102 protein-coding genes and 24 pseudogenes (2 of these 126 cut by a window edge) are annotated in these 113465 nt (G+C 68.3%); 63 read left to right on the forward strand and 63 right to left on the reverse strand.

The annotated features are described in order from the left end of the window. The 3 genes and pseudogenes from OG975_RS00545 to OG975_RS00555 all read right to left on the reverse strand — a co-directional run. Positions 1-882 carry the 5' portion of a cytochrome P450 gene (locus tag OG975_RS00545; RefSeq protein WP_406326607.1) on the reverse strand. Its footprint begins 324 nt before the window's first position, so only the first 882 of its 1206 coding nucleotides appear in the window; its start codon is at positions 880-882; its stop codon lies off the left edge, out of view. Further along, positions 882-1880 carry a DUF1259 domain-containing protein gene (locus tag OG975_RS00550; RefSeq protein WP_406326609.1) on the reverse strand — a complete coding sequence of 333 codons (999 nt, stop codon included), beginning with the start codon at positions 1878-1880 and terminating at the stop codon, positions 882-884. Before OG975_RS00550 ends, OG975_RS00545 begins: the two co-directional genes overlap by 1 nt. Before the next feature lie 102 nt (positions 1881-1982). After that, positions 1983-2548 (reverse strand): annotated as a pseudogene (locus OG975_RS00555) (IS5 family transposase); the annotation flags it as partial. Positions 2549-2695: 147 nt separating this feature from the next. On the opposite strand from OG975_RS00555, the gene OG975_RS00560 reads away from it, so the two are divergent. Continuing rightward, complete coding sequence (locus tag OG975_RS00560; RefSeq protein ID WP_406326610.1) at positions 2696-3628, forward strand: transposase family protein; 933 nt, start codon at positions 2696-2698, stop codon at positions 3626-3628. Positions 3629-3739: 111 nt separating this feature from the next. On the opposite strand, the gene OG975_RS00565 is transcribed toward OG975_RS00560, so the two are convergent. After that, the gene (locus OG975_RS00565; protein ID WP_406326612.1) at positions 3740-3943 is read right to left on the reverse strand and encodes a DUF4158 domain-containing protein; all 204 of its coding nucleotides are present in this window, start codon (positions 3941-3943) and stop codon (positions 3740-3742) included. 151 nt (positions 3944-4094) lie between these two features. Between OG975_RS00565 and OG975_RS00570 the strand changes: the two are divergent. The 3 genes and pseudogenes from OG975_RS00570 to OG975_RS00580 form a co-directional block, all read left to right on the forward strand. Then, positions 4095-4540, forward strand: a pseudogene (locus OG975_RS00570) (flavodoxin-dependent (E)-4-hydroxy-3-methylbut-2-enyl-diphosphate synthase); the annotation flags it as partial. A gap of 621 nt (positions 4541-5161) precedes the next feature. Further along, a complete protein-coding gene (locus tag OG975_RS00575) occupies positions 5162-5539 on the forward strand; it encodes a hypothetical protein (RefSeq protein ID WP_406326614.1) in 378 nt (125 codons plus the stop codon). A 137-nt stretch (positions 5540-5676) separates the two neighbouring features. Next, complete coding sequence (locus OG975_RS00580) at positions 5677-5874, forward strand: helix-turn-helix domain-containing protein (protein WP_406326616.1); 198 nt, start codon at positions 5677-5679, stop codon at positions 5872-5874. Between the two features lie 23 nt (positions 5875-5897). Here the strand turns inward: OG975_RS00580 and OG975_RS00585 are convergent, their stop codons facing one another. Next, the gene (locus OG975_RS00585; protein ID WP_406326618.1) at positions 5898-7907 is read right to left on the reverse strand and encodes a hypothetical protein; all 2010 of its coding nucleotides are present in this window, start codon (positions 7905-7907) and stop codon (positions 5898-5900) included. 251 nt (positions 7908-8158) lie between these two features. On the opposite strand from OG975_RS00585, the gene OG975_RS00590 reads away from it, so the two are divergent. Next, entirely contained in the window at positions 8159-8281 is a 123-nt protein-coding gene (locus OG975_RS00590) for a hypothetical protein (protein WP_406326620.1), read from the forward strand. 403 nt (positions 8282-8684) lie between these two features. On the opposite strand, the gene OG975_RS00595 is transcribed toward OG975_RS00590, so the two are convergent. The 6 genes and pseudogenes from OG975_RS00595 to OG975_RS00620 all read right to left on the reverse strand — a co-directional run bounded on the left by OG975_RS00595 (position 8685) and on the right by OG975_RS00620 (position 20326). Beyond that, positions 8685-10811 (reverse strand): glycoside hydrolase family 6 protein, encoded by a 2127-nt coding sequence (locus tag OG975_RS00595; RefSeq protein WP_406326622.1) that lies wholly within the window; start codon positions 10809-10811, stop codon positions 8685-8687. A gap of 100 nt (positions 10812-10911) precedes the next feature. Next, on the reverse strand, positions 10912-12447 hold the full coding sequence (locus OG975_RS00600) for a GH12 family glycosyl hydrolase domain-containing protein (RefSeq protein ID WP_406326624.1): 1536 nt from the start codon (positions 12445-12447) through the stop codon (positions 10912-10914). Further along, a complete protein-coding gene (locus OG975_RS00605) occupies positions 12444-15266 on the reverse strand; it encodes a glycoside hydrolase family 48 protein (RefSeq protein ID WP_406326626.1) in 2823 nt (940 codons plus the stop codon). The genes OG975_RS00600 and OG975_RS00605 overlap by 4 nt, the downstream gene beginning before the upstream one ends. 127 nt (positions 15267-15393) lie before the next feature. Then, entirely contained in the window at positions 15394-17220 is a 1827-nt protein-coding gene (locus OG975_RS00610) for an endo-1,4-beta-xylanase (RefSeq protein WP_330301629.1), read from the reverse strand. 319 nt (positions 17221-17539) lie between these two features. Beyond that, a pseudogene (locus OG975_RS00615) lies at positions 17540-17974 on the reverse strand (FadR/GntR family transcriptional regulator); the annotation flags it as partial. Positions 17975-18169: 195 nt separating this feature from the next. Continuing rightward, positions 18170-20326 carry a glycoside hydrolase family 9 protein gene (locus OG975_RS00620; protein WP_406326629.1) on the reverse strand — a complete coding sequence of 719 codons (2157 nt, stop codon included), beginning with the start codon at positions 20324-20326 and terminating at the stop codon, positions 18170-18172. Positions 20327-20922: 596 nt separating this feature from the next. Between OG975_RS00620 and OG975_RS00625 the strand changes: the two genes are divergently transcribed. Next, positions 20923-21633: a polysaccharide deacetylase family protein gene (locus OG975_RS00625; RefSeq protein ID WP_406326630.1), complete on the forward strand. Its 711-nt coding sequence runs from the start codon at positions 20923-20925 to the stop codon at positions 21631-21633. 71 nt (positions 21634-21704) lie between these two features. On the opposite strand, the pseudogene OG975_RS00630 reads toward OG975_RS00625, so the two are convergent. Both OG975_RS00630 and OG975_RS00635 read right to left on the reverse strand, forming a co-directional pair. Continuing rightward, a pseudogene (locus OG975_RS00630) lies at positions 21705-22835 on the reverse strand (ricin-type beta-trefoil lectin domain protein); the annotation flags it as partial. A gap of 54 nt (positions 22836-22889) precedes the next feature. Continuing rightward, complete coding sequence (locus tag OG975_RS00635; RefSeq protein WP_406326631.1) at positions 22890-24113, reverse strand: RNA-guided endonuclease InsQ/TnpB family protein; 1224 nt, start codon at positions 24111-24113, stop codon at positions 22890-22892. A 34-nt stretch (positions 24114-24147) separates the two neighbouring features. Between OG975_RS00635 and tnpA the strand changes: the two genes are divergently transcribed. After that, complete coding sequence (gene tnpA / locus OG975_RS00640) at positions 24148-24555, forward strand: IS200/IS605 family transposase (protein WP_406326633.1); 408 nt, start codon at positions 24148-24150, stop codon at positions 24553-24555. 144 nt (positions 24556-24699) lie between these two features. On the opposite strand, the pseudogene OG975_RS00645 reads toward tnpA, so the two are convergent. Together OG975_RS00645 and OG975_RS00650 are read right to left on the reverse strand one after the other, a co-directional pair. After that, positions 24700-25732: pseudogene (locus OG975_RS00645) on the reverse strand (alpha-L-fucosidase); the annotation flags it as partial. Between the two features lie 69 nt (positions 25733-25801). Further along, positions 25802-26035: pseudogene (locus OG975_RS00650) on the reverse strand (ricin-type beta-trefoil lectin domain protein); the annotation flags it as partial. Between the two features lie 2 nt (positions 26036-26037). Here OG975_RS00650 and OG975_RS00655 point away from each other — a divergent pair. Then, positions 26038-26337 (forward strand): annotated as a pseudogene (locus tag OG975_RS00655) (endonuclease); the annotation flags it as partial. A 127-nt stretch (positions 26338-26464) separates the two neighbouring features. Here the strand turns inward: OG975_RS00655 and OG975_RS00660 are convergent. Further along, on the reverse strand, positions 26465-27895 hold the full coding sequence (locus tag OG975_RS00660; RefSeq protein WP_406326635.1) for an endo-1,4-beta-xylanase: 1431 nt from the start codon (positions 27893-27895) through the stop codon (positions 26465-26467). 683 nt (positions 27896-28578) lie between these two features. Between OG975_RS00660 and OG975_RS00665 the strand changes: the two genes are divergently transcribed. Beyond that, positions 28579-30045 (forward strand): non-reducing end alpha-L-arabinofuranosidase family hydrolase, encoded by a 1467-nt coding sequence (locus OG975_RS00665; RefSeq protein ID WP_406326637.1) that lies wholly within the window; start codon positions 28579-28581, stop codon positions 30043-30045. A 199-nt stretch (positions 30046-30244) separates the two neighbouring features. Here OG975_RS00665 and OG975_RS00670 read toward each other — a convergent pair. Next, positions 30245-30400, reverse strand: a pseudogene (locus tag OG975_RS00670) (OsmC family peroxiredoxin); the annotation flags it as partial. Between the two features lie 72 nt (positions 30401-30472). Between OG975_RS00670 and OG975_RS00675 the strand changes: the two are divergent. From OG975_RS00675 to OG975_RS00705, 7 genes and pseudogenes are all read left to right on the forward strand, one after another. Next, a pseudogene (locus OG975_RS00675) lies at positions 30473-30703 on the forward strand (SMI1/KNR4 family protein); the annotation flags it as partial. A gap of 28 nt (positions 30704-30731) precedes the next feature. Continuing rightward, complete coding sequence (locus OG975_RS00680; RefSeq protein WP_406326638.1) at positions 30732-31136, forward strand: lanthionine synthetase LanC family protein; 405 nt, start codon at positions 30732-30734, stop codon at positions 31134-31136. Then, on the forward strand, positions 31043-31297 hold the full coding sequence (locus OG975_RS00685; protein ID WP_406336776.1) for a hypothetical protein: 255 nt from the start codon (positions 31043-31045) through the stop codon (positions 31295-31297). Before OG975_RS00680 ends, OG975_RS00685 begins: the two co-directional genes overlap by 94 nt. Beyond that, positions 31294-31761, forward strand: a complete 468-nt coding sequence (locus OG975_RS00690; RefSeq protein WP_406326640.1) for a lantibiotic dehydratase C-terminal domain-containing protein — start codon at positions 31294-31296, stop codon at positions 31759-31761. The genes OG975_RS00685 and OG975_RS00690 overlap by 4 nt, the downstream gene beginning before the upstream one ends. After that, entirely contained in the window at positions 31677-32186 is a 510-nt protein-coding gene (locus tag OG975_RS00695) for a thiopeptide-type bacteriocin biosynthesis protein (protein ID WP_406326641.1), read from the forward strand. The genes OG975_RS00690 and OG975_RS00695 overlap by 85 nt, the downstream gene beginning before the upstream one ends. A gap of 44 nt (positions 32187-32230) precedes the next feature. Next, positions 32231-33105 (forward strand): annotated as a pseudogene (locus tag OG975_RS00700) (IS5 family transposase). Between the two features lie 75 nt (positions 33106-33180). Then, positions 33181-33840, forward strand: coding sequence for a hypothetical protein (locus tag OG975_RS00705; RefSeq protein ID WP_406326642.1), 660 nt, complete (start codon positions 33181-33183; stop codon positions 33838-33840). A 129-nt stretch (positions 33841-33969) separates the two neighbouring features. On the opposite strand, the pseudogene OG975_RS00710 reads toward OG975_RS00705, so the two are convergent. Then, positions 33970-34110: pseudogene (locus OG975_RS00710) on the reverse strand (2Fe-2S iron-sulfur cluster-binding protein); the annotation flags it as partial. Between the two features lies 1 nt (position 34111). Here OG975_RS00710 and OG975_RS00715 point away from each other — a divergent pair. The 3 genes and pseudogenes from OG975_RS00715 to OG975_RS00725 all read left to right on the forward strand — a co-directional run. After that, positions 34112-34300: pseudogene (locus OG975_RS00715) on the forward strand (carbohydrate ABC transporter permease); the annotation flags it as partial. A gap of 50 nt (positions 34301-34350) precedes the next feature. Further along, positions 34351-34805, forward strand: a pseudogene (locus OG975_RS00720) (family 43 glycosylhydrolase). Further along, positions 34802-35890 carry a family 43 glycosylhydrolase gene (locus OG975_RS00725; RefSeq protein WP_406336100.1) on the forward strand — a complete coding sequence of 363 codons (1089 nt, stop codon included), beginning with the start codon at positions 34802-34804 and terminating at the stop codon, positions 35888-35890. The pseudogene OG975_RS00720 and the gene OG975_RS00725 overlap by 4 nt, the downstream one beginning before the upstream one ends. Before the next feature lie 420 nt (positions 35891-36310). Here OG975_RS00725 and OG975_RS00730 read toward each other — a convergent pair whose 3' ends face one another. Continuing rightward, entirely contained in the window at positions 36311-37339 is a 1029-nt protein-coding gene (locus tag OG975_RS00730) for a LacI family DNA-binding transcriptional regulator (protein ID WP_406326643.1), read from the reverse strand. Positions 37340-37487: 148 nt separating this feature from the next. Between OG975_RS00730 and OG975_RS00735 the strand changes: the two genes are divergently transcribed. Next, the gene (locus tag OG975_RS00735) at positions 37488-38759 is read left to right on the forward strand and encodes an ABC transporter substrate-binding protein (RefSeq protein ID WP_406326644.1); all 1272 of its coding nucleotides are present in this window, start codon (positions 37488-37490) and stop codon (positions 38757-38759) included. A 25-nt stretch (positions 38760-38784) separates the two neighbouring features. On the opposite strand, the pseudogene OG975_RS00740 reads toward OG975_RS00735, so the two are convergent. After that, positions 38785-39045, reverse strand: a pseudogene (locus OG975_RS00740) (MarR family winged helix-turn-helix transcriptional regulator); the annotation flags it as partial. Between the two features lie 65 nt (positions 39046-39110). On the opposite strand from OG975_RS00740, the gene OG975_RS00745 reads away from it, so the two are divergent. Both OG975_RS00745 and OG975_RS00750 read left to right on the forward strand, forming a co-directional pair. Continuing rightward, the gene (locus OG975_RS00745) at positions 39111-40007 is read left to right on the forward strand and encodes an SDR family NAD(P)-dependent oxidoreductase (RefSeq protein ID WP_381264614.1); all 897 of its coding nucleotides are present in this window, start codon (positions 39111-39113) and stop codon (positions 40005-40007) included. A gap of 27 nt (positions 40008-40034) precedes the next feature. Next, positions 40035-40826, forward strand: a complete 792-nt coding sequence (locus OG975_RS00750; protein ID WP_406326645.1) for a maleylpyruvate isomerase family mycothiol-dependent enzyme — start codon at positions 40035-40037, stop codon at positions 40824-40826. Between the two features lie 161 nt (positions 40827-40987). On the opposite strand, the gene OG975_RS00755 is transcribed toward OG975_RS00750, so the two are convergent. Further along, positions 40988-41353 carry a hypothetical protein gene (locus OG975_RS00755; protein WP_406326646.1) on the reverse strand — a complete coding sequence of 122 codons (366 nt, stop codon included), beginning with the start codon at positions 41351-41353 and terminating at the stop codon, positions 40988-40990. Between OG975_RS00755 and OG975_RS00760 the strand changes: the two genes are divergently transcribed. From OG975_RS00760 to OG975_RS00775, 4 genes and pseudogenes are all read left to right on the forward strand, one after another. Then, positions 41352-42119: an IS30 family transposase gene (locus OG975_RS00760; RefSeq protein ID WP_406326648.1), complete on the forward strand. Its 768-nt coding sequence runs from the start codon at positions 41352-41354 to the stop codon at positions 42117-42119. The two genes, OG975_RS00755 and OG975_RS00760, sit on opposite strands and share 2 nt — an antisense overlap. Positions 42120-42224: 105 nt before the next feature. Continuing rightward, positions 42225-42449: pseudogene (locus tag OG975_RS00765) on the forward strand (IS3 family transposase); the annotation flags it as partial. Positions 42450-42616: 167 nt separating this feature from the next. Next, positions 42617-42865 (forward strand): DDE-type integrase/transposase/recombinase, encoded by a 249-nt coding sequence (locus OG975_RS00770; RefSeq protein ID WP_406336101.1) that lies wholly within the window; start codon positions 42617-42619, stop codon positions 42863-42865. A 15-nt stretch (positions 42866-42880) separates the two neighbouring features. Beyond that, positions 42881-43051, forward strand: a pseudogene (locus tag OG975_RS00775) (hypothetical protein); the annotation flags it as partial. 286 nt (positions 43052-43337) lie between these two features. On the opposite strand, the gene OG975_RS00780 reads toward OG975_RS00775, so the two are convergent. Continuing rightward, the gene (locus OG975_RS00780) at positions 43338-44471 is read right to left on the reverse strand and encodes an FAD-dependent oxidoreductase (RefSeq protein ID WP_406326649.1); all 1134 of its coding nucleotides are present in this window, start codon (positions 44469-44471) and stop codon (positions 43338-43340) included. Between the two features lie 245 nt (positions 44472-44716). On the opposite strand from OG975_RS00780, the gene OG975_RS00785 reads away from it, so the two are divergent. Together OG975_RS00785 and OG975_RS00790 are read left to right on the forward strand one after the other, a co-directional pair. Further along, a complete protein-coding gene (locus OG975_RS00785; protein WP_406336102.1) occupies positions 44717-45310 on the forward strand; it encodes a TetR/AcrR family transcriptional regulator C-terminal domain-containing protein in 594 nt (197 codons plus the stop codon). Between the two features lie 127 nt (positions 45311-45437). Continuing rightward, positions 45438-45836, forward strand: a complete 399-nt coding sequence (locus OG975_RS00790) for a hypothetical protein (protein ID WP_406326650.1) — start codon at positions 45438-45440, stop codon at positions 45834-45836. A gap of 527 nt (positions 45837-46363) precedes the next feature. Here OG975_RS00790 and OG975_RS00795 read toward each other — a convergent pair. Both OG975_RS00795 and OG975_RS00800 read right to left on the reverse strand, forming a co-directional pair. After that, complete coding sequence (locus OG975_RS00795) at positions 46364-46960, reverse strand: NADPH-dependent F420 reductase (RefSeq protein ID WP_406326651.1); 597 nt, start codon at positions 46958-46960, stop codon at positions 46364-46366. A 41-nt stretch (positions 46961-47001) separates the two neighbouring features. Continuing rightward, positions 47002-47820: a 3'(2'),5'-bisphosphate nucleotidase CysQ gene (locus tag OG975_RS00800; protein ID WP_406326653.1), complete on the reverse strand. Its 819-nt coding sequence runs from the start codon at positions 47818-47820 to the stop codon at positions 47002-47004. Between the two features lie 137 nt (positions 47821-47957). On the opposite strand from OG975_RS00800, the gene OG975_RS00805 reads away from it, so the two are divergent. The 3 genes from OG975_RS00805 (at position 47958) to OG975_RS00815 (ending at position 49957) form a co-directional block, all read left to right on the forward strand. Then, positions 47958-48863 (forward strand): LysR family transcriptional regulator, encoded by a 906-nt coding sequence (locus OG975_RS00805; RefSeq protein ID WP_406326654.1) that lies wholly within the window; start codon positions 47958-47960, stop codon positions 48861-48863. A 96-nt stretch (positions 48864-48959) separates the two neighbouring features. Further along, the gene (locus tag OG975_RS00810) at positions 48960-49190 is read left to right on the forward strand and encodes a hypothetical protein (protein WP_406326655.1); all 231 of its coding nucleotides are present in this window, start codon (positions 48960-48962) and stop codon (positions 49188-49190) included. Between the two features lie 563 nt (positions 49191-49753). Next, a complete protein-coding gene (locus tag OG975_RS00815; protein ID WP_406326657.1) occupies positions 49754-49957 on the forward strand; it encodes a hypothetical protein in 204 nt (67 codons plus the stop codon). Positions 49958-50008: 51 nt separating this feature from the next. Here OG975_RS00815 and OG975_RS00820 read toward each other — a convergent pair whose 3' ends face one another. Further along, on the reverse strand, positions 50009-50353 hold the full coding sequence (locus OG975_RS00820) for a hypothetical protein (protein ID WP_406326658.1): 345 nt from the start codon (positions 50351-50353) through the stop codon (positions 50009-50011). Between the two features lie 404 nt (positions 50354-50757). Between OG975_RS00820 and OG975_RS00825 the strand changes: the two genes are divergently transcribed. The 5 genes and pseudogenes from OG975_RS00825 to OG975_RS00845 all read left to right on the forward strand — a co-directional run. Next, positions 50758-51591 (forward strand): hypothetical protein, encoded by an 834-nt coding sequence (locus OG975_RS00825; RefSeq protein WP_406326660.1) that lies wholly within the window; start codon positions 50758-50760, stop codon positions 51589-51591. 61 nt (positions 51592-51652) lie between these two features. After that, positions 51653-52585: a transposase family protein gene (locus OG975_RS00830; protein ID WP_406326610.1), complete on the forward strand. Its 933-nt coding sequence runs from the start codon at positions 51653-51655 to the stop codon at positions 52583-52585. A gap of 152 nt (positions 52586-52737) precedes the next feature. After that, positions 52738-53322, forward strand: coding sequence for a hypothetical protein (locus OG975_RS00835; RefSeq protein WP_406326661.1), 585 nt, complete (start codon positions 52738-52740; stop codon positions 53320-53322). Between the two features lie 133 nt (positions 53323-53455). Further along, on the forward strand, positions 53456-55009 hold the full coding sequence (locus tag OG975_RS00840) for an alpha/beta hydrolase (RefSeq protein ID WP_406326663.1): 1554 nt from the start codon (positions 53456-53458) through the stop codon (positions 55007-55009). 105 nt (positions 55010-55114) lie between these two features. Then, positions 55115-55237 (forward strand): annotated as a pseudogene (locus OG975_RS00845) (hypothetical protein); the annotation flags it as partial. Positions 55238-56056: 819 nt separating this feature from the next. Here OG975_RS00845 and OG975_RS00850 read toward each other — a convergent pair. Both OG975_RS00850 and OG975_RS00855 read right to left on the reverse strand, forming a co-directional pair. Beyond that, positions 56057-56425, reverse strand: coding sequence for a DUF6281 family protein (locus tag OG975_RS00850; protein ID WP_406326665.1), 369 nt, complete (start codon positions 56423-56425; stop codon positions 56057-56059). 75 nt (positions 56426-56500) lie between these two features. Beyond that, a complete protein-coding gene (locus OG975_RS00855) occupies positions 56501-56746 on the reverse strand; it encodes a matrixin family metalloprotease (RefSeq protein ID WP_406326667.1) in 246 nt (81 codons plus the stop codon). Between the two features lie 16 nt (positions 56747-56762). On the opposite strand from OG975_RS00855, the gene OG975_RS00860 reads away from it, so the two are divergent. Then, on the forward strand, positions 56763-57041 hold the full coding sequence (locus OG975_RS00860) for a hypothetical protein (RefSeq protein ID WP_406326669.1): 279 nt from the start codon (positions 56763-56765) through the stop codon (positions 57039-57041). 12 nt (positions 57042-57053) lie between these two features. Then, complete coding sequence (locus tag OG975_RS00865) at positions 57054-58028, forward strand: tyrosine-type recombinase/integrase (RefSeq protein WP_406326671.1); 975 nt, start codon at positions 57054-57056, stop codon at positions 58026-58028. Positions 58029-58038: 10 nt separating this feature from the next. Here OG975_RS00865 and OG975_RS00870 read toward each other — a convergent pair whose 3' ends face one another. After that, complete coding sequence (locus OG975_RS00870; RefSeq protein ID WP_385087029.1) at positions 58039-58719, reverse strand: hypothetical protein; 681 nt, start codon at positions 58717-58719, stop codon at positions 58039-58041. Between the two features lie 122 nt (positions 58720-58841). Further along, the gene (locus OG975_RS00875; protein WP_384943202.1) at positions 58842-59117 is read right to left on the reverse strand and encodes a hypothetical protein; all 276 of its coding nucleotides are present in this window, start codon (positions 59115-59117) and stop codon (positions 58842-58844) included. A 428-nt stretch (positions 59118-59545) separates the two neighbouring features. Here OG975_RS00875 and OG975_RS00880 point away from each other — a divergent pair, with 428 nt between their 5' ends. From OG975_RS00880 to OG975_RS00895, 4 genes are all read left to right on the forward strand, one after another. Further along, on the forward strand, positions 59546-60154 hold the full coding sequence (locus OG975_RS00880; RefSeq protein ID WP_406326674.1) for a hypothetical protein: 609 nt from the start codon (positions 59546-59548) through the stop codon (positions 60152-60154). 24 nt (positions 60155-60178) lie between these two features. Beyond that, on the forward strand, positions 60179-60994 hold the full coding sequence (hemC, locus tag OG975_RS00885; protein ID WP_406326676.1) for a hydroxymethylbilane synthase: 816 nt from the start codon (positions 60179-60181) through the stop codon (positions 60992-60994). Between the two features lie 195 nt (positions 60995-61189). Next, a complete protein-coding gene (locus tag OG975_RS00890; RefSeq protein WP_406326678.1) occupies positions 61190-61912 on the forward strand; it encodes a DinB family protein in 723 nt (240 codons plus the stop codon). Between the two features lie 516 nt (positions 61913-62428). Continuing rightward, positions 62429-62836, forward strand: coding sequence for a hypothetical protein (locus OG975_RS00895; RefSeq protein WP_406336103.1), 408 nt, complete (start codon positions 62429-62431; stop codon positions 62834-62836). Between the two features lie 119 nt (positions 62837-62955). Here the strand turns inward: OG975_RS00895 and OG975_RS00900 are convergent, their stop codons facing one another. Together OG975_RS00900 and OG975_RS00905 are read right to left on the reverse strand one after the other, a co-directional pair. Continuing rightward, positions 62956-63513 (reverse strand): GNAT family N-acetyltransferase, encoded by a 558-nt coding sequence (locus OG975_RS00900; RefSeq protein ID WP_406326680.1) that lies wholly within the window; start codon positions 63511-63513, stop codon positions 62956-62958. A gap of 58 nt (positions 63514-63571) precedes the next feature. Then, positions 63572-63772, reverse strand: a pseudogene (locus OG975_RS00905) (ISKra4 family transposase); the annotation flags it as partial. 506 nt (positions 63773-64278) lie between these two features. Here OG975_RS00905 and OG975_RS00910 point away from each other — a divergent pair. Beyond that, positions 64279-64704: a peptidase inhibitor family I36 protein gene (locus OG975_RS00910; protein WP_330301603.1), complete on the forward strand. Its 426-nt coding sequence runs from the start codon at positions 64279-64281 to the stop codon at positions 64702-64704. Between the two features lie 123 nt (positions 64705-64827). On the opposite strand, the gene OG975_RS00915 is transcribed toward OG975_RS00910, so the two are convergent. The 3 genes and pseudogenes from OG975_RS00915 to OG975_RS00925 all read right to left on the reverse strand — a co-directional run bounded on the left by OG975_RS00915 (position 64828) and on the right by OG975_RS00925 (position 65576). After that, positions 64828-65046: a hypothetical protein gene (locus OG975_RS00915; protein WP_406336777.1), complete on the reverse strand. Its 219-nt coding sequence runs from the start codon at positions 65044-65046 to the stop codon at positions 64828-64830. Between the two features lie 28 nt (positions 65047-65074). Next, positions 65075-65413 (reverse strand): annotated as a pseudogene (locus OG975_RS00920) (hypothetical protein); the annotation flags it as partial. A 4-nt stretch (positions 65414-65417) separates the two neighbouring features. Next, positions 65418-65576 carry a hypothetical protein gene (locus tag OG975_RS00925; protein WP_406326683.1) on the reverse strand — a complete coding sequence of 53 codons (159 nt, stop codon included), beginning with the start codon at positions 65574-65576 and terminating at the stop codon, positions 65418-65420. A 323-nt stretch (positions 65577-65899) separates the two neighbouring features. On the opposite strand from OG975_RS00925, the gene OG975_RS00930 reads away from it, so the two are divergent. Both OG975_RS00930 and OG975_RS00935 read left to right on the forward strand, forming a co-directional pair. Next, positions 65900-66958 (forward strand): VWA domain-containing protein, encoded by a 1059-nt coding sequence (locus OG975_RS00930; protein WP_406326685.1) that lies wholly within the window; start codon positions 65900-65902, stop codon positions 66956-66958. A gap of 336 nt (positions 66959-67294) precedes the next feature. Then, complete coding sequence (locus OG975_RS00935) at positions 67295-67690, forward strand: hypothetical protein (RefSeq protein ID WP_406326687.1); 396 nt, start codon at positions 67295-67297, stop codon at positions 67688-67690. Between the two features lie 42 nt (positions 67691-67732). On the opposite strand, the gene OG975_RS00940 is transcribed toward OG975_RS00935, so the two are convergent. From OG975_RS00940 to OG975_RS00955, 4 genes are all read right to left on the reverse strand, one after another. Then, entirely contained in the window at positions 67733-67984 is a 252-nt protein-coding gene (locus OG975_RS00940; protein WP_406326689.1) for a transposase, read from the reverse strand. Positions 67985-68066: 82 nt separating this feature from the next. Beyond that, on the reverse strand, positions 68067-68318 hold the full coding sequence (locus OG975_RS00945; protein WP_406326690.1) for a hypothetical protein: 252 nt from the start codon (positions 68316-68318) through the stop codon (positions 68067-68069). A 148-nt stretch (positions 68319-68466) separates the two neighbouring features. Beyond that, positions 68467-69159 carry a metal-dependent transcriptional regulator gene (locus OG975_RS00950; RefSeq protein WP_406326691.1) on the reverse strand — a complete coding sequence of 231 codons (693 nt, stop codon included), beginning with the start codon at positions 69157-69159 and terminating at the stop codon, positions 68467-68469. An 8-nt stretch (positions 69160-69167) separates the two neighbouring features. After that, entirely contained in the window at positions 69168-69701 is a 534-nt protein-coding gene (locus OG975_RS00955) for a YbhB/YbcL family Raf kinase inhibitor-like protein (protein WP_406326692.1), read from the reverse strand. A gap of 156 nt (positions 69702-69857) precedes the next feature. On the opposite strand from OG975_RS00955, the gene OG975_RS00960 reads away from it, so the two are divergent. After that, on the forward strand, positions 69858-70562 hold the full coding sequence (locus tag OG975_RS00960; protein ID WP_406326693.1) for a GntR family transcriptional regulator: 705 nt from the start codon (positions 69858-69860) through the stop codon (positions 70560-70562). A 69-nt stretch (positions 70563-70631) separates the two neighbouring features. Here the strand turns inward: OG975_RS00960 and OG975_RS00965 are convergent. Beyond that, a protein-coding gene (locus OG975_RS00965; RefSeq protein ID WP_406326694.1) for an IS5 family transposase occupies positions 70632-71578 on the reverse strand; the annotation gives its coding sequence in 2 pieces (ribosomal slippage) (positions 70632-71144 and positions 71147-71578; 945 coding nt in all). Positions 71579-72118: 540 nt separating this feature from the next. On the opposite strand from OG975_RS00965, the gene OG975_RS00970 reads away from it, so the two are divergent. Continuing rightward, the gene (locus OG975_RS00970) at positions 72119-72634 is read left to right on the forward strand and encodes a hypothetical protein (protein ID WP_406326696.1); all 516 of its coding nucleotides are present in this window, start codon (positions 72119-72121) and stop codon (positions 72632-72634) included. Between the two features lie 1991 nt (positions 72635-74625). Continuing rightward, positions 74626-74976 carry a VOC family protein gene (locus OG975_RS00975; protein ID WP_406326697.1) on the forward strand — a complete coding sequence of 117 codons (351 nt, stop codon included), beginning with the start codon at positions 74626-74628 and terminating at the stop codon, positions 74974-74976. A gap of 722 nt (positions 74977-75698) precedes the next feature. Here the strand turns inward: OG975_RS00975 and OG975_RS00980 are convergent. The 4 genes from OG975_RS00980 to OG975_RS00995 all read right to left on the reverse strand — a co-directional run bounded on the left by OG975_RS00980 (position 75699) and on the right by OG975_RS00995 (position 80714). Continuing rightward, the gene (locus OG975_RS00980) at positions 75699-76274 is read right to left on the reverse strand and encodes a transcriptional regulator (RefSeq protein WP_406326699.1); all 576 of its coding nucleotides are present in this window, start codon (positions 76272-76274) and stop codon (positions 75699-75701) included. A 681-nt stretch (positions 76275-76955) separates the two neighbouring features. After that, the gene (locus OG975_RS00985; protein WP_406326700.1) at positions 76956-78533 is read right to left on the reverse strand and encodes an ISL3 family transposase; all 1578 of its coding nucleotides are present in this window, start codon (positions 78531-78533) and stop codon (positions 76956-76958) included. Between the two features lie 164 nt (positions 78534-78697). Beyond that, on the reverse strand, positions 78698-79744 hold the full coding sequence (locus tag OG975_RS00990; RefSeq protein WP_406326701.1) for an SgcJ/EcaC family oxidoreductase: 1047 nt from the start codon (positions 79742-79744) through the stop codon (positions 78698-78700). A gap of 169 nt (positions 79745-79913) precedes the next feature. Beyond that, the gene (locus tag OG975_RS00995; protein WP_406326702.1) at positions 79914-80714 is read right to left on the reverse strand and encodes an alpha/beta fold hydrolase; all 801 of its coding nucleotides are present in this window, start codon (positions 80712-80714) and stop codon (positions 79914-79916) included. 288 nt (positions 80715-81002) lie between these two features. Here OG975_RS00995 and OG975_RS01000 point away from each other — a divergent pair, with 288 nt between their 5' ends. After that, on the forward strand, positions 81003-81950 hold the full coding sequence (locus tag OG975_RS01000; RefSeq protein ID WP_406326704.1) for a GlxA family transcriptional regulator: 948 nt from the start codon (positions 81003-81005) through the stop codon (positions 81948-81950). Positions 81951-82686: 736 nt separating this feature from the next. Here the strand turns inward: OG975_RS01000 and OG975_RS01005 are convergent. Continuing rightward, positions 82687-83148 (reverse strand): winged helix-turn-helix transcriptional regulator, encoded by a 462-nt coding sequence (locus OG975_RS01005; RefSeq protein ID WP_406326706.1) that lies wholly within the window; start codon positions 83146-83148, stop codon positions 82687-82689. Positions 83149-83280: 132 nt separating this feature from the next. Between OG975_RS01005 and OG975_RS01010 the strand changes: the two genes are divergently transcribed. The 3 genes from OG975_RS01010 (at position 83281) to OG975_RS01020 (ending at position 85418) form a co-directional block, all read left to right on the forward strand. Beyond that, positions 83281-83898, forward strand: a complete 618-nt coding sequence (locus OG975_RS01010; RefSeq protein WP_406326707.1) for a hypothetical protein — start codon at positions 83281-83283, stop codon at positions 83896-83898. A 74-nt stretch (positions 83899-83972) separates the two neighbouring features. Further along, complete coding sequence (locus OG975_RS01015; protein ID WP_406336105.1) at positions 83973-84833, forward strand: MBL fold metallo-hydrolase; 861 nt, start codon at positions 83973-83975, stop codon at positions 84831-84833. A gap of 72 nt (positions 84834-84905) precedes the next feature. Further along, a complete protein-coding gene (locus OG975_RS01020; RefSeq protein ID WP_406326708.1) occupies positions 84906-85418 on the forward strand; it encodes a hypothetical protein in 513 nt (170 codons plus the stop codon). A 248-nt stretch (positions 85419-85666) separates the two neighbouring features. Here the strand turns inward: OG975_RS01020 and OG975_RS01025 are convergent, their stop codons facing one another. After that, entirely contained in the window at positions 85667-86962 is a 1296-nt protein-coding gene (locus tag OG975_RS01025; RefSeq protein WP_406326709.1) for an MFS transporter, read from the reverse strand. Then, entirely contained in the window at positions 86959-87498 is a 540-nt protein-coding gene (locus OG975_RS01030) for an ArsR/SmtB family transcription factor (RefSeq protein WP_406326711.1), read from the reverse strand. Before OG975_RS01030 ends, OG975_RS01025 begins: the two co-directional genes overlap by 4 nt. Before the next feature lie 251 nt (positions 87499-87749). Between OG975_RS01030 and OG975_RS01035 the strand changes: the two genes are divergently transcribed. After that, positions 87750-88634, forward strand: coding sequence for a recombinase family protein (locus OG975_RS01035; protein ID WP_406326713.1), 885 nt, complete (start codon positions 87750-87752; stop codon positions 88632-88634). Here OG975_RS01035 and OG975_RS01040 read toward each other — a convergent pair. From OG975_RS01040 to OG975_RS01055, 4 genes are all read right to left on the reverse strand, one after another. Further along, positions 88516-90087 carry a protease pro-enzyme activation domain-containing protein gene (locus OG975_RS01040; RefSeq protein ID WP_406326714.1) on the reverse strand — a complete coding sequence of 524 codons (1572 nt, stop codon included), beginning with the start codon at positions 90085-90087 and terminating at the stop codon, positions 88516-88518. The genes OG975_RS01035 and OG975_RS01040 overlap by 119 nt on opposite strands. A gap of 145 nt (positions 90088-90232) precedes the next feature. Beyond that, positions 90233-90691, reverse strand: coding sequence for an NUDIX domain-containing protein (locus tag OG975_RS01045; protein WP_406326715.1), 459 nt, complete (start codon positions 90689-90691; stop codon positions 90233-90235). Between the two features lie 763 nt (positions 90692-91454). Further along, entirely contained in the window at positions 91455-91856 is a 402-nt protein-coding gene (locus OG975_RS01050; RefSeq protein WP_406326716.1) for a hypothetical protein, read from the reverse strand. A 1017-nt stretch (positions 91857-92873) separates the two neighbouring features. Then, positions 92874-93464, reverse strand: coding sequence for a hypothetical protein (locus OG975_RS01055; RefSeq protein WP_406326717.1), 591 nt, complete (start codon positions 93462-93464; stop codon positions 92874-92876). A 42-nt stretch (positions 93465-93506) separates the two neighbouring features. On the opposite strand from OG975_RS01055, the gene OG975_RS01060 reads away from it, so the two are divergent. Next, positions 93507-94745, forward strand: coding sequence for a hypothetical protein (locus OG975_RS01060; protein WP_406326718.1), 1239 nt, complete (start codon positions 93507-93509; stop codon positions 94743-94745). 206 nt (positions 94746-94951) lie between these two features. Here the strand turns inward: OG975_RS01060 and OG975_RS01065 are convergent, their stop codons facing one another. Then, the gene (locus OG975_RS01065) at positions 94952-96328 is read right to left on the reverse strand and encodes an IS1380 family transposase (RefSeq protein WP_406326719.1); all 1377 of its coding nucleotides are present in this window, start codon (positions 96326-96328) and stop codon (positions 94952-94954) included. A gap of 191 nt (positions 96329-96519) precedes the next feature. After that, positions 96520-97251 carry a transposase gene (locus OG975_RS01070; RefSeq protein ID WP_406336106.1) on the reverse strand — a complete coding sequence of 244 codons (732 nt, stop codon included), beginning with the start codon at positions 97249-97251 and terminating at the stop codon, positions 96520-96522. 95 nt (positions 97252-97346) lie between these two features. On the opposite strand from OG975_RS01070, the gene OG975_RS01075 reads away from it, so the two are divergent. After that, the gene (locus tag OG975_RS01075) at positions 97347-97628 is read left to right on the forward strand and encodes a DUF3027 domain-containing protein (protein ID WP_406326721.1); all 282 of its coding nucleotides are present in this window, start codon (positions 97347-97349) and stop codon (positions 97626-97628) included. Between the two features lie 28 nt (positions 97629-97656). Here the strand turns inward: OG975_RS01075 and OG975_RS01080 are convergent, their stop codons facing one another. Then, complete coding sequence (locus tag OG975_RS01080) at positions 97657-98889, reverse strand: IS110 family transposase (protein WP_406326722.1); 1233 nt, start codon at positions 98887-98889, stop codon at positions 97657-97659. A 633-nt stretch (positions 98890-99522) separates the two neighbouring features. Here OG975_RS01080 and OG975_RS01085 point away from each other — a divergent pair. After that, the gene (locus OG975_RS01085; RefSeq protein WP_406336107.1) at positions 99523-100011 is read left to right on the forward strand and encodes a GNAT family N-acetyltransferase; all 489 of its coding nucleotides are present in this window, start codon (positions 99523-99525) and stop codon (positions 100009-100011) included. A gap of 361 nt (positions 100012-100372) precedes the next feature. Here OG975_RS01085 and OG975_RS01090 read toward each other — a convergent pair whose 3' ends face one another. Both OG975_RS01090 and OG975_RS01095 read right to left on the reverse strand, forming a co-directional pair. Beyond that, positions 100373-102001 (reverse strand): ISAzo13 family transposase, encoded by a 1629-nt coding sequence (locus tag OG975_RS01090; protein ID WP_406326724.1) that lies wholly within the window; start codon positions 101999-102001, stop codon positions 100373-100375. A gap of 99 nt (positions 102002-102100) precedes the next feature. Continuing rightward, positions 102101-103334: pseudogene (locus tag OG975_RS01095) on the reverse strand (IS3 family transposase). Positions 103335-103824: 490 nt separating this feature from the next. Between OG975_RS01095 and OG975_RS01100 the strand changes: the two are divergent. Next, positions 103825-104496 (forward strand): DUF4232 domain-containing protein, encoded by a 672-nt coding sequence (locus tag OG975_RS01100; protein WP_406326725.1) that lies wholly within the window; start codon positions 103825-103827, stop codon positions 104494-104496. Positions 104497-104987: 491 nt separating this feature from the next. On the opposite strand, the pseudogene OG975_RS01105 reads toward OG975_RS01100, so the two are convergent. Beyond that, positions 104988-105083: pseudogene (locus OG975_RS01105) on the reverse strand (helix-turn-helix domain-containing protein); the annotation flags it as partial. A gap of 168 nt (positions 105084-105251) precedes the next feature. Here OG975_RS01105 and OG975_RS01110 point away from each other — a divergent pair. Next, positions 105252-105835, forward strand: a pseudogene (locus OG975_RS01110) (IS630 family transposase); the annotation flags it as partial. A 335-nt stretch (positions 105836-106170) separates the two neighbouring features. Here OG975_RS01110 and OG975_RS01115 read toward each other — a convergent pair. The 4 genes from OG975_RS01115 to OG975_RS01130 all read right to left on the reverse strand — a co-directional run bounded on the left by OG975_RS01115 (position 106171) and on the right by OG975_RS01130 (position 108041). Further along, complete coding sequence (locus OG975_RS01115; RefSeq protein WP_406326726.1) at positions 106171-106596, reverse strand: DUF4267 domain-containing protein; 426 nt, start codon at positions 106594-106596, stop codon at positions 106171-106173. A 61-nt stretch (positions 106597-106657) separates the two neighbouring features. Next, a complete protein-coding gene (locus OG975_RS01120) occupies positions 106658-106834 on the reverse strand; it encodes a hypothetical protein (RefSeq protein WP_406326727.1) in 177 nt (58 codons plus the stop codon). A gap of 364 nt (positions 106835-107198) precedes the next feature. Beyond that, positions 107199-107549 carry an antibiotic biosynthesis monooxygenase family protein gene (locus OG975_RS01125; protein ID WP_406326728.1) on the reverse strand — a complete coding sequence of 117 codons (351 nt, stop codon included), beginning with the start codon at positions 107547-107549 and terminating at the stop codon, positions 107199-107201. 45 nt (positions 107550-107594) lie between these two features. Continuing rightward, complete coding sequence (locus OG975_RS01130; protein ID WP_406326729.1) at positions 107595-108041, reverse strand: anthrone oxygenase family protein; 447 nt, start codon at positions 108039-108041, stop codon at positions 107595-107597. A 91-nt stretch (positions 108042-108132) separates the two neighbouring features. Here OG975_RS01130 and OG975_RS01135 point away from each other — a divergent pair, with 91 nt between their 5' ends. Next, complete coding sequence (locus OG975_RS01135; protein ID WP_406326731.1) at positions 108133-108711, forward strand: TetR/AcrR family transcriptional regulator; 579 nt, start codon at positions 108133-108135, stop codon at positions 108709-108711. Positions 108712-109034: 323 nt separating this feature from the next. Here the strand turns inward: OG975_RS01135 and OG975_RS01140 are convergent, their stop codons facing one another. Together OG975_RS01140 and OG975_RS01145 are read right to left on the reverse strand one after the other, a co-directional pair. Then, complete coding sequence (locus tag OG975_RS01140) at positions 109035-109490, reverse strand: VOC family protein (protein ID WP_406326732.1); 456 nt, start codon at positions 109488-109490, stop codon at positions 109035-109037. Between the two features lie 119 nt (positions 109491-109609). Continuing rightward, positions 109610-111265 carry an IS1182 family transposase gene (locus tag OG975_RS01145; RefSeq protein WP_406326582.1) on the reverse strand — a complete coding sequence of 552 codons (1656 nt, stop codon included), beginning with the start codon at positions 111263-111265 and terminating at the stop codon, positions 109610-109612. Between the two features lie 175 nt (positions 111266-111440). Here OG975_RS01145 and OG975_RS01150 point away from each other — a divergent pair. After that, positions 111441-111534 (forward strand): annotated as a pseudogene (locus OG975_RS01150) (IS5/IS1182 family transposase); the annotation flags it as partial. A 50-nt stretch (positions 111535-111584) separates the two neighbouring features. Here OG975_RS01150 and OG975_RS01155 read toward each other — a convergent pair. Beyond that, on the reverse strand, positions 111585-112082 hold the full coding sequence (locus OG975_RS01155) for a hypothetical protein (protein WP_406336779.1): 498 nt from the start codon (positions 112080-112082) through the stop codon (positions 111585-111587). Positions 112083-112126: 44 nt separating this feature from the next. Here OG975_RS01155 and OG975_RS01160 point away from each other — a divergent pair, with 44 nt between their 5' ends. The 3 genes and pseudogenes from OG975_RS01160 to OG975_RS01170 form a co-directional block, all read left to right on the forward strand. Next, the gene (locus OG975_RS01160; protein ID WP_406326733.1) at positions 112127-112531 is read left to right on the forward strand and encodes an actin-binding ADF family protein; all 405 of its coding nucleotides are present in this window, start codon (positions 112127-112129) and stop codon (positions 112529-112531) included. A gap of 64 nt (positions 112532-112595) precedes the next feature. Continuing rightward, positions 112596-112742 (forward strand): annotated as a pseudogene (locus OG975_RS01165) (IS630 family transposase); the annotation flags it as partial. Between the two features lie 282 nt (positions 112743-113024). Continuing rightward, positions 113025-113465 carry the start of a nitrous oxide reductase family maturation protein NosD gene (locus OG975_RS01170; RefSeq protein ID WP_406326734.1) on the forward strand. It continues 660 nt past the right edge of the window, so only the first 441 of its 1101 coding nucleotides appear in the window; it begins with the start codon at positions 113025-113027; its stop codon lies beyond the right edge, outside the window.

The raw sequence follows: 113465 nt of genomic DNA on the forward strand, positions 1-113465 counted from the left end.
GGCCACCCGGGGGATACCGACCCCCTTGCGGAACGGGATGTGGCGGAGCATCTCCTGCAGGACGTCAGTCAGGGTCTTTGGCCGGCGCCTGAGGTGTTCCATCAGCTCGGGACGCGTCAGGAGCAGGTACGCGATGTCGCTGATCTGGCACGTCGCCGTGTCCTGGCCGCTGAGTGTCAGCGTCAGTGCCATGACCGCCAGTTCCCTGTCGTCAAGCTGGTCCTCGCCGTCCCGCGCTGCGGCCATCACGCTGATGAGGTCCTTGCCGGGTGAGTTCCGGCGCTGCTCGACGAGTTTGGCGAAGTAGGCCGTCAGATCGGCCTTGGCGCTCGCCGCGGCCTCCTTGCTGTCCGCGCCGACGACGAGCAGCTGGCGCACGGACTCCTGCATCTGGGGCCATTCCTCCCGTTCGACGCCGAGGAGGTCCAGGATGGTGTGCTGGGGAAGCGGGTCGGAGAGGTGCTGAACCAGGTCCGCCGGCGGGCCCTGCTCCTCCATCTCGTCCAGCAGGACGTCCGCGAGCCAGGTGATCCGGCTCCGCATCCCGTCGACCTGCTGCTGGGTGAAGGCCTGCGAGGCCAGCTGGCGGACGCGGCTGCTGTGCGGCGGGTCCATCACGTTGATCGATTCGGGCGAGACGATGGGCTCCGGCGTCAGCCGGGGGTAGTCGTGGCCGATGACGGCGGCCCTGCTGAGCCGGTGGTCGGTGGTCACCTGCTTGACGGAGTCGAAGCCGGTGACCAGCCAGGCGTCCGCATCGCCGTAGGGAAGCCGGATGCGTGCGGGGGAATCGCGGTGCATCAGGTCCGCGAGCGCAGGGTCGAACTCCAGGGCTTCGCTGAAGTCGAACGGGCAGATGCTTGTCTCGTTGTCGGCGGTCATCAGCCGGCTCCTCCGGGCATGGGTACGACGTTGGTGGTGTCCACGGCCCGGCGAATGGCCTTGGCGAGGCTGACGGCATCGCCCACGGCCCAGTAGTGGACGAAGAACAGGCGTGGTTCGTCGGTGAGGTTGTGGTGGTGCACCTCGACGAGTTCGACGCCACCGCGCCGCAGGGCCACGAGGACGGGCTGGACCTCCTTGGCGATCATGACCAGGTCACCGCTGAGGGCGGCCCTTCCGCCGCCGAGCGGCTGGAAGTTGACGGAGGTGGTGGCGCCCAGTCCCGGAGGCAGGATCACAGGGCCGTCGGCGACGGTCTCGCGGCGGACATAGGTGCACTTGTAGATCTCGCCGTCGGCGGCGCCCTTGACGCCCATGGCGGCGTCGATCGCGGCGGTGTCCAGGTCGACGGGCAGCGAGGGGGTGGTGGGTTCGGCGGGCGGGGTGCCGGTGCAGTCGAATGCGGCGCGCAGACCGCGGGCGACGGTGACCGGATCGTGGCCGTGGGCGTGCAGATGAACCCACCAGACATCCGGCTCATGGGCGAGCAGGTGCTTGTGGATGGCGGTCTGCATGATCCCGTGCTCCTGCAGGACGTCGCTGAAGTGCTGCAGTTCGCACTCGGTGACCACGGCGTCGCCCATCAAAAGCGTGCTGTGGTCTGCGTACCGGACGAAGGACACGTGCGTGCCCAGGGCGAGCGCGGGGTTGATCCGGATGCCGCGGGAGAAGACCGTAAGGTCCCGGCGCGGCAGGCCCGTGTGGTACATGAACCGTCTCATGTCACCGGGTCGGCCGAGAGCCTCGCCCACGTCCGCCCAGTCCGCCAGCTTGGTCATCACCGGTTCGACCAGGGCGCGGTCCTCCGGTCCGGCGGACAGGACGCGGGCCCCGGCAGGCACACCGGTGAGTATGGGCGCAAGGGCGGCCGCGGCCAGCACGCGGCGCCGGGACGCGGTGAGTCGGGAGCGGGTGTCCTGCTGCGGCTCGTCAGCCATGTCATATGCCTCCTGGCGCGATGGAAGCACGGGAGACCGCGTGGACCGCTGATCGGCACAGTCACATCCCGCCAGGTGGGCTAGGGGGGTCCTCAGTTGTGATCAATGGGCTTGCGGGAGGCTGCGGAGCCAGATGGTCGCTGTGCGGAGATGGAGTCCGGCAAGGTAGCTCTCGGGCGTCTTGTCGTAGCGGGTGGCGATGCCTCGCCAGTCCTTCATCGTATTGATGGCCCGCTCAACCGTGTTGCGGTCGCGGTAGAGGCCGGTGTCGTGAGTGACGGGTCCGCCGCCCCTGCTGCCCATCTTCCTGCGGTTGGCGGCCTGGTCCTTCTTCTCCCAGATGACCGCCTTGATGCGGCATTTACGCAGGTGAGCGCGGTTGGCGCGGGAAGAGTACACCTTGTCGGCGGCCACGGCGCCGGGCCGGGTGCGGGGCCGGCCGACGGGCAGGCGGACCCCCACCTTCTCCAGGACGGGGATGAACTGGGGGCTGTCGGCGGCCTGTCCGGCGGTCAGGACCAGCGCCATCGGTCGCAGCGCCGGTCGGCCGCCAGGTGGATCTTGCTGGTCAGTCCGCCGCGGGACCGGCCGAGCAAGGCGGCCTTCAGCCGGGCTCTGCGTCTGCGGCGGATGCGCCGCGTTCGGACCGCACCGGGGCGCTTTCGCCGTCTACTGACCTTGCTGGCGTGATGTCGTTGGGGACGACAAGCTGTGGTTGTCGTCCCCAACGACATCACGCCAGCAAGGTCAGTAACGAGCTCGTGCATGGTTGGCGGTGAGACGTCGAGTCCTCGATCGTTGATCATGGTTGCGTGGTGGGGAACTCAACTCGTGCACTGGTCATCAGCAACCGGCGGATCACGGGCCTGACGGCCGACGTGATCGCTGAACTCGTCGCCGAAGCGGGGCCGTTGTGGCATGAGCGCCACCAGGCCAGACTTGCCTCCCGGCCGCGCAAGCGGGCCATGGGTGCTGGCGCGAAGCACCGGCTGGTGTTCATCGACCGACTGCTGGCCACTCTCGTTCATCTCCGTCACGGGGCCACCCACGACGTGCTGGCCTGCTGGTTTGGCGTGGACCGCTCCACCATCACCCGAGCCGTCGGTGAGGTGCGGCCCCTGCTCGCCGAGCGAGGATGCACCATCAGCCCCGACGTACGGCTGCGGACTCTGGCGGAAGTCGTCGACCATCTCGGCGCGACCGGCAGGACCGGCATCATCGACGGCACCGAGATCCGGGTCCGGCGGCCGGCCCAAGGGCGTAAGGACCGGGACAAGTTCATCTCTGGCAAGAACAAGCAGAACGCCGTCAAATCCATGGTGGTCACGGACGGCGAAGGACGCGTGCTGTGGTGCAGCCCGACCAGGCCCGGGAGTTGCGCGGACATCACCCACGCCCGCCAGCTGGGGCTGGTCACGCTCCTGGCCGGCGGGCCCGCGGTCGAGATCCTCGCCGATGCCGGCTACCAGGGACTGGGCGCACAGACCGGCGGACGCGTCGTGACACCACCGCACCGCAAGTTCAAGAAGAACGCCCCGGACTGGTACGAGGAGATGTACGAGCGCCAGCGCAAGGCGCATTCCTCACGCCGTATCCGGGTCGAGCACGGCATCGCACATCTCAAGAACTGGCGGGCACTCGCACGCCACCTCGGCCGCCGCGAGCACATGAGCGACACGGTGCAGGCCATCGCCGGCCTGCTGTCCCATCAGCAGACCGCAGACCTGACATCGGCACGGCAGATGTGACCCCCGGGCCCCTCCGAAGTCCTGGACGTCTCACCGCCAACCATGCACGAGCTCGTTAGTCTCACCCGCGTCTTGTACGGATCCCGCTCGTTGCTCACGCGGTGGGCTCCTTCAGCGCAGCCTCCGGGCGAATGCCCCGGACTCCTGACTCACCTCTCGCCTGGACCACTCGTACAGGCCGAAGTCCGCCGTCGGCACCTTCATCTGCAGGGCAACGAAGCCGACCAGCTCGTCCGGGAAGCCCGCCCGGCCCCGGGGAAACCGACCGTGCCGGGTGTAGTACTGCAGCAGCAGCGCGAACCCCAGCCGTCGCACCCCGCTTGCCCGCCATGAGCTCTAGCTCGTGGCGGGCACCGTCCAGTGCTCGACCAGCTCATCCATCCCCACCGGCAGTCCGCTCACGAACACGCATATTGCCGGACAGTCCAGGCCAGCACCGCCGAAAGTCACAAATGATCAACGGCGTTTGCGGCTCGTGACACGTTCGTTAACGCTCAACGTCGGCGCCACGCTGCAGCAGATCGCCGAACGACGGCCTCCGGCTGCCAGATCGTGCGCGTGGCCTGTCTCAGCCAGGACGACGCGGGCGCGCTCGCGACGATCGCCCGCAAGTCGCAGATCCCGGTGATCGCGGACATCCACTTCCAGCCGCAGTACGTCTTCGACGCCATCGAGGTCGGCTGCGCCGCGGTCCGCGTCAACCCCTGGAACATCAAGCAGTTCGACGACAAGCGGCTGCTGCAGAAGTACGGCAAGGCGACCCCCTGGTCGAGTCGGCGCTGTGGGAGGCGTCGCTCTTCGAAGAGCACGACTTCCGGGACATCAAAGATCTCGCTGAAGCACAACGACCCGGTCGTAATGATCGAGGCGTACCGAGAGCTGGCCGAGCGGTGCGACTTCCCAGTAGTACTCGCCGAAAGACCAATGGAGTAGCCCCTGAACTGCGCGGATGCCGGGCTATGCACTTCATAGTGTGTCCACATCCCGGGGTCGTGTCCGCCTCGTGGTGTAAGCGACCTTGCGTCATCGGCAACCCCTGAACGGCGTTGATACGGCGATGACCTGCGTATTCCGAGTACTTGATCGGCTACACCACGAGAAGGGGCACCACCCATCCCGGGGCGGCTGACGCCGATTCCGCTGTTCGTCTTCCGCGTGCCGCAGTACAGCCGCTACTGCTATTGCAGTCACGGATGCCGCAGGTCAACCTCTCCCTGTTCCTGTTCAACCTGCTCCCGCTGCTTCCACCGCCCCCGTGTTGTGTTTACTAGATGGTGCAGATCACGGTCACTGTCTGACCCTGCTGAGCCTGCTCGTCTCGCCTGGCAGAGACGCGGGCTGGTACCAACCCATGGGTGCTCGCGGGGTGCTGGCGTGTGCTCGGCAGGAAAACGGCGCGCTACGTTTTCGCCACGCGTGAAGGGCCCCGGACCAGTCCCACCGCCAAGCAGATCCGGTACGAGGCCCTTCTGTGCGAACCCCCGCGCGCCCGATCCTGGGCCGTGGGCCCTGTGGAGACCCTGGGAGTACCGCATGGCGGATAGTACGTCCTCGTCTGGCCCTCCTGGCTTCGACGAAGCACTCCGGCGGGAGGAGGAAAGGCTTCGCGCAGTACAGGCCAGGATCCAGGAGGAGAAAGAGCAGATCGAACGGGAACAGACCCGGATCCGTGGGGAGCGGGAGCGGTTGTACCGCATCGACCGGGCCATCGACGGCGTCGGCCTCACCGCCGCTGGTGTGTTCGGCCTAGCCGGTGTAGCAGGCATCATCTGGATGCTCATCGAGCTGCGGGCTGGAAACGGACCGATGGCCAGTGCCATCTTCCTCGTCCTCGCTGGGGCCTTCACCGTGGCCAGGAGGCTCCTGGTCTGGCTTCAGCGCCGACGCGAGTGCCGAACCACGCAGCTCTGACGGACGTCCGGCTCGGCGGGCCATGTGCGCGGGCCGCCGTGTAAGGGCAAGCATCACCGCAGTTCAGGGGCTGCTTCGTTGGTTTTCGGCAAGGACTACTGGGACCCCACCTTCTGCGGCTGCGGACCCGGGAGGGCATGGCGGTCGCCAGGGCGAAGGGCAAACTGAAGGGCAAGCAGCCCAAGCTGATGGCCCGGCAGCAGGACCACCTGGTCGAGCAGAACGCCACCGGCGAGTACTCCATCGCCGACCTCGCCGAGCTGTTCTCCGTCAGCCCGGCGACGGTGTACCGCGTTCCGGAGCGGGCCCGAACCTCCAGCGACGTACATAGCTGATGTGTCGGGATTACGTGGGCCGTTCATCCACCTGGCGGCGGAGCCTCCCACCGCTCCGCAATCCATCCCATCGGCTCCCAGCCGTACCGCCTCAGTCTTCTCTCCTCGCCCATCCGTCCGGCCGCATGCAGTAGATCGGCGGCCAGCGTCAGGGCGCCGGCGCTGCCGGCTTCAGCATGGGCCCGCAATCGCTCCAGGGCTTCGGCCACCCGTGTGGGCCTCTGCAACAGCCAGGCATAATCGTCCCTCAACATCAGGGGAGCCCACTCCGTCGAGACCCTCGCGCCGTCGACAACGTTGCGTTGGAGCCAGGCGTCCGCGGCCTCAATCTGTTCCATCCTTTCCAGCAGAGCGTCCATCCCCAAGGGGGCGGAATCACTTGCCTCGGAAGCACGCTGATGGCATGTGAAGGCTTCGTCCGTCATGCCGTGCTTCGTCAGCACCAAGACCGCCCATCCCAGAGCGAGAAGGTCGCCGGACTCGGCGCCGCGCTGGTACCAGGCGATCGCCTCCTCCACCCGGTCAGCCACCCGCAGGAGGTCGGCCGCCGGTCTCAGAGCACGGGTGTCGCCGGCCTCGACGGCGCCCCGGTAGAGGCGCATGGCGATGCGGAGAAGACCACGGGCGTGGGCTGCGCGGGCGAGTGATGCGCGGGCTGCCGGAGTGCCGTGATCAATCAGAGCGTCCCACGTGTGAGCCGGAACGGGGACAACGGGAGCATCGCGGGCGTCGGGAGTCGGAAGAACGGTGCCGATGGAACGTCGACCGTGTTGTTGGAGGTAGTCGGCGAGGCGGTAGTGGGGCTGGGCGGGGGCGGCGTGGCCGCGTCGGGGGCGGATGCGGCTCAGCGGGCCGCGGGTGCCGCGCACCGGGCGGGCGACATGGGCGAGGGCCTGCTCGAGCCAGTCGTCGTCCAGCAGGTCCCACTGGGTGTCAGTGAGGTAGCCCTCGGCGGCGGCTTCCAGCAGAGCCAGGGGCAGAGCGGGTCCGTGACCGAGGCGGCGGACGTCCATGGCGACCTCAATCAGCGCCTTCGCCGCCGGGCGCGCGGTGCGGTACCGCTCGATCAAGGCGGGGACGCCAGCCAGATACTGGGTGACCTGCCCCTGCTCCGCGCCTTGAAGGGCTTCGGCCAGGCGGGGGTCGCTGGCGGCGGTGGCCTCTGCGGTCCTCAACTCGTCGGCGGTGAAGACCTCGGGGACAGTGATGCTCTTGTTCTTGACCAGCTGGCGGGCCTGCGCGTACGGGTCCGGCCCCGTCCTGGGACCGGGGACATCGGTGAGTGCGTCCCAGTACTCGGGCCAGATGGTGCCCAGGACCAGCACCGGGCCGCGTTCGGGGTCGTTCAGTAACTCACGGAGACCGGAAGCGATGTGCGCGTTGTGCTCCTGGTCGAGGAGGTAGTGCTGGGCTTCGTTGAGCCACACCACGGTCTGCGGCGCCAACCGGTCCAATTGCCCGATTACGGCGGAGGGGTGGTCGGGCTCGATCGGATGCCACAGCCGCCATCCATCCGGCAGGTTCTTGACCGTTTCCCAGCAGGCCCGGCTCTTGCCCGTGGAGGACCCGCCGACCAGGACCGCGATGCCGCTCTGCCCCTCCGCGGCGGCGGCTACCACCGAACCCAGCCGCGCGTCGAACTCCCGAGTGACGTAGGCGGGCAGCGCGCCGAGCCTGTCGATGGCAGCGCCGACGTCGAGGGCCGGGTGCACCTCCAGATGGTCCAGGACGAGCAGGTCGTCGAACTCGCTGATCGGCCGACCCGCAGGGGTGTGCATCTGAGTCTCGGTCCACAGCTTGCGCACCTGTGCGGCCAGATCGCCCTCGTTCCAGGCAGCGCGGCGGGCGAGCACCATGGCGAGGGAGACCGCGTCGGCCTGGCTGGGCGGCAGGTTCGGGGAGCTGATGATGCGGCTGATGGTGTCCCGGCTCGGCGCCCCTGACAGGTTGTCGTCGGCGGCGATGTCCGCAGTCATGTCGTCCAGACTCGGGGCGTCCGCCGCCAGGTACGCCTCGTACAGCAGATCTTTCAACTCTCGCAACGGGCGGGGCCATTTCACCCGTGCCCGCTCCAGCCTCCGCGGCCGCCTGGTCGGCCCGCCCCCCTTGTCGCGACTCATCGCACCATCATCCCCCGCTCCAACCCCGGACACGGCCTGAACAGCACCGACACCCCGGCAGGCGGGGCGCTCGTCGCAACTGGGAGTCGATCTTTGTGCGGGGCCGAGTGTGGAGAGCGAGCTGGCCAGCTGCCTACCCGATGATCGCGACCCATGGAGGTCCCATGTCCCGTAAGCGCCTGACGCGCCCCGAGCGCCTGGCCCTGGTCTACGCCGTCCTGGGCGGCCTCGTCTCCGGTGCAGCCGGAACCTTCATCGCCTGGCTGCTGGGCCAGCTCTCCTCCTAGTTTCAGCTCCCACCTCGGGGGCCGCCTCCCCAGGCGGCCTGTGTCTGAGCCCCGCATGACAAGTTAAGCGGGGCTTCGACACAGGTCAGGGCCCTATCTCATGGACGGATCCGCCCGCTGACCTACTGCGGTGTCAACGGGTTGCAACGCCGACGCCCCTCCCCAGGTTCGGAAACGGCTCGGCGTACGCGCCGACCCCGTGCTCCCCGGCCGTTGCCTTCCGGCTGAGACAACGGTCCGCCGGCTCCTGGCTGGCATCGACGGTGATGCCCTGGACCGGGCAGTAGGCCGCTGGCTCGCCGACCGCTGTACTGGAGCGGGCGAGCTGTGCGACAGGCCCACCGCCCCCGGAGCGAAAAACCCCGGGGGCGCGTCGCGCCGTACGTGAGTCAGGCCTTGCGGGTTACGGGGCGGTGCCCCACAGGAGCTGGCCGCCGGAGTAGACGCCGATCTTCGGTGCGTCTGTGTACGAACTCGCGGTCCCGTGGCTGTAGTCGTCGGCCTCGTTGAAGTTCGACCAGTCGGCCCGGTGCAGCCGCAACTGGATGTCACCCGTCGAGGCACCCGCGGCGAGCGTGCCGCCGGTGACATTGACCTTCAGGTAGCGACTGGCCCCGGTCGTCGTGCCGTTCGTCGACACCGAGTGGGTGAGGTTCGAGCAGCCGATCTGCGCCCAGTCACACCACGTCGTGTACGAGGAAGCCGAGTCGTCGAACCAGTAGCGGATCTCGACATCCTTCAGACTCTGCGCACTGCTCCCGGTATTGACCAACTGCAGGTTCATCCCGATGGCGTTGTCCGTCAGACTCGTATCGCTCGTCTTGTACTGCACCTTCAGGTTGCCGGTACCAGTCCCACCGCCCGAAGTCGTCGTGCCGGCGACCTGGGCGGACTGGGCCGAGGCGTTCCCGGCGGCGTCCCGCGCCCGCACCTTGTACTGGTAGGTGGTGGAGGCGGTCAGACCGCTGTCGGTGTACGTCGTGCCGCCGGTGGAGCCGACGAGGGTCCCGTTGCGGTACACGTCGTACGACGCGACGCCCACGTTGTCCGTCGAGGCGGTCCAGGACAGCGACACCGACGACGAGGTGACGCCCGTCGTCTTCAGCCCCGCCGGGACGCTCGGCGCCTCGGTGTCGGTACCCGGGTCCCCGCCGCCGTTCAGCGGCGGGTAGGCGTTGGTCAGCAGCATCTGGAACTGTGCGGAGAACCAGCGGCCGGCCAGCGGGGCGTTGGCCATGGCGCCGGTCGGGTTGTTGCCGTTGCGCGCGTTGCCCCCGTAGGTCGGGTCGCACATCCGGTCGAAGCCCTTGCCCTCGTCGTTGTCGATGGGCTCGCTGTTGCCGTCCGACTCGCCCGGGGGCTTGGCCCACACGTACGCGTCGATGCCCGGCTCGGGCGCGGTCTGCGGGCGCTCGCCGACTCCGGCGCCCTGCTGGTTGCACCAGTTGCCGGTGTGGAGGCGGCGGTCGATGCGGCCGCCGTCAACGTAGGCGTCGACGGAGGTCTGCGGGCCGGGTCCGGTGGGTCGTGCGGTGCCGCCCCAGCCGTTGCGGGCGGTGTCGATGAGCATGCCGAGGCCGGAGTTGAAGCCGCCGCGGCTGACCAGGCGGTCGCGCAGCGCCTGGGCGTAGGACAGCTCGTCGACGTAGTAGTTCCAGTCGACCCACTTGGACTGGCGCACGGTGGTGCCGTTCACCGAGTCGGTGACCTTGAAGTTCGGCTCGTGCAGCGCCCCGTAGTTGGCGGTGTTGACGATGAAGCCGGCGACGTCGTCGACCGTCGCGCCCTCGGTGGTGGCGGCGATCTTGAACTCGTCGACGGCCGGGTCGAAGTTGGTGTCCCAGCCGAGCCAGCCGTGGTGGCCTGCGTCGATGTAGTTGTAGACGTTGGGGATGTCACCGAGCTTGTTCAGCGCGTAGCCCACGCCGTGCTCGTACGCCCCCAGCTCTTTCACGTGCCGGCAGGCGTCCGTGGCGCCGGCCGCGCTGCCCGCGTTGGTGACCATGTTGGGCAGCGAGTCCGGCTCGATCAGCGCGGAGATCCGCAGTGCGGCGTACTTCGGGTCGGCGAGGATCGCCGCGATCGGGTCGATGTACTCCGACTTGTACCGGCTGAGCTCCTCCGCCTTCAGCTCGCCGTTGGAGGAGAGCGCCGAGCAGTCGCGGCCCGGCAGGTCGTAGATGACGACCTGAAAGAGCGTGGCGCCCTGCGTCAGCGCGGTGTCGAGGTGGGCGCGCAGGCCGCGGCCGTTGGAGGTGCCGGTGATCGCGGCGATCCGGTCCATCCAGACGAAGCTGGGCTCATCGGCGATGGCGGAGCCGCCCGGCTCGGCCTTCGCCTTGGCGGACCAGTCGGGGTTGACGTACGGCTTGGCGCCAACGTACGGGTTGTCGACGCGGGCCGCCGCGGCCGCCGAGGCGGGCGCGGCCGGCAGTGCGACGCTGAGCGCGGCGCCCATGGCGAGCGCCGGCAGCAGCGCCGCGAGCCTCCTGAAGCGGCTCCTGCGTCTGAGGTGCGTGGTGGTGTTCATCGCGGCTCTGGTGCTCCTCTCGAATAAGGGTGTGCGGAGGTACGGCCCGGTGGCGGGAGGCAGCGGGAAGGATTCCCGCCACTGGGTGTCTGGGGGTGGATCAGGGCGCGGTGCCCCACAGGAGCTGGCCGCCGGAGTAGACGCCGATCTTCGGTGCGTCCGTGTACGAACTCGCGGTCCCGTGGCTGTAGTCGTCGGCCTCGTTGAAGTTCGACCAGTCGGCCCGGTGCAGCCGCAACTGGATGTCACCCGTCGAGGCACCCGCGGCGAGCGTGCCGCCGGTGACATTGACCTTCAGGTAGCGACTGGCCCCGGTCGTCGTGCCGTTCGTCGACACCGAGTGGGTGAGGTTCGAGCAGCCGATCTGCGCCCAGTCACACCACGTCGTGTACGAGGAAGCCGAGTCGTCGAACCAGTAGCGGATCTCGACATCCTTCAGACTCTGCGCACTGCTCCCGGTATTGACCAACTGCAGGTTCATCCCGATGGCGTTGTCCGTCAGACTCGTATCGCTCGTCTTGTACTGCACCTTCACGTTGCCGGTACCAGTCCCACCCGCCGACGCGGTGGTGACGCTCACCGGACCGGCGGGCGGCGAGACGTTCCCGGCCGCGTCCAGGGCGCGCACGGTGTAGCTGTACGCGGTGGACGCCGTCAGCCCCGTGTCGGTGTACGCCGTGCCGCCGGTGGAGCCGACGCGCGTGCTGCCGCGGTAGATGTCGTACGCCGTGACGCCGACGTCGTCCGTGGCGGGATCCCAGGCCAGCGAGGCGGACGACGAACTCGATCCGGTGGACCGCAGGTTGCGGGGCGCGGTCGGCGGCGTGGTGTCCCCGCCGCCTCCCTGGTCCTTACTGGCGTCGAACGAGAAGGAGTTCACGCCCAGCCCCTGGCCGCCCTGCCAGATCTCGAAGCCGGCCTCGGCGTCGATCAAGTAGTGCGCGGGGTTGATCTGGCCGCGTGCGGTGGCGTCGTCGACGAGGCGCTTCACGTCGAGGTCGGTCACCGCGGTGCCGCCGCCCTGCAGCACGTACGAGACGACCTTCCACCCGGAGGCGCCGGGCCCGGTCCACACGTCCCAGGTCCGGCCGTCCAGGGTGACCGTGGCCGTGCGGGAGCCGATGGGCTGGACGCCGCCGCGGTGGTTGATCCAGATCATCAACTCGGTGCCGTCCGGCTGGTCGTCGGTGGTGGGCGTGGAGTTGAACCACAGGTCGTACGCGGCGTCCCAGACGCCGGAGGCGACCTGCGTGGTGTCGAACGTCGACCGGGCGCTGCCCAGCTCGCTCACCCGGATCGGCAGGCCGCTGTTCGCGGTGCACGCGCCCCAGTGGCAGCCCTTGTAGCTGGACGGGTACGTGGCCGGCGGCCCCGCCGTGGTGAGCGAGAAGTTCGCCTCAGTCACCTTCCAGGCGCCGGTCGCGGTGTCCACGCTGACGCACTGGCGTGCCGAGGAGTTCCACTCGTTCTGCTGGTATGTGTACGCGCCGCCCTGCATCTCGGTGGTGCCCCACTGGGTGCAGTCGGTGACCGACGCGGCCGCCGCCGGGCCCGCGCCGGTGAACAGCGCGAGCCCGGCGAGCAGGATGCCCGCGGCGGTGGCGGCGAGGGCGCCGCGCAGGTGTCGTCCTGTCACGGCGCCGTCCCCCAGACGAGCTCGCCGCCGACATACGCGGTGATCTTGGAGGCGTCCGCGAAGGACGAGTTGGTGCCGTGGCTGTAGTCGTCGGCCTCGTTGAAGTTCGACCAGTCGCTCTTGTGCACGCGCAGCTGTATCTCGCCGGAGTCGCCGCCCGCGGCGACACTGCCCGCGCCGGCGCTGAAGCCGACCTCCAGGTAGTGGTCCGCGCCGGTCTTCGGGCTGCCCATGGCGACCACCTGGTGGGTGATGTTGGCGGCGCCGAGCATCGCCCAGTCGCACCAGGTGGTGTACGTGGACGGGCCACCGTCGCCGGTGAAGTAGTAGCGGACGGTCACCGTGGACAGGCTGAGCGCGCCGCCGCCGGTGTTGCCGACCTTCAGGGACATGCCCAGGGCGTTGTCGGTGGCGTTGGAGTCGGTGCTCTTGTACTGGACCTTGGCCCCGCCCGTACCGCCGCCGGCCTTGGTGGTGCCGGTGACCTCGGCGGACAGTGCGGAGGCGTTGCCCGCCGCGTCGCGGGCGGCGACCCGGTAGTGGTAGGCGGTGGCGGCGGAGAGCCCGGTGTCGGTGTAGGTGGTCGCGGTCGGGGTGCCGACCGGGGTGCCGTCGCGGTAGACGTCGTACGCCGCCACACCGGTGTCGTCGGTGGACGCCGTCCAGCTCAGCGACATGCTGGTGCCGGTCGTCGCCGTCACCGTCAGGCCGGTCGGGACGGTCGGCGCGGTGGTGTCGCTGCCGCCGCCGGGGCCGCCCTCGTCGCCGAGGAGCTCGGCGTACGAGGCGAAGGAGAGCGCCAGCGCCGCCTGCGCCCAGAAGCGGTGGTACGTGAAGACCGGCGGGGCGCCGCCGTCGAGGTACGTCTGCACCTTCGACCAGCCCGGCTCCTGCTTGAGCCACGGCCGCATCCCGATGAAGGTCGTACCGGAGCCCAGCTTCACGCCCTGCGGGGAGGTGCCGGACCAGCCCGCAGGGAAATACACCGGGTCGTCGAAGCGGTCGTAGTCGCGGCGGGTCTCGGGGACGGCGATGCCCTTGGTGTCCGCGTGCCCGGCCATGGCGTCGAGCAGGGACTTGGCGAGTCCGGCGGCGTCGGCGTCCCCGGACTTCGCGGAGTAGTAGATCAGCGTCATGGCCAGCGCCGCGCCCACGCCGACGTCGTCGCTGTAGTCGACGACCGACACGTGCAGGCCGGTGTTGGCGCCGGGGCTCGCGGCGTTCCAGGTGTCGGGGGCGCCGGTCCAGCCCAGGGTGGAGGGGAAGCGGTAGCTGCCGTCGGAGCCGACGGTGGTCTGCTGGGTGGCCCAGGCGACCCACTTGTCGAGGACCGCCTTGGCGGTCGCGTTGTTGGTGACGTAGTAGTACTGGGCGACGCGCTCCATGCACCAGACCTGGAAGCCGAACCAGTTGTTGCTCGGCGGGTCGTGGTAGACGGGCTGCCAGTCGTACGCCATGCCGTAGAAGGTCGGTGTGCCGGCCGGCGGGGTGCCGTACTGGCCGTCCCAGCTGTTGGAGCAGCCGCCGGCGAGCGCGCCCTCGGCGGACTGCAGCCAGCGCAGAAACTCCAGCTGCCGGGTGAGCGACCTCTGCCAGTCGCCCTTCGCGGTCGGCGACTTGGGGGTGAGGGCGGGGATGGTGGACAGCGCCCAGGCGGCGAGGGGGTTCTGGTAGCCCTGGTGGGCGATGCCGTCGCCGATGCGCCAGGCCCAGCCGCCGCCGGTGCCGGCGGAGCCGCCCCAGGCGTAGTACCAGGACAGCAGGTAGTGCTGGGCATCGCGGCCGGAGGCGGGCTGGCAGCCGGTCGGGCTGGTGCAGTTGCCGATTTCCTTGAAGTACTTGTCGAACATCGCGTAGCGCAGGTAGTCGCCCATCTTCGCGGCCCTGGCCACGGAGGCGGAGACCTGGCTCGCCTTGCCCTGCGCCGTCGCCCACGTCAGCGCCCAGTACGCGGCCTGCACGGCGCGCGCGTCGGCGTCGGGGGCGTTGGTGTACTTCCACTGCTTCGCGTACGAGGCGTCCTTGACGAAGAGGTCGAGGTAGCCGTTGGGACCGCCGTACTTGAAGAGGTCGGTGCTGGGCTGCGGGACGGTCTCCCAGACGGACTCCTGCGCGCCGCGCTGGTAGCTGTTGACGAACGACGCCATCTTGCCCGGGCCGAGCTCGTCGCCGGTGCCGGGCTTGTTGCCGAAGCCGTAGACGTTGTCGAGGTCCATCAGCCAGTGCATGCCGTAGACGTCCATCGTCCCGTACGCGGAGGCGAGTTCGGTGGCGATGGGGTCGGAGCCGACGGAGACGGACGAGTCCATCTGGGACGGGTAGCTGGTGACCTGCGGGTGCTCGGGCGCGTAGGTGGCGGGCTTGGAGGGGGTGTACGAGTCGTTGGTGGGCTGGTCAATGTGCGGCGGGATGATCGAGGCCTCGGCGACCTCCCAGGACTTGTTGAACGGGGCCCAGTCGCCGGTGACCCGGCCGTACGCCGCCTCCAGCCAGATCCAGAAGCTGAACGCCTCGGAGGTGGTCTGGTGGCCGTGGTCGGGGGCCTCGACGATCAGGGTCTCGACGCAGTGGTAGGGGATGCCGTCCGGGCTGAAGTAGCCGCTGGCCGGGTTCTTGATCTTGTTGTACTGGGTGAGGAAGGCCTCCGTGTAGGGGCCGTTGGCGGCGGCCGCCTGTGCGGCGGAACCGGCCGGGGCCTCGACGGCCCGGGCAAGCGCCTGCCCGGCACCGAGGGCGACGAGCGCGCCGCCGGCCACGCCGACGAAGGACCGCCGGGAGAGTGACGCGGACCTTTCGGGCCATTCGGGGTGTGCGGACACAGGTCCTCCAAGAGAGGGTCCGGGTGCGAGTGGTGGAGGTGCCGCCGTGCCGGGGCTGCTCCCCATCCCGGCACGGCGGCACGCTGGAACGGTCCGGGCGGGCGGGGCCTGCCGCCCGGACCGTGCTTCAGGGGGCGGTGCCGTAAACCGTCTGGCCGTCGAGGTGGACGGTGATCTTCGGTGCGTCCGCGAAGGACGTGTTCGTGCCGCGGCTGTAGTCGTCGGCCTCGCTGAAGTTCGACCAGTCGCTCTTGTTGAACCGCAGTTGCGCCTCGCCGCTCGAGGCCCCGGGGGCGAGGCTGCCCGCCGTGGCGGAGAAGCCCACCTCCAGGTAGTGGTCGGCGCCGGCCGTCGGGCTGCTCATCGCGACGACCCGGTGCGTGAGCGTCCCGCAGCCGAGCACCGCCCAGTCGCACCAGGTGCTGTACGTCGTGACGCCGGACTCGCCGCTGAAGTAGTAGCGGACGCTCACCTTGGAGAGATCGACGGCCGAGTCGCCGGTGTTGACCAACTGCAGCCCGGGTTTGATCGAGTTGTCGCCGGCGGACTGGTCGTTGTTCTTGTACTGGACCTTCAGGGCGCCGCCGCCCGTGCCCGCCGGCTGCGTCGTGGCGCTCACCGGAGCGGACTGCGCCGAGACGTTCCCGGCGGCGTCGCGGGCATGCACCGTGTAGGCGTACGCGGTGGAGGCGGCGAGCCCGCTGTCGGTGAAGGACGTACCGGAGGCCGTCCCCACCTTCGTACCGCCGCGGTAGACGTCGTACCCGGTGACGCCGGTGTCGTCGGTGGCGGCGTTCCACGCCAGGGAGACGGAGGCCGAGGTGGTGCCGGTCACCCGCAGCCCCGACGGCACGCTCGGGGCCTGGGTGTCGACCGCGCCGGTCTCGCCGAGGGCCTTGCGGATCGCGTCCATGACGACGGGCTTGGGCTGCAGGTTCCCGTCCCACGGGAGGGCCGAGCCCTCGCCGTTGAAGACGCCGGGGATCCAGGAGTACTTGTCGGTGTAGTCCCAGACCGTGATCCCGACGCACCGGGTGACGGCCAGGCAGGCCTCGGTGACCCGGCGGTAGTAGTCGGCCTGGGTGGCCTCCTTCGCCGTGTCCTTCGGCAGTTGCATCCGCACGTCGAGCTCGGTGACGGCCACGTCGAGGCCGAGGTCGGCGAAGCGCTGGATGTTCTGCTGCATCTGGTTCGGGAATCCGTACTGGATCGCCAGATGCGCCTGCAGCCCGACGCCGTCGAGCGGCACGCCGGCGGCCTTCAGATCGCGGGCGAGTGCGTAGAGGGCGTCGCTCTTCGCGCCAAGCCCCTCGACGTTGTAGTCATTGATGTACAGCTTGGCGTCGGGGTCGGCGGCCCGGGCGGCGCGCAGGGCGTGGGCGACGAAGTCCTTGCCCATGGCGTTGTAGAACGGCGAGTTGCGAAAGCTGCCGTCCTCGTTGAAGGGCTCGTTGACGACGTCCCAGGCGAACACCTTGCCGCGGTAGTGGCCGGCGACATTGGCGATGTGGTTCTCCATGGCGGGGCGCACCTGCGCGGCGGGCAGCTGTCCCACCCAGCCGGGCAACTGGCTGTGCCACACCAGCGTGTGGCCGCGAACGCTCTGGCCGTGCGCCTCGGCGAAGTTCACGATCTGGTCGCCGCCCGTGAAGCTGAACTGCCCCTGGGTGCGCTCGGTGCTGTCCCACTTCATGGAGTTGCCGGGGGTGATCGGCCCGAACTGGGAACCCAAGGTCTGGGTGTACGGGGCATCGGACAGCTCCCCGTTGTCGGTCGCCGAGCCGAAGTACCTGCCCTTGGCGTCGGCGAGCTGATGCAGCGTCGGCGGCTCGGCCGCGGCCGCCGGCGACGGCGTGAGCCCGATCGCGGCCGCCGCGAGGGCGAGGGTGGCGATCAGGGCGGCGATGCTCCGAGACGCCCATCTTCGGGCGGGGGGTATGGGCTCCAGCGTCATGCTGGTTCCTCTCTCCGAATGCGGGAGGGGGACGCTCAAGCGTCACCGAAGCCCTGCGACCGGGGTCCCACCGGTCGCGGCGCACCGTCTCCTCCCCCGCGGCTCTGATGGGAGATGTTGCAAGCCTTGAAGTCGTGGGAGCGCTCCCAAATTGCTGTAGTGGGGGTGCACCTGTCAAGAGACGAGTCGAAACTTGCGGGCGGTCTGGCGAAATTGTCGACGGCCCGGGCCTTGCGGATGTCAGCACTCCGCCAACATGTGAAGCCCCGGGCTATGCCTTCCCGTCATGTACTGAAACCGACATGAGGGAACTCGCGGACTACGACTCGCTGCTGTCGACGTGTTCCTTCAGCCAGCGCTCGGTCGTGCTGATGTGCAGCAGTGCGGCGGCTTGGCTGAGGGACGCGTCGCGCGTGGCCAACGCCGCGTAGATGGCCTCGTGTTCGGCGAGGGTGCGCTCCGAGGCCTGCGCGTCGACGAGGCCGCGCCAGACGCGTGCGCGCAGGGTGCGATCCGAGACGCCTTCCAGGAGTGTGAGCAGTGCGTCGTTCCCGGCAGCCGAGATCACGGCGCGTTGGAAGGCCGCGTCGTGGGAGTTGAGCTCCTCCGCGTCGTCGCGTGTCTCGCGCATGGCGTCCAAGTGCCGCCGCACATCGGCCAGTTGTGCGTCGGAGATCCGGGTGGCGGCGAGTGCGGTGGCCGCCGGTTCGAGGAGACGGCGGACCTCCATCAGGTCGAGCAGCGCCGCCGGGTCGCTCTCGCGGATCTGCTCGATGGCCTTGTCGGTCAGCGACACCCTGCGCTCCTCCAGCCCCCGGAGGCCGTCGGGGACACTTGGGCGTGCCCGGGGTGACGTTGATGATATTGGGGTGGCTGCGGGGAGAGGAGATCGCTGCGGCCTGGCCCGGGGCGGAATTGCGCGCCGCGGGCCAGGCCGACCGTGGATTGATCAGGTGCAGGTCTTCCCGTTGAGAGTGAAGGCCGTGGGCGTGGGATTGGTCCCGCTGTAGGTCCCCTGGACTCCGAAGCTCGCTGTCGCGCCGGGTGCGATCGTCCGGTTCCAGTCGGTGCCGCGGGCGACGACTGCGGTGCCGTTCTGGGTGACGGTCGCGTTCCAGGCGCTCGTGACGCGCTGCCCGGCCGCGTAGGCCCAGCTCAGCTGCCACCCGTCCACGGCGGTCGGGCCCGTGTTCTTGGCGGTGACCGTCGCGGTGAAGCCCGTGCTCCACACACTGTCGGTCTTGTACGTCACCGCGCAGGCACCGGTAGGCTGTTCGCCGGTGGAGGTCCGCTCGGCGGCGTAGGCGGCGAGCCAGGCCAGCGGGGCGTTCCAGTTGACCGCCACCTCGTTGGTGGAGTATGAGCCGATGTCGTCGATGTAGCAGGCGGCGGGCGCGCAGCCGGCCAACTTCTCCTCCGCCACCGGGTCCTGAAGGCCGCTGTTGGGCCCGCCCGCCAGCGATCCCGCCGGAGGATGGGGCAGCGAGGCGTCCAACTGGTGGGCCCAGAAGCGATGATGCTGGTTCTGCGAGGACGTCTCGCCATAGCCGGTCACGTAGGACTGGCCGAGGGCGTTGCGGCCGAGGAGGTAGTCCATCGTCTCCAGCGCGCCGGTGCGGTAACGCTCGTTGCCGGTCAGTTCTCCGGCGACGGCCAGGACGATCGCGTCGCCCGCGACCTCTCCGTTGGAGCCCCAGAAGTAGCCGTCCGCCGGTACGGGCACCGCGTAGCCCTGGGCGGCCATCCGGGACAGGTAGCCGTCGGCGGCTGCCGTGACCGAGGTCCGGACCCGGTCCCGGTCGGCTGCGGGCAGGCCGTTGGGGACGGTGGCCAGGGTGAGCCGGCCGAGTGCGGCCGTGTCCGCCCAGCCGAATCCGTAGGCGGAGAAGGCAGTTGAGGAGGTGTGCCAGGAGGAGTCGGTGACCGCGTCCCGGTAGCCGCTCTCGCCGGTCGTGGCGTACAGCTCGGCCGCCGCCCAGTAGAACTCGTCGCTGACCGTGGTGTCGCCGTAGGCACCGCCGCCGGTGCTGTCCGAATCCGGCGCGTACAGCGCCGGGTTGGCGCGGGCCGCCGTCCAGGCCCGGCGCGCGGCCGACAGGCAGCGGTCGGCGAAGGCGGTGTCGTAGGCCCTGTAGACCCGGGCGCACTGCGCTGCGGCCGCCGCGAGGTTGAGGGTCGCCGCCGTCGACGGACGGTGCAGCTCGCGGGGCTGGGGGTCCTGGTCGGGGCGCAGCGGCATGCCAGTCCAGGCCGCGTCATGGATCTTGTGGAACGCCATGCCCGCGTACGGCTTGCCCTCGGGCACCTGCATCCGCATCAGGAAGTCGAGTTCCCAGCGCGCCTCGTCCAGCACGTCGGGTACGCCGTTGCCGCGCTCGGGGACTTGGAGCGAGGAGTCGCCCAGCGCCGCGTCCTTGCCCGCCCGCTTGGCCCGCTCGAAGGAGTTGACCATCAGCCAGGTCGAAATGCCGCCGTTCACCACGTACTTGCCGTGGTCACCCGCGTCGTACCAGCCGCCCCTGACGTCTTGGGTGTAGTCGCACACGGTGGCCTGGCACGGGACGGAGGTGTCGCCCTTGTTGGGCGCGACACCGAGGTGTCCGGCCGGGCGCGCGTAGGCGGAGCCCACAAGAGAGGCGTCGATGGGTATGCCGCTGCGCTGGTGGTAGAAGAACGCCATCGCGTCGGAGCGCAGAGAGTCGTACAGGTTCGCGCGGAGGTCGAAGGGCACGCTGCTGCTGCCGTCCACCGTCAGGACGTATCCCGACCCGGACCCCTGGAACGAGGAGAAGTCGGCCACTTGGACGGACTGCCCGGAGGGGGCGTCCGCCCCGCGCGGGACGGTCGCACCGGAGGCGACCGCCGTCCCTGACGCGTCGCGCAACTGCCAGGTGAGCGGCTGCGTCGCCGTGGTGACCACGGTGGCGCGCTTGGGGCCGTCCGGCAGATAGCCGACCTGGTTGACGCGTACGGCCGTGGTCGCCGCCGCATCGGAGACGACGGCTGCCGCGGCGGGCGTGGTGAGGAGGCCGCCGACGAGGAGGGAACTCGTCAGCAGGGTGGCGGCGAGGCGTCTGGGGCGGGGTACCGAAGGAACGGAGGGCATGAGCGGCTCCTATGTCGAGGCTGATCAGCAGGAGGTGTTGGGCTGGGTGAGCAGGCCCGTTCGCCAGGGCAGGCGGAGGTGGTCGACTCCCCGGCGCCGGACGTGTGGGAGCTGTAGCGCTGGACGGTCAGAGGTCCGCGCCGGTGTCGGGGGTGCTCAGGGGATGGCGGTCGCGGCCGGGCTCGGCGCAGAGTCTGGGAGCGCTCCCAATGGCCGATATCCCGAACATTGATCAATGGATCGAAGAACCGAGGTGGACAGTAACGACGCGCACAACAGTCGTCAACTGATGTGCATGGCGCGGGAGTTGCCGGTGCGACTCGATGGAAGTCCGCGTTCGAAAGAGTTTCAGACGACCCTTCCAGTTGACGTATCGCCATGCCGTCCCAATCTGGCCACTCCCCCGCACTGCCCTTGATGCGTACGCCAAACAGGCCTGCATCCAGGGACGTTGATGCACGACGGAGAGATGTCGTGGATCAAAAGTTTCGCCCATCACGTCGAAACAGTTGACAGTCCACGAGCCCGGCACCAACCTGTCGACGTCGACAAGCCCCGTCCCGTCCCTGTCCCCGCCTCAGGCCGCAGGAGCACGCATGAGAAGCCGACCAGGAACCACACGACCTCGCCGGTGGTCACCCTCCCTCATAGCGAAACTGGCCGTCGTCGCGGCACTTGGCGCATGCACCGTCGCCGTCGACACCGGCGCCTCGGCGCAGGCCGCCACCTGCACCGGCTACGTCGGGCTGACCTTCGACGACGGCCCGTCCAGCAGCACACCGGCGCTGCTCGACACGCTCCGGCAGAACGGGCTGCGAGCCACGATGTTCAACGAGGGGCAGTACGCCGCCGCCAATCCGTCCCTGGTACGTGCACAGGTCGCCGCCGGCATGTGGGTCGGCAACCACAGCTACACTCACCCCCACCTGACCCAGCTCGGCCAGGCGCAGATCGACTCCGAGCTCTCCCGGACCCAGCAGGCCATCGCCAACGCGGGCGGTGGCACGCCCCGGCTGTTCCGCCCTCCGTACGGCGAGACCAACGCGACGGTGAGGAACGTCGAGGCCAAGTACGGCCTGACCGAGATCATTTGGGATGTCGACTCGCAGGACTGGAACGGCGCCAGTACCGATGCGATCGTGCAAGCGGCGGCACGGCTCACGAGTGGCCAGATCATCCTCATGCACGACTGGGCCGCCAACACGCGCGCCGCGATCCCGCGCATCGCGCAGGGCCTGGCGGCCAAGGGGCTGTGCGCGGGCATGATCTCCCCGCAGTCCGGACGTGCGGTGGCGCCGACCGGTTGACACCACGGCTCTCCCACTCGGTGTGTTGAGCACCGGGTGGGAGGGCCGTGGCGCCTGGTCCGCAGCTCCTGTCAGCTCTGCAGACTCCACTGCTGGTTTGCTCCGCCCGAGCAGCTCCACAGTTGGATCTTGGTTCCGTTGGCGGTGTTCGCGCCGACGGCATCAAGACACAGCCCCGACTGCACTTCTGTGATCGTGCCGTTGGCGTTGATGTTCCACTGCTGGTTCGTCTGCCCGTTGCAGTCCCAGATCACCGCCGCGGTGCCGTTGCCGGTCCCCCTCCCGGAGGCGTCCAGACACTTGTTGCCGTAGACCATGAGTTGCTTGCTGTCGGTGTAGGTCCACCGCTGGTTGGTGCCGCCGTTGCAGTCCCACAGTTGTGCCTGGGTGCCGTTGGTCGTGGTGGAGTTGTCGATGTCGACGCAGCGGCCGGACTGCCCGCCCACGATCTGCCGGCCGGTGGGCGGGGGCTGGGTCGACGAGTCGAACTGGGTGAAGAACTTCCACACCTCTCCCGACGTCCAGGTGCGCCAGCCGCTGCCGCCCCCGTCGAGGGGGCCGGGGTCGTGCCCACCGTCGAACGCGGCCCATACGACGGGGTGCCCGGACGTGCACCCCGAGTAGGCGGTGACGATGTGTGTCCGGCTGCCGGACGACGGCTCGGGTGGGTTCTGAGCGGTGCAGCCGTTGTTCCGTACGAACGTGTCGCGCAGCGCCCGTCCCGAAGAGATGGGCAGGACGTTGTCACTGATGCCGTGGAGCCCCATGTACGCGATGGGTTGAGTGCCGCCGCTGCAGCCGCTGAGGTTCGCGCCGGAGTAGACCGCGACCGCGCGGAAGACCGTCGCACGGGAGCAGGCCAGGGCGTACGTCATCGCCCCGCCGTAGCTGAAGCCCCCGGCGTACAGCTGCGCCGTGTCGACGCACAGGCCCGCCTCGATCTGCCGGACCAGGTCGTCGACGAAGGTCACGTCCTGACCGCCGGAATTGGCCCAGCCGTTGTTGATGCCCTGGGGCGCCACGAAGATCGTGCCGTTGTTCGCGCTGTCCGCCAGCCGCCTCAGGCCGTAGTAGGACCAGTTGTACCCGTCGGTTCCGCCCGAGTCGACGTCGTTGGCGGTGCCGCCCACCCAGTGGAATCCGAAGACCAGCCGGTAGGGGCGGTTGTTGTCGTAGTTCGCCGGGATCCTGAGGATTTGACTTGCTCCTCGGGCTGAAGCCCGAGGATTCTGGCCTTCTCGTCCGTTGCTGTGCCGCTACGCGGCACGGGGTTCGGGCGGGGATCCGTGGCTTCCTGTTTCTTCGCGCTGTGCCGGGACGAGTCCTGGTCTGACCTGCGCTCCGCAGGCTGTAACCGCCAGTCCGGCGGCCGTTTTGACGTTGATCGCGGCGTTGTGGTCCCGGTCATGGAGGGTCCCGCAGGCGGTGCAGGTCCATTCCCGGACGTTCAGGGGCTTGGGGCCGTCCTTGGCCCCGCAGGCCGAGCAGGTCTGGCTGGTCGGCTCGAACCTGCCGATCTTGACCAGGGTCCGTCCGTACCTGACCGCTTTGTATTCCAGCATGGTCACGAACTGCGCCCATCCGGCGTCGTGGACACTCTTGGCCAGTCTGGTGCGCGCGAGTCCTTTGACCGCCAGGTCTTCCACGCCGATCGCTTGATTGTCGCGGATCAGCTTCGTGGAGAACTGGTGGTGGAACTCCCGTCGGGCATCGGTCACTTGTGCGTGGGCGCGGGCGACCTTGAGCCGGGCCTTCTCGCGGTTCCTGCTGCCTTTCTGCTTGCGGGACAACTCCCGCTGGGCCTTCTTGAGTTTCTTCTCCGCGCGGCGCAGAAACCTGGGGGAGTCGATCTTCGTGCCGTCGGACAGGACCGCGAAATGGGTGAGCCCCAGGTCGATGCCGACCATCTGGTCGGACTCGGGCATCCGGGTGGCGTCGGCGACCGGGTCGGTGTCGATGACGAAGGAGGCGAAGTACCGCCCGGCCGCGTCCTTGATCACGGTGACCGAGGAGGGCCGGGAGGGCAGAGTCCGTGACCACTTCACCCGCACCGCGCCGACCTTGGGCAGGTTCAGCCGCCCGGAGTCGGTGATCGACCAGCGGGCGTTGGCCGTGAAGCGGATCGACTGCCGCCTGTCCTTGCGGGACTTGAACCGGGGCGCGCCCATCTTCGCGCCCTGCCGCTGCCCCTTGAGGGAGGCGAAGAAGTTCTTGTAGGCGGCCTCCACATCGCGCAGCGCCTGCTGGAGCACCACCGAGGAGACCTCACCCAGCCAGGCCCGTGAAGCGGTCTGCTTCGCAGCGGTGATCAACTTCTTGGACAACTCGCCGGCCGCCGGGAAGGCCTCGCCCGCTCGGCGGGCGTGTTCGCGGGCGCGCACCGCGTCGTTGAACACGACGCGGGCGCACCCGAACGCCCGCGCCAGCGCGGCGCGTTGGCCGGAATCCGGGTACAGGCGGAAGCTGTACCGAAGCTGCATGACCGCCACGCTAGACACTTGAGTTACCGGCGGCATGCAGAAGATCAGAACTGGCCGACACTGTATTTTCGTGACGCATGCGCACTTGATCTTCGTGACCAAGCTCCGGCACAAGGTGCTCACCCATGCTCATCTGACCCGCATGGAGGAGATCATGTGGTCGGTGTGCGCGGACTTCGAGTGCGAGCTGGTGGAGTTCAACGGCGAGGACCACTACGTCCACCTCCTGGTGAACTTCCCGCCCAAGGTCGCCGTCACCAAACTCGTCAACTCCCTCAAGGGCGTCTCCTCCCGCCGACTGCGCCAGGAATTCCCCGACCTGGCACGCCACTACTGGCGGGCCAACAAGCTCTGGTCCGGTTCCTACTTCGCCGGCACCGTCGGCGGCGCCCCACTCTCGGTGGTCAAGCAGTACGTCGAACAGCAGAACCGGCCGGTGTGAGCATCGCCCGGCCCCGCCGCGACCAGCCATCGCGGCGCTCCGCGCCACGGTGGTGAATACGCGGCATCCGGCTCCGCCGGACCGGAATCCGCGACGCTCCGCGACGCCACCATCAGATTCGCTTCACCCCCGGCCTGAAGGCCGGAGCACTGCGAATGAATCCCGGTAGCCGATGCCCACCGTGTAGCACCAACTGGAGGAGGAGATGCTGTCGTCGGTCAGCCAGTAGGGGGTGAGCAGCCCTGCCGGCCCGACCCCGCTCGAAGTCGTAGACCTCGCCCCTGTTGTTGAGGCCGTCCTTGTAGGTCGCGACCACGTCCTTGTTCCACGCGACGGCCTGGTTGTAGTAGTGCGCGAGGAACTGGAGCCGGTAGGTCTCCTGCACTTGGCCCAGGTTGAAGTCCTGCCAGACCAGGTCCGGTTGGTAGCCGTCGATGACCTCGGCCAGCTTGTCGTACCAGAGCTTGTTCTCCGCGGCCGAGCCCTGCTGGCCGAAGAGGATGCGCAGCGCCGGGTCCGACTGGTTCGGCACGTGGTCGTAGAAGCCGGTGAAGTGGTACGCGTGGTGCAGGGAGGCCATGACCTTCAGCCCCTGTCCGCGGATGGCCTGCGCGTGCAGCCCCAGGAGGTCGAGTCGGGGGCCGTGCTGGACCGAGTTCCAGGGTTGGAGCGGCTGTTCCACATGGAGAAGCCGTCGTGGTGCTCGGCGACCGGGCCGGCGAACTTGGCGCCCGCGGCCCTGAACAGCTGCGCCCAGGCGTTCGGGTCCCAACTGCCGCCCTGGGAGGCGAGTTTGGGGGCGAACTGCACGTAGGCGCCGACCTTGTCGCGGGCTCCGTCGATGAAGTTGTTGTACGGCCAGACTGAGGGGTCGCCGTAGGTGGCGATGTGGTGTTTGTTCTCGTTCGAGCCGCCGATGTACATGTTGCGCGGGCACCACTCGTTCCCGTACGCGGGAACGCTGAAGACACCCCAGTGGTAGTAGATGCCGAACTTGGCGTCCTGGAACCAGGCGGGGCCGGGGGTGTTGGTCCACGGAGGACCAGTTCGCGGTGTAGCTGCCGGGGCCGTCGGTCGCGGCGGTCTCGGGTGCGAAGCGCAGCAGGCCGATGGCCGTGGCCGCGCTGGCCGCCGCCAGCAGTCGGCGCCGGCTGACCGGAAGGGAAGAGGCAGGCATGTGGGGGCCTCTCGGGGGGAATGGGCGGTGGTGATACGGGAGTTGGTGATCGTCAGCCGGTCATCGAGATCAGCTGCGCGTCCACTTCTGATTGCTGCCGCCTGTGCAGGTCCACAGTTCCAGCAAGGTGCCGTTGGCCGTTCCCGCGCCGGTGGCGTCCAGGCACAGGCCGGACTGGACGCCGGTGATCGTGCCGTCGGCCTTGATCGTCCACTTCTGGTTGCTGTCGCCGTTGCAGGTCCAGATGTCCACCTTGGTTCCGGGGGTGGTGCCCTGGCCCGAGGCGTCCAGGCAGTCGCCGCCGGGACACGTCCCTGCCGCTGCTGATGACCGGTGACGTCAACGTCGCCGCGCACGGCAATCCGGTCTACGACCAGCTCCTCGCCCTGGGCCTCAAGGACACCTGGGACGCGGCCGCGCAGCGCAGCAAGCTCTACGCGACTTTCCACGGCTACCGTCCGCTCGTTCCGGACGGCGACCGCATCGACTGGATCCTCGCCACGGCCGGCGTGACCGTGCACTCCGCCACCATCAACACGTACGAGCCGCGCGGCCAGTACCCCAGCGATCACCTGCCGGTGCAAGTGAGCCTGACACTCGGGTGAAACGCGTGGCGGCCGGCGTTAACCGCGGTGAGCAGCCCGATCCCGAGGGTCGCCACCACCATGGCGGCGACCCGGGACCATCAGCGATGTCTTCGTGGAGGGGCGGGAGCCGCACCGTAGGTCTTCATCAGGTGCGGGTCCAGCGCTGGTTGCTGCCGTTCGAGCAGGTGTAGAGCTGGATCAGGGTGCCGTTGGCAGTACCGGCCGAGACGGCGTCGAGGCAGAGTCCGGACTGGACGCCGACGATGGATCCGTCGGAGTTGAGGCGCCATTTCTGGTTGTCGGCGCCCCAGCAGCTGTAGATCTGGACTTTGGTGCCGTTGCCGGTGCCGCCGGCGTCCAGGCACTTGTTGCCGTAGACCCTGAGCTCACCGGCGGCGGAGTACGTCCACTGCTGGTTGGTGCCGTTGTTGCAGTCCCACAGTTGGAGCTGGGTGCCGTCGGTGGTGCTGCTGCTGGGCACATCCAGGCAGCGGCCCGACCCGACGCCCTTGATCTGTCCGGAATCCGAAGGGGGCGTGGTGGAGCCGCCGTTGAGTGCGTTGAGGACGGCGGTGTACGCGGGCTTCTTGCTGCCGTCGCCGTTGAACAGCAGCGGCGTGTCCTGCGAGCGCCAGGAGTCGGTGTCGCGTACACCCCAGACGGTGATGCCGAGGCAGCGCGAGACGGCCAGGCAGTCGTTGGTCACGTTGGCGTAGGTCGTGGACGAGGCGCCCTGGATGTCGAGTTCGGTGATGGCCACGTCGACGCCGAGGGCGGCGAAGTTCTGCAGGGTGGTGCGGAAGTTGCTGTTGTAGGGGCTGCCGCTGTTGAAGTGCGACTGGAAGCCGACGCAGTCGATCGGCACGCCACGCTGCTTGAAGTCCTTGACCATGGCGTACACGGCCTGGGTCTTGGCCCAGGTCCAGTCCTCGACGTTGTAGTCGTTGTAGCAGAGCTTGGCGGCCGGGTCGGCGGCGCGCGCGGTGCGGAAGGCGACCTCGATCCAGTCGTTGCCGGTGCGCTGCAGATTGGAGTCGCGCCGGGCGCCCGAACTGCCGTCGGCGAAGGCCTCGTTCACGACGTCCCACTGGGCGATCTTGCCCTTGTAGTGGCCCATCACGCCGTTGATGTGGTCGATCATCGCCTGGCGCAGCGTGCTGCCGCTGAGGCTCTGCATCCAGCCGGGCTGCTGGGAGTGCCAGGCCAGGGTGTGACCGCGCACCTGCTTGCCGTTCTGCACCGCCCAGTTGTAGACGCGGTCACCGGCGGTGAAGTTGAACTGGCCCCGCTGCGGTTCGGTGGCGTCGATCTTCATCTCGTTCTCGGGCGTCACCATGTTGAACTCACGGCCCGCGATCGTCGTGTACGCCGAGTCGCCCAGCCTGCCCGAGGCGATGGCGGTGCCGAAGTAGCGGCCGCTCTGCGCCGCCGCGGCACCGAGCGTGCTCTCGGCGGCGTGTGCTCTCGGCGGGGCGACCAGGGCGCCGACCGCAACCAAGACGCCGACGACCAGCGCCAACAGCAGCCCGCGGGTCTTCCGGCGGATATCGGGTCTGGGAAGGGCGTACGAGCCCATGACTGTGCCTCCAAGGTAGAAATCACGGAAGGACTGAAGCGCAGGGGTCGACCGGCACGAAAGGAGTCCATCGCGGCTCAGCCGGGGAACCACCACGCGGCGTCGCGTACCTCTCCAACTACGCGAAGAGCCAGGATGCGTGGGTGCGAACCTCACCGGAACGAAACGGGGTGGCGCAGGTGCTGTGGTGCGCGGATCTGCCGCGCGGCTGTGCGTGGACGTGGATCTGCCGTGCAGAACAGAGCGTCCAGGGTCAACATGGTTCGAAATCCCGGACTATGGCCGGTGTCTCAGACAGGGATGATTGAGGTATTGACGATGGCTCGTCAATACTCCCCGCAGAAGAAGTTTCCGTTCCTCGCCCGAAACTTTCCGACATCCCATCGAGTCAGCGGCGAACTCCGGACGCCACGACCGGTGGACGCCGTAAGGCCGGTTCAGGGTGTTGTGCACGGTATTTCCAGTCGGCACGACAGCCTGTCGAGCCCAACGGGGAGGCGCCGTTTGTAGACAGATCGGCGACAGGCCTTGACCGGAGGGCCTCTCATTCCTAGCTTGTGGCGTCAATGAATCCGGGAACCTTCCGAAAAGTTTTCGGGATCGCCCCTGTCCCCCTACCCCGGCGTGGCCGCTCCGCGGTTCATCGGGGCCACCTCACCCCCGCCCCCAAAGGAGACCCTCTGATGCGGTTCCGCCATCCGTCCCCGGTCCGCCTGAGACGTTTACTCGCCGTCCTTGCGCCCTTGCTGCTCGTGGCCACCTTCCTCGGTGCCCATCCCGCCAGCGCGGCGACCGTAGACCCCAACACCTCGTATGTGCTGGTCAACCGCAACAGTGGCAAGGCCCTGGATGTCTACAACATGGCGACCGACGACGGCGCCCGCATCACCCAGTGGACCAGGAACGATCAGAACCAGCAGCAGTGGCAGTTCGTCGATTCCGGGGACGGCTACTACCGCATCAAGTCCCGGCACTCGGGCAAGGTGCTGGACGTCCACAACTGGTCCACCGCGAACAGCGGCGCGATCGTCCAGTGGACCGACCTGAACGCCACGAATCAGCAGTGGCGGCTGGCCGACAGCTCGGACGGCTACGTGAGGCTCATCTCGCGCCACAGCAACAAGGCCCTCGAGGTACAAGGCGCCTCCACCGCCGACAGCGCGAACATCGTCCAGTACGACGACTGGGGCGGCACCAACCAGCAGTGGAAGCTCGTCAAGGTCGGCGGGGACACTCCCGGCGCCTGCGATCTTCCGTCGACGTACCGCTGGACATCAACGGGCGCGCTTGCGCAGCCCAAGCCGGGATGGGCCTCGCTCAAGGACTTCACCGTCGTCCCGTACAACGGCAAGCAGCTCGTCTACGCGACGACGCACGACACGGGGACGAGTTGGGGTTCGATGAACTTCGGCCTGTTCACCAACTGGTCGGACATGGCCTCGGCCAGCCAGAACACGATGTCTTCCGCCACCGTCGCGCCCACGCTCTTCCACTTCGCGCCGAAGAACATCTGGGTGCTCACCTACCAGTGGGGCGGGACCGCCTTCTCCTACCGGACGTCGAGCGACCCCACCAACCCGAACGGCTGGTCATCACCGCAGGTGCTCTTCTCCGGAAGCATCACCGGCTCCGGAACAGGACCCATCGACCAGACGCTCATCGGTGACGGGACGAACATGTACCTGTTCTTCGCCGGTGACAACGGCAAGATCTACCGGGCCAGCATGCCGATCGGGAACTTCCCGGGCAGCTTCGGCACGAACTCGACAGTGGTCATGAGCGATACGACGAACAACCTGTTCGAAGCCCCGCAGGTCTACAAGCTACAGGGCCAGAACCGCTACCTCATGATGGTCGAGGCGATCGGCTCCCAGGGCCGCTACTTCCGCTCGTTCACCGCCACCAGCCTCAACGGCTCATGGACACCCCAGGCCGCGACCGAGAGCAACCCCTTCGCCGGCAAGGCCAACAGCGGCGCCACCTGGACCAACGACATCAGCCACGGCGAACTGATCCGCACCAGCGCCGATCAGACCATGACCGTCGATCCCTGCAATCTGCAGTTGCTCTACCAGGGGCGCAGCCCCAACTCCGGTGGCGACTACGGCCTCCTGCCCTACCGTCCGGGTCTGCTGACACTGCAGCGCTGACGGCGTGACACGGGTCCGGCTCCGGCACGGAGCCGGCGTGGCGGGCTCGGCGAAAGGCCGAGCCCACCCCGGTCGCGCGACAACGCCGGGCACATGTGCACTGCTACTGCGCCCGCGACGCGGCGGAGTGCCTGCTACGCGTCCGGGTCGCGCGCGATCCAGCCCGGTGAATCGAGCCGGATCGCACCGTCCCCCACCAGGGCGCGCCCGCCTCGACGGTCCGGCTGACCGTGCACAGCCGGTCGTGCGAGGTCTTCACCGCCCGCGGCAGGATGGCGCGGGCCCGATCGCCCGAAGGACCGTCCGGGAACGTGACGGAGAAGGTGACCCCGAGGTCCGACATCCGATTGCCGTTCCGCCGTCGTACGCGGTCCTCAAGCCCGGCGCCTCCGACGACGAGATCGTGGCTCTGGAAGAAGCCTTCGGCGTGAGCCTTCCGGAGGAGTTGAAGGCGCTGTGGCGGCTGTCCGCCGGTGAGAGCGGCGTAGACGGTTCGGATCTCATGCTGGGCGGCTGGGCCCTGATGCCGCTCGACGCCGTGATCGGGGTCTACCAGATGCAGATGCGGTTCCAGGAGGAGAACGGCGCGGACGACACCGAGGACACGCTGGTGCTGTGGAAACCATCTTGGATACCGTTCTGCTCCTTCAACCCCGACGACACCGTCCACGGCCTCTACCTGAACGGTGAGACCGGGGAAGTGTGCCAGTGGACGGATCTGCGCCTGGTTCGACGAATGGGAACAGCCCTCCCCCACCGGTCCCTGGTGGCCGCAGTGGATCACGCTGGGCGAGCTGGCCGAACGCCGCCCTCTGCAGGCCGGACCATCCCGGCCGTCCTGGTGCTACGACACCCCCGGCATCGCCCGCGCACTCCAACTCGCCGCGCTCGCCGCCGGCAACCGGACCCGACGAGCCACCGCGGAGCGCGCCCTCATCGGGTGCCTCGCCGACGAAAGGCAGGTGCGCCAGATCATCGACACCAGCCTGTGCCATGGGTGGCCGGTTTCGTACACACGCTCTGGAACGCCGCCCGCGACGCCGCCGACCCTGAACTCGTCGCCGCTCCCGACCTGCTTCGCACCCTGCTGAACAGCCACGCAATACCGCGGCGGGCCGAGGGCAACGGCTTCCTGGAGGGCGATGCCGGACTCGCGCTCGCCCTGCATTCCATAGCCACCGACAACGCCCCGCGCAGCGGATGGGACGCCAGCCTCCTGCTCAACTCGCCCTCCCGGAGGGACAACCGGTGACCGCCCCACAAGCGTACGAGGCCGTCCTCGCCGTCCTCAGCGGGAAGCCGCTCGAAGACGTCGCCCACTCCACCGGCATCGAGCCTCAGGACCTGGACGATGCCGTCGCCCTCTTCCAGCAGGCCGGCCGCATGGCCCTCGCCGACCAGGACACCAACCGCGGCTGGTTCATGGCCCGCGTCCGGTTCCACGACCAGTCGGCATCCGACCAGGTCGTCCACGACCACCTCCTGCCCCTGCTCCACGCCGCCCAGGACCAAGGGCTCCTCAGCCAGTGGTGGTTCATGCGGAAACCGCCCGGCCGGCGCCTGCGCTTCCTGCCCTCCTCGGCGCGGACCCGAGCGAGATCCGCAACGCCATCAGCTACCGACTCGGTGCCATGGCACTGCGCCATCACATCGAGAGCTGGACCACCGCCACGTACGAGCCCGAGACCCCGGCCTTCGGCGGAATCATCGGGATGAACGCGGCCCACGCCCTCTTCCACGCCGACAGCACGCACATCCTGACCTCACACGCGGGCGCCCTCGAGCCGCCCCTCGCCCGTCGGGAGATGTCCCTCCTACTGCTTTCCACCCTCCTACGCGGAGCGCACCTCGAGTGGTACGAGCAAGGCGATGTGTGGGATCAGGTCTGCCAGGACCGTCCGCTGCCGAACAACACCCCCACCCGTGATCCACAAAGACTCCACGCCGCAGTCCGGTCTCTGCTCACCTCGGACACCGGACCGAACAGCACGCTCTGCGGGCCGGATGGTCCACTTTCAGCATGGATCACCTGGTTTGCCGCCTTCGGGCGGGCCGGCTGCGCGCTCGCTGAGGCGAACGACAACCGGCAACTACACCGGGGCCTGAGAGAAGTTCTCGCCTATCACGTGATCTGGCACTAGGGTCTGTTGCGAAAGTGGATCAAGGTCGTGGATGATCAAGCGCCGTGGGGCGTGGAGATCTGACGAATGGCCAGTGGGCTCGGCTGGAGCCGTTGCTGCCGCTGGGCAAGAAGCCGGGGCGGCCGCCGACGTGGACTCGTCGGCAGTTGATTGACGGCATACGCTGGCGGACCAGGACTGGTGCGCCGTGGCGGGACGTTCCGGACCGGTACGGGCCGTGGGACCGGGCCTACGACCTGTTCCGCCGCTGGCAGCGCAACGGCACCTGGAAGCGGATCTTCGAGCAGCTCCAGGCCGAAGCCGACGCGAAGGGCCTCATCACATGGGACGTCAGCGTGGACTCCACCATCGCCCGTGCGCACCAGCACGCCGCCGGGGCGCGTAAAAAGGGGCAGCGCAGAAGGAGTCTCCCGGCGGCGTCGACACCGAGCCCGACGACCACGGCCTCGGGCGTTCGCGCGGCGGATTGACCACCAAGTTGCACCTGGGGGTCGAGCAGGGTCAAAAGCCCCTCTCACTCATCGTCACCGCCGGGCATCGGCATGACAGCCCGCAGTTCCAGCCGGTACTGGAGGCCATACGGGTGCCCCGGATGGGTCGGGGCCGGCCGCGCACCCGGCCGGACAAGGTGCGGGCCGATAAGGCTTACGGCTCCCGAGCGAACCGCGCTTACCTGTGCAGACGTGGCATCGGCTGCACAATCCCGGAGAAGGCCGACCAGGTCCGCAATCGCAAGAAGCTCGGCTCCCGTGGCGGCCAGCAGCCGAAGTTCGACAAGGTCGACTATCGCGAGCGACACGCGGTGGAGTGCGGGATCAATCGGCTGAAGAGACACCGTGCAGTGGCGACGAGATACGACAAGCTGGCTGTCCGCTACGAAGCGACCGTACTGATCGCTGCCATCAACGAGTGGTTGTGACAAGCCGGAGCGGAGGCGGAAGGTTCCAGGGAAAACCCTTCGAGGACATCACCACTGACCTGCCACCCTGGTGAGATGCTGCTCAAACTGACCGGTTCCAGCTGTTCGGGCAAGACCACGCTCGCTTACTCCGTGGGCGAGCGGCTGGGGCGGCTCGCCGTGCACGACTTCGACGAGCTCGGCGTGCCGGAAGGCGCCGATCGCCAGTGGCGAAACCGCATGACCGAGATGTGGGTGCGGCGTGCGCTGGAGTACCAGGCCCGTGGAGTCGACCTTCTGCTGACCGGGCAGTCCCCGCTGGGAGAGGTCCTGGCCAGCCCCTCCGCCCCGTTGCTAGATGGCATCGCGGTCTGTCTGGTCGACGTGTCCGACGAGGCCCGGCGCGGCAGGCTCACCAAGCGCGACTCGGGCCGATGGGACGCTCCGGCGATTGACGCCTTCCTCGGCTGGGCCGCCTGGCATCGCAAGCACGCTGAGGATCCCGGATACCAACCCGACGTCATCATCGACGACAGCTGGCCCCGCATGGCCTGGCACCGCTGGACCGGGTGGACCGCCAACGATCGGCGATGGTGTACCCACCTGCTCGACACTACGGACCAGCCTGTCGCGGAATCCGTAAATCAGGTTGAGCAATGGGTGACCGAACAGCGCGACACGCTCCGATCCGGCCGTCTCCCCCTGTCGCGGGGCTGGTCAGACCAGACAGCTGCCCGAGCCGACCACGACTCCTGATCCACTTTCGCAACAGACCCTAGAACCGTATGGGCCTCAGCTCACATACACAGGCGATCCTCGCGCAACAATCGCGCGACGTGATCCTCGGCAACTGACCGCAGGCATATCGCGGACAAAAGCAGCGCCCTCCCGGATACGGAAATGCGTGCCGCATCTGCAGAGCCTGCGGATCCCGTCGAAGTCCGCGTCGGTGATCTGTCGGCCCTCCTCCTTCACCCGGCAGACAAGAGCCACGGCCGCCATGATCTGGCCCGGCTGGCAGTAGCCGCGCGGCGAGGAGAACTGGACGCTGAACATCGGGCTCTACAACTGGACCGGCAAGCGCCTGGAGTCGGGCGTCGACCTGACGAGCCTCGTCGTGACCGGTGCCCTGCTGTCCATCGTGCCGATGGCCGTGATGATGACGGCGATGCGCCGGTACTGGCGCAGTGGAGTCACTCTGGGAGCACTCAAGTGACCTTGGCACACAACCCAGTTGTTCGTGGTTTCGCCCCGGACCCCTCGATCGTGCGCGGTCCTGACGACTGGTACTACGTGGCCACGAGCTCCTTCGAGTGGTTCCCCACGATCCCGATCCACCGCTCCCGGGACCTCGCCCGCTGGGAGTACGCGGGGCATGTGCGAGGCGCGGTCCCGGGAACTCCCTGGCCGGGGTGCCGGACTCGGGCGGGGTGTGGGCGCCCTCCCTGAGCTGGGACGGCACCCGGTTCTGGCTGACGTCCTCGGTGGTCCGCTCGGTCGGCACGCCGTACTTCGACCTGGACACGTACGTGACGACGGCGCCGTGCGTGTCGGGCCCGTGGTCCGCGCTGCGCCGGGTGCCCGGGCACGGTTTCGACCCGGCCCTCTTCCACCACGAGGGGCGTCTCTGGCTGCTCAACCTCCAGACGGGCCACCGGGCGGGCGCCGCTTCTCGGGCATCGTCCTCACCGAGCTCGACCGGGACACGCTCACCCCACTGAGCCCCTCCCAACTCTTGCTCCAGCACGACGAGTTGGTGGAGGGCCCGAAACTGCTGCACCGCGACGGCTGGTTCGCACTCCTCCTGGCGCACGGCGGCACGGGGTTCGAGCACGGCGTCCTCGTGACGCGCAGCCGCTCCCTCACCGGCCCGTACGGGCTCGACAGCCGGCCTCTGCTGACGTCACGGGACGACCCCGCGCTGCCGTTGCAGAAGGCCGGACACGCCGAACTGGTGAGGCCGCCGGACGGCGACTGGTTCCTGAGCCATCTCACGGCCCGCCCCCTGCGCACCCCGGACGGGCCGCGCTGCACGCTGGGCCGGGAGACGGCGCTCCAGGCGGTGGCCTGGGACGCGGACGGATGGCCGCGGTTGCGGCACGGAGGACACCGTCCGGCCGTAGAGGTCGAGGTCCCGGATGCCGCCGCGCTGCCCCAACCCCCTCTGAACTCAGGACCGTTGGGGTGGCCCTGGAGCACCCTGCGCGCACCGGTCGACTCCTCGTGGGCGGACACCACGAGCCGCCCCGGATGGATCAGGCTGCGCGGCCGTCAGGGTCCTGAATCCCTCTGGGAGCACAGCCTGTTGGCGCAGCGGATCACGGAGCACCGGGCGCGCGTCGAGGTAACCGTCAACGCGCGCCCGGCCACGTTCACCCAGTCCGCCGGGCTGGTCCTGCGCTACGACTCCCTCTCCTACCTCACTCTGGACGTGACCTGGGCCGAACCCGAGGGCGAACCGCAGCGCGGCCAGCAGTGGCAGGGCTCGGGCCGCCGTGTGCTCAGCCTCGTGGAGCGCACCCTCGACGGCACCCATCAGGTCGCCCTCGTGCCGCTCGACCCTGACACGACTGTGGTCCTGGGCGCGGACATCGACCGCACGTCGGCACAGTTCTGGTTATTCCGGGCTGCCGACGGAGTACGAGTCCGCGTCGGCCCCGCGCTGGACTTCAGCCGCCTCTCCGACGACCACGGCGGGCGGCTCCGCTTCACCGGATCGCTTACCGGGATCCACGCGGACGACCTCGTGGACGCGGCGTTCACCGCCGACTTCACGGGATTCCGGCTGGACTGCACCCCCGCGTGATCCGGGGCTGACGGACGGCACGACAGTCGCTGCCGTGGACGCTCGCGTCACCACGCCGCTTGGGCCCGGATGCCCACGTCCCCGCGATGAAGTCGCGCCGCGCCACCAGGAAGGCGGGATCGGGACGACGTACATGGACCGCCTCCTCCAGCTCGCGGGGCAGCCCGGCGAAGAACTGGCGGAACGAAAGGCCAGAACGCGCGACAGCATCGGGATCACACCCCCGACTCGGGCGGCTTGAAGGAGCTCGCGCGGCGCGTCCTGGAGACCGGCCAACGAGATCAGGACAAGCACCGGGCGCTTCGGGACCACCCTCGCTCCACCGTGGCGTGGACGGCACCGCTGCCGTGCGTCAGGCGCGGCGAGCCCAAAACGATGTCGCCAAGGTCAACCGTGAGCGGTGCCGCACGGCGGCGCCCCTCAAGAAGCAGGTGCCGCCGTGCTCTTGCGGACGACGAGGCTCGTCGCCAGTTCGAGACGCGTGGTCACCGGTTCCTGGTCACGCAACCGCATGATCATCTGCACCGCTTCCTCGGCCATCTCCCGCAATGGCTGGTGCACCGTCGTCAGGGCCGGGCTCGACCAGCGAGCCACCGGCACGTCGTCGTAGCCGACCACCGACAGGTCCTGCGGCACCCGGAGACCGCGGACTCGGGCCGCCTCCAGGACGCCGAGTGCCTGCAGGTCGCTGCCCGCGAAGATCGCGGTGGGCGGCTCGGGCAGATCGAGGAGTTCGAGGGCGCGCTCGAAGCCGCCCTCGACATGGAAGTCGCCGTAGCGGACGAGGGCGGGGTCGGCTTCGATGCCCGCCATGCCGAGCGCGGAGCGGTAGCCGTCGAGGCGGGCGTGGGAGCAGAGCATGTCGTCTGGCCCCGTGATGATCCCGATGCGGCGATGGCCGAGTTCCACCAGGTGCCGGGTGGCGACCCGCCCCCCGTTCCAGTTCGCCGATCCGACCGAGGGTACGTCCGGGTCGGGGTCGCCGGCCGGGTCGACGATGACGAACGGGATGGAGCGCGACTGCAGCCGCTGCTTGACCTCGGCGGGCAGCGCAGAGAAGACGAGCACCACGCCGCGCGGCCTGCGCTGCATGACGCCTTCGATCCAGTCGGGGGCGGGTGCGTGGCGGGTGCCGCTCTCGGTCAGCACGAGGCTTGCCTGGTGCGCCTTGGCGACGTTCCCCACGCCACGGATCAGCTCCATCGCCCAGATGCTGTCCAGCTCGTGGAAGACCAACTCGATGAGGGGCGTCTCGCGGGCGGCCCGCGTCGTGCGCCGGTAGGAGTGCGTCTCCAGAAGGCGCTCCACCTTGACCCGGGTCGGAGCGGCCACATCCTGCCGCCCGTTGAGCACCTTCGAAACTGTCGAAATGGAGACGCCTGCCTTTTGGGCCACCTCGGCGAGGGTGATGCGGCCCAAGTCCTCGTCATCACGCATGCCTTGGAGCATAAGGCACGGTCAGACCTCTCGGCATCGTAACGCTTTGATAACTCGACGAATCGGGCTTGACCGCCCACCGGGCGCGACCTAGCGTCCCGACTCGTGAACTTTCGGCGATTGTACCGAAATAGTTTCGAGAGCGACTCTACGCGCACGGTTGCCGAGATCGGTCGCAGCGGTCGGTGCTGCCCTGGCCCTGCTGCTGTCCCTGTCCGGGTGCGGCGGCGGCTCATCCGCGGCAGGTGGCGACGACGGGAAGATCCACGTCCTGGTCTACGGGGACGCGGCGAACAAGGTCGAGAAGCAGCTGATCGCCACCTTCAACAAGCAGTCGAAGGTGAAGGCGGTCCTGGACACCATCCCCGGCGCGGACTACCAGGCGAAGCTGCAGACGATCATCAACAGCAAGCAGGCGCCCGACGTGTTCTTCAACTGGGGCGGTGGCAGCATCAAGCCGTTCGTCGACGCGGACCTGCTGATGCCGCTGGACGACTTCATCGCCGACGATCCCGCCCTGAAGTCGAAGTTCCTTCCCTCCGTGTTCAACAGCGCGGTGATCGACGACAAGGCGTACGGCGTTCCGATGCGCGGCACTCAGCCGGTGCTGTTCTTTCACAACGAGAAGGTCCTCGCCGACGCTGGTGTGCAGCCGCCGAAGACCTGGGATGAACTCCTCGACGCGGTCAAGGCGTTGAAGGCGACGGGCGTCACGCCCATCGCGCTCGGCGGCGGCGACCGGTGGCCGACCCTGATGTGGTTCGAGTACCTCTTCGACCGTGTCGCCGGGCCGGGCCTGGTCCAGAAGGCCCTCGACGGGGACAAGTCCGCCTGGGAGAGCACCGACAGCAAGAAGGCGCTCGGCATGATCAGAGACCTGGTGGACGCGGGCGCGTTCGGTTCGAACTTCGACTCCGTGAAGTCCACCGACCAGGGCTCCCCCACGCTGCTCGCCACCGGCAAGGCCGGCTTCGAGCTGATGGGTTCGTGGGAGTACGCGACGCAGCAGGACGCCCACCCCGATTTCGCGAAGGAGGACTTCGGCTACAGCGCCTTCCCGACCGTCGCAGGCGGCAAGGGCGACGCGGGCGACCTCGTCGGCAACACCAACAACTTCTACTCGGTCCTGAAGAAGACCGCGCGCCCCGAGGCCGTCGCGGACTTCCTGGAGCTCCAGTACTCCGACGAGTTCGTGAAGGCGCAGCTCGGCATCGGCAATCTGCCAAACGTAGGACAAGCTCAGCCGCATCCACCCCTGCCCGCGTCCTCCGCGCCGCCGGGCGGTGTCAATTCGGCGACTCGGAACCTGCCACGAGTTGGAGCAGGTCGCGCAGCGCCTCGCGCTGTCGGTCGTCCAGGGCGTGGAGCGGCCGGGAGGCGAACGGCATCCGGGTCCGCAGATCGGCAGCCACGCGCAGGCCGGTCTCGGTGACGGCGACCAGCTTGACCCGGCGGTCGTCGGGCGCGGGGTGCCGCTCGACCAGTCCGCGACCCTCCAGGCGGTCAATGATCGTGGTGACGTTGGACGGCTCGGCGTGCAGATACTCGGCGATCCGGCGCATGGGTACCGGCTCCTCTGCCGCGAGCAGCGCCTTGGCCTGCAGCGGGGTGAGCTCGTGCTCGGCCGCCGCCTGTTCCGACTCCCGGGCGTACCGGCGGTTGATCGCGGCGAACAGGGCGACGATCTGGCGGGTGACGTCATCCGGTCGGTAGGACATCGCTCCACTCTAGCCATTGGCTTGACAGTGACAGATATGGGTCACCATAGTTATGGAACATATTAGTGGTCAACCATAACTATTGTGGGAGTGAGACCGAGATGACCACCGGAACCCCGGCTCCAGAGAAAACCGTCCTGATCACCGGCACCTCCTCGGGCATCGGCCTGGCCGCTGCCGTCGCCGCGGCCCAGGCCGGCTGGAACACCGTCGCGACCATGCGCGACACCTCCCGGGCCGATGCCCTGCTCGCCGCCGCCGACGCGGCCGGAGTGGCCGGACGGATCCAGGTACGGCAGCTGGACGTCACCGATCCGGACTCCGTGGAGGCCGCCGTCGCAGGCGTGATCGCCGACCACGGGCGCCTCGACGCCGTGGTCAACAACGCGGGGGCCGGGCACGTGGGCACCCTCGAGCAAGAGACGATCGCCGACGTCCGCCAGGTACTGGAGGTCAACTTCTTCGGTGTGCTGCACGTCACCAAGGCCGCACTGCCGCACCTGCGCGCGACCGGTGGGCGGGTGGTGACCGTCACCAGCGTCGGCGGCGTCGTCGGCCAGCCGTTCAATGAGGCGTACTGCGCCGCCAAGTTCGCGGTCGAGGGTTTCATGGAGTCGCTCGCGCCGGTCGCCGCGACCACCGGAGTGAGCGTCACCGTGGTCGAACCGGGCGCGGTGGCGAGCGAGTTCGTCAGCAACGTAGGCTTCGATCCGGCCGTGATCGATGCCGCAGGTCCGTACGCGCCCGCTCTGCGCGCCTACCTCGAGCGGACCCGGAACACTTTCGCCAACGCCGCACAGCCCCCGGCGGACGCCGCCGCACCGATCATCGAGGCGCTCAGCGGTGACCGGCCCGCCTTCCGGATCCAGACCTCGGAGGCGGCCCGCACCTTCGCCGGCACCAAGCTCGGCGACCTCGACGGCTCATCCGTCCTGGCCCTGACCGGCAGCTGGGTCGCCTGACCCCGCAACCCAGGAGGACGACCAATCATGAGTACACACCGACCGGCACATCCCACGACGGCGGTCGACCACCGGGCGTCCGTCGCGGCCGAGACCGCCGCGTTCGTGGCCGCGGTCCAGGGCGCCGATCCGACGACCCCTGTCCCGTCCTGTCCCGGATGGAACCTGGCCGATCTGGTAAAGCACACCGGCAGTGTGCAGCGCTGGTTCGCCGTGCTGTTGCGAAAGGAGATCCAGCAGCCGCCGACGAGCAGGGACGTGGACCTACAGCTCCCGCCGCGGCCGGAGGACTATCCCGACTGGCTGGCCGCGAGCGCGGTCGAGGCCGCCGGGGCGTTCGCGGCCACCGCCCCGGACACCCCGATGTGGGCCTGGGGGGCCGACCAGCACGCCCGGTTCTGGGCCCGCCGGATGTTGTACGAGACGCTGGTGCACCGGGTGGACGCCGAGCTCGCCCTCGGACGGCGGCCGATGGTCGACCGCGCGCTGGCGGTGGACGGTGTGGACGAGTTCCTAGTCAACCTGCCTTTTGCGGCTTTCTTCGCGCCGAACACGGCGCAGCTGCGCGGGACCGGCCAGACCATCCGCTTCCGCTGCATCGACGGCGAAGGCGACTGGCTGGTCCGTCTTCAGCCGGATCGCTTCGGCATCGCAACGGATGGCCCTGGCCGGGAGACCGCCGTCGACGCCACCCTCCGCGGCGCCGCGGCCGACCTCCTGCTCTTGCTCTACGGCCGACTGGACCCGATGGACGACCGCTTCGAACGCCAGGGGAACCCCGCCCTGCTGGACCGCTGGTTCGCCAACTCAGCGTTCTGAGCCGACCCTGCTCGAGCGGCCAGGAGGACGTGGTGCCGCCCCCAGATGAACCGGCGGCTCACCGTGCAGAAGCCCCGTCCCGCCCGGGCCCGCCCGGCCACGCCCGACGAGGACGACGAGGAGCGGTGAGTTCGACTGACGAGGAGGCTGAGGCGCCGCGTTCATCCGAGGCCGATGAGTGGTTCGCTTGGTTGCCAGGTGACGGGCAGGACGACGTCGATGCCGTCCCGGCGGGCCAAGGGAAGCAGCCGGCTCATGGTGATGTCGAGGCGATCGAGCAAGTAGGGCATGGGGCGCAGGGGCTGGTCGAGGCCGGTGAAGAAGTCGTCCCAGTGCACCAGGATGACCCGTTGGGCTCCGGTCGCGAGCACGACCTCGTCCCAGTAGGTGTGCAGGAACCGTGGGGTCTGGTTGCCCAGGCTGCCGATGCCCAGGTAGATGACGTCGGCGTGGCGGCCGCGCAGGGCGCCGGGGCGGCATGCACAGGAACGGGCACTTGACCGCGCCCGGCGTCCGAAGCAGTGCATGCTCGCCCGCAGGCCCGCGCTGAGGCAGACGGTGCTGACCCTGCTGAGAGAGGAGTGGTCGCCGGAACAGATCGTCGGCCACCTGCGTCGGCATCACGGTGACGACCCGGGGATGGAGATCAGCCACGAGACGATCTACCGATCGGTCTACACCACCCGCTGGAAAGTGATCCCTCGCGAGCTGTGCAAGCGCCTGCGAACCGGCCGCCCGATCCGGAAGAACAAGCACCACACGGTGAAAGGACAGTGGCGCTCACAGATCACCGATGCCCGACCAATCGAGGAGCGGCCCCAGGCGGCGGAGGACCGCAGCGAGTTCGGGCATCTGGAAGGCGATCTGGTGATCGGCTCGAACAACAGCCAGGTCGCCACACTGGTCGACCGGAAGTCACGGTTCCTCACGGTCGTGAAACTCGCCAGCCGCCACACCACCGTGGTCGTTCCCACTCTGGCCGAGACCTACGAACGCATGGACCCCCGACTACGCAGCACGCTGACCTGGGATCGCGGCATGGAACTGGCAGCCCACAAGCGGTTCACCGCCGACACCGGTGTCGACGTGTTCTTCGCAGCCCCGCGTAGCCCCTGGCAACGTGGCACCAACGAGAACACCAACAAGCTGCTCCGGCAGTACCTGCCCAAAGGCACAAACCTGTCGACGTTCAGCCAGGACGACCTTGACGCCATCGCGACGAAGCTCAACAACCGTCCGCGCAAGTGCCTGGGATTCCGCACACCAGCCGAGAGTGTTGCCTTGACCGGTTGAATCTAAGACCGCCTTCTTCGCGAAGGAGAGCGACCGGTGAGCGAGATATGCCGGTTCATCCGCGCGGAGAAGGCGAACTACACGGTCGTGCTGCTGTGCAAGGCGATGAAGACGGCCCGCTCCACGTACTACGCGTGGGTGGCCGGAACCGAGGCCCGCGAGGCGAGGCGGCGGGCCGATGAGGCCCTCGCGCACGAGATCACGGTGATCCACATCGCATCCCGGCGGAACTACGGCGTCCCGCGCGTCACCGCCGAACTGCGCAGGCAGGGCCGACCGGTCAACCGCAAACGGGTGGCACGGGTCATGCAGGAACACGGCATCGCCGGGAACAGCCGGCGCACCGGCCGCCGCAGCCTGACCAAGGCCGACACCAAGGCCGCCCCGTCGCCCGACCTGATCGGCCGGGACTTCACCGCCACCCGCCCCGGAACGAAGATTGTCGGGACATCACCTACATCCCCACGGCCGAGGGCTGGCTCTACCTCGCCTCGTGGCTGGACCTGGCCACGCGCGAGATCATCGGGTACTCGATGGCCGACCACCATCGCGCTGAACTCGTCGTCGACGCCCTGGACATGGCCGCCCGGCTGGGCCGCCTGGAACCCAGCTGCGTGATCCACAGCGACCGCGGATCGGAATACACCTCCGGACAACTCCGCGACAGGATCAGCAAGTTGGGACACCGGCAGAGCATGGGCCGGACCGGGAGCTGCTTCGACAACGCCGCCGCGGAGAGCTTCTGAGCCGTACTCAAAGAGGAGATCGGCACCCGCTTCTGGCCCGACCGGGCCACCGCCCGCGCCGACATCTTCGACTTCATCGAGACCTTCTACAACAGACGCCGCCTGCGCAAGCACATCCACTGGGGCTACCTCACGCCCCACGAAACACGCCTCCGCTACCGGCAAGACCAAGCCCTCGCGGCGTAACAACAACGTGCCCAAGATCACGGGGAAACTTCACCCGCCGGAGTGAGCTGAGCGCAAGGGCGAGATCGGGACGCAGAGCCTGCGATGGCCCGCCGCTCACCCGCGGCTTCGCCGTCTTGAGGTCGTGGCTCGTCGGAGTCGATGCGCGGGACCACGCGCACTGGCCCCGCATGCCGAGTCACGTGCCCGAAGCCGCCGTCGTCGCCCAAAAGCTGGCGGTGGAGCGAGCTGAGTACCTTCGGCTTGTGGATGCTGACCACAGCGCTGCACTTTCATGGCGTCTCGCTCACTCGGTCGGTTCCTGGCCGGTGAGCAGGTCGAGCAGGCCGGCGGGGGCGTTGTCGCCGAAGATGAGCTGGTGATTCTTGTCGGATTCGGCGGCGAACTGGGCACTGCGGGCGAAGAGAGCCTGCTCGTACTCTGCAAGGGCGGCTTCGATGTCGTCGGGATGTGCGGCGATGGCTTTGCCGAGTTCGGCGCCGTCGAGCATGGCGAGGTTGGCGCCCTCCCCGGCGAACGGTGACATGAGGTGGGCGGCGTCGCCCAGCAGCGTCACTCCGGGAACGCGGTCCCAGCGGTGGCCGATCAGCAGGGCGCTGATCGGGCGCGGGGCGAGGGCGGTTTCCCCGTCAGTGATGAGTGCGGTGAGTTCAGGCGCCCATCCGGTGAATTCTGCCGCGACCTGGGCCGCCGCCGTTTCGGGACTGGCGAGGATGGCGGCGGTCCATTCCTGCGGTTTATTGAGCGCGACGTAAGTGTGCAGAACGGCGTCGGCCTCTCGATGGCCGAGGATCCCCTTGCCAGTCGTGACGGCGAACAGGGAACCGTCGCCGACGGCCTTGGCCGCTGCGGGGTGGCGTTGGTCGGCGTCGTACAGGTAGGTCTCGATGAACGACGTGCCGACGTACTCGGGCTTCGCGTCGGAGAGCAGCGGCCGGACCCTCGACCAGGCGCCGTCCGCGCCGACGAGGAGGCCGGTCGTCACGGTCGGCCCGTCGGCGAACGTCAGCTCGTGCCTTCCGTCTCCGAGGGGGCGGACACTGGTGACCTTGTGTCCCCACTGGATCATCTCGCCGGGCAGCGAGTTGATCAGGATCCGACGCAAGTCTCCGCGGAGCACCTCGGGGCGCCCGCCCGTGCCGTCGTCGGGCTGGTCAAGCAGGACCGCGCCGTGCTGGTCGAGCACGCGCACGGCCTCGCCGCCTTCGTGGATGATCGCGCGGAACTCGTCGGTGAGGCCGGCCGCTTCGAGGGCGAGCTGCCCGTTGTACTCGTGGATGTCGAGCTGACCGCCCTGCGTGCGGGCGTCCGCCGATGTCTCGGCTTCGTAGATGGTCGCGGGGATGCCGTGCAGGTGCAGGACCCGGGCGAGGGTCAGGCCGCCGAGCCCGGCGCCGATGATCGTGACGGGAGTGGTCATGGTGGTTTCCCTTTCGGCTGGACACGCTCTACTCGGGTACAGTGTTCGCAGTAATGGCGCCACGATAACACTACTGCGAACAGTGAGCGCAGTAGTGAGGAGGAAAACCGATGGACGACGCTCACACAGTGATCTGGAACCGGCCGCAGCGGGCCGCGAAAGGCCCCGCACCCTCACGCACCCGGGCGGAGATCACCGCCGCCGCCATCGCGATCGCCGACGCCGAGGGCATCGAGGCACTGTCCATGCGGCGCGTCGCCAAGGAACTGGGAACGGGCACAGCCTCGCTCTACCGCTACCTGGCATCCAAAGACGACCTGCTCGATCTCATGCTCGACGCCGTAGCGGCCGAAGACGGCGGCCCGCCTGCCCCCACCGGCGACTGGCGCGGCGACTTGCGGACACTGGCCTATCGCTCCCGGGCCACCATCCACCGGCATCCCTGGATGACCTCCCTCGCGGCAGGGCGCCCATCACTTGGACCGAACTCCCTCGATGCCACCGAACACGCACTCGCCGCCCTCGATCCCCTCGGCTTCGACATCGACGTCATGATCACCGTCGTCGATACGCTGCATGCCTTCGTCCGCGGCTACGCCATCGGCGAGCTCGCACAGCAGGAAGCCGTCCGACGCTCCGGAGTCGGCATCCAGGAATGGATGGACGCCCACGCGCCCTACCTCGACAAAGTCGTCAGGGCCGGGCGCCATCCACTCCTCGCCCGGGTCATTCGTGATGCCGAACTTCCCCACGCGGCCGACAGCGCCGAGCGCGGTTTCCAACTGGGACTCGAACGACTCCTCGACGGATGGGAGGCCAACCTCCCCATCCGGCCCTGACGATTCGGCAGCGCCAACTGGAGGTTCCTCGGCGAACTCCGCACTCCGACGTCCCCCTCCGCGCGCGCCGAACCCCCGACGCAGCACGATTCCCAGAAGCGCCCTCTGCCCGGGCAAGATCAAGAACGTGACGCCAGACTGGCAGGTGACGGTGCGCAGGATGGTCGACATGCCGCCGCCGGTGCCTGCGGAGATCAGGACGTGCGGGGAGTCGGCGTCCAGGTCGACGGAGACCGCCTTGCCGCCGGATCCGACGCCGATGACGGGTGCGGACTCCTTGGCCTTGGCCATCATCTCCCGGATCTTAGGGTCCTTCAGCAGGGCCTTCGCCGGGGGCTTGCGGGTCTTCTTCACCATCACGTATGTCTCGCGGCCGGCCACGTGCCAGGAGAACGTCACGCCCTCCAGCGCGAGCTTGTGCGTGATGAGGTCGGCGATCAGGTCCTTGGAGAAGTCCAGGCGCCCCGGCACGTCGACGCGTATCTCTGCGGCGTCGTCGGAGAAGTTCTTCGGGATGTGGAGGTAGCGGCGCGGGTCGGTCTGCTCCGGCACCCTGAGCGGCAGCGCGAGCGCCTCATGCAGCGGGAAGACCCACTCACGCATCAGCTCCCGGCGCTTGCGGGTCAACAGCCCGTACGTGACACCGCCGACGGTCAACGCGGAGGCCGCGCCGATGCCGCCGGTCTCCAGCGCGGGCGAGGGCCTGGTCCCGGTTCTCCCACAGATCCTGGGCCATCTGCCATCTGGCATCTGGTGTCCGGGTGCCTGCCGACCAGGTAGGCGCCCTCCCCCGCCGCTGCGAGCCAGGTGATCCGGAAGGCCAGGCGCTGCCACCCGGCCCGGTAGGAGGAACGCCCCACGCGGCCTTCGACCTTCGCCAAGACCCGGGTACCCAGGCGCCAGAACGTCGCGTCGGTCCGCTTCACCCCGTCCATGGGGCGCCCGGCCAGGAACCCGGCCGATACCGAACGCGAGGGATTCGGCGGTCTCTTCCACCTGCTTGTCGAACTTCGTCTGCGCCATGCCGTGCCCCGGCGGTGCACTGTGTGCGGATCAGCGGGCGATCGAGATTGCGAAGGGCGCGAATCCGCTGGACCGAATCACGTGCGGTACGAACAGTATCGCGGCCTCCGTGGCGCGGGCGGTCTGGATCCCGCCGAGATCAGTGATCCACTCCTTGCGCCAGCCGAGGTGGATGAGCAGTTCACGGACGGTCTGCTTGGCCTGCGGGTCCTCGCCGGAGAGGAAGGCGTCGGGCGCCTGGGTGAGCGTGGCTGGCGCGGTCATCACCGGGAAGAGCATGGTGTTGAGTGTCTTGACGACGCGCGTTTCGGGGAGCGCTTCCTGGAGTTGCTCGGCGAGGCTTGAGCCGGGGTAGATCAGGTCGGCGGGCAGTCCGTCCGGTCCGTCGACGGTGGCGTTGGAGACGTCGACGAGGATCTTGTCGCGCAGTTCCTCGCGCAGGGCGACGAGCCGGTCCAGCGAGCTGGCGCCCGGGGTGGCGTTGATGACGATCTGGGCTGTCCGGGCAGCGTCGGCGGCGGCGCCCGGCGCGCGGTCCGCCACGGTCACCTCATGCCCTGCCCGGATGAGGGCTGTGGCCAGGTTGCCGCCGACGCGGCCGTTTCCGAGAACTGCGATCGTGGTCATGATGATCTGGTCCTTCCGTGCGTGCAGGTTGTGGTGCGCGGTCAGCGTGAGAGCGTGGCGACGGCCTCGGCGTGGACGCCGGGCGCGGCGGCCAGGAAGCTCTCGCTCTGCGGGGTCCAGGGGTGGCCCTCGGCGTCGGAGATCTGTCCGCCGGCCTCGGTGACGAGCAGCGCCCCGGGCAGCAGGTCCGCGCGGGCGCCGGCGAACTGCCAGAAGGCGTCGATCCGGCCGGCGGCCACGTTCAGCAGGTGCAGGGTCGCGGGCACGGCGGTGCGGACGACGAGCGCGTCGAAGAGCATCGCGGTGATCGAGGAGCCGACGCGCCGCACGACCTTCTCGTCCTCGTCCGGCCGGGCCTGGCTGGTGGCCACGATGCTCAGGCCGAGGTCCGCGGTCTGGGAGACGTGCAGCGGCCGGCCGTCGAGGTGGGCGCCCGCGCCGGTGAGCGCGGTGTAGGTCTCGCCGGTCAACGGCAGGTGGACCGCGGTGAGCACCGGCTGGTTCTCACGCACGAGGGTGGCGGTCACCGCCCACTCCGGCAGGGCGTGCAGGTGGTTGACGTTGCCTTCGGCCGGATCCACGACCCACCATTCGCCGGGCGGCAGCGCCCCGCCGTCCAGTTCGTCCTCCACCCAGCCGGCGTCCGGGCGCAGGCGCGTGAGGCGGGGGCGCAGGATGTCGAGGGCCGTGTCGTCGTTGGCGGCGAGCGCGCGCATCAGCTCTTCGCGGGTCTGGTAGCGGACCACCTCGCCGAAGCGCTCGCGCAGCGCCGAACCGGCCGCGCGCACGGCGATCGCGGTCTGGCCGAGCAGGTCGGCGTCGGAGGCGGCGACGTCAGTGGTCTGAAGCGTTTCGGACATGGTGGTACTCCCGTGTGAGGAGGGGTGATGAGGCCGGTCGGGCCAAGCTGTGCGTTCCGTCTTGCGCTCTCGTCTCGAAGCTATACAGCCCATTCATTAACTTCAAATGCATGTCAAGCACGGCTAGGATTACTCACATGCAATTGGATTTGAACCTGCTCGCCGCGCTCGACGCGCTGCTGGAGGAGGGAAGTGTGGCCGGGGCGGCCGCGCGCCTGCACGTCACCGCCCCCGCGATGAGCCGGAGTCTGGGCCGAATCCGGCGCACGACCGGGGATCAGATCCTGGTGCGCACCGGCCGCACGATGACCCCGACGCCGTATGCGATCGCCGTCCGGGAACAGGTGCACGAGCTGCTGCACCAGGTCCAGGGGGTGCTGGCACCGAGCCGTGAACTCGATCTGGCAACGTTGGAGCGCACTTTCACACTCCGCTGGCACGATTCCCTGGTCGCCTTGAGCGGCCCCGCACTGCTCGCGGCCGTGCGCGGACAAGCGCCGGGCGTGCGATTGCGCTTCGTCGCGGAATCGAGCATCGACACCCCCGAGTTGCGGCGCGGCGAGGTCGACCTGGAGGCGAACGCCAACCGCCCGAACGCACCGGACATCCGTGCCGAGAACGTGGGCGAGACCCGCCTCGTCATCGTCGTGAGGCAGGGGCACCCTCTCACCCGCGTCAGGGCCGTCACCGCAAAGCGGTACGCCGCCGCTGAGCACGTCACCGTCTCGCGACGTGGAAACCTCAGCAATGCCCTCGACGACGCCCTTGCGCGGCTCGGCCTCACCCGCCGCGTGGTGGCGACCGCGCCCACGGAAGCGGCCGCGCTGGAGTTCGCGCGCGGCTCCGATCTCCTGATCAGCGTCCCCGAAGCCACCACGCGGTCAGCGGTCGCCGACCTCGGCCTGGTCGTGCTCCCCCTCCCGCTCGAACTGCCGTCGGCATCGATATACCTGTCGTGGCATCAGCGCTACGACACCGACCACGCCCACGCCTGGCTGCGCGGGCTGGCGCGAACCGCGCTGGCCCTGTGCGGAGCGTCGTAGTCGGCGCCGTCCGGCCGCTTCACCCATACGTCCACGCGACCACCACGGCGATCTGCTTGAACGTCAGCAGCGGCTGGCGTCGACGGACGCCGGTTCATGCTGCACCTCCACCAGTACTTCTCCCAGCGCGTCGACACGATCGGCTTCTCCCGGGAATCGCTGGAGCGGGCCGACGCCGCACACGGCCAGCGGCGCGCCAAGGGCGAGTGGACGCAGCAGGTCGCCGTAGTCGCCCAAGCACCGCTCGACCCGCGGATGCAGGCACAGCGTGGGCGCTTCCTCGTCGGAGGGCTCAACAGACGTTACGGCGGGCGGTCCTACCGGTGATGAGGATCTCTGGAATCGGCCAGGGTCGCTCTTCCCTTCACATTGTTGGATCTTGAAGCATGTGGGGAGGCGGGGAGCGAAGAGCATGTGTTAGGACCCGGCGGCCTTCGGCCGCCGGGTCCTGGTGATTGGTGAGGGTCAGGCGGATGGGCCCGCGAGGTCATCAGGGTGCGGGGACGGGTTCACGGTGTCCTCCGCAGCGCGGTGATGTCGGGGACACCGCCTTGGCTCTTCGGCCTTTTTAGCAGCGCCGGGCCGTCGTGAGTCGACCACGGGCGTCACTTCGAAGGGAATCGAAATCATGGCTGCCCCTGTTGGCGCGTGCCACCCTGCTCTCGCGCTGTGCAGCCCGTCCATCTGACTGCAGCAGCACGAGAAATAACGCCCGCGAGCGACAGGGGAAACGAATGACGCGTGGCACGAAGTCCGCAATGGTCGCGGGCCTTGTCGTCGGCTGCTTCGCTTTGGCAACGAGTCCGGCGTCAGCCTCCCCCCAAGGCGCCATGATTACGACATATGAGCGCGTGAACGTTCGGGACTACCCAACCTCGAAGAGCGCCCGGGTGGATACGTTCCCCGCCAACTACACGGTTCTCGGCCTGTGCTGGGAGTGGGGCGAGACCATCACCGACAACGGCGTCACGAATGACGTCTGGGTAGCCACGGGGAAGAGTGGCGATCGATACACCTGGTGGGTGAGCGCTGTGTACCTGAAGGGGGACGATTACGGTGGCCTGCCCGTCTGGAACGGCTACTGCGGTCACTGAGTCGTTGCCTAAGGCCGCGAGCAGGGCGATGCGGCAGCTCACCACGCTGTCTCAGCAGGTTCTCCCGTGAGCACTCACACACTCCGACACACCGAGCTCGCCGACCTGCCGGGCCATGACCGGCCCGGCGGCCTGCCGCACAGCGGCGAGAATGCGCTGGTAGTCCGGCGGGAGCATGGTCTCCTCCACGTCCGGCGCGCGGTGCGGGATCAGCATCACCGCCCGGCCGCCTATCTGCCCAGGCGCCGGCGCGGCCGAGGCGCGCTCGTCAGCAAGCTGTTCGCTCACCCGCTCAAGGACCCGTTCGGCGACGGCCAGTTCATCAAGCTCGGCCCGCGGCATGCCGGAAAGATTGTCACCGTCGTCATCGAGGACACCCACTTCCGGATCCTGCACGGGGAGGACGAACTCGCTGTCAGGCCCCGCAAGAACCCCGGACCGATCACCAGGCTCTACGTCAAAGGCACGGGCACGCAGAGAGACCGTCAGGGATCTCCTGACGACAAACCGTCAAAGAAGTCCTGAGACCTCACACCGACAGCGCAGAGCCCTGCTGCGCAGGCGACTGGCCCTGCAGCACGCCAGGGCCCAATCTGACGGCACCGGTGCTCTGTCGCGGGGGCAGGGATCCTTGCGCCTGGGACCGCCGTATCCATGGTCAACCGACGTATTTCGCTGACCTGCTGAAACGTGGCTTGGGCAGAGTGAGAGTCCCGCGAAGGAGTGTGGCGTGGCGTGCGTGGATGAGTTGCCGGGGGCCACGGCCGACCGCTGCACGCTGTCCGCTAGCATCCCTACGCATGACGAGGCGGGGGTGGCTGCTGGGTGCCGTGGCGGTGCTGGCGGCGTTCTGCGCCTCCGGTCCAGAACGCCCGGAGGTCATCCGCACGGCGTCGGACCTCGGCCCCCTCCCGGCCGACCGCTACGACTACACGCCGCAGGACTACCAGCGATCTCAGCAGGCATCGGCGTTGCTGGTCCGGCAGTGCATGGCGGAGCGCGGCCACCCGGACTTCCCGCTCGACCCCCGCTACCCCAGCGATCCCATCGTCGCCACCGCGGTCGGCACCGACTACGGCGCCCTGGATCTCGCCACCGCCAGCCGCTGGGGCTACGGCTGGGACCCGGCAAAGCCTCTGGCTCTCCGGTCGAAGGGCCGCCGGATGACCAACGCCGAGTATGCGGACTTCCCCGCCTGCAACGCTGAGGCGAGCCGGAGGCTGATGCGCGGCATCGACCTCAAGCGGGACTGGCTCTACGCAAGTACACGGGCGATCGAGGTCGACAAGGCGGTTCGGCGCGACCCACGCCTCCGCGCGGCGTGGGATGTGTGGTCCCGCTGTGTGGCAGAACAAGGATTCACGCGCTATCCCGACCCCGTCGCGGCGTACACGGACACCGCCTGGCAGCGGGGCAGCGACGGCAACACCCGGCATACGCAGCGCGAGCGGGCCACCGCCGTCGCGGACGTCACCTGCAAGCGCCGCCACCATACGGCCGAGCTCTGGCACGCTGCACGGGCACAGCAGCAGGCCCTGGACATCACACGGCACCGCGACCGCTACACCGCCGGGCTGCACGCGTTGCGGACATACCGGGCCACCATCGCCGAGGTGCTGCGGAAGCTCGGCTAACGAGCTCGTGCATGGATGGCGGTGAGACGTCGAGTCCTCGATCGTTGATCATGGTTGCGTGGTGGGGAACTCAACTCGTGCACTGGTCATCAGCAACCGGCGGATCACGGGCCTGACGGCCGACGTGATCGCTGAACTCGTCGCCGAAGCGGGGCCGTTGTGGCATGAGCGCCACCAGGCCAGACTTGCCTCCCGGCCGCGCAAGCGGGCCATGGGTGCTGGCGCGAAGCACCGGCTGGTGTTCATCGACCGACTGCTGGCCACTCTCGTTCATCTCCGTCACGGGGCCACCCACGACGTGCTGGCCTGCTGGTTTGGCGTGGACCGCTCCACCATCACCCGAGCCGTCGGTGAGGTGCGGCCCCTGCTCGCCGAGCGAGGATGCACCATCAGCCCCGACGTACGGCTGCGGACTCTGGCGGAAGTCGTCGACCATCTCGGCGCGACCGGCAGGACCGGCATCATCGACGGCACCGAGATCCGGGTCCGGCGGCCGGCCCAAGGGCGTAAGGACCGGGACAAGTTCATCTCTGGCAAGAACAAGCAGAACGCCGTCAAATCCATGGTGGTCACGGACGGCGAAGGACGCGTGCTGTGGTGCAGCCCGACCAGGCCCGGGAGTTGCGCGGACATCACCCACGCCCGCCAGCTGGGGCTGGTCACGCTCCTGGCCGGCGGGCCCGCGGTCGAGATCCTCGCCGATGCCGGCTACCAGGGACTGGGCGCACAGACCGGCGGACGCGTCGTGACACCACCGCACCGCAAGTTCAAGAAGAACGCCCCGGACTGGTACGAGGAGATGTACGAGCGCCAGCGCAAGGCGCATTCCTCACGCCGTATCCGGGTCGAGCACGGCATCGCACATCTCAAGAACTGGCGGGCACTCGCACGCCACCTCGGCCGCCGCGAGCACATGAGCGACACGGTGCAGGCCATCGCCGGCCTGCTGTCCCATCAGCAGACCGCAGACCTGACATCGGCACGGCAGATGTGACCCCCGGGCCCCTCCGAAGTCCTGGACGTCTCACCGCCAACCATGCACGAGCTCGTTAGCTAGGGCCTGTCCGGCGGATCTTCGTGGCGTCCCCGGTCGCATATGCTGAGGCCGTCGCTTCTGATACCCGGCGCCCCGTCAAGGAAGACCAGTTGACTCCGCATTCCCTTGCGTTCTACATGGACGTGGTCGCCTCCGGAACGGTGCTCGGTGCCAATCCGACGGACAGTCCCGACCGGGTGACCGCGATGCTGGGTTCCGATTTCGCCGAGAACTCCCTTGACGACCACAGCATGTGGCGCGACTACGGAATGGCTGAGTTCTTCTGGATTCGGAAAACACCGGACCATCCTTGGGAGGGGCGCCACTTCACCTTGCAGGTGCATCGGCTGTCGTACTGGGGCGGCAGCATCGTCAACAGGGCAATTCGCGACCGGTACGGGCGCTTCGACCGCCACCTCCGGTTCGACAAACTGGAGCGGCTGCTGGGGAAGCAGGGTTTACCCCTGGAAGACGCCCCGGACGTGAATGCTCCGACCTTCACACGGCACTGGCAGCCTGCTTCACAGGTGTCCGTCATGGTGTTCCGGGCTCACGAAGAATGGCGACAGCGTCGGCGCGGCGACGACCGTATCGGAGATGTGTACACCATCCAGTCATCGGTGAGTGCCGAAGGGGTGGCGCGGGATAGGGAGCGCTACGGCCGTCAGGACAGCCGGGAGCACGGGGCGGTATAAATTTCTGGGCACTCTCGCGAGCCGTGCTGTCGGAGGCGGCTTGTACCCTGCACTCATTCGACGATCGGACGATCACGGGTCCGGGCATGCGGGCACGGGGCGGGCGTCCAGGGGCGGGAGCGCGGGGATTTCGATGAGTGACGCACATCCGATACGAAGCCGCAGACCGGGCCTCTCGGTCGGTGCGCGCATCATCGCGGTGGTCGTCCTCGCCGCGATCGGGGCCGTCGGCGCCTGGCTCCGGCACGACGCTCCCGGCCGGAGTGCGGAGCCGCGTACGGAGTTCACCGCGAACAACCCGCCCGCCGGTCTGCCCACCGCGCTCACCACCGGCCAGCGCCTCCACTGGTCCCGCTGCACCTCGCCGCCCACCGCGCACACGGGCTACGACTGCGCCACCATGAAGGCCCCCCTCGACTACCGGAAATCGGACGGCAGGACGATCGACGTCGCCCTGATCCGCCGCAAGGCCACCGGCCCGAACGCCCGGCGCATCGGCTCGCTCGTCCTCAACTTCGGCGGCCCCGGCGTGTCCGGCGTGAGCGGACTGCCCGAACGCCTCAACCAGTACGAGCCGCTCCTCGACCGCTACGACCTGGTCTCCTTCGACCCACGCGGCGTCGGCGCGACCATCCCCGTGCGCTGCGGGAAGACCGCGGACGACACCGGCTACGACGGGGCCGACGCCTGCGCCGAGCACTCCGGGGCGCTCCTCCCGTACATCGGCACCACGCGCACCGCGCGCGACCTCGACCTGATGCGCTACCTCCTCGGCGACGAGCGGCTGCACTACTTCGGCGTCTCGTACGGAACGGCGCTCGGCGCGGTCTACGCCCACCTGTACCCGTCGCACGTCGGACGGCTCGTCCTCGAAGCGTCCGTCGATCCGACCGAGGACCTCGACGAGGAGCAGGTGTCGGAGGTCAAGGCGGTCCAGGCGGCGTTCGACCGGTTCGCCGCGCACTGCGCGGCCCGTATCCGCCACTGCCCGACCGGCGACGGGCCCGAGGAGGCCGCGCGACGCATGGCGCGCCTGGCCGACCGCCTGAAGAAGAACCCCGCCCCGGCCGGCGCCGGAAGGAACCTCGACGCCGACCACCTCGCGTTCGCCGTCAGCGACCATCTCCGCCTCGGCACGGACGGCTGGTCGCCGCTCGCCAAGGCCCTCACCGCGCTGATCGACCACAACGACGGCCGTCCGCTGAGCAAGGGCGCGGACGACATCGGCTCCGCCGACCGCGCGGCGACCCCGCGCGACAGCAGCCGCGCCGCCCTGACCGCGATCACCTGCGCGGACTCCAGCCTGCGCCCCGGCTTCGAACGCCTCGACAGGGACAAGGCCCGCGTCAAAGCCGCCTCACCCGTCTTCGGCGCGGCCTGGTCCACCGGCGTCTACCTCTGTTACGACTGGCCGTTCGACGGGGAGCGCGCCACGCCCCAGGTGAACGCCGACGGCGCGGCCCCCGTCCTGGTGGTCGGCGGCACCGGTGACCCGATCACCCCCTACCCTGGCGCCCGCCACATGGCCCGCGCCCTGGGCGACGGTGTCGGCGTGCTCCTGACGGCCGAGGAGGAGGGCCACGGCACATACCCGCAGAACCGCTGCGTCATGGAGACGGTCGACCAATACCTCCGCACGGGCCGCACCCCGGCCCCGGGGACGGTGTGCCGGGGCAGCATGTCCTGAGGCCCGTACGGATCCGCCGGGCGGCCGTCAGCACACCGGTTCGCTCGCAGGGGCCCCGGGCGTGCACCACCACACCGCCCGGTCCGAGACCGCCTTCGGGTGGGTGCCGGGTCGATCGCCTGGGGCATGATCGCCGACGGATAGCGCCCCGATCGCTTCGACGTCATCGGAGCCCTCGTCTGCCTCACAGGAATGGCCGTGATCATGTACGCCCCACGTGGTAACTGACGACCTCAACCGCAGGTCATTCCGCAGGTTCTGATAGCCGGACTTACCAGCATCGGCATCCCGCATGCTGCCGCTGAAGCCGTAGGAGGCGGCGTTCAGCTCCTTCTCCCTGCCCGTGATGGACGTGGACGGCCGGATGCCGGAGGTGTAGCCGCCCTTGCGGCAGATCGTCGACGTCAGATTCGCCTGCGTGACCGCCGGGGAGATCGCGCCCGGCGTGCACGCCAGGTCCTCCAACGGCTCCCCCAGCTCACACCGGTAGTGGCAACTGCCCGCCGGAGGCTGCTGCTGGACGGTGTACTTGGCCTGCGGACCCGCCCCCACCGCAATCCGCCCCGAACTCCCGCCCTGGGCGCCCGTGGCGGACGCTCCCGCCGCCGGTGTCCCGCTCGAGGACGCGGCCGAGCCGCCGATCGGGTCCGACGAACAGCCCGCCAGCAACAACACGGCGACCAGCACGGGCAACGCGACGCGCAGGCGCGACTTCATGACGGCCCCTCACACGTGGGCAGCAGCTGAGCAGATGCTGCCCACCACTGCGGCAGCACACCGGGCGGGTGGGGTGCGAAGGCGCACGGGCCTCCCCCGGCACAGCGCCGTCGGAGTACAACGCACGACCCCCAACCCCGCATGCTGCGGGATGGGGGCCATATTTGAGCGCCGGGCGGGCCCTGCACCTGTATTTCCCCGCAGGAACCGGGATGTCTTTCCCTGGACCACCAACACACAACCAAACGCTGGAAGTTCTGGAGCCCAGCTCAAGTTCAGGCCCGGACCGGTGCGGGGCGCCACCTACGGGGCGGAGCCCCGCACTCGGTGTCAAGAGCCGTCAATCAGTTTCTTGACCTCGGGAGGCAGCCCCTTGTCGGAGTCGACGGCGACGAAGACAGCTTCATCGGGTGTATCTCCCACCGCGATGGCGATGCCGGGATCCAGCCCCTCGACCGCATAGGCAGTCGTCGAGGCCGCCGTAGTCCTGCCGTCGCCGTCATCGTTCGGTGTGTCGTCACACGGCGGACGAGTAGCACCACCGAGCTTGTCCCCAACCGTGAAGTCCACGTTGGCCACGTCCGAGTACGTACGGTTCTCGTACTTGATCAGGAACACACAGGACGACGCGGATTCGCCGCCCTCGCTCGACGACGTGCAGGCGACCGACACCGCAATGGTGGCCGCCGCCAGCAGCATCCACGCGGTTCCGCTCCTGCCCACCGGGAGTACAGCTTTCATCGGTACGCCTCCTCTTGGAGCGTCTGCTCCGGCTCAGTAGATACTGCGGAGGCCGAGGACATCACCCTTGCCGAGGGTCCTGGCCCTCGTCGAGCACCTGATCGAGCTCTCGTACATGGTGAGGTTGTCGTGCGCCCCGGCAATGTCCTTGAGTCCGAAGACGTGACCGGCCTCATGAGTACCGACGGAACGGATATCGAATTTGTTCGAGCAGCTACTGGTCGGCTTGTCCGTGAAGTCGTGATCGTAGGTGTTGAAGCGGACGTCGGCCTCGCGCAACGTCCAGCACCGCAAGATGAAGTCTCGGCAGAAGGCCCGCATGGACCAGCGCACCCGCGAGCGACTTCCCGTCCTCCCGGCCCTGCTCGAAGCGGTTGACCGGAACCGCAAAGCCGCGGCGGCTCGCCTGGCTGCCGCCGAACACGTCTGCTCCGGCGAGCTGTTCACCGCCGGCGGACTGACGCTGCGGCGTGCGATCCTCAAGAGGCATTCGCCTCACCTCTGGGCCGAAGAACCCGCAACCGGTCGGCGCCGGAACCTGGCGAGGGAGGAGAGCAACTCCTTCTGGGGCTGAGCCGCAGTCGAAGTGTTGCGCATGACCGGCATCCGGATCGAGGAACTGAGCGAGATCTCGCACCACAGCCTGGTCCAATACCGGCTGCCGAGCACGGGCGAGCTCGTCCCGCTGCTGCAGATCGCCCCGTCCAAGACCGACGAAGAACGACTCCTGGTCGTCTCCCCGGAACTCGCCGACGTGCTCTCAGCGATCATCTGCCGCGTCCGCGCCGACGATGGCGGCGTCCCGCTCGTGATCGCCTACGACCACCACGAGAAGGTCTGGAACCCGCCCATGCCGCTGCTGTTCCAGCGCAAGATCGGACTCGAGGACCGGCCGATCCCCATCGACGGCATCCGCACCCTTCTCCAGGATGCACTCGCCGCCACCGGGTTCACCGACGCGACCGGCAGGCCGCTGCACTTCGCTCCGCACGACTTCCGAAGAATCTGCACGACCGACGCCGTCATGAACGGCATGCCGCCCCACATCGCCCAGCTGATCCCCGGACATCGCGACATCAACACGACCATGGGATACAAGGCGGTCTATCCCGAGGAAGTCATCAACGGACACCGGGCGTTCATCACCCGCCGCCGGGACCTGCGGCCCAGCGAGGAATACCGCAGCCCCACCGAGGAGGAGTGGGAGGAGTTCCTCGGCCACTTCGAACACCGCAAGGTCGCTCTCGGCGACTGCGGCCGAGCCTACGGCACCAGCTGCATCCACGAGCACAGCTGCATCCGATGCCCACTTCTGCGGGCCGCCCCGGCCCAGCGGCCGCGACTGGTGGACATCCGCGACAACCTCATCGACCGGATCGCGGAGGCCGAACGCGAGGGCTGGGCCGGCGAGGCAGAAGGGCTCAAGGTCAGCCTCGCCTCGGCCAACGCCAAACTCGCCCAGCTCGACAACCTCATCACCCAACGCGCCGCCGCCATCCACCTCGGCATGCCGACCTTCCCCGACGTCGCGGGACGTCACATCACCCGAAATCAGGGGTAGTCACGGGCTTCTAGCCTTCTCGGCTGCCACCGTCCTTGACGCCTGCTCGCAGGCCCCACTCATCCAGACCGGAGTAGATCAACGCAGTGCGACCACGCGGGAAAGACAGTGCCTCGGCCTCCCCTGAATAGATCGCCACCAGTGAGTCGGCTCCTCGCCACCAGGTGTCGGCCATCCCCAGCACTTCGTGCACTGGCTCGAACTCATCCAGCACAATGCCGTCGACCTCGTCGCCAGTGACCTTGACGATCTTCTTTGCCCACATGGAGGCGTGGTGGGTCAGTGCGAGCGACTCGACCCAGCCCTCGACGGTGGCATGGAGGGGCAACCACTGACCAGCGTGAATACCAAACTCACCAGATGGCCCGATCATGAATGAGTAGGGAACCGCTGTCCGCTGCATACCTGCTTCGAACCACCACCCTTCGGACGCGGAGCCTTCGGGAGAATCCGCTGCGAAGTATCTCGGGCCGCCGTCGTACTCGGATGCAGGTGGCAGGACCAGGCCGCCCCATCGCTCTTGAAAGGCCGCCATCCGGTCGATGACGGTCGCGGGGATGTCTCTCTCAAGCCACCACTGTCTGTGTTCCTCCACGGTCCCGACGTCAACCTTGACGCCGTGCGCGCGGACGAACGATCGAGCTCGTTGAGTCAGGCCATCGGGCACATCGTTGAAGAGGTTGAGATTCACCAGCATGACGCTACTGCCAGGTCTCAACCTGGACAGCTCCGAGAAGGCGGGTCCAACCAGCCATAGGAACGGCCGAAGCAACGAAGAGAGAATCGTGGCCGAAGCCAAACGGCGGCGGAAGATCAAAATGGAACGGACAGACCAGCGTCGCGCAGACGAGCCAGAGCGACGGACACGCACTGCTGGACAGTCCTCCCGTCAGCTCGCATCCCATGCGCCAACGGCCCGCCGCTGGCGGCGAACGTCCAGGCCGGCGCGTTGTCAGCCAGCCTTTCGGCGTCCATCCTGATCATGGCGCTCACACCCTGTTCGCCCAGCCACTCCAGGATCAGGAGTGTCACGTCCTCGACGCCGCGCTCCTCATCGATCTTCGGCCAACGGCCTCGGTTCCCAGTCATCACTCCGACTCTATCGAGGTCCTGAAGGCGGTCGAGGGGCCCCAACCCGCAAGTTCAGAGAAGGGACGGGGGTGAGGTAGTTGCGGCGGAAGTAGCCGACCTGGCCCTCCACCCCGCCCTTCTCGTGGGCCCCGCGCAGTCCCGGCTCGCAGTAGAACGCGGTGAACCCGATCTTCCGTGGGTTCAGGAAATCTGAAGGCTCCGTAGCGCGAACTCAGGGGCTCGAAGGGGACTCTGCTGCGTGAAAGGGGCCGGTTGCCACAGCGGAGAACGGGTAGTGGCCGACGGACCTGGATCCGGCTCAGGTGGAGAAAGGCCGGGCGCCGGCCCATGACCGCGATCCGGTGGCATCTGCGGGAGACTGTGGGGTGCCTACTTCCAGATCGCTTGCAGCCTCTGATGAGATACGTGCGTATCTCATTGATCAGTTGAATCTCGCCCTGCGACGTCCCGGAATGTTTGGGAAGGAGTCGGAGCTGGCCTTGCGCATGCTGATGGACCACTTGCTGTTCACGGAGTGCCAGCCCGAGGCTTTGGCCGAGCAACAGCGCGTCTGGGAAGAGCGCGGCGCCTGGTCCAGCACCGGCGTCGCGGGCGTGTTCCGCGATCTGATCCCGGAGCGCTATTACGAGTACGGCATTGCCTCGGTGTATGCCGAGTTCGCGCACCGCCGCGGCTGGCTCAAGCCCGACCGCGTACTGGACTCTGACGAACACGCAGTCCTGCAGGGTGCGGTCCGCCAGTGGGCAGGCGAGGACCGCGTGTGGACGGACGTTGTCGACGAGTTCGGCACCCCGTCCATGCTGTTCGGCGGCAAGAACCCCTACTACGGCAAGACCCTCGGCTACCTGACTGAGAACCCGGAGGAACCGATGGTGTCCTTCCATCTCTGGAACGGCAGCACTCCGGGAGCCGAGCAATCATGGCCACCTGAGCACGAAGAACCCCTCCTGCTTGCAGTGCGCTTCGGAACGGGGCCCTTCCGCCAGACGTTCACCTTCACCCCGCAGGGCCGGCGACGGCTCACTGTGGAGTAAAAACTCGAAGCCAGCGGGTGCTCGGTGCCTGCCCTCGCGCAACTCGGCGGGAAGGGCCTGTTCATCAAGGCCATCGACGAGCAGCTGCAGCGGGGCGACATCGACATGGCGATCCACTGCCTCAAGGACGTGCCCGGCGACATTCCACTGCCCAGGGGCCTCGTGTTCGCCGCAATGCCGCCGCGCGGCGACGTGCACGACGTTCTGGTCGTCCCCGAGGGCTCCGACGTGAAGACACTCGACGACCTCCCGCCCGGCGCGCTGATCGGCTCCTCGTCCGCGCGCCGCAAGGCACAGATCAACTGCGTCCGGCCAGATCTTCAGGTCGTCCGCGTACTCGGCACCGTCGGCACCCGCATCGACAAGCTCGACGGCAAGAAGCCGACGGACACCAGGCTCGGCGCCATGGTGCTCGCCGCATCCGGCCTGGAGCGCCTCGGCCTGAAGGACCGGGCCCGGCAGGTGTTCAGCGTCGACGAGATCCTCCCCGCAGTCGGTGCCGGAACCCTCGCCCTGGAGTGCCGCCAGGCCGACACCGAGACGACCAAGCTCCTGGTCCGCCTCAACCACGAGCGCACGCAGGCCGAGGCAACCGCCGAGCGGGTCATGCTGCACGGGCTTCGCGGACACTGCAACAGCCCGATCGCCGGATACTGCGTCACCGACCCCGACGGACAGCTCAACCTCCGCGGCATGGTGTTCTCGCGCGACGGCTCCACATTCGTCCACGCCCATATCTGGGGCGAGCGCCTCAACGACCCGGCCGTGATCGGCTCCCGCGTCTGTTCAGAGCTGCTCCGCCAGGGCGCCCGCGACATCATCGAGGGGATCCCTCACTAACGGGGCTGATCCCCTTTCCAACCCTCAGCTTGAGCAGGTCACGTGGAGGGTGAGGACGGTCTGACCGAGTGCGGTGATGCGGGTGGTGCCGCACCGCTTTGTGGGCGGGGAAATCGGTCGCGCACCGCGAGGTGAGCCGTTACCTTCCGCCTGAGCGCAGTGAGGTACGAGAGGCGACGACGAAGGGGGTCAAGTATGGAAAAGACCGAGGGCGCGCGGACCGACCGTTTGGGCTTGCTGCTCGGCCAGTTCGACCACGCCAGGGAAATGGCCCAGGTGCGGCTGACGGGGCTCGGCGACGAGGAGTACCTGTGGGAGCCGGTGCCCGGTTGCTGGTCCATCCGGCGCCGGGGCGAGGCGGTGACGCCCAGGGCGTTCGGGCCGGGTGAGTGGGTGCTCGACCTGGGCGCCGCGGACATCCCGGCAAGCGAGTACGCCGAGGTGGCCCGGCAAGCCGCCGACGGCATGACCGTCGCCAAGATCGCCGATGACTGGAGCGTGAGTGTCGAGCGGGTCGAGCAGATCCTCGCCCGCACCGGCGCCCCGGAGCCCGACGCGACGCCGATCACGACCATCGCGTGGCGGCTGGGACACCTGCACTTCCAGTTCGCGGGCGCATGGGAGTGGACCTTCGGCGAGCGGCGGCAGGATCCGAAGCTGATGGTCGACTTCGCCCCCTCCGCCGCCTTGACTCTCGACCGGTTCTGGGCGGTGATCGACCGCTGGCGCGAGAGCGTCGCCACCGTCACCGAGAAGCAGCTCGACACGGTCGGCTTCTCGCAGTACCCGTACAGCAACGACCGCGACTATCCGTACGTCGGCGTGCTGTCGTCGACCAGCCTCGAATTCATCCACCACATGGCCGAGATCGCGTTGCTCCGCGACCTGTGGAGGGCCCGCTTCACCACCGACGGATAGGCCCGGCCGCGCCGCGAGGGTGTTCCACGGCGGGCGATTTCGGTCCACACGCCGGTGAACGGTCTGTCACCTGCCGTGTGGGCCTGCCGGTCGGGCTGACGGCTCGTGTACTGGTCCGCCCCTCCGGCACCGGCGTGTCCCGCTCCGCCCTGCGTTTACTGCCCGCCGGCCTGCGGGTCCGTCACCACGGCCGCGGCACCCGACGGCGCCAGCTGCCGCTGGCCGCCAGGCCCCGCTCGGCGCCGGTAGGCGCCGGTAGGCCTGGATGCCTGCGGCTGGCTGACGTCTGCTCATCCGCGTTCGGTGGCTGAGGTGTTGGCTGCCCGGGGCGCGATGGCGTGGCGGTGGCTGCCGCCGGCCGTGGGGTCCACTTCGGTCGGAGCGCCTTCCGACCGGGTTCACGGTCAGGGCTGTCGGGGCGGGGTGCCTCAATCGTTCTTCGTCACGCGTGTAGTCAGGTCTGGCCCAAGCTTCGATCTTCTTCGCGGGGCATGAGACTGTCTGGTCGTGCCAGAGATGATGGGTGGGTTGGAGGCGGCCTTGGCTGAGGCGTCGTCTCCTTCGTGGACGCAACGTGCTCGCGCTGGGCGTGACCTTGCTTCCTTCGCTGATGTTCCTGAAGCTGCCGAAGTGCTGGTGGGGCTGCTGCTGGATGTCGAGGACACTGCGGTGACGCGACAGACGGCAGAGGCCCTGGCCCGAGAGGGGACGGCGGCCGCCGTGAGGCTCATCGCTCTCGCGGTTGTCGAAGCTGACGGCAACCAGGCTGACTGGCTGCAGACCGGGGTGCATGACGCGCTCGCGGGACCGGACGGTGTGCCGGATGTCGCAGCGGCCTGCGGGAAGCTCGCCCAGGACCAGGAAGAAGCTGCCCGGCGGGGTGCCGCGCAAATCTCGGCGTGGACAGACGACACAAGGTGTTGACCTGAACCGACCTGCCCGTGGGCTGGTTCATGCAACCGCCGCTTGGGGGAGGCGGGGTTGGGTGTAGCTCTCCTGTAGGGACCTGAGCGGACGGGCTGTGATGTCGTCCGCGCTCCTGCTTAAAGGCCGTCTATCGAGTGCAGTTGGGCGAACTCGTCGGCGAGCATGCCCATCATGAGGAGGTCGCGGTGGTGGCCAGCGAGGAAGACGTGGTCGCGCAGGCGGCCTTCCTCGACGAACCCGAGCCGTCGATGAAGCTCCAGCGATGCCGCGTTGTGGGCGAAGATCCGTGCTTCGCACTTGTGATAGCGCCGCTCGGCGAACATGAAGCGCAACAGCAGCACGACGGCTTCTGCCGCATAGCCTTTGCGGCGGTGCTCAGCGCCGATCGTGACGCCGTACTCGAACCAGCCCATCCGTGGGTCGGCATGGTGCGAGCCGACAGCACCGACCACTTCCCCTGTTTCGACGGATTCGATGGCCAACCCGAAGCAGTCGCCGTCGGACTTGGAGGTGGCCTGTTCCTTCGCCCAGCCACGGAAGCTCTCTGCGGATCGGGGCGGATTCAGCAGGTCACCCATCCGCTCCTCGTCCTCGGCGAACTGCATGAACGCCGTCCAGTCGTCAGGCTCGATACCGCGCAGACGTATCCGTTTGCCGTTCCAGAATGAGGTCATCCCCTATTGGATCAAGACGCGGCGTCTCGTGTCCATGCTCGGCGAAGTGCGGTATGAATCAGGCGGTGAGGGCGTATCTTCCCTGGTCGCAGGACGGGTAGAGGCCTCCGTGTTCCTGCGTGAGGTGGTACTGCCAGTACGTTGAAAGGTCGCCGTTGGCGGTGACGGCGCGGAGTTTCAGGACGGCCTCGGCGCCGTCGCGTCCCCAGCGGGCCCCGCTGATATCGAGGCGGTCGGCGATCAGATGCCTTGTGAACCCGCCGCGCGACCGGCTCAGGCCCTCGCCTCCACCAGACGGGCAGGCTCGCGGTCGCGCTGTCACGCGGTTTCGGTCCGGTGACCGGCGTCGTCTGCCTCCTTTGGCGCAGGAGCCGGCGGCGGAGCAGTGCGGGCGGCCGCATGCTGATGCACCCGCACGACGGTCGAGTTCACCGTGGTCTCCCGATCGATCCCGCCTGCGGCGTCCGCCGTGGCCTGGTCCTGCTGGAGCAGACCCTCCCACGGGCCGTCGGCCCACCGTAGCCGGCGGCGTTCTCTCAAAGACCTGCAGAACCTGCACGACCGCCGGGCCGGGGCGAGGCCGCCGGGGCGCTCACCGCACAGGCTGTCCGCATGACTGTCAGCGGTGCCGGCGGGCCGGTGTGGCCGGGAAACGCCGGAGCACGCCCGGTGCCCTTCGATCCTCCTCGAAGTGTTGGTCTGGGCTGTATGCGCGGGGCGACGATCGTGCGGATCGAACAGTGGGCGAACGAAAGGGGCATCATCATGGGATTCCGCAAGAGCGCGGCACTCGTCATGGCATCCGTGGCGCTGGCCACCGGCGCTCTCGCCGATCCTGCCTGGTCCGCGCCGGCGGGCGGGAGCGACAATGCGCAGGCGACCGTCGAAGGAGTGGACGGCGTGCCGGCACGGGGCGATGGCGGCGACTGCGCCTACGGACGGCTCTGCCTCTACACCCAGCCGAACTTCAAGGGAACCCGCTTCGACCTCTACGTCTGCGGGGACTACCGGCTGGCCCAGTGGAACGGCTACGGATCAGCGTGGAACAACCAGACGGTGGGAACGGTCGCCGCGTTCAAGAACAGCACCTTCACCGTCATCGGCAGCATTCCGGGCCGCGAGGTGAACGGGACGATCCACGGATACTCCAGCTACAACTTCTCACCGGTCTGGTACGCGTACAACTGCTGACCGAAGTCGGGGTTTCGGGGTCGGGGTCGGGGTCGGGGTCGGGGTCGGGGTCGGGGTCGGGAGCAACGTCCGGGACCTGTGGAGCGGCGCCAGTACTCCGGCCGTAGATCGTGATGCTGCCGGTCAGGGCCTGTGTGCAGAGGGCTGCGGCCACCGTCCGCGCACATGATCTGCCCGTCGGCGGTGGGTGTGCAGGGTGTCATCCGGCACGGTGACGGCATGGCCGGTGAGGTGGACGCGGTCTCCGTGTACGGCGGTGCGGACCAGGCCGGTGCGCGCGGATGTCTGGAGGCCGGTGAGCATGTTGCGGCCGGCCATGTCGCGCTGGCCAGTACGGGGCAAGGAATGTGTGGGCGCTGCCCGTGGCCGGGTCCTCCAGGATGCCTCTAGTGGGCGCGGAGAAGCGGGAGACGAAGTCGTGGTGCGGGCCGGTCCCGTCCGCTGCAGCGGTGACGATGCCGCGCAGGCCCTGGCGGTTCGTCAGGGCTGCCACCGCGCCCGGGCCGGGAGTCACGGCCCGGACGGCGGCCTCGCCGGGCAGGATCGTCAGCAGATCACCGAGCCCTCCGCAACGGAAGGCGGCCCCGGGCGCGATTCCCGGCGCCCCGGACAGCCCCTGCGGAACGGGTCTTTCGTGCAGGGCGCGGCCGGGAAGTCCACCGTGACGGCGCCTTCCTCGCCGGCGTGCGTGACAAGGACGCCGTGCCACCGGCTCATGAACCGCACCGTGCCTTCGCCATGGAATCCCCGCTAGGCGCTTCCGGCAGCGAGACCTGTTCGGCGATGGAGAGCGCGGCGTGGTGGGGAAGCATCACCCCGCCCGAGCCGAACCGGAGCTGCTCTGTGCCGGCCGCCAGATACGGGATGATCACCCCCGGAACGGTCGCGGCCGAGTGGGCATGTTGTGGTGCTCGGCGACCCAGTAGCGCATGTAGGCGAGGTGGTCTGCCTCCTGTGCCAACTGAGCAGTGTCGTCCGGGAGGCGCTGGTGGTCTTCCGTACGCTCTGGCCGGACGGTGAGGAAGCTGCGCGAGGGTCCGCTTCCGGTGAGCCGCCGTGGACGATCGCGGGGCGTCTCTCGGATACCGGACACAGCACTGGATGAAGGCAGGTGATTGAGCGTCAAACGCCGTTGTCAGTGCCTCCCCATAGAGTGAACACATCACTCGGGGATCCTCGGAGGGGGAGCAGAAACATGTCCGCAAACAAGATCCAGCACAAGGTGAATCACGTCGCGCTGGTAGTGGACTGTTCGGGTTCCATGCGTCCGCACCAGAGTCAACTCATTCGCGTTGTGGACGAGTTCGTGGCGGGGCTGAAGGCTGAATCGGACAGCCTCGGCCACGAGACCCGGATCAGTCTTTATTCCTTCGACCACAAGGTGGAGAACCTGGTCTGGGACATGGATGTGAAGCATCTGCCGTCCATGCGGGGGCTTTATCGGGTCAACAATGGCGCTACGGCCCTCATTGAGGCTTCTCTGAAGTCTCTGGACGACCTGGAGCATATCTGGGAGGAATACGGCGAGCACAGCTTCCTCCAGATCGTGGTGACGGACGGCGAGGAGAACGCGTCCGGCGGCGACCGGCGGCACGACGGCGACATGGCCATCCTCGGCCCCTGGCTCGACAGGATCACGGCGAAGATGAACGGGCTTTTGGGCCACTGGACTTCTGCGATCCTCGTTCCGAACTCCCTGGCCAAGCGGACCGCCCAGAACTACGGTTTCCCGGCCGGGAACATCGCCATCTGGGATGCGGATTCCCAGAAGGGCGTCGAGGAGGCGATCGGCACCGTGCGCGCTGCCGCCACCAGCTTCCTCCGCGGGCGGGAGCAGGGGGTGCGCGGCACGAAGAACCTCTTCGCCGTCGGCCAGGACATATCGGTTGACGAGGTGCGGGCGAACCTCGAACCGATTCCGGCCGACAAGTACCGGATCCTGAAAGTCGACAAGGAAGTCGAGATCCGACCCTTCGTCAACTCACATCCGGGCGTGACGTACGAACGTGGTTCGTGCTATTACCAGCTGGGCGCCCGGGCTCAGGTGCAGCAGAACAAGGAAGTCATCGTGGTCGAGAAAGACACCGACCGCGCCTACACGGGCGACGCGGCGCGCAGCCTTCTGTTCGGTACCGGAATCCAGGGGACCGTCTCCGTGAAGGCGGGGAACAACCCCAAGTTGGAGGTGTACGTACAGAGTCGTTCGGTGAACAGGAAGCTCAAGCCGAACACCCGTCTGCTCATCATGCTCTGAAATCAAGGAGCGAAGAGCGGGTGGCCCGGGAGCAGTCCGCTCCTATAACTCAGCTCCGCCATGAGCAACAGATGTCGCCCCGTGCGGTCACCGGCGGCACAGGCCGGCGCGAAGGCCGCGGGTTTGTTCACAGAAGACATTGACGGCGGCGCCTGTACCGCATCCTGACGAAGTGGGTGGCCCCGGCGACCGCACCAGCCCAAAGCGGCAGGCACATTGGGCACGTTCGGCGGCTCTGTCGCTGATCACGTGACGGAGCCGATGAACGTGCCCAGGCCGGTGGGCTGAACCAGTCCAGGCTGGTGGGCTGAACTGGTCCAGTGCGACCCTGCTCGCATGAGCCTCGACGACAACGACTACTGGCAGCGCTGGATAGCGAGGTTGCTGGCCATCCTTGCTGCTGATCCTTCTGATCAGCTGGCCTGGGCCAGCGAGCACCAAGTGAGGACTGCCGCCGTCGCCAACGACGCCGCGTTCATCCTGCATCTGGCCGAAGGGATGGCGGAGCGGGGAACTCTCGAACCCCAAGCCCTCCAGGACCTCAAGTCCATCGACCGGTTCTTCAGCGAGATGGACGTCCGCGGTCGCCCCGGCCGGTGGGCCGATGCACTGACTGCCGACACGGCCTGGAGTGAGGTACGAATTCTGGCCCGCCGGATCCTCGTCGCCCGGCTGGGCGAATGGCGTCTGCCACTGCCACACCGCGTTCCGCCTCAGCACATCTATGACTGAGCACGTTCATCGGCTCTGTCGCTCATCACGGGAGGGAACCAGTCAGGCCCTGGTCAGAATGCGTCTACGGAGGAGATCGAAGTCGGCGCGGCCGTAGCCCATCCGCTTGATCAGCTTCGCTCTGGTGTCGCGCCCCTCGACCTGGCCTGAGCTCCATGTCGAGGTCAGGCCGGCGACGACGGCGTCGCGGTCGTGCAGAAGTCCCCCGGCATACTGTTGCCGTGCCGGCAGGCCGCCCTGACAGACAGCCTCGATCCACCGAGGCAGCCGGTCCCCACGCAGACCGTGCATCATGGCACCGAAACTGCGGACGTGCCGAACAGCGGCCTCCGACCCAAGGCAAGCTGCCTGCATTTCTTTCAGCCCGAGAGACTGCTCAGGCCGCAGCACGCACCGGATCGGTCATGATCCGTCCGGACGCTCTGCGGGGCTGCGGAACCGGGCGGGCCGAAGGCGCGGGGACCAGGCCCTTCTTCCGCAGGTGCACGCAGCGGCCAGCCGTGTTGAGGATGCCGCGGTAGCCCTGATCACGAATCTCCCCGAAAAGCTGGGAAGCGTTGCGGCGGCCGGCGGCGAACTGCCGGTAGAGGCAGGGCTTGTAGTCATCCAGGACAGTGGTGCGGTGCATGGCCGGAGCCAGCAGCTCCTGCAGAGTCTGGGCGCGGGTGCAGCGGTGAGCGCTCTCGTACGCATATGGCCCTCGACCACGATCGTGGTCGAGGGCCATCCTCTTGCCTGCCAGGGGCCTTACGGCATGGGCCGGCGCCCGGCTGGGCTCAGCGCTTGGCCACGAAGACGTGTGCGGCGGCCTGCGTGGGGAGTTCTGCGGTCTCCCCGCCGCTGCTGACCATCACGCTGCCGGGCGAGGACGTCACCTTCACGACCGCGCCGGGCTGCACCCCGGCGTGCCGCAGGGTGTACATCAGTTGGGGGTCGGTCTGGATCAGCTCCCTGATGCGCCGTACGACCGCGCTCGCGCCGTTCGGCCCGGGCTCAAGGTCGCTGAGGCTGACCATGCTCTCGCCGGGGAACGGATCCAGGGTGCTCTTCCCGCCGAGTTCCTCCAGGCCCGGGATCGGGTTGCCGTAGGGCGACGTGGTCGGGTGCCGCAGCAGCTCGAGGACGCGGCGTTCGACGGCCTCGCTCAGCACGTGCTCCCAGCGGCAGGCTTCGGCGTGGGCCTGCTCCCACTCCAGCCCGATCACGTCGACTAGCAGGCACTCCGCGAGCCGGTGCCTGCGCATCACGCGCGTGGCGATCCGTCGTCCCTCCTGCGTCAGCTCCAGGTGCCGGTCGGCGGCGACGTGCAGCAGACCGATGCGCTCCATGCGGGCGACGGTCTGGCTGACGGTGGGGCCGCTCTGGTCCAGGCGCTCGGCGATGCGGGCGCGCAGGGGGACCACGCCTTCCTCCTCGAGCTCCAGGATCGTACGGAGATACCTCTCGGTGGTGTCGATGATTGGGGACATGCTGTTCGTCAGGCGGGGGTTTCGGCGGTGGCGGTCAGGACCGCGCGGCCGAGGATGTGGCCGGCCATGGTGAAGCCGAGGACGGCAGGGGTGGCGTCGGCCGGGACGCCGATGGACTCGGCATCGAGGGCGTGCACCACGACGAAGTAGCGGTGCGGGCCGTACCCGGCCGGCGGTGCGGCGCCGATGAAGCGGGCTGCGCGGGCGTCGTTGGGCAGTTGGAAGGCGCCCTCGGGCAGGCCCGAGCCGGTGTCGTCGCCGGCGCCCTCGGGCAGCTCGGTGACGGTGGCGGGGATGTCGGCGACCGCCCAGTGCCAGAACCCGGAGCCGGTGGGGGCGTCGGGGTCGTAGACGGTGACGGCGTAGCTCTTGGTGCCTTCCGGGGCGCCGCTCCAGGACAGCTGCGGGGAGACGTCCTTCCCGCCGGGGACGCCAGAGGAGTACTGCTCGGGCGACCAGGCGGCGCCGTCGGTGACGGTGGTGCTGGTAACGGTGAAGGAGGCCGCCTCGGGGAGGCGGGCGAAGGGGTCGTTGGCGCTCATCGCGTCGTTCCTTTCAGGCCGTGCTGTGGGGTGGCGGTGATGCGGCCGCCGGGGCCCACGGCGTCGTGTAGAGGCACCGCGACCGCCTTTCATCGGCCGCTGGATCGACGATAACACTAATAATCGATTATTCGCTGGATCGTCTATGCTGGGGGCATGACTCAGACGGCCCACACCTTGACCTCACCGGGGAAGCAGATGCTCTCCGAGCAGGTCTACGCACGCCTGCGGGACGCGATCATGCGCGGGGACTACGCCCCCGGTGACGCCCTCAAGCCGCAGGACCTCGCCAAGGAACAGGGCGTGAGCCTGGCCGTCGTGCGTGAGGCTCTCGTGCGGGTGGTCGGCGAGGGTCTCGCCGACCGGCTGCCCAACCGTGGCTTCGCCGTCCCGGCCTTCTCCGACCGTCGCTGGCAGGAGATCGCGGAGGCTCGCCGGGCCATCGAACCGGTCGTGCTGCGGATGTCCATCGAGCGCGGGGACGTCGACTGGGAGGCCCGCGTACGAGCGGCCCACCACCGTCTGCTCCGCACCCAGGCGTACGTGCCGGAGGAGGGCGAGTACTACAGCGGCGCATGGTCCGAAGCCCACCGGGTCTTCCACCGCACCCTGCTGGAGGGCTGCGGCAACCCCGTCCTGCTGGAGACCTTCGACCGGACGTGGACCGCGAGCGAACTGGCTCGCCGCTGGTCGGCGCACCAGCTCCCCGACCGGGACCACGTCGGTGAGCACCGCCGGCTGGAGGAGGCGGCGCTGGCCCGCGACGCCGACACCGCGGCCGAGGTACTGACCCAGCACCTCACCCAGACCGCGGCCGGACTGACCGGCTGCACCCACCGTGAACCCGCGAAGGAAGCCTGATACGCCTCGCAGACCCGGCCGCAGATCTGCACCTGATCACCGACACCGGAGCTGTGGACGTCGCCGGCGCTAGGCCGTTTCTGATGGCTCTTGGACGGTGTCGCGGAGCCAGATGACGATCGCCGTGGCTGCCAGAGTGCCGTTGAAGATGTAGTCGCGCTTGTCATACCGGGTGGCCACCGCGCGGAACTGCTTCCACTTGTTCACGCACCGCTCGACCGCGTTGCGTTGACGGTACTGAGCCTTGTCGAAGGCCGGGGGCCGGCCGCCGGAGCGTCCGCGGTGCCTGCGGTGGGCCCGCTGGTCATCGGGCTGCGCGATCGTGGCCTTGATGCCACGCCGTCGCAGGTAGGCGCGGTTGTCGCGGCTGGAGTACGCCTTGTCGCCGCGCACCCGGTCCGGCCGGCTGCGCGGGCGCCCTGGTCCGCGGCGCCGGATCCGTAAGCCGTTCAGCACCGGGACGAACATCGGGCAGTCACCCCGCTGGCCGGGCGAGGTCAGCCAGTGCAGCGGGCGGGCCCGGTCGTCGGAGAGCAGATGAACCTTGCTGGTCAGCCCGCCCCGCGAGCGCCCCAACGCCTCGCGCCCATCGGCCTCCTCACGCGCCCCGCCCCCTTTTGCGGGTAGTCGGCCGGGGGCTTTCGGGGCGCCCCGGCCGCGTGCTGATGCGCCCGGCAAGAGGTCGAGTCGATGTTCACGGCCCACTCCTGCTGCCGGACCAACTGGCCGGCGAGCGCCCCGTCCGGGTCACCGGCATCCGCCTCGATCTGCAACTCCTCAAGGACGGCCTGCCAGGTGCCGTCGGCCGACCAGCGGCGATGCCGCTCGTAGACGGTCTGCCAAGGGCCGTACCGCTCCGGCAGATCCGGCCAGGGCACGCCGGTCCGGGCCCGGAACAACACCCCGTTGATCACCTTGCGATGATCCGCCCACTGCCCGCCCGGTTTGCCGTTGCCGGGCAGGAGCGGCTCGATCTTCTGCCACTGCGCGTCCGTGAGCTCGTGTCGCCGCACCATAAGGGCGTCCTGCCCGGCAACCCACGAGATCCACCCAGCCCACCAAGAGCCATCAGAAACGGCCTAGTGCGATTCCGCCCGCCCAAACCACCGCACGACGAGTTCGAGGCGCTTGCCGAGGCCGAGGGCTGCACGCCTTCCAACGACCTCATCGAGGCCAAAGGACCGCCACATCCCCGCCCCGCGGCCACGCCTGGACACCCAACCGGCACCGTCCGCCGCCGGCATCGGTGTCACGCGCTCAGCATCCCCACGCCCGCCCCCGTCATCCGACGCCAGGACCGCCCGACGCCAGCCCCCACCGCAGAAAACGCAGGCACACACCAAAGAGAATTAACCCAATGAAACATATTGACTTACCGAGACATGGCTCCCGCTGGGTGGAAATCCCGCTCAGCTGTGGGGAGATTCCCGCGTGACCCTCCGTGTGCCCGACGGTGCCGGTCTGGCTGATTGGCCCCCCATACCGATGCATGCCAGCATGATCCTGCGTTGATGATCCCGGGCTGGGCATGGCGCGGCGGTACGGTGCGTCATGCCGTGAGCATCGGCCTTGCGGCCGGAGTCTTCTTCGGCGCATTCGTGCTCGCCGAGTCGGGATCGTGGGTAGGCGCGGCTCTGGCCGCCCTGTTCCTCAGCCCCTTCTACGGAATCAGGGTGGCCCGTCGGATGAACCGGGCCTGGCCCGGAGCCAGAGACCTGGACTCCGCCGACCGGACGGCGGTAGTCCGTGCTACCCGACGCGGTGAGAGCATCGGTGATGCCCGACTGGCGCCCGCCGTACTCGACTACGGCAGCGCGCTGCGGACAGCCCGGGAACAAGACCGAGTTTTCCGATGGGTGGTCCTGCTCTTCACCGCACTGTCTGTGGCCCTCGCACTGAGCGACACGTTCACGGGATCGACCCGGGACGCACTGGTGTCGTGGCTGGTGGTCGCGTTCCTCCTCGTGGAACTGACGTGGTGGCCCAGGAAGCAGTCTCACCTCATGTCCAACGCGGAGCGAGCGGAGAAGTCGGCCCGTGAGATCTTGCGACACAACACGCCCGGCGAATGAGACGAAGGAACCTCGATCCCTCGGCGCGCCGAGCAATATGGACTGGAGGACGGCCGCGGAAAGGCCGTGCCGTTCAAGGCTCAGGTCGCTCAGGCCTGCCGCCCGGACCAGAGGTGCGAGGACGTCGACGGTTTCGCGGGCTTCGCGGTACTGCTCGGCCGCGGCCACGTACGCGATGGCGCGCATGCTGTGGAACCGGCCGGCGAGGCGGACGGCCAGCACCGCCTCCTCACGCGTCGGCCGGGCAGCCGGCCCTGCGGCCTCAAAGGTGAGACCGCTCGACGGGATCGCGCCGGGTTCGGCGGCGTGGACGGCCGACACCAGTTGAGCGACGTCCTGGCCGAAGTACACGACCACACGGCCCGCAGGGCAGGGCAGGGTGTTGCGTCGACGTCGTGCACCAGGGCCCTGCAGACCACGGCCGGTGGCAACGCCGACGTCGGCGACGATCGCGGCGACGGCGAGACAGCGGGTGAAGCACGGGTCCGTGCTGTGGCGGGTCTGCCCCTCCTGCCAGAGGGCCGCCACGTCGTGAGCGTGCGCGATGAGCAAGACACCGGCGTGCGGGTGGTGCGCACGCACGACGGCCGCCAGGACGCCGTCCAGGCACGGGGCGGTGCCGTGGCACCTGCTCAGACGGGGCGCCAACCACCGCCGGACCTTCTCTTGCCACTCCCCCACCAGCGACCGACCAGGCGGCCGCCCAGCCCGGGACAGGCCGTTCACGGGCACGGCAGGCCCGCGCGAGCGCGTCGCGGGCCGGAGCCGTCCCCCAGATCATCGCCTCGACTACAACGAACCCGCGTGGAATCCACCGATGCCGCCGCTGTTCCAGTACGACCGAAGCGGCGAACCCTCCCACACGACCCGCGAGTTCCCACGCAACTGCCTCAACAAGATCCTCGACCCGACCGGCCCGACCGACACCGGCCGACACCCCCTGGACTTCGGCCCCCACGATTCCGGCGGATCATCATCACCGAGCCATCCGCAGCGAGCCGCCACCTCACATCGCACAGGTCCTCGCCGGACACACGGACGTCAACACCCCCATGGGCTACCACGCGATCCACCCGGCAGCAGCCGTCGAAGCCCACCACCGCCGGTGAGGCGGACCATGGCGACGGCGACAGCCAAGCATCGGTTGACCTCTTCAGCGAGCCGGGGGCCCAAGCGGAAGGACCGGGACAGGACGAACCGGGTGCCGTCCAAGCCGACAAAGTGTTCCGGGGCGAGCACGAGATCCACCAGCGTCCCCACCGGCCCGTCCCTACGCAGCAGGGCATCACATCACTCGAACAGCGCGTCGCCTCACCCGGTCCGACACACGCACAACTGCGCCCAGAAGCATCACACTTCCGCGAAGACGTCCCGCCGCACGCTCCGGCACGCCAAGCTCATCAGCACGGCCCTCGAGCCGATCATGCTGCCGCCGTGACGGAGACACGGCAGCACCCGCGGCTTCGCCACACACAAAAGACACCGACCAGCACGCCCTGCTCGGCCAAGTCGCCAGTGCATGCCCGGAAAGGACAGCCCTCGCGACCCCGATCCCCACCTTCGCCGACCTGCCGGCCCCGGCCGACGGCAATGATGAAGCCCTGACCAGCTGGATCCCTGACGTCCGCGCGGCCGATCCGCCCTTCCTCCACTCCTTCACGAACGGCCCCGAACGGAACGGCGCTGCCCTCGATGCCGCCCTGACCCCGCCCCACCACAACGGCCGGACCGAAGGCGCCAACAACAAGACCAAACCGCATAAACGCCAGACCTACGGCCGCGCCCGACATGCACTCCCCCGCCAGCGCATCATGCTCAACCGACACCCGGACTCAGGCGATCAACGCCTACGAAAATCGTGGAAGACCCAAGAAAAAGACACCCCCGCTCAATCGTCGTGTCGTCGAACGCAGCCGAAGGTCTTCCTGGATCCGAGCGTGCCAGGATGCCGGGGACACGACCGCCAGCACGTCAACGGGCAGGAGCCAGCCATGATCAGCGGTGCACATGTCATCCTCTACAGCCAGGACGCCGAGGCCGACCGCGCCTTCATCCGCGACGTCCTCGACTTTCCCGGCGTCGACGCGGGCGGCGGCTGGCTCATCTTCAAGCTGCCCCCGGCCGAGATCGCCGTGCACCCGACCGACGGCCCGCCCCAGCACGAGTTCTACCTCATGTGCGACGACCTTGATTCCCAGCTCGGCGAGTTCCACGCGCGGGGCGTCGAGATCACCCGCCCGATCAGCGAACAGCGCTGGGGCAAACTGACTGCGATCCGGCTCCCCAGCGGCGCCGAACTCCCGCTGTACGAACCACTGCACCCCATCGCCCACAGCCTGTGACCCCACAGCACTCAGCCCAGCCCGACGAATCCCAAAGTGACCGCGGAGCCCTTTTCGACGGCGCCGCCACAACAGGCAGGCCATCCGCAGGGGAATCACGTTCGTAGCGGTTCGGAACAGTCCGGCCCATCGCACGACACTCGGACGTCATGTCACCGAGCCTAATCACCACAGGTCAAAACGCCCTGATCGACCGACTTCGACGACACCGGTCAGCCGCCCGGCACATGACGCCACGAGAATCCGACAGCTTCAAGGCGACAGGACAGGCCTGCTCTCAACAGCACGGCGCTCCCGCCGACACGCCGACACGCCGACACGCCGACACGCCGACACGCCGACACGCCGACACGCCGACACGCCGACGGGAGCACACCCGCAAAGGCTTCACTCAAACGAGGCAGGGCAGCGACCTGCGGATCTCAGCCCCACGTCGGATCCGACACCGACAATTCCGACACGAAATCCGAGACCATGATATGTAGGCGCTTTTGTCAAGTGGGCAGGAGCGTATGGGCTCGTCGGTGCGGGCGTGGACATCCAGACCGACCGAAGTACGCTCGGAAAACATCCGGTGCCTCCCGGTAATTGCGGGACTACCCGCCACCGTGCTCACCGGTGGGCAACCCGCGTCAACTTCCCTGCGGGGCATCGGTCTTCGGCGCGGCAACCGCCCCCAGCCCACAGCTCAGAACGACCGCTTCATACGGTCTACAAGGGGATCAGGCCGCGAACCCAACGTTGGTCACGTACTCGTACTCGCCCCACTGGGAGCCCAAGTCGACAACCACGTCGTTGACCCAGGCGTCGTCGAGTGCCTCGTCGTCGTCCTCGACCCAGGCCTGCACAATGCGGTCCCAATGACGGACGTTGAGCGTGCGGTACTCGATCACCCGCTGACGCGGCCTCGGAACCTGGGACTGGTTCAGCGGGTGGAACTCCACACGGGTGCCACGGCCCTCACGATGGAGACGGGCAAGCAAGTACCGGCCCACGTTACGGCGCCGCACAGTACGGTACGCGGCCTCGATCCTGTCGAGGTTCTTCGCCGACGGACTCCGCCTGCCGTCCAGCCACGCCTTCAACGTGCGGTCCGTGACGGTCAGACCCGCATCGCGGGCAGCAGCGCGGGCATGGTCGCTGCGGGTGAGGTAGTGCAACCGGGCCAGCAGACCACGCCGCACCGTGACCGCAGTGGCAACAAAGCCGGCCAGCGCGTCGAGCCGGCGGGCCACCGCCTCATGTCCCTTAAGGCCACGAGCCCCGTATTTCCCGAACTCGACATTCCTCTCCGGCACTCCGCCCCCTCAGCCCGCTCGTCATTGACGGTCACTCAAACTCACCTACCACACAACAAATCAAGACTACCGGAATTCGGGAACCGCAAGAACAGCATCCCCAACTCCGGGAGTGCCAGGAAGCAGCAGAACCTCAACGGCCACCGCAACCGATGCCACACATCCGGTGAAACCACACAACCGCCCGCTCTGCCCGCTCAGCCCGCGCAATCCGGCCCAGCAGCCCTTTTCGACGGTGCCGCACCGGAAGCAAGCCGCAACCCCCACAGCGGGAACGGTGACCATGAACCGCACTCCCCCGGTCCCGCGGGACACCGAGTCGCGCGAGCACCTCGAAGACACCCCGGCGCCGGCACACCGGTCTCCATCATCGGACCCAATGCCGCCACTGCGCCCTTTCCAACCTGCCGGCTGGGACTGAGGGTCGTTGTGCGGGCGGTCAGCCACGACGCCTGGTCACATGTCCGGCAGAAAAAGCCAGACTTCGCAAAAGGCCAGGCCGTGCTCGCGGGTCACCACCCCGCACGGGCAGCCCAGCAAGACCAGACACCAGTCGCAGGCCACGGTCCACGGACCGGCCTTACCTCCGCGCGCCGGACAGGCGTCCGCGTACAGGATCATCTGGCCCTGGCAAGATTTCCGTGAAGCTGGGGTGTGCCACCGTGCGCCGGTGACGCTCCGTCACAGGTGGCGACGTCGGAGCAGGGCCATGAGGATGACGCGGTGTCGGAGCAGCGGGACTCCCGCGCGGCCGGCCATGATCCGTTTCTGGAGTTTCAGGTCGGTGATGCGGCCTTCGTTGACGCCGGAGTTGAACGGGGTGGTGATGCCCTGCACGACTGCGGGCTGGTCCTCGCGGATGGCGTTGGCCAGGCTGGCCAGGGCTGGGAGGCGGGCGGTCGTGAGTTGCTCGAGCCAGTCCGCCAGGGGGGCGGCGTCGCGGGCGTCGAGCATGGCGGCGAATTGACGCACCAGGTCGTGGGTTCGGTCCAGTTCCGGGCAGTGCTCGAGCAGCCGCCTGAGTGCCTCCGCGGCGTGCAGGCTGCGCCGGGATGGCGCGGTGGTGATCCAGCGAGCGACCTGACGGGGCGAGGGTGGTCGCTCTCGCGGCGTGTCGATCGGCAGGCCGCGGCGCAGCGGCGCGATGGCCGTCTTGACCCGCTGGTAGTGACCGCGGTAGCCCTTGGCGACGATCTCCTGGTGCAACACCGTCGCGGTGTGCTCGCCTTCCTCCCAGCGTTGCCGAAGGTACTCCAGGTATGGATCGAGGCTGGTGGGTCGTCGGGGCCGGGTGCGGCGCACGCATTCCTGCCAGGTGGCGGCTCGCGCGTATTTGCGCACGGTGCGCCAGTTCAGGCCCAGCTGGTGGGCTGCGGCGTTGAGCGAGCGGCCTGTGTCGGTCACCGCGTGCACCGCCTCGAAGAGGTTCTTCGCGTGGCGGCGGGCGGGGGTATCGGCCTGGTCGGACGGTGCCGCTGGGCTCGGTGGCAGGGCCAGTTCGGGCTCGGGCACCGCGGAGGGCAGGCAGCCGCGGTGGGCGGCGGCGACGTCCCCGACCCGCTTCGACAGGCCCTGCCACAGATGGAAGCGGTCGCTGACCTGCACTGCATCCGGGGCGCCGTCGGTGATGCCCTGCCGGTAGACCAGCGAGCCGTCCCGGCAGACCACCTCAACACCGGGATGCGTGCGCAGCCAGGCCGCCAACTGCTCGGCGTCGCGACCGGCCCACAGCTCGATCGGCAGCCGGGTGTCGGCATCCACCAGAAGGGTGCCGTAGACGTCCGCGTACAGCGCGAAGTCGTCCACGCCCAGCACCCGCGGCGCTGCTGCCGACGGAAGCGGTAAGCGCATCAAGTGGAACAGCACGCTCGTCCGCGACAGCGGCACCTTCAGGATCTGCAAGAGCCGGGCGCCGCCGCGGTCGGCGAGCAGCACCCCGGCCATCTCCACCAAGTGCTGCAGCAACGGGCTACGGCGCTGGTAGCGCACCGTCAGCCCCTCTACCTGCTCGGCGAACGTCCGCCGACCGCAGTCCCGGCTGTCACAGAACAACCGGCGCACCGACAGTCCGATCAGCACCGGGCGGCCCCCGACAGCGACATCGGCCAACGTGCGGCAATAGCGACTGTGCACCCGAGCAGAAACGCGACCGCACTCCGGACACGCCACCGTCAACTCACGGGTACGGGCGGCCATATGCACAGTGCCGGCCTCCGCCCACACCCGTTCCACCCGCACCGTATCCAGGTGCGGAGACACAATCCGTACGAGGTCATCACACTTGCTGACAATGCCGTCACCTGTGATGGAGCGTCACCGGCGCACGGTGGCACACCCCAGCTTCACGGAAATCTTGCCAGGGCCCCGTATCTGCTCAGGACGGTACAACCGTGAGTACTCAGCTCCCTTGGCCGAGATAGGGGTCAACTGAAGAACGGGTCGTCCACGACGTGAACCCAGCCGCCGTCCGGCTGGCGTCGGAGGATCTCGGTGGTGGTGGAGATCACCGGCTCCGGTCCGGCTCCGGTGAGGGTGGCGTTGTTCGACACCAGGGCGACGTCGTCGACCTGTCGGATCTCGCGCGGTTCGAGCTTGAGGCGGGCACCGCTGTCGACCATCTGCTGCATGGCCTTGCGGATGGCGTCCGTGCCCACCAGGTGGGTTCCGGGAGTGGGGACGAAGTGGGCGTTCGGCTCGTAGAGCGACACCAGACCCTCGATGTCACCGGCCTCCAGGTACTCCATGAACAAGGTCCCCACCTGCTGGGGTGTCTCGGCACGGCGCCGGGCGGTGACGCCGACCGGCTTGTCGCCCCAGCCGGCCGCGGCGATCAGGTCGTACCAGCTGGGTTGGGCGCCGTAGGGCAGGTGGCGGCGCAGCAGGTCGCCCGGGAAGGTGATCGGGGGCGCCTTGTGGGGCTTGCTCATGGCCTGGGTGATGATGGCGTCGCTGAGCCCGTAGGCCAGGTCCTGGCGCGGCAGCAGGGCGTGCACTTCGTCGGCGAGGCCGGACGGAAGGCTCTCGCGCTGGGCTCCGAGGATGTCGGTGGCGATGCCTGCCTGGGCCAGCGCCACCTCCGTGCCCTTGCGCGAGGCGATGCCGTCCGATGTGTGCAGGGCGATGGCGTCCCAGGCGACGGCGATACGCCGTTCCTCGACACCGTGCTCGCGCAGGAATCCCGCCGCGATGTCGGCGCCGTCGACTTCGAAACGCTGGTCGCCGTTGCCCTCCTCGCTCAGTCCGATGTCGTGCAGGACACAGCTGACGAACAGCAGCTCGTCGTCGTAGTCGGTACCGGCGCCCAGACCCTGGTTCTGGGCATGGGCGCGGGCGAAGACGTAGCTGCGGACGCTGTGATGGTGAACGAAGGCAGGCGTGGCCTGTGCCGCATAGGCGTATGTGTCCCGGGCGAGGCTCGTGTCGGGGAGGTCGAGCTGCTCGTAGACGGACAGGTGTGCGTCGGTGGTCATGATGGGTCTCTTTCCTTTGGGCCCCGGTCCGGAGCAGATCGGTACGGTGGCCGGGCGGCGCGCTCGCGCGTGCCAGGTATGCGTGCCGGGTATGGGGGGGTGCGGCTGCACGGCACCTGGAGCGACAGTCGGTCGCCCCACGGGGGGACGTGCGGCTGGAGTGCTGTGCTTACAGCTGGGCGACGAACGCGCCGATGTGTGCGGCCACCTGGTCGGGCACCTCAAGGGGCGAGAGGTGGCCGGTGTCCTTCAGGACGGTCAGCGTGGCGGTCGGGATCAGCGGCAACAGGTGGTCGGCGAGCACGGTCGGCGGGTCGACCTTGTCGTGGCTGCCCGCGAGAACCAGCACTGGCACCTCGATGGCTGAGACGCCGGCCGACACGTCCTGGACCAGGCCCTGGCGCGGCCACTGGAGACGGGCCTCGTCGCCGCCGCGCAGACTGTCCTCGACCACCTGCCGGCGCAGCTCGGGAGTCAGCCCGCCGCGGGTCAGCATCAGGTCGATGCTCTGAAGGACCGCCTCCTCGTTGTCGTAGGCGTGGGAAACCGTCTCCTGCACCTGCTCGCTCACCCCGATCGGCGCGGGCGGCGCGGGCGCCACGAGGACGACTCTCCGCAGGCCGGCGGGCTTGCGTGCGGCCAGCATCTGGGCCACCTTGCCGCCCATGGAATGCCCGACCAGCACATAGCGGGAGTATTCGAGCGCGTCGACGACCCGCTGCGCGTCGTCCGCGAGCTGCTCCAGGTCGTAAGGTCCGGGCACGCTCGTGGAGTCGCCCCATCCACGCTGGTCGTAGGCCACGAAGCCCTGCCCGGGATCCAGCTGCCGCAGCACCGGGATCCAGGTGCGCCGTGAGCCTCCCCAGTAGTGCAGGAAGACCAGCGCCGGGCCGTCACCCTCGCGGACGTGGGCGTACACCTGGCCGCCCTGCACGTCGAAGAAGCGGCCCACCACATTCTGCGAAGTCATTGCCGGCTCCTCGTCCACGGCCGGGGCTCTGGGACCGCTCCACCGGTGTGTGGAGTCGGCGGCCCCGTGCTCGCTCTTCGATCCTGCTCCGGAACCTCCCCTCCAGGCCACGGCTCATCTGCCAGTGTTCGCATCTTTTGGGCCAGAACAGCGCGGACGGGCCCTTGCTTTCCAGTCACATGAGCAGCGTCTTGAACTGGCGTTTTACCCCAGGGACACGCCTAGGCCAGGGCATGGCGGCTCCTTGTCCCTCCCTGCGGTATTGGTGTCGTACGTAATATTGCAGCCATGAACACGCACCGGGTCATGGTCCTGGCGGTCGACGGCGTGCTGCCCATGGATCTGGGGATCCCCACGCAGATCTTCAACGCCCGCCCGAACACCCCCTACGAGCTCACCGTGTGCGGCGACACCGAGGAGACCGTGACCACGAGCGCCGGCTTCACCCTCGGGCTGACCGCGGGTCTCGAGGCGCTCGCCGACGCGGACACCATCATCGTCCCGGGCTTCGAGGACTTCCGGCGCCCGCCGCACCCACGGGTGAGGGCCGCTCTCAAGCTCGCCGGCCGCGCCGGGATACGCATCGCTTCCATCTGCACCGGCGCCTTCGCCGTCGCCTCGGCCGGACTGCTCGACGGCCGCACCGTCACCACCCATTGGGCCAGCGCGGATGACCTCGAAGAGCTCTACCCCCGGCTGCGCGTCGACCGCAACGTCCTCTACATCGACAACGACACCATCCTGACCTCCGCGGGCGTCACGGCCGGCATCGACCTGTGTCTGCACCTGGTCCGCAAAGACCTCGGCGCAGCCGTCGCGAACGACATCGCCAGGGACATCGTCGCCGCACCGCACCGCGACGGCGGACAGGCCCAATACATCAACAGGACCCTCCCCACCCCCCAGGCCACCACGCTCGCCGACACCCGTGAATGGGCCCTGCTCCACCTCGAAGAAGACCTCACCATCCCCCACCTCGCCGACCACGCCGGCGTCTCCCCGCGCACCCTGACCCGCCTGTGGCGCCAGGAAACCGGCGTCAGCCCCCACCAATGGCTCCTGACCGCCCGCATCAACCGCGCGCGAGAACTCCTGGAGACCACCGACCTCCAGGTGGAACAGATCGCCATCCGGTGCGGCCTCGGCAGCGGCGCCAACATGCGCGCCCGATTCCGTGACGCCCTCGGCATCACACCCACGTCCTATCGCCGCACCTTCCAGCACCAAGCCGCCTGACGGCGAAGGCCACACCGCGCGGTCACAGAGTCCGTCGACCCAGGCGCGCGTCCGCCCCGGCAGTGTCCAGGGCAGAAGGATCGCCTCACGGTAGGGCGTCGAGGCCGTCCGGCCGATCCACGACTCCATCGAACAACGGGTTGGCGAACGCGTTCCACAGACGGGAAGCCGAGTTGTCGGGTCGGAGTCCGACGCCCCCGGGAACTCCGGACTGAACCGACCACACTTGGATCAGGCGAAGCGGTCGCAGAGTTCGTCGAGGTACGTGCGCGCATCCACCTCGGGCGCCGGCGCCGTGAACGCGCGGTGGGCTGCGGGGTCGGCGCTGTTTTTGACGGGCCCGGCGATGTGCCTGGTGAGCGCGGGCGACAGTGGAGTCCACCGCGACGATCCAGCCGAGGTCGCCGTCGGTGTGGGCCTGGGTCGGCAGAGCGGGCCGGTCCGGTACTTGAACGTGATCGCGTTGACCCCGGCACCGCCCGTCCCGCCCTGGCGCCCGGTCGGGTGACACGGGCGCGATCCGTGCCCACTGGGCGTCAGCCAACGGCGCACCGAGATCAAGGATCCGACGATCCGCAACAAGCGTCCCAGGGTCCGGCTCCGAGGCTTCCTTGGACTGCGCGACGGCCTCACGGGCAGCGAGTCCCGCCCTTCGTACGTGCGGGTCCGGCTCTGGCGCCCGGCGGCGGCTGGCGCGAGGTTCCGGGGCCGGAGGGCGTGCGAGACGCGGGGCGGTTCAGGGTCGTATCTGCGGCGGGTGTGTGCCTCCCACCACGGTCAGGTCCTCGAAGCGGATCTCCTCGCCGCAGGCGGCGCAGTCCGCTCGGGTGTGCAGGACGGCACCGCAGCGGTGCTGGAACTCTGCTGTGGCGATGCCGTCCCGGCAGTACGTGTCGCCCCACTCCTTGAGGGCGGCGAGCACGGGGAGCAGGGCCCGGCCCGCTTCCGTGAGGACGTATTCGTCGCGCGGCGGATGTTCGCTGTAGCGCCGCCGTTCCACGACGCCGGCCGTCTCCAGCCGGCGCAGCCGTGTGGACAGCAGCGTCCGGGAGAGCCCGACGGCGTCGGCGATCTCGGAGAAGCGCCGGTTGCCGTACAGCAGCTCGCGCACGATCGGCAGCGAATGGCGTTCCCCGACGACGGCTACCGCGTCGGTCACAGAACAGACACGGGGTGTCGGTGCAGATTCAGTACTCACTGTGCTAGGTTAGCGGCAGCAGTAAGTACATTTTTTGTACTCACTTCTCCGGTGCAGCCGCTGCCCTCAACCGGGTCCGGTGCGGCCGTACGACAGTCAAGCCCCGCTTTCGAACGACAAAAGGCGAACGCCATGAGCAACGAAGCCATCAAGCAGGTCGTCCTCGCGGCTATCGACGACGCCACTGGGCGCAAGAACCAGGTGCACCGCGTGCTGGCACAGGGGGACTTCGTCGTGACTCACGCCACGACCACCCTCCCCGAAGGCGGCCAGGCCGCAGCCTTCGATCTCTGGCAGATCGCGGATGGGCAGATCACCGGCCACTGGGGTGACCAGGAGCCGATCGTGGAACAGACGGCCAACGGTCACACCCAGGTCGACGGCGTCGCCGTCATCGACACGGCGGCCGGCACGGACGCCACGCGCAAGGTGGCGGAAGAGACGGTGCGCACGATTCTGGTCGACAACGACTTCTCCGACCTGGAGCACTACCTGGCGGGCGAGTCCTACATCCAGCACAATCCCCGCTTCGCCGACGGGATCAGCGGACTGGCGGCCGCACTGGGTGAGTTGGCGAAATCCGGCCAGTCCCTCAAGTACTCCGACGTACTGGACGTCGTCGCCGAGGGGAACTTCGCCTACGTCCGTTCGGTGGGCGTCTTCGCGGGCGCCGACTTCGTGTTCCACGACCTGTTCCGGGTGGCGGACGGGCGAGCCGTCGAGCACTGGGACGTCATGGTCCCGAGGTGAGAGGGGCGGCCGAGCTGTCCGGCCCCATCAAGATGCCGCCAGGCAACCACCACACGGAGAAGGGCGTGGCAGAGATGGTCTCCCAGACCGATCTGGCGTACGAAGTCTTCATTTCCGATCCGATCCCCACCAGCGTCACGGATCCCATTCCCAACGGAGAGCGGTTCTCCTGGTCGCCGATGTCGACCACGCTCATCTATGGGGAGAAGAACGCAGTGCTGGTCGATCCCCCGCTGACGATCGAGCAGGCCCGGAGGGTGGGTGACTGGGTCGAACAGTCGGGCAAGCACCTTGAACACATTTACATCACGCACGGCCACGGTGATCATTGGTTCGGCTCCGGCCCTCTGGTCGAGCGCTTCCCCGGCGCCGTGGTGCTCGCCGGCGAGGACAGCATCCGTCTCATGCGGCAGCAGAGCTCGGCGGAATTCAGAAAGCAACAGTGGGACAACCTGTTCCCCGGTCAGATCCCGCCGACTCCCGTGCTCGCACGGCCCGTACCACCGCAAGGGTTTCTTCTGGAGGGCAACGTTCTGCGCTCCGTCGAAGTCGGGCACAGTGATACCGACGGCACCACCGTGCTTCACGTTCCCTCGATCGGGCTCGTCGTCGCCGGCGATGTCGTTTACAACGGCGTGCACGCGTACCTCTCCGAATCTGCGGATGGCGGGCGTGCAAAGTGGCTTCAGGCGCTCGACGCGGTCGAGCGCCTCGCGCCGCGCCACGTCGTCTGCGGACACAAGAACAAGGCGCTTCCGGACAGTCCGGCCACCATCGAGGAAACTCGGCAGTACATCCGTGACGCGGACCGGCTCCTGAAGGAGACAACGAGCCGGATCGATTTCTTCGATGCCCTGTGCTCCCTTCATCCCGAACGCCTCAACCGGGCGGTCGTGTGGCTCACAGCCACCGCGCTCATGGATGCGCAGAGCTGAGCCTGCGACCAGCTTCGCCTGCGTGACGCCTAGGATCTGTCCGACGGGTCGTCGTGGCGCGGAATGAATCGCGTGGTGTTCGGGGAACGATGCGGCGATGATGCGCGGGTGTTCTACGAAGATCTCACCAAGTACGACTACCAGGTCGAGGACTCGTTCACGGACCGGGAATCGGGCTTCTACGGTCTCAGCTACCGCCCTGCGTATATACGCGTGAACGTCGGGTGGCTGGAGGCAGGAAGGCCATACCCGACAGGCCCGGTCCCTGCGGCGTTCACTGAGAAACTGAAGGCGCTCCAGGCCGTGCAGTGGATGAATGTCTGTCTGGGGCTGCACGAGTGCGACCTGTGCCCGCCAGACGATGCCCCAGAGGGGAACGGAGAGGTCCGCGTTCCGGGTCCCCCCGAGATTGCGTACGCGGCTCCGTTCCTGGTCACCCACTACATCACCGCACATGGCTATCGACCGCCGCAGGTCTTCATCGACGCCGTTCTCGCCGTGGACCTTGACGCGTGGGCCGCTGCCCGCTGGCCCGAGGTCCCTTTCCCGTGGGTTCCCGACGACGCCGAACGCATGGAGGAGTAGACGCGGGCTGCCCCTTACCCGCGGAGCCAAAACCTGATTGCGGCGACCGTGACTGTGCCGTGGAAGACGAAAGCCCTCTTGTCGAACTGCGGTTCCGCTGAAGGCCAAGCACCTCAACGTACTGGGGCGCTACTCCTTCACCTCCACCCAGCCGGACGGCTCCCTGCGCCCGCTGCGCGACCCGGGCGGCTTCGACGACGAGGAGGACGTCGACTTCTGACCTAGCCGACGTCTACTCCGCGAAAACGTCACAACGATTCGGGTGCACCCTCCCGAACGGGGTCCTCGGATTCCGGGTGACCTGGATTGCCGGTCGGGGCAGCGCCACGCAGTGCTGCCTCGACCCGGCGGTTGCTGGTCATGGTCGCCGTGACGGCGGTCATGGTGAGGAGGAGGCCGGAGGCGGCGTAGAGCGGGGTGCGCACGTCATAGGCGGTGGCCAGCCAGCCGCCGAGGAAGGCGCCGAACGGGGCGGCGCACATGGCGAGCATGCGGGAGGTGGAGGCGACCCGGCCCATCAGGTGGGCCGGGACGATCGCCTGCCGCAGGGAGGGTCCGAGCACCATCGTGGCGCCCATGCCGGCCCCGCAGACGGCGAGCGCGAGACCGGCCGCATACGGATTCTGGGCGGTGGCAAGCCCCAGGATGGCCAGTCCCTCGACTGCGGCCGTGCAGGTCAGCGCGGTGCCGGTGCCGAGTCGTCGGCCGAGGAAGGAAGCGATGCCCGCGCCGAGCAGGCCGCCGGTGGCCTCCGCCGTGAGGAGCAGGCCGAAGCCGAAGGTGTCGATGCCGAGACGGTCGTGCGCGAAGAGGGCGAGGACGGTCTCCACGGCGAGGAAGGCGACGTTCCCGACTGCCGGGCGGAGTGCGAGCCCGAGCAGCAACCGGTCCCGGAAGACGTAGGCGGCCCCGGCCCGCGCCTGCCGAAGCAGCGACTCGCGGGCCTCCGGTACCGGCCGGGGCGCGGCGGGCAGCGACCGTACGAGCAGCGCGGAGAGCGCGAACGACACCGCGTCGGCGAGCAGCGGTACCGCCCGCCCGAGCGCGAGCAGCGCACTGCCCGCGGGCGGCCCCGCGAAGCCGGACGCAGCGGTCTGGGCGCCGCGCAAGCGGGAGTTGGCACGCTCCAGGAGTACGGGGTCGCGGCCGAGCAGATCCGGCAGATAGGCCGTGGCGGCCGTGTCGAAGAAGAGTCCGCCGAGGCCGAGCAGGAAGGCGACGGCCGCGAGCAGCGCAATGCTCAGCACATCGAGCGCGGCGGCCGCCGCCGGTATCGCGAGCAGCACCGCACGCGCCGCGTCCGCGACCCACATCGTGCGCCGGCGGTCCCAACGGTCCACCAGCGCACCGCCGAGCACCCCGAAGAGCAGCCACGGCAGCGTCCCGGCGGCCGTGACGACGGCGAGCGCCATCGGATCCCGCGTCAACGTCAACGCGAGCAGCGGCAGCGCGGCATGCGTCACCCCGTCACCGAGCGAGGAAACTGTCTGCGCGGTCCACAGCCGTCCGAACCCGGCTGGCAACTTCCTTACATCTGAAGTCACTTGGAGTCCCCCTCGGCCTGCTCGCGCGGCGCGGGCCGGAACAGCGCGAAGACGAGCGACACGTCCGGCAGCGACGGATCGGACAGCTCCCGGTACTCGTCCGCCAGCGCCTCCAACCGCGCCCCCAGCTCCGCGAACTGCTCCCCGGTGAGCCGCAGATGCGCCATCCGTACGTACCGCTCACCGCCCACCGGCGCCGCCTCCAGGTCCGCCACCGCATGCCGCATCAGCACATCCGGCCCTCCCTCACCCGGATCCGGCAGCACGATCGCCCGCGCGGCCATCGCGTAGTACCGCTCGGTGACACCCCGCACCTTCCGCGTCCGCACCACCTTCACCAGGCCGGCCCGCTCCAGTAGCCGCACGTGATAGCTGGAACTCCCCTTCGCCAGGCCCACCCGCGCGGCGATCTGTGTAATCGTCGCCGGTTCGAAGCGGAGCACGGCCATGATCCGGTGACGCGTGAGGTTGGAGACGGCGCGCAGCTGCTCGTCAGTGGTGACGTGAAACGTCTCGGGAAGATCATCGGTAGGCATGCCCTCAATGGTCAACGATTCTTGACCATTAGGCAAGGAGGTCGGACCCTGGAGTTGGGGCTCAGGGGGCGCCCACCCGAGCGACACTGATCCCGACAGCGACTGACTCGCACAAACGGCCCTTTGCCCGAGCAAGATCAAAAAGAGTCGCGCGTAGACCCTGAAGAACCAGATCGGTTCGCAGAACTCGTTCTCACTCAAAGGTGGGTTCGGGGCACTTCTGAGAATCGTGTGTGCCAGCACCCACGGTCATGACGGTCCCTCAAGAGGCTTCTGCGAGCGACGCCGACGACGTCGAGCGCCACCCCTGCCCGCGCTGCACGGCCGACCCGGGCTCGCCATGCCGCTCGCGCTCCGGCGCGGTCGCCGACACCTACCACACCGGCCGCTTCACCAAGGTGCCCCGGCTCGCCAAGCTCCTGCACCTGCCCGCCCCCGCCGACCGCGGCCCTGGCCAGCCGTGGCGGCCCGGCACCCCCGTTCCACTCGCCCTCGCGCCGGACACCCCGACCTCCGGCATCCGCATCGGCTACGCCCGGTGCGCGACGCTGACGCAGGAACTCCAGTCGCAGCTCGATGCGCTCGCCAAGCACGGCATACCGCGCGACAAGGCGTTCTCCGAGAAGATCAGCACCCGCGTGCGCGTCCGGCCGCAGTTCGAGGCCGCGCTCGCGCCGGCCCGCCAGATCAAGGCCCACGCCCCGCACTGCCGGGTCATCTTCACCGTGTACGAGATGAAGCGGCTCGGCCGTGACGCGGCCGAACTCACCGCGCTCGCCGACCACCTCACCGCCACGGCCTGGCCCTGGAGATGCTCGCCGGACCCCCGCCCGGGATGTACGACCCCAGCGGGCCGGGAAGGCGGCTGTTCGCGTTCTTCGCGGCGATGGCGGAGACCGAGCAGGAGTACATCCGGGAGTCGACCCTCGAAGGACTCGACGCGGCGGCCCGCAAGGGCAAGCCGAAGGCCCGCCCGGCACCCCTCAAAGGCGCCCGGCGGGCCCGACTCCGGGAGCCTCAGCCAGGCACCGCCTCCCGCAGGGAAGCGAGCAGTTCCGTGCCGTCGGGGACACCCAGGCCCGTACAGGCATCCCAGCCGGGGGCGGCACGGAAGTCACCGTTCGTACCCACAGTGATGTCACGGAATCCGCGCGGGGTGTGTCCGGGCGTGGCGCTGGCGTACAGCAGGGGCTGGAGCATGCCGAGCGGATGGCCGAGCGCCTCGACGAGTCGACAGGTCAGGGCAGCCCAGAGCGGAGCGACGGCGCTGGTGCCGCCGATGACCAGACGCTGACCGTCCACCAGTACTTCGTAACCGGTGGCCGGGTCAGCGACGCCCGAAACATCCGGTACGCCGCGGCCCGGAGCACCTCCGTTGTGCGGCACGCCAACGGTGGTCTGCCAGGCCGGAAGGCGGAACGCTTCGCTGACCCCGCCGCCGGTGGCGCCACCTCCGTCGCCGCCCCACACTTTTTCGCTGCTCACGGCACCAGTGTCAGGGTCGGCGTCCAGACGGGTACCTCCGCAGGCCAGCGCATGCGGGCTGGACGCCGGGAAGTCGGTGTGCGGCAGACCATCGCCGACCCCGTCGTCACTGCCGTCGTCACCGGACGCGACACACACCGTCACACCGAGCACCGCGGCGTCGGCGAGCGCCTCGTCGAACACCGCGCGGGCCTGGTCGGTCCAGAAGATCTCCGGCGCGCCCCAGCTGATGCTCAACGCGGCCGGCGTCGGGGTGGCGTGCACCGCAGCGCTCACCGCGTCGACAAAGCCTTGGTCGTCGTTGTGCGCGAAGTACACCTGCTGGTGGGCGCCGGGTGCCAACGCGCCCGCGACCTGAATGTCCAGCAGCACCTCCCCGTCGGCGCCGTCCGGGTCCGCGCCCGGCACATTGCGGCCGGTTCCGACACTCACCATGGTCACCCGGGGCGTCGGCACGCCGAGGGACGAGAAGTACGTCTCCAGTTCGGCCGGGTCGGCGCCACCGCCCAGTTCGATGATCGCCAGCGTCTGGCCGCTGCCGTCGGTGCCGGGAGGGAACCGGTACACCTTGGAGAGCTGATTCGGTTTGTAGGAGATCTGGCGCCCCCTGGCCCGTGCGCGCCGCAGACGGGGACGGGCTTGCGGCCGGTCGTCCAGTCCGAGCACCGCAACGACCACGCCGTCCAGCTCTTCAGGCACATGCAACGGGCCCTCGCGGTGGCGGTGCTCGATGGGCGCACCGCCGGTCGGATCCGGGCTGGAGACCCGGGACAGCTGGGTCCCGAACGCCGCGGCCATCTCGCCCGCAGTGCCCGCAACCTTGGCGCGCCGGGAGGCCAGATCGACATCGGTGACCCGAAGACCTTGGCGGCCCAGCACATCGCGCACCAGGTTTGCATCGGCCGGGTCGGCACCGTACTGCTCGGCCAGCTCGGCCTGCGAAATCGTTTCGGTCCCCACGATCAGATCGCGCGGAACCTCCGCTCGACGGCGCAGCATGACCGTGGCCTCGATCGGCGTCGAGCCATCGACAGGCCCTACGTAGAGCGCGCTGGGCGCGGCCGAGCGCTCACTCCCGGGAATGGCAGAAAACTGTTCGTCCATAGCACAAAGTATCGACCCGACTACCATCAGTCCGCACATCGAACGGCATCGACCCTGCATTCAGTACGCCTGTGACACCGGACTTGGGACTGGTGGGCTCGCATGTCGATGTGTCGCGTATCCGGCGGATGAGTCCAGTTACTGATTACTGGCTGTCGCCGGTCACGGTGGTCCAGCGCGGATCGATGCGGCCCAGCCATGCGTCTTGATCGTCGGCCAGTGGTTGCTTCAGGGGAAGGGGGAGGAACCGGCAGGCGAAGGTGAGGCCGGCGTCGTCTCCGTCGCCGTGGACGTGGTGGTCCCACGCATCGGAGGTGTCTGCTGGTGCCTGGAGGAAGAAGAAGCTGGTTCGTCGTGGCTGACCTGTGTCGGGATGGGGCTTGTCCTCCACGGCGATCTGCCGGACCACCGTGGCTGTCAGCAGACCGGTCTCCTCGGCGACCTCGCGAAGGACCGCTTCTTCCAGTCCTTCGCCTGATGTGACTCCTCCCGCAGGGACTTGAGTGCCGGCCTCCGGCATACCGATGTGGTCGAAGACCAGAACTTCGGGGACGGCGCGATCCCGGATTACGTATGCGGCGACACGGATTCTGGGTCGGGCCATCCCGGCATTGTCAGTCATCGGTGCCTTTCATGGTCACCATGGGCGTACCGGCTCCAGGTTCCGCCTGCTTCGGTGACCAGCCGGGTGGCGGTCTTGTCGTGGTAGCCGAGGGCTTCGAGATGACGGGGGCTGGAGCCTGGAGGACAATTGGCGGATCGCGGAAGCCCTGCCGCGCTGTGGAGGGACGCCGATCTCGCGTAGGGGGCCTGGAGGCTGGCCGGGTTCATCGGGTTCATCGGGTTCATCGGCTGCCCGGGCTGGCGTCCGGGGATGGAGTGAGACCTGCAGATGTCCGCCGAGGAGACCGCTACCGTGGTTCCGAGGCCAGCGTCCCTGGCGGGACCGCTTCCATACGGTCCCGGGCCAACCCCAGGACGGGTGTCGCTTATTCGCATCCGATGCAATTGACGTCGGCAGGATCAACCGAACCGTGGTTGGCGCTGAGATTGATCACGGTTCACCGATTTTCCCGAGGGCTTTGACACGGTTCGCGTACTCGCGGCGCGCCTTGCGCTGTGACGGGATCACCGAAGGGCCGTCGAGCGGCTGGAAGTGGCCGAGGAGTTGGCGGTGAATCGAGGGCGCCGCGGGGACGCGGAGTGTGTAGCCCTGACCCGCGCCGTGCGGTCACCCCGTTGTCGGGCGCGGCCCGCGCGGCGGGCTCCGGCTCGGTGGCGCGGAGGAAGTCTACGAGCTTGCCCGGCTTGTCGAGGGTGACCAGCAGCTCCGGGGCCTGGGCATCCTCGCGGCCGGTGGTGGGATGCTAGGGCATGAGGTCGACGGCGGCTGTACGGATGGCGCCGCGGCTGACGTCGTGCTCGCGGGCGAGGCTGGCGATGGACTGGCCGTCCAGGTACGCGGCGTGCACGGCGTCGGCCGGGACGGCCGGGCGGCGCCCGCCCTTGTTGCCCTTCGCCTCGGCAGCCCGTAGTCCGTCGTACGTCAACTCCCGCTGGAGGTCGCGCTGGAGGTCGCCGGTGGCCGCGAGAGTCTGCACCATTAACTTCACGGTGGACAGCAGTTCTCCGGTGCGCGGGTGGCGGGCGGTGAGGTCCATCGCGGAGAACGCGCCGTCGTGGATGCGCAGGGCGACCTGGTCGTGGTGAAGGACGCCGAGCACGTGGAGCTGTGACGCCGCAGCGACAGGGAACCGCAGTCCGGACATGGCACCGCCGCCGCCTCCGACGTCCTGGCCACGATACGTAACACCCCGTCCTCGGGGCTCACTTGCTCCACCAGCACCCCGGCCAGGTGCGGTATCACCATCTTCAGCAGCTCCTCACACTCGGCGCGTATCACGCCGCGGGTCACGGAGCGTCATCGGCGCACGGGAGCATGATCGGCTTCACGGAAATCTTGAAAGAGCCAGAATTCGGGCGTCGCCGAGACCATGCGGTGTTCAGCAAGCAACGGTCATGGGGGCGACTGTTGCCCCCCCCCTGCGCGGGACTGACCGTGGCGAGCGCACCCTGCACAGCCCGTCCCTGTGCCCGGGCTTGCGCGAGCGTGGGCGCGGCGCTGGCACTTCTAGTAGTCGGCAGTGCCGGCGACGAGAAGCGCAAGGTGAGAGATGGCCTCGGCGAGGGCCCAAACGAGTTCGGACCGCTTCCCAGGTGCATACCTGACTTGCCATCATGGGGCGACCCGAGTGGGGGTGGGAATGCAGCGGGCTGATGGATGGGGTTTGATCGCGGCATCAGCGGCGTTGGGCGGAGCGTCTGCAGGGGTGTCGACGCTTTGGCTGTCGGGCGCCTGGGCTTCGGGGATTGGGGCGATCGGGGCGGTGTTGGCGGGAGTGTGGTCGGCCCTTGGCGTCGCTCAGCGGGAGAGGAATCAACAAGAAGCGGCTTCTGTGCCACGGCTGTTGCGGCTGGATGCCCGGAACCGTCTGCCCCGGGTGCGCAGTTGTACCGACCCGTTGTCCATGGGCGTCCATCCGGCTGAACAGGAAGCGGGGAACATCTCGTGTCCGAGGGTACCTGCCTTCGTCCCACGGGACACGGACGGCGCTTTGGCTCGCGCGCTGGCTGATGGGCGATTCGTCGTGCTGGTTGGGGAGTCCACGGCGGGCAAGAGCCGAGCGGCCTTCGAAGCCGCGCACGCAGCCCTGCCCAACTCGTTCCTTGTAGAGCCGGTCGGCCGCCACGCTGTCGCTGCTGCCATCGACGCTGTGACAACGGCCTCAGGACCGTGCCTTCTGTGGCTGGACGATTTGGAACGTTTTCTTGGCACAGGCGGCCTTACCCGCCACGACCTGACGCGCCTGCTCGATGCATCCCGGCATGACCATCTTGTCCTGGCTACGATGCGTGCTGAGGAGTACGCGCGCTTCACCCGTCCTGACCACATCGGCCCTGACCACCTCGGCGCGGAGACCCGCCGTGTCGGAGAAGAAGTGCTTCGCCTGGCCACCCGGATCGAGCTTCCCCGTGCCTGGTCGTCGGCGGAACTCGCGCGCGCTGGGAACCACAACAGCGATCCGCGGATCGAAGCCGCCCTCGCGCATGCCGACCGCTTCGGCGTAGCCGAGTACCTCGCGGCTGGTCCGCGCCTTCTCGATGACTGGCAGCACGCCTGGGCGCCCGGCACCCACCCCCACGCTGCGGCCCTTGTCGCCGGAGCAGTTCTGGCCCGCCGTACAGGTATCCACCGCCCGCTGCCCTTGACGGTCCTTGACCGTCTCGCCCGCCCGTACCTGGCTGAGCGCGGCGGCCACTTGCTGCGCCCCGAGCCCCTGGCCGAGGCCCTTGCCTGGGCAGCCACGCCACTGCATGCCACCAGCAGTCTGCTCCTTCCAGTGGGTGACACTGGCTGCGTGGCGTTCGATTACCTCATCGACGCTCTGCCCAAGCGTGTGCCCCCGCCGGAAGCTGTCGATGCCCTCGTTGCCTTCGCCACCCAGGACGAGGCGATCGACCTGGCTGACGCGACGTGGGGCTGGTATCTGTTTGACCAGGCCGAAGCCGGCTTCCGCCGCGCACTGGACCACCCCGAGCCTGATCGGCGCGACTACGCCCTGAGCATGCTGTCCTACGTGCTCGCGGACCGGCATGGGTACGCGTCGGCTCTGCGTTTCGCTTCCGAGGAAGCGCATGAGCGTTCCTTGCGACTTGGTCCGGAACATCCAGACACCCTGAAGGCCACGATGCTGGTCGCCTGGCACACCCATCACAGCGGTGACACGCGTGCTGCCACCGTGCTGTCAGAGCGGATACTGACGATAGCCAGACGGGTCTGTGGGGATCCCTCCCTTCCCGTACTGAAAATCCGCCGGGATCTCGCCTGTTTCCGGGAGGGCCTGGACCCAGCCTCTGCGGCGGAGGACTTCCGGCGACTCGCGGCCGACTACGCGGAATTCGCGGGGCCGGCCTACCGCTGGACACTCAACTGCCGGGCTGGGCACGCTGAGGCTCTTGAAAAATCAGGGAACAGCGAGATGGCCCGCGAAGTGCTGCGTCGCCTTCTCAACGACCCCGACATCCTGGCGGAGAGTCAACTGCGTCAAGGCATCCAGGCGAGGCAAGCAGACAGACTTGCCCGAGCCGGTGATTTCACGACGGCCATTGCTCTTTGGCGGGACTTGCTCTCGGAGGCCGAGCAGGCTCACGGCCTGTCCCGTGGACAGTGCCTCTACCTCCGCTCGGAATTGGCCAGCTGCACCGGCCGCGGAGGCGACCCGGCAGAGGCGGTGCGCCTTCTGCAGGAGGTTGTCGATGAGCGTACCCGTATCAACACCGAGTGGGACTCCGACGCCATCAGATTCCGCCGCCGCCTGGCTACCTGGACCGGAATGGCCGGCCGTCCCGCCGATGCCCTCTGTCAACTCCGAGAGCTTGTCGGGATCAGCAGCCGCGTAAGGGGTGTGGCAGATCCCATCACATTGAACTGCCGTAGCCGCGCAGCGCATTGGACCGCGGTCACGGGTGACATCCCTGACGCCATTGAGCAGTTCGAATCGGTTCTAACCGACTGCGAACTCACCATGGGACCGGCACACGAACTTACCGCTGAGTGCCGCGAACGCCTGGATCACTGGCGAACTGTGGTGCATTGAGAGGGCATTTGATATAGGTGGAATGCTTGATGTGCCCTAATTAACCTCGATCTTTCGTGACGGTCCGTCGACGTAGTCGGTGGACCGTTGCGCTTTCTGTGGCTGACGGTGGGCAGGGCGCGGGCCCGGGTGTCGTCTCGGGTGGACGCCGGGTTCCACTGCTCCGGTATGGATTGGGTTTCTCGCAGGAGCGGGAAGGTTGCTGGTCAGCCGGGGTTCGGCAGGAGCGCAAGACGTTCAAGGGCGGTGGTGACCTCACCGGTCCATGGCCAGTGGCGGGCGAGGCGGAGGATGCGGCGCCGGCCGGTGGTAACGAGTTGCCCGGCTGCGGAGAACAGGCGGAACCGTAGACGGCGGGGCTCCCAGAGGCGGGCCTGGCCGGTCAGGGCGAGCATGGGCATCCAGGCCAGCAGGTCGAGAGCGATCTGGACGATCTCGAGCCAGACCTTGTTCTGCGCGGTGTCGTGCAGGGGCAGGTTGCGCAGGCCGGTCGCGCGGGCGGCCCGGATCCGGTCTTCGGCCCGGGCCCGCAGGCGGTGACGGCGCTCAAGCTGGGCGATCGGAAGGTCGGCGGTGCTGGTGGCAAAGCATGTGACCCGCATGCCATCCGCGTCGGTGATCCTCAACTGGGCACCGGGATGCGGCCGTTCCTTGCGAACGATCAGCCGCATGCCCTTCGGCCAGCCCTCAAGGATGTCACCGGCGAGTTCGGCGACCCACGCCCCGTCGCGGACCTCGCCGCCGGTCTCGACGGCCGGGGTCCAGGCCGATGCCGGGATCTTCAGGACGTGCTGGTGGATGGCCCCCGTGATCACCATGCCAACGGAGTAGGACAGCCAGCGCCCGCGCCGGGCGAGCCAGGCCACGAACTCGTGGGTGCCGCCCGCGGAGTCACAGCGGATGAGGGTTTGCCGCCCGCGCCGGTACTTCTTGGGCAGTTGGGCGAGGGCGAGGCGGGCGGCCTCGATGTGGTCGGCGGCAGTGTTCGAGCCCGCGTTCCCGGGTCGGAGCAGAGCGGCGACGGGTTCGCCGGTCCCGCCCGGCCCGTGGTCGACGAACCCCATCAGCGGGTGGTGACCGTAGGTCTTCTTCCAAGTCGCAGCGGCATCCTGTTTGTCGGAGTGGGAGATGACCAGGACTCCGTCCAGGTCCACGATCACCTGCCCACCGGTGTCCGGTGCCCGATTGCCGGCCAACGTCCAGGCGCGTTGGCGCACTTCAGATCGCGCGGTGCGGATGGTGGCCAGTGCTTCCTCGCCCGCGGTGGCGAGGCTGTCGATCAGACGGGAGACCGTCGGGTCGGAGGCGACCGGCCCGAACACGGCTGGCTCGGCCCGCAGCATCGCGATGTCGGCGAGGCAGTCCCCACCGAGCGCGACCGCCAAAGCGAGGTCCACGAGGATCTTGCCCGGGTCGTGGATGGCCCGCGGTTTCCGCCAGGGAGCGAGTGCTGCGGATATGGCCTGGTCGAGGCCGGCTTTACGGGCCGTTTCGACCAGCAGGACCGAACCGGCCTGCGAGACCACGGCCCGGCCGCCATCCCGGACAAAGATATGCGGATAGGACCCGATAGGCTTCTTCACCTGGAAAGTGCCTCCGGCAGGGGCGGGAACAAGGACCTTAGCAATCCTCATTCTCGCTGGTCAGAGGCACTTTCTGCTTGCCTGATCACCTGCCGGACAGCACGCTTCATGAAAGCGCGAGGTTAAGGCTTGTCTCGTAAGTGATCTTCGAATGGGTGTAGGGCGGGTCGATCGTTGTCCTGCTCGCTCGTCTATCCGGCGAGAGCGAGGTTGTGGAGGCGGGCGATGCCGCTCATGGCGTCCTGGACACCGTCGCCCTTGAGGCGGCAGTCGCGCAGGATCTTCCAGGTCTTCATGCGGGCGAAGGCGTGCTCAACCCGAGCGCGGACCTGTTTGTGGGAGTTGTTGTGCGCCTGCTTCCAGTCGGCGAGTTCTTCGCCTTTACGGCGCCGATGGGGCATCACGAGGCCGGTACCCGGGTAGCCGCCGTCGGCGATCGTCATGGTGTTGCCGACGACGGCCTTGGCCCCGGATTCCACCCATACCTTGCAGTCATTGCGGTTGCCGGGCACCGGTCGGCCGACCACGACGACCAGGCGGCTGTCGGCGTCGATGACGACCTGGTGGTTGGTGGAGTACCGGTAGTTTTTCGACTGCTCGGCGACCGTGTGGTCACGGGTGGGAACCAGGGTGCCGTCCACGATCAGCACGGTCTCCTTGCGGAACCGCTTGCGCTGCCGCAGAGCCAGTAACGGCCCGAGCTGACCGACGATTCGGTCCGCAGCCGACTTGGACACCCCGAACAGCGGAGCGAGTTGCCGCAGCGTCAGGTTCGTTCGCCAGTACGCGGTGACCAGCAGGACCCGGTCCTGCAGCGGCAGGCTCCACGGCCGGCCCTTGCGGACGGGGTCCGCACCTTCGCGCCGCAACGCGGTGACCAGCTTGCCGAACTGACGCGGGCTCAGCCCGGTGAACGGGGCTATCCAGACACCTCAGGCGCATAAGAAGTCAAGCTCGGTGCTCTCTATCCGTGTGTAGCCTCTCGATCTGTTCGAAGGGGAGCGAGGGAGATCGGCTGATGTCTGGCGGGCCTTGGACGGGGGACGACCCTGGACACAACGACGGGATTCACGAGCGCTGGCTGCGTGAGCTGAACAGGCAGACCGGAGCGCCCGACTACCGGGACGAATGGTATGACGAGCAGTGCGGCGGGTGCCGGTTCTGGGTCGCGCTGAGCGGCGAGTTGGGGCGGGACTGGGGAGCCTGCACCCATGCTGGGTCGACGTTTGACGGGCAGGTGCGATTCGAGCATGACGGCTGCGCGTCCGTCATGGTCCGCACCGATGCCTCGTTTGGCTGACGACAGCGGCTGGACGGCCGTCTCGCGGCTAAGCGGCCACCACCAGGTCAGACGCAGTGGGGAAGGCAATGGCCTCTTCAAAACGGTGGCCGTGCTGGAGGCAGTGGTAAAGCTGACCGATCAATCGGTTGAAGAGGTTGCGTTGGGCGGCGGCGTGCCAGTCGCCTTGGTCGCGGCGGCGCCGGTAGTGGGCCTTGGCGCCGGCTGAGGCGGTGATCGAGGAGAACGCCCAGAGGTAGCCGGCGTGGTTGAGGCGGTCGTTCTTGACCCAGCGGCGGGTGATGCTCGACTTCTTGCCGGAGGCTCTGGTGATGGGCGAGGAGCCGGCGTATGCCTTCAGGCCGCGGGCGTCGGCGAACCGCTGCCGGTCGTCTCCGATCTCGGCGAGCACCCGGGCGCCGAGCTGGAGGCCGAGGCCGGGAAAGCTGAGGATGATCTCGGCGTCCGGGTGCTGGGGGAAAGCCTCCTCCACCGCCTCGGCAAGCTGGTCAGCGGCGGTGCAGGCTGCCTCCAACTGGATGAGGAGAGCGAGCATCTGTTTGCCGAGGGCGTCCTCGACGAGCGTCGGCTGGTGGGCCCACTCAGCGCGGAAGACCTCACGAAGGCGTTCGGCGTCCGCTTCGATGCGGCGCTGGCGGCCGGCCCGCTTGAGGGCGGCCTGGAGCTGGGTGCGGGTGAGTCGGGCTGCGTGGGTCGGGGTCGGGGCGGCCCGGAGAAGTTCTCGGACTTCGGGCCGACACAGACCGTTCTTCCAGCCGTCGGCGGCCGCGAGTGCGGAAGGGTAGTACTCCCGCAGCAGGGAGCGGAGCTGGTTGGAGATCTGTTGACGGTTCCAGGTGGCGTCCTGTTGGGCGCGGGCCAGGACGGCGACAGCCCGGGCCAGGTCGCTGTCCTGTGGCAGCGGCCGGTGGGCGTGCATGTCGGTGCGGAGGATGTTCGCGAGGACCAGGGCGTCGCCGGGGTCGGACTTCTTCCGTGAGACGGAGTGGCGGTCGCGGTAGCGGGCGGCGGCCATCGGGTTGATCGCGAAGACCTTGCGTTTGCCGGTTCGCAGCACGGCGACGAGCAGACCGCGGGAGGTCTCGATCGCGACCGGGATCGGATTCTCGGCGCTGTCGCCGAACTCGGCGAGCAGGTCCAGCAGGATCTTGTAGCCGGTGGCGTCGTCGGTGATGTGGCGCTTGGCGACGAGCTGGCCGGTGTCGTCGACGAGGGCGACGTCGTGTGTCTTCTCCGCCCAGTCGATGCCGCAGTAGATCAAGGTCCCTCCCGGTACTGCTGTGCGTTCGTACTGGTCACGAGCTCATGCGGAACCACGCAGCGACCTAATCCCAGGACTCGACGCGAGGGCCGGTCCGCCACCTCAGTAGCTGTTCGTGGCACCAGCTCACCCCACGGGCCCCGGTCTGCGTTGGAGCTCAAGCGGCTCGGACATGTCGAGAGGTCACCGTGCGGCGGGCTCGCACCACCAACACCAACGAGTGATCAGGTAGGTGGTGTTGACGATGGTGGCGATCGCGAGGGAGCCGGACTCCGCCGCTCTGGATAGAGGAATCAAGTGCCCGGACGGCTCAAGGCGTCAGTCCGGCGCCCACGTGACCGCCACCGCGACCATCGGTCAGTGCTCGAACAGCCCGTTGGGGGGACTCCCTCGCGGCTGTCGCTATCACCGGATTAGGACGGCTCGGACGCCGTGATCACACCAGCCACAGCGAGATCATCTCAACTGCCGGCCATTCGAGGTGGCCTCTCCGTCTGGCTTCGTGCGCTTTCAATAGCAGCGTTCGTCTGCTTGCTTGAGCAGCGGTGGCCCGTGAGCCAGGAGTGGGGCAGAGGAAACGGCTTTGCGCCCTGTGCGATCGGCGTGGATGCTGGCTCGCCGGAGGTACTGAAGATGATCAACGTTGTGTTGAAGCTGTCAGCCCGTGACTTGGCGCATGCGGACCTGGCGTCGTGCGGATGGGCAGGGTCTGACCACCACCTGGCGAGCGTCACCAAGCAGTTGGAACGTGCCCGGATCGGCGAGGTCGACTACCTTGCAGTCTGCCCTGCAACGGACATCCCTGTGGCGAAGGGCGGCGTCGACTACCAGGTCAAGGAGGGTGTCGGCACTTTGTGGCAACTGGCAGTCCACCCCGCATTGCAGTCGTGTGGGATCGGCACGTTCCTTGTTGCAGCCGCAGAACTGCGGATCAGAAACCGCGGTCTCCGGCAGGCCGAGCTCGGTGTGGAGGAGCGCAACCCCCGGGCACGTGCGCTATACGAAAGGCTGGGTTATGTCGCGTACGACCGTCAGCCGGACTCGTGGGACGAGCAAGCCCCTGATGGATCGTTGCGCCGCTACGAAACGATGTGCACGTTGATGCGGAAAGAACTCACATAGGCTCAGTCACCTTCGCGGGATCTGTCATCGGACACGTCGTCCCAGGTCAAGTAGTCATCGGATCCGGGCGCCGTCCTCCAAGGCTGTCGGCCACGGCGGAGGCTTCTTCCTCAGATCCAGCCAAGCTGTGGTCGCGGAGCGGGCTCATCCGCACCCAGTTCGCCCTGCCGTGGATGTCGCGGCACGTGCGTACTTGATGGAACGCAACCGGACCCTGTGGGACGGCTTGCCCGACGGCGTGAGCGTGCGGGACGTGGAGGACAACGATCGGCAATTCTCGACGTAGCCCGAGCGGTCACGAGATAGCCCACCACCGCCCCCGACTGTTTTTTGCGGGACAAGCCTTAGGGCTTGCAGATCATTAACACGTTGTCTTGATCTTGTTGTGGGGCTCGCTGGTTTGGGCGAGGACCCGAGACTGGAGGGCCGCGAGGGCGACGGGTGGCGTCGTCGCGGGTGGGATGACGATGCCGTGTGCCTCGAGCAGTTTCCTGTTCTTCAGGAGGGTGCGGTGCATCGCGGTGCGGCTGCTGCCGAAGAGCACGGCGAGAGGTTCCGCGGCCATGGCGACCCGCAGATGGAGCACGGTGGCCAGGATCTGTTCGGGGAAGGCGAGCCGGGGCGGACGGCCGCGCCGGGCATCGCCGTCGAGAGCCAAAGTCCTTGTGAGGACGTCCAGTTGGTGCCGGGACATGCCGGTCAGGGCGGGATCGGACAGCAGGGCCTGGTCCCACTGCGGGGCCGGCTCCTGCGGAGACCGGGCCGCCGGGACGGCAGGGCAGGGCTGCGGGTGCAGGGCATAGTTCCAGTCGCCATGGAAAGCGTGCCGGGTCAGCGGCAGTGCCGCCATCTCCGCGTCACCGATACGGACGCCGGTGGGATAGGTGTTGGTGTCGAGCCCGGCCGTCACCCGTAGTCCGGTGCGGGTGGTGGTCGCGGCGATGGACTGGACGATGACTTCGTGGCTGGTCAGCGGTCGGCCGCGCCAGTTCATGGTGATGTGCGAGAAGAGCCGGTGCTCGATCTTGTTCCACTTCGATGTGCCGGGCGGCAAATGACACACCGTGATGGTCAGTCCCGTTTCGGCGGCGAGTCGGGCCAGTTCGAGTTTCCAGGCCCGGGTGCGGTAGCCGTTGGAGCCACCCGCGTCAGCGGTGATCAGCAGTCGTGCCGCCTGCGGGTAGGCGGGCTGGCCCTGACCGCGCCACCAGCGGCGGATCGACTCGACCGCGAACGCGGCGGTGTCGTGATCGGTGCCGACGTTGACCCAGCCGGTGTCCGCCGCCAGATCGTAGATGCCGTAGGGGACGGCCTTGCCCAGCTGCGGGTCGGCGAAGTCATGCACGTTCACCGGCGCCGGCTCACCCGTCGGCCGCCACTGGCGGCCGTTGTTCTTGAACTCGCCGACGAGCTCTTTCTTCTTGGTGTCCACGCTGATGACCGGCTGGCCGGTGTCCCGGTGCCCGCGGGCCTGCTCGTTGAGGTAGCGGAACTGGGCATCCCGGTCCGGGTGTTGGCTGCCCTCGATCGTCTTGGCGTTGGCCTGCAGACTGAAGCCTTCCTCCCGCAGCAGGCCGGCGACGGTGTCGGCACTGACGCGGTGCCCGGCCCGCGTCAGCTCCTGCGCAAGCGTGCGCGTGGACTTCACCGTCCACCGCAGCGGCGACATCGGGTCACCCCGCACATCCGGCTCAACCAGCGCCAACAGTGCAGGTCGCAGCCCCGGATTCAGATCCGCGACCCGTTTGCGGCCCCCGCCCAGACGCCTCACCCGCCCCAGAGGCTCCTCACCAGCCTCGAGTTCGAACACGCCCTTGCGGACCGTCGTCTCGCTGACCGCAGCGGCCTGTGCGACGGCTCGGACACCGCCGTGCCCAAGCCCCCGGGCCTCCGCAGCCATCAACAGCCGTCGCTGCCGCTCGTCCAGATGTGGGAGCAACACCGCGAACTTCACGGCGAGTTGATCACGAGTCTCATCCGGGATGCACATACCACACCAACGAGCTTCAGGACGGGAAGCAACACCTTGATTCCCTGCAAGCCCTTAGACTCGGGCCTTTCCCCGTGAAGGTGGGCACGCGGTTATTCATCACGCGGCGAGCGTGAGGTTAGCGGTGTGGTGTCGGCGCTCGTATTCGTTGGGGCTGAGGTGGCCGTTGGCGGAGTGCCGGCGGCGGGTGTTGTAGCGGGTCAGCCAGGCGAAGACGGTCCTGCGGCAGGTGCCGGCGTCACCGTAGTCGTGGGCGCCCTACAGGGTCTCGCGTTTCAGGGACGCGTGGAAGCTTTCGCAGGCCGCGTTGCCGGCGCTGGTGCCGACCGCGCCCATCGACCGGGTGACCCCGAGTTGGTCGCAGAGGCCGGCGAAGGCCCGGGAGCTGTATTGGGCCCCGTGGTCGGAGTGGAACACGGCGCCATCCAGGCCGCCGCGGGTCGAGGCTGCCATCCGCAGTGCGTCGGCGACCAGGCCGGTGCGCATGTGGTCGGCGATGAACCAGCCGACGACCTTGCGGCTGAAGCAGTCCAGCACGGTCGCGAGATAGAGGCCCCCCGCCTGCGAGCGGGAGATACGTGATGTCGCCCATGTACTTCCGCCCCGGCGCGGTGGCGGTGAAGTCCCGCTGGAACAGGTCCGGAACCGGTGAGGCTGCCGGGTCCGGGACGGTGGTACGCACGCGTCTGCGCAGGCGGATTCCGGTGATGGAGAACGTCCGCATGATCCGGGCGACCCGCTTCTCGTTGACCCGCCGCCCTCTCCCGCGGAGCTCGGCGGTCACTCGCGGGGAGCCGTAGGCGCCGCCGGACTCGCCGTGGACCGCGCGGATCTCCTCGGCCAGGACCCGGTCCTTGTGCTGCCGGGCGGCCCGGGCCTCGGCGCCGGCGAGCCACTTACAGTAGCTGGACCGGTTCACGTCCAGGACTTGGCAGAGCCGCTTCACCTCATAGGCGTCCCGGTGGTCGTCGACGAACTGAAAGCGGCTCATCACCAGTTCATCTCTCCGGCGAAATACTTGGCCGCCTTGCGGAGGATGTCCCGCTCGGCGGCGAGCTTGCGCTCACTCGCCTCGAGTTCTCCCACCCGGGCCTCCAGCTGCCGGACCCGCTCGTCCGGATCAGCGGACGGTACCGCCTCCCGAGGTCGGGCGGACGGCTTCGAAGCTGCGCGGTGACGCCACGGCGTTCGCGGTCCCGCAGCACCCACTCGCGCAGGGTCGCCCGGTTAACGCCCAGGTCAGCGGCGATGTCTTGTAGGTCGCCCCGGGGGTGGACTCGTACAGGTCCACAGCATCGGCCTTGAACTCGTCCGAGTAGTCCTTCATCGCCATCGGCGGTCTTCTCGCTTCCTCCGGATCAAGCAGATCCAGTATCAGCGTGTCCACCACTCAGGGGGAGGCCCCACTCTCCTCTATGCGGAGTTCCTCTCGTTGTAGGCGTGCTGAAACGCCACGTAGGGAGCGCTCCCAACACCGTGGCCTGAGAAACCAGTTGGGGATGCAGACCTCCTTCTGCGCATCGGACAGCCTATGATCCCGCCCCCTGGCGTGGGTGAAACCCGTAGCTCAAGCGCCTGGGCTGTCACGGTGCAGGTGAGTGCTTTCCTGACCGGGAACATGCTGTGAATCAGTCACGCTGCTGCGATGGAGGAGTGGAGCTCCGGCGGCACAGAAGGCGCCGTGAACCGCAGCGCTGAAAGCCTTCTGGATGGCTGACGCGAGGTCAGGACGCCTCTGTTACTGGGCTGTTGAGAATCCTCTCGTACTGTGGTGATCAACACGGCGCCCGCCAGCGCCCCTCATGCAACGGAGAAGAAGCATCATGCGCCTGTTCCACGCCGCCACCGCACTCGCCGCCACGTCCGCGCTGGCCCTGACGCTCACCGCCTGCGGGAACGGCAGCGGCAACGACGCCTCGGGCGACCAGTCGTCCGCACCGGCTTCCTCGTCCTCGTCCACTGCGGCCGGCGGCGCCCCGGCCGAGAACACGGGTGCCACCAAGGACGCGGGCAGCAGCACGGGCAGCGGCGGTACGGGCACCAGCACCGGCGGCACCAGCAACAGCGGCGGCACCGGCGCGAGCCGCTGCCACACCGCCGGGCTGGGCTTCTCGTTCGGCTCCGGCGACGGCAAGGTCAGCAGCTCGGACGACCAGCAGCAGCTGGCCGTGGTGCTCAAGAACAAGACGTCCGCCGCGTGCACCATCCAGGGCTTCCCCGGGGTCGACCTGAAGTCCTCCAGCGGCAGCTGGTCGCTGACCCGCAGCAGCGCAACGCCCAAGAAGGTCACCCTGGCCGCCGGCAGCAGCACGACGTTCACCATCACCTTCCTGCCGTGGACCCAGGGCAGCGGCACCGAGTTCAAGGCCACCTCGGTCGTCATCACCCCGCCGAGCGAGACCACCTCGACCACCCTGACCTGGCCCGGTGGCAGTCTCCTGCTCCAGGACGGCGCCACGCACCCGGGCACCTACACCGGCCCCGTCGGCGGCTGACGGTCCGCACCGGCCCACGAGAGCCCCGTCCGCATCGCGGACGCAGATCCGAGGAGACCGGTTCCCCGGACGTCCCAGACCTCTCGGGCACTGGTCGGTCGCTGAGCCGCTTCGCCTTCGCCGTACGAGTGTTGCCGTTTTTCCTCACCGTCTCCAGCGCGGCCCGCAGCGCGACGCGCGCCAGGTCGACCCCGGACGCCTCCCCGCTCACGCCTGCCCCCAGGGGGTGTAACCGAGGTTCAGGTGCCAAAGGCCGGATAGGCGCTGCACCTTCGCGACGAACGCGCTGGTGAACAGGCGCTGTGCCGAATGCTCGCCTTACGAGCTACCCCCGCGCCCGCGGGGGTAGCTCGTCGTCAGTCTGCTGGAGGGACACAGCACCCGGTCGTCCCCTCGCCTGCGGGGGATCGCTCGGTCACCGGATCGGGGATCTTGTTGGTGGGCAGGTCTTCCCCGCGACCGCTGGGGTCGTTTGTGCCCAACCGTGTCTTGAAGTTGTGGATCACGTCCCGGACCCGGTCCGCGCTGGTGAACGTCACCTCGGCGATCTTCGCCACAGGCATGCCCTGCGCGGACAGCAGCACCATCTGGGCCCGCCGCCAAGTCACCACTGGTCACCGCTATCGAGCAGCGTTCGTAGGCGGCAATAATCCGGTAGAACGCCTCGGCGGCGTCCTCGCCGACGGGTAGCAGGCCGATGTCATTGACAATGATGAGGTCCGCCCGGCGGATCCGTGTAACAGCCCGCGCGGTGTGCCGACGGCTTCGATTCGCTCTACCCGAAGTACAAAGGCGGTCGGCCGAAGACCGCCGAGCACGCCTGGCCAAACTGGCCGACTTCCTGGTCGCCGAGGGGGTGGTCGACGACATCAGCCACGAGAGCCTGCGCATCCTGCTCCGCGAGGAAGGCGTCTCCTTTGAACGCATGAAGACCTGGAAGACCTCCCACGACCCCAACTATGCCGCCAAGAAGGCCCGCGTCGAGCACCTCTACGCCATCGCCGACGGCGAGGTCATACCCGAGGGAGGCGAACCCGAAGTCATCTTCTGCATGGACGAGTTCGGCCCGCTCAACCTCCAGCCCTACCCCGGGCGGCAGTGGGCCGAGCGCGGCGGCCGACACAAGGACCCCGACCGGGAACCCCGGCCCCGCCGACGGGCCGCTTACACCCGCCCGCACGGGGTCCGGCACCTGTTCGCCGCCTACGACCTGGGCAAGGACAAGCTCTACGGCCACATCAAGCCGAGGAAGAACCGGATGAGGTTTCTGGAGTTCTGCCGCTACCTGCGCAGCCTCTACCCGCCTGAGATCCGTATTGCGATCGTGCTCCTGACCTTCGACCAGATCCGGCCCGCCTTGTAGGCGGAGGTGGCCCGCTTGGCGACGATGCCTTCGCTGCCATGCTTGTTTGCGCAGTGGGTGTGTCCCGCACTGGTCGGGTCTCATTGAGTTGGATCAGCGCGGGATTCAATGTCCCGCTGAGGCGGGCGTTCGTGTCGCTCTGCAGGGCTGCTGGAGGCCACCCCCTTGGGTGACGTGTCGAACCGGCGTGCTGTCAACTGCAGTTGCAGCTGGATGCGCTGCCTGGCCTTTCCCGGCGGACGCCGACACGTGAATACCGGCGCGCGCCAAGGTGGCCCGGCCGGGGTCCGGGGCACCTTGGACCGATGGGATCAGGCGGGCTGCGGGGCGGGCGTCGCCGGAGCGGCCGCGACCTTGCGGGTCTCGCGCATCAGCAGCAGGCCGTTGACCACCATCAGCGTCGCGGTCAGGCCGTGGACGCCGAGCGCGGTGGCCACGGAGCCGTGGTGGGCCAGCACGGTGGTCATGTCGCCGTACGCGGCGAGGGCCTCCACCAGCAGCACCCAGCCCAGCGCCCGGCGGTGGCCCGTCACCAGCAGGATGCCCAGGACCAGGGCCAAGACGACGTCGCGGATTCCCTTGATGATCAGGAAGCCGCCGCCGTCGCCGGACGGCCAGCTCGGCAGGCCGAAGCCCGGCGCCGTCGTCTCCGGGCTCAGGATGAACTCCGTCCCGAACCAGAGGATGAAGAGGATAAAGGCGGCGGCCAGGACGGTGTTGATCTTCTTCAGCGACATTGTTCTTCTCCTTGCGATTCTTCGTGAGGTTGGTGAGCTTGGTGAGTCATATGGGGCCTGGTCAGACGGCGGGGACGCGGCTGATGTGGCGGGCGTAGCGGGGGCGGCCGATGACGTGCCAGATGTCGCGTACCGGCGCAGGGAGGGCGGACAGGAGCGTGGCGCGCTCGGCCGGGTTCGCGTCCTCCAGGACGAGGCCGAAGAGGGTGAGCAGGGTGAGCTTGGGCGTGTTGGCCACCAGGTGGTCGCCCAGGGAGGCCCAATCCTTTTCGGTGAGGTGCTCGGCCGCGAGCGGAAGGAGGGTGGCCTCGTCGTCGTCGAGGTATTCGAGCAGGACTGCCCGGTGATCGGCGAGGGGTCGCCACGAGGGTGTCGCGCTCGTCGGCTCCGGCGGTGGCCGCCCACGCCAGGACCGCGGCGTCCAGCCTGGTCAGCGTGGCCTCAACGCGCTCGTGCTGGGCCTGCATACGCAGGACGATGTCCGCCTCCGGATCGACCGGGCAGGGGCGGCGGCCACAGCAGTTCGGGCCGGCCGCGCACCCGTCCGGACCATGTGCTGGGCGACAAGGGCTACAGCACCCGTGCTGCTACAGCTGGCTGTGTCATACGTCGATCTGCTCGAAGATGTGCGGGTACGACACGATGTCGTCGGGGAACTCGGCAGCCATGCGCTGGAACTCCGGGCTGCCGAACGCCGTGGCGAGCGCCCCGGTCGACTCCCAGACCGCGACGTTCATCAGAAGCTGACTGTCCGCCGTTCCCTTGTGCATCTGCAGGGAGACGAATCCCGGCTGAGCCTTCATGAACTCCGCCTGCCTCCGAAAGAGAGTCAGGAACGCTTCAGTCCTCTCCTTCGGAACGAAGAAGGTGTTGGCCAGGACGATGGGCCCGGTCTTCTCCTTGAACTGCGCGAACATCGGCGTGTGCGGGTCGAGACTCTGCAGCTTGGCCATTTTCGGTACTTCCTCTTCGCTATCGGTCAGTGGGCGGTGGGTGGCTCAGGTGAGGGCGGCGGCCAGCAGGGCGAAGGCGGCGATGATGACGGCGACGCGGACGTAGTGGTAGCGGTTCCAGCGGTTCATCTGCTCCTTCCAGTCGGCGGGCCGGTTGTCGGGGGTCCACGTCTTGTTCCGGTTGTTGATCGGGACGAGCAGCAGGATCGACATGACCACGCTGAGGAGCAGCAGCGCGCCGGCGGTGACGACGAGGCCGGCGCCGTGGTGGTGCCGTCCGGCGACGGCCCAGACCGCGACGAGGACGAGCGAGCCGATGTACCAGAACGGCATCACGGCGCCGAGCATCCGGCCCCCGTGGGCGTGGCCGAGTTGGCCGCTGTCCTCGGGGAGCGCGTTGAGGATCGGGTTCATGACGAAGGCGACGGAGAACTCCACCCCCACCATCACGCCGACGACCACGGTGGTGACGACCTCGAGTGCGTTGAGCATGACGACCCCTCTTGGTATCTAGCATCGCTAGGTGACGAGGCAACGCTAGTACTGCTGCCGCTCGATTGTCTAGCGGTGCTAGGATCGAATCATGTCGGTACAGGAACGCAAGGAGCGCGAACGGGCGGGCCGCGAGCGCCTCATCGTGGCGACGGCCCGCGAGCTCGCCGAGCAGCAGGGCTGGGACGCGGTCACCACCCGCCGGCTCGCCGAGCGCATCGAATACAGCCAGCCCGTCCTCTACAGCCATTTCCGCGGCAAGCGCGAGATCATCGGCGCCGTCGCCCTCGAGGGTGCCGCCGAGATGGCCGCGGCGGTGCGCGCCGCGACCTCCGCCGCGGACGGCCCGCGCGAGCGGGTGTACGCCCTCGCCCACGCCTACCTCGACTTCGCCGCGCGCAACCCGGCGGTCTACGACGCCATCTTCCAGCTCGACGGCGGTCTCCCGTACGCACAGGAGGACACCCCGGAACCTCTCAAGGACGCTTTCGCCGCGCTGCTGGAGTGCCTCGGCGAGGTCGCCGGGGACGGCGTCGACCCGGGGTTGTTCACCGAGGTGTTCTGGGCGTCTCTGCACGGGGTGGCGACCCTGACCCGGGCGGGACGGCTGCCGCCGGAGGACACCGAGCGGAGGGTGGAACTGCTGGTGGACCGGCTCGCCATCGTCTGACACACCGTCCCGGCGGGCGGCCGACACGGGTGCTCGGCTCCTCCCCCAGGTCACTCACCTCACGAACCGGATCACATCGTCCTAGGCTGCCCCCGGAGTCATGACGGTGATCCCGGGTTCTCGCTCAGCTCTTGCCGGTCGTCTCGGTTCATTCGGCCTCGGTCTCGTCCGCGTCGAGACCGCCCGCACACGGGTCGCGCAGTGGGCGCAGGCCGCCGTCGATCGGGGTGGTCACGAATGTCATCCGGGATGCGCAGACCACACCAACAAGCCTCAGGACGGGAAGCAACACCTGGATTCCCTGCAAGCCCTTAAAGGCCTTCCTAGACAACGTCGAATTCGTTGCCTTCCGGGTCCTGCAGCTGGACGGCGTACTGCCCCATGTCCGGCTCATCCGTGATCCGAAGCACGCTGGCGCCGGCTTTGACCAGTCTTTCCACCGTGGTCGTGACCCGCTGCGTGCGGACCGCCAACGGGACGTCGCGCCCGCCGCCGACCTTCAGGTCGAGGTGCATTCGGTTCTTGGTGGCTTTGAGTTCCGGAACCTGCTGGAACCACACCCGGGGCCCTTGCCCTGCGGGATCCACGATCGACTCCGGGATGTCGCCCGCACCTGCAGGCAACTCCTCCTCGGGCACCCCCATGGCCGCCCAATACCCCCGCCACGTGGCATGGCCGCCCGGTGGAGGTTCGGGTATGTATCCCAGAGCCTCGCTCCAGAACGCCACCAGCCTCTGCGGGTGGGCACAGTCGATCGTCAGTTGCAGCGTCATCTCCATAACCAGAGCCTGACAGACACGTCTGACATTCATGCTGGACCGACCCCGCCAACGAGAGAGGCACACCTTCGAAACGAACCCATAAAGCAACGGCATGACTCTGTTGGTGATCTCGGGCGTCAGGTGATCGCGAATCCGGCTGTGTTGCAGAGAGTTCGGAAGCGGGGTGCCCGGCGGGCCGACGGGGCGGTGTCGTTCCAGTCTGCGAGGCGGCTGAGGTTGCAGGCCATGGCCGTCAGGACGTGCTGCACGTGGGTGCGGGCCAGGCCTCGATAGCGGGCTCTGCGCAGGCCGTGAGTTCGGACGTTTTGCGAGAGGGTGGCCTCGATGCCGGCGCGGATCGCGTACCGACGTTGCCACTGCTCGGTCTGCTGGTCGAGCCGATTGCGCATCTGGATCTCGTGCAGTGCCCGCGGCAGCACCGCGACGGAGCGGGCTCGAGTGGCGGAGGAGGTGCACCGGGCACGGTCTGGGCAGGGCCGGCAGTCGGTCTCGGCGAAGCGGGCCTGAAGATAGGTGTGGCCGGAGATATTCAGCTTGGTCCAGGACGCACTGGTCGCACCGCGCGGGCAGATGGCCTGCTCGTTGACCCAGTCGATGGTGAAGGCCGCCTTGTCGAAGCCCGAGCCGGCTTTGGCCTGGCGGCTGTTGTCGGCGAGGATCGGGCCGAGCAGCGTGATGCCGTGGACGCGCTGGGCCCGCTCGACGTGGGCGGGAGTGAGGTAGGCGGTGTCCACGATGTGCTCGGCAGGAGCCAGGCGACGGGTCGCGAGGTCGTCGTGGATCTTCTCGGTCAACTGCCCATCCTGGACGGGAGCAATGGTGGTGGCCACGTGCACCACCAGGTGCGGCAGGTCCTGATCACACGACTCGGTGAAATGAACCCGGTATCCGCTCCACTCGACATCACGTTTGACGCAGTAGTGCGCGTCCGTGTCATACGGGGAGTCGAACCGCAGGGAGGCCGGCGGCAGGGCAGTGCCCTCCCGCCAGCGCAGCTGCCCCTCGCGATCCCAGTAGTACTGGTGGATCCAGACCTGCCGCAGGATCTCCACCTGCCGCAGCATCTGCAGACGGGGTGGGGCGTCGGCCGCCCAGGCCGCGGTGAGAAGTCTCTGCCCGTCCCGGCCGAACTCCTCGGCGCGTTCGCGCACCGCCACCTTGCCGCCCGGGACTTTCCCGATCTCGACTTTCCGGCCGTACCGCTTGGCCCACTCGGGCTCGATCAGCGGCACCAGCCAGTCCGGATCGGCCTCGGCGATCTCCTCCAGAGCAGCCCGAACGCTCTCGCCCGCCAACTCCAGCCGACTCAAACGCCGCACCGCCGCCAGGACATGGGTGGCGTCGGTACGCTGTCGGCCCCGCCCCTTGAGCAGCCCGGCCGCCACCAAGCGGTCCAGCATCAACTGCAGCAGTTGATCGGCCCGGTCGCCCTCGGCCAACCGGGCCCGGAACTCGCTGAGCATCGAATAGTCGAACCCCGGATCGTCCAGTTCGAGGCCGAGCCCGTACTTCCAGTCGATCCTCGTGCGCACCGCATCCGCCGCCGCCCGGTCCGAAAGGTTCTCCGCGAACTGCAGCACCGACACCAGCGCCAACTGCCCTGGCGAGAAACCCGGTCGGCCATCGGCCGGATACAGATGAGCGAAGTCCTCGTCGGCGAACACCACATCCAGCCGGTCCCGCATCAGCATCACCGGCGTCCCCCTCGGACACGCCGCCCACGCCGTCCGGACCGTCACCGGGGGAATCCGCTGGAAACTTGCCGGACGCATCGACACCGTCCACCGCCCCTAAACCGAGGCCGCCCCGCTACCGACCAGCCAACCACCACCAGCGACCGCCGTCACCACCCCGCCAAGATCACCAACAGAGTCACGGCATTGCCCTTAAAGGGTGTTGCACCAGGCCGTGAGCTGGGCATCTCCGTTATATGGCTGGGGTGTTGAGGGCCGGCCGTGGTGTCTACCCTTGGCCGAGCGGGTGCTGATGGTCGCGGTCTCCTACCGCACCAATCCGACGATGCAGCAGCTGGGGCCGCTGCCCGCCCTGGAGCCATCAGTAAGCCCTCACGAAGCCGTGGTCGCGACCGCGCTATCCGCCCTGGTAGCGGGCCAGGAAGTTGGCGAGCTCGCGTCGCTGTGGCTGCTCCTCGGCCGGCACCATGGCGAGGACGTCGCGGTCGACGTACGGATCGATGGCATCGAGGACCAGGCGTTGGAGTTCCGGCTGCTCGAGGGCTTCCACCTCCCACTGGACAGGACGGTTGATATCGCATCCGTAGGTGCGTGCGACGCCGGGCCAGCGCGGATCGTCCTTCTTGCCCTCTGCCGCAAGCAGGCCGTAGGCGATCGTCTGCTCGTAGGTAAGCAGAACCCGTTCGGCCTGATCCCAGCACCCTGTCCGCTTCACCCAGTCGCGCCCGATGCCGGCTCCCGAGCAGTCGAAGTCCCCTATATCTCTCCGGGGCGCCGCGAGCGTGCGGTTCACTTCCACACAGCTCAGAAGCGGTCGGAACGACGACTGCGGGTGCAACACGCGTGGTGCACGGAGACGCCGCGCGGGCTGGCGTTCGCGGACTGCTTCGTTCATCACTCGACCTTGGTGCAACGGACGAGCAAACAGGAGGACAGGCCATGAGCAGTGGCGTCGCGGTCGAGGACAGCGTGATCCAGGCATTCCAAGAGCTGAAGCAGAGGAAGGTCAACACGATCTTCTACCGGCTCAACGACGACCTCAGCACGATCATCCCCGACACCAAGGGGACCTGGACGCACGACAAGCTGCTGGACCAGCTGCCGAAGGATGGACCCCGGTTCGTGGTCTACGACCTGACGTTCTCCAAGAGTGAAGGCGAGGGCCAGCGAAGCAAGATCATGCTGATCTCCTGGTGCCCCGAGGGCACCCCGATCAAGCAGCGGATGGTGCACTCCTCCAGCTACAACGTCCTGAAAAGCATGCTCGACAGCGTCCAGGTCTACATCCAGGCCACCGATCTATCGGACGTCGAGTACGACGAGCTGGTCTCCCGAGCGAGCTGACCACGGACGGCCGGCGGGACCGGTGGAGGCGTACACCACGGCCGGCGTGCACGAGGTGATGGAGACCGGGGCCCTGCACGTCTACCTGCGCTGGCGCAACACCAACGCCGGCCACCCCGACGTGCTGGCCGCGCACCAACGGGAACGCGCCCGGATCCGCAGCGAGAAGGGCGTCCGCTGGGGCGGCAGACCACTGGGGACAGCCGCATGACCAGCAATGGTGCCGTCTGTACAGCTCATGCGGCTTCACCCTTGCGGCTCTCCACGGGGAGCGTGGGGCCGCGGTGGATCCGCCCTGATCCGCAGTGGGCCGTTGAGGTGAGTCCGCTACTGCAATGAGTGCCATCCCAGTGGTGTTCAGGGGCTCCGCTATCGCGGCGTTACTGATGATGGTGGCCGAATCTGCTGGGCCCACGCGTGCGACATCAAGCGGAGGCGGCCGCGTACACCCTGGCCGGATTCGCCTGCTTGTTCGGTGGATTGAAGGAGCATCATGCGGTCTGTACGCATTTTGAGCTTGCCGCTCGGGGTTGTACCCCTGTTGGCGATCGGTGCCCTCGCACCGGCATCCGCCGCGGCGAAACCGCACGACCTGGTCGTCCCCACGGCGGCCTACCCGACCATCCAGTCCGCAGTCGACGCCGCGAGCCCGGGGGACCACATCGCCGTTCGCCCCGGCGTCTACCGGGAGCAGGTCACGATCGGCAAGGACCTCACGATCACCGGTACGGGGGCCAAGAAGACCACGATCCTCGCCCCCGAACAGCTGGTGACCGGCCCGGACGGTGTCAACTCGATCGTCACCCTCGACAACGCGGCCTCCGTGGACATCTCCCGCCTCGCGGTGAGCGGGCCAGGTTCCGGCACCTGCGACGCAGGCGCGCTCGGAGCGGGCATCCGGGTGCTGGGCGGAGCACACCTGGACCTGAGCCAC

It is taken from the genome of Streptomyces sp. NBC_00203 (genome assembly GCF_045206325.1).
In the GTDB taxonomy this organism is placed as follows: domain Bacteria; phylum Actinomycetota; class Actinomycetes; order Streptomycetales; family Streptomycetaceae; genus Streptomyces; species Streptomyces lutosisoli.

Coding starts and splice junctions, on each gene's coding strand:
- OG975_RS00550 (WP_406326609.1), bottom strand. CDS start 1,880: ATGGCTGACGAGCCGCAGCAGGACACCCGCTCCCGACTCACCGCGTCC.
- OG975_RS00575 (WP_406326614.1), top strand. CDS start 5,162: ATGGCGGATAGTACGTCCTCGTCTGGCCCTCCTGGCTTCGACGAAGCA.
- OG975_RS00580 (WP_406326616.1), top strand. CDS start 5,677: ATGGCGGTCGCCAGGGCGAAGGGCAAACTGAAGGGCAAGCAGCCCAAG.
- OG975_RS00590 (WP_406326620.1), top strand. CDS start 8,159: ATGTCCCGTAAGCGCCTGACGCGCCCCGAGCGCCTGGCCCTGGTCTAC.
- OG975_RS00595 (WP_406326622.1), bottom strand. CDS start 10,811: ATGAACACCACCACGCACCTCAGACGCAGGAGCCGCTTCAGGAGGCTC.
- OG975_RS00610 (WP_330301629.1), bottom strand. CDS start 17,220: ATGACGCTGGAGCCCATACCCCCCGCCCGAAGATGGGCGTCTCGGAGC.
- OG975_RS00620 (WP_406326629.1), bottom strand. CDS start 20,326: ATGCCCTCCGTTCCTTCGGTACCCCGCCCCAGACGCCTCGCCGCCACC.
- OG975_RS00625 (WP_406326630.1), top strand. CDS start 20,923: ATGAGAAGCCGACCAGGAACCACACGACCTCGCCGGTGGTCACCCTCC.
- OG975_RS00635 (WP_406326631.1), bottom strand. CDS start 24,113: ATGCAGCTTCGGTACAGCTTCCGCCTGTACCCGGATTCCGGCCAACGC.
- tnpA (WP_406326633.1), top strand. CDS start 24,148: ATGCAGAAGATCAGAACTGGCCGACACTGTATTTTCGTGACGCATGCG.
- OG975_RS00660 (WP_406326635.1), bottom strand. CDS start 27,895: ATGGGCTCGTACGCCCTTCCCAGACCCGATATCCGCCGGAAGACCCGC.
- OG975_RS00665 (WP_406326637.1), top strand. CDS start 28,579: ATGCGGTTCCGCCATCCGTCCCCGGTCCGCCTGAGACGTTTACTCGCC.
- OG975_RS00695 (WP_406326641.1), top strand. CDS start 31,677: ATGGCACTGCGCCATCACATCGAGAGCTGGACCACCGCCACGTACGAG.
- OG975_RS00705 (WP_406326642.1), top strand. CDS start 33,181: ATGCTGCTCAAACTGACCGGTTCCAGCTGTTCGGGCAAGACCACGCTC.
- OG975_RS00730 (WP_406326643.1), bottom strand. CDS start 37,339: ATGCTCCAAGGCATGCGTGATGACGAGGACTTGGGCCGCATCACCCTC.
- OG975_RS00750 (WP_406326645.1), top strand. CDS start 40,035: ATGAGTACACACCGACCGGCACATCCCACGACGGCGGTCGACCACCGG.
- OG975_RS00760 (WP_406326648.1), top strand. CDS start 41,352: ATGCTCGCCCGCAGGCCCGCGCTGAGGCAGACGGTGCTGACCCTGCTG.
- OG975_RS00755 (WP_406326646.1), bottom strand. CDS start 41,353: ATGCACTGCTTCGGACGCCGGGCGCGGTCAAGTGCCCGTTCCTGTGCA.
- OG975_RS00780 (WP_406326649.1), bottom strand. CDS start 44,471: ATGACCACTCCCGTCACGATCATCGGCGCCGGGCTCGGCGGCCTGACC.
- OG975_RS00785 (WP_406336102.1), top strand. CDS start 44,717: ATGCGGCGCGTCGCCAAGGAACTGGGAACGGGCACAGCCTCGCTCTAC.
- OG975_RS00795 (WP_406326651.1), bottom strand. CDS start 46,960: ATGACCACGATCGCAGTTCTCGGAAACGGCCGCGTCGGCGGCAACCTG.
- OG975_RS00800 (WP_406326653.1), bottom strand. CDS start 47,820: ATGTCCGAAACGCTTCAGACCACTGACGTCGCCGCCTCCGACGCCGAC.
- OG975_RS00805 (WP_406326654.1), top strand. CDS start 47,958: ATGCAATTGGATTTGAACCTGCTCGCCGCGCTCGACGCGCTGCTGGAG.
- OG975_RS00810 (WP_406326655.1), top strand. CDS start 48,960: ATGCTGCACCTCCACCAGTACTTCTCCCAGCGCGTCGACACGATCGGC.
- OG975_RS00825 (WP_406326660.1), top strand. CDS start 50,758: ATGACGAGGCGGGGGTGGCTGCTGGGTGCCGTGGCGGTGCTGGCGGCG.
- OG975_RS00840 (WP_406326663.1), top strand. CDS start 53,456: ATGAGTGACGCACATCCGATACGAAGCCGCAGACCGGGCCTCTCGGTC.
- OG975_RS00850 (WP_406326665.1), bottom strand. CDS start 56,425: ATGCTGCTGGCGGCGGCCACCATTGCGGTGTCGGTCGCCTGCACGTCG.
- OG975_RS00860 (WP_406326669.1), top strand. CDS start 56,763: ATGAAGTCTCGGCAGAAGGCCCGCATGGACCAGCGCACCCGCGAGCGA.
- OG975_RS00875 (WP_384943202.1), bottom strand. CDS start 59,117: ATGACTGGGAACCGAGGCCGTTGGCCGAAGATCGATGAGGAGCGCGGC.
- OG975_RS00890 (WP_406326678.1), top strand. CDS start 61,190: ATGGAAAAGACCGAGGGCGCGCGGACCGACCGTTTGGGCTTGCTGCTC.
- OG975_RS00895 (WP_406336103.1), top strand. CDS start 62,429: ATGATGGGTGGGTTGGAGGCGGCCTTGGCTGAGGCGTCGTCTCCTTCG.
- OG975_RS00900 (WP_406326680.1), bottom strand. CDS start 63,513: ATGACCTCATTCTGGAACGGCAAACGGATACGTCTGCGCGGTATCGAG.
- OG975_RS00910 (WP_330301603.1), top strand. CDS start 64,279: ATGGGATTCCGCAAGAGCGCGGCACTCGTCATGGCATCCGTGGCGCTG.
- OG975_RS00930 (WP_406326685.1), top strand. CDS start 65,900: ATGTCCGCAAACAAGATCCAGCACAAGGTGAATCACGTCGCGCTGGTA.
- OG975_RS00935 (WP_406326687.1), top strand. CDS start 67,295: ATGAGCCTCGACGACAACGACTACTGGCAGCGCTGGATAGCGAGGTTG.
- OG975_RS00940 (WP_406326689.1), bottom strand. CDS start 67,984: ATGATGCACGGTCTGCGTGGGGACCGGCTGCCTCGGTGGATCGAGGCT.
- OG975_RS00945 (WP_406326690.1), bottom strand. CDS start 68,318: ATGCACCGCACCACTGTCCTGGATGACTACAAGCCCTGCCTCTACCGG.
- OG975_RS00950 (WP_406326691.1), bottom strand. CDS start 69,159: ATGTCCCCAATCATCGACACCACCGAGAGGTATCTCCGTACGATCCTG.
- OG975_RS00955 (WP_406326692.1), bottom strand. CDS start 69,701: ATGAGCGCCAACGACCCCTTCGCCCGCCTCCCCGAGGCGGCCTCCTTC.
- OG975_RS00960 (WP_406326693.1), top strand. CDS start 69,858: ATGACTCAGACGGCCCACACCTTGACCTCACCGGGGAAGCAGATGCTC.
- OG975_RS00975 (WP_406326697.1), top strand. CDS start 74,626: ATGATCAGCGGTGCACATGTCATCCTCTACAGCCAGGACGCCGAGGCC.
- OG975_RS00990 (WP_406326701.1), bottom strand. CDS start 79,744: ATGACCACCGACGCACACCTGTCCGTCTACGAGCAGCTCGACCTCCCC.
- OG975_RS00995 (WP_406326702.1), bottom strand. CDS start 80,714: ATGACTTCGCAGAATGTGGTGGGCCGCTTCTTCGACGTGCAGGGCGGC.
- OG975_RS01000 (WP_406326704.1), top strand. CDS start 81,003: ATGAACACGCACCGGGTCATGGTCCTGGCGGTCGACGGCGTGCTGCCC.
- OG975_RS01010 (WP_406326707.1), top strand. CDS start 83,281: ATGAGCAACGAAGCCATCAAGCAGGTCGTCCTCGCGGCTATCGACGAC.
- OG975_RS01015 (WP_406336105.1), top strand. CDS start 83,973: ATGGTCTCCCAGACCGATCTGGCGTACGAAGTCTTCATTTCCGATCCG.
- OG975_RS01030 (WP_406326711.1), bottom strand. CDS start 87,498: ATGCCTACCGATGATCTTCCCGAGACGTTTCACGTCACCACTGACGAG.
- OG975_RS01035 (WP_406326713.1), top strand. CDS start 87,750: ATGACGGTCCCTCAAGAGGCTTCTGCGAGCGACGCCGACGACGTCGAG.
- OG975_RS01040 (WP_406326714.1), bottom strand. CDS start 90,087: ATGGACGAACAGTTTTCTGCCATTCCCGGGAGTGAGCGCTCGGCCGCG.
- OG975_RS01045 (WP_406326715.1), bottom strand. CDS start 90,691: ATGGCCCGACCCAGAATCCGTGTCGCCGCATACGTAATCCGGGATCGC.
- OG975_RS01050 (WP_406326716.1), bottom strand. CDS start 91,856: ATGTCCGGACTGCGGTTCCCTGTCGCTGCGGCGTCACAGCTCCACGTG.
- OG975_RS01055 (WP_406326717.1), bottom strand. CDS start 93,464: ATGCAGTGGCGTGGCTGCCCAGGCAAGGGCCTCGGCCAGGGGCTCGGG.
- OG975_RS01075 (WP_406326721.1), top strand. CDS start 97,347: ATGTCTGGCGGGCCTTGGACGGGGGACGACCCTGGACACAACGACGGG.
- OG975_RS01085 (WP_406336107.1), top strand. CDS start 99,523: ATGATCAACGTTGTGTTGAAGCTGTCAGCCCGTGACTTGGCGCATGCG.
- OG975_RS01090 (WP_406326724.1), bottom strand. CDS start 102,001: ATGTGCATCCCGGATGAGACTCGTGATCAACTCGCCGTGAAGTTCGCG.
- OG975_RS01100 (WP_406326725.1), top strand. CDS start 103,825: ATGCGCCTGTTCCACGCCGCCACCGCACTCGCCGCCACGTCCGCGCTG.
- OG975_RS01115 (WP_406326726.1), bottom strand. CDS start 106,596: ATGTCGCTGAAGAAGATCAACACCGTCCTGGCCGCCGCCTTTATCCTC.
- OG975_RS01125 (WP_406326728.1), bottom strand. CDS start 107,549: ATGGCCAAGCTGCAGAGTCTCGACCCGCACACGCCGATGTTCGCGCAG.
- OG975_RS01130 (WP_406326729.1), bottom strand. CDS start 108,041: ATGCTCAACGCACTCGAGGTCGTCACCACCGTGGTCGTCGGCGTGATG.
- OG975_RS01135 (WP_406326731.1), top strand. CDS start 108,133: ATGTCGGTACAGGAACGCAAGGAGCGCGAACGGGCGGGCCGCGAGCGC.
- OG975_RS01140 (WP_406326732.1), bottom strand. CDS start 109,490: ATGGAGATGACGCTGCAACTGACGATCGACTGTGCCCACCCGCAGAGG.
- OG975_RS01145 (WP_406326582.1), bottom strand. CDS start 111,265: ATGCGTCCGGCAAGTTTCCAGCGGATTCCCCCGGTGACGGTCCGGACG.
- OG975_RS01155 (WP_406336779.1), bottom strand. CDS start 112,082: ATGAACGAAGCAGTCCGCGAACGCCAGCCCGCGCGGCGTCTCCGTGCA.
- OG975_RS01160 (WP_406326733.1), top strand. CDS start 112,127: ATGAGCAGTGGCGTCGCGGTCGAGGACAGCGTGATCCAGGCATTCCAA.